We start from the raw sequence: 115,343 nt of genomic DNA on the forward strand, positions 1-115,343 counted from the left end.
CCAGTCGGGTCTGGGCCTGTCGGGTGGTCAGCAGCAGCGTCTTTGCATCGCGCGCGCGGTTGCCGTGAAACCGGAAGTGGTGCTGCTGGATGAGCCCACATCGGCACTGGATCCGATCTCGACCGCGCACATCGAAGAGCTGATCCACGAGCTCAAGCAGGATTACACGATTGCCATCGTGACCCACAATATGCAGCAGGCCGCCCGCGTGTCCGACTACACGGCCTACATGTATCTGGGCGAGATGGTCGAATTCGGTGAAACCGACCAGATCTTTACCAAGCCAGCCAAGAAAGAAACGGAAGACTACATCACCGGCAAGTTCGGTTGATCAGGCCCCGCATCAACAAAAAGGCGACGGATATCCGTCGCCTTTTTGTTGATGATTGTTCGCCCGATCAAGCTGCAGCCTCAGCGACCACATGCGCAAGCCGGGTGGCCCAGCGCTCGCTCAACGCGGCATCATCTGCCTCGACCATCACGCGCAGCACGGGCTCGGTACCAGAAGGCCGCAGCAAGACCCGTCCACGGTTGGCGAGTTCGCATTCGGCCTCGACCAGCGCGGCCTGGATGCTGAGGCTAGCGCGGAAATCAAAGCCCTTCTGAATACGTACATTCTTGAGCACCTGCGGGTAAATCAGCAGATCGGCGCAGCTCTCAGCCAGGGTAGTACCCCCCAGACGTACCGCGGCCAGCACCTGCAGTGCCGACACGATCGCATCACCGGTGCTGTGCTTATCCAGGCACAAGAGATGGCCGGAATTCTCGCCGCCAAGCAACCAGCCCTTTTCCTGCAAGAGCTCCAGGACGTAACGATCGCCCACTTTGGCGCGGGCAAAAGGAATATCCAGCCGCGCTAGCGCATGCTCCAAACCCAGGTTCGACATCAGCGTGCCGACAACACCGCCGCCCAACTGGTCTTGCGATGCCAGATGGCGCGCCATCACGTACAGGAGCTGATCGCCGTCGTACAGTCGGCCCTGGGCATCCACCATCATCAAGCGGTCGCCATCGCCATCAAGCGCGATGCCGAAATCCGCCTTCTCGGCCAACACGCGGGCGCGCATGGCTTCCGGCTCGGTGGCGCCGACGCCCTCATTGATATTGAGGCCATTGGGCGTATTGCCCATGGCAATCACATCAGCACCGAGTTCATGGAATACATGTGGTGCGATCTGGTAACCGGCGCCATGGGCACAATCCACCACGATGCGTACGCCTCGCAGGTCGCGATCACCGGGGAAAGTGCTCTTGCAGAACTCGATGTAACGGCCCGCGGCGTCATTCACCCGCCAGGCCTTGCCCAGCTCCGCCGCACCGACACACGACATGGCTTTGTCGAGTTCCGCCTCGATTTCAGCCTCCACGGCGTCATCCAGCTTGCGCCCGCCCTCGCCGAAAAACTTGATGCCGTTATCCTCGAAAGGATTATGCGACGCCGAAATCACGACACCCGCCGAAAGACGCAGTGCACGCACCAGGTAGGCGACACCCGGCGTTGTCAGCGGGCCGGTCAGATGTACGTCCACGCCAGCCGCAGACAGGCCGGCTTGCAATGCGGACTCCAGCATATAACCCGAAATGCGCGTGTCCTTGCCAATCAAGACCGCCGCATGGGTACCACCACCGCGCCGGGCGGCCAGCACCTTGCCGGCGGCATAGCCCAGCCGCATCGTGAAATCGGGGGTAATCGGATAATCCCCTACCCTGCCGCGCACACCATCCGTGCCGAAATACTTCCTGCTCATGCTCACTCCATCTGTTCTGGCGCGCTCGATAGCCGCCTGTATAGGGTTCTGCTGATAGCGCTGCCCATCCGCCGACTTACCGCCGAGTCCCCAGCGCCGACCATGTCCTCATGGCATCAACCGTATCGCGAACGGCATGTACTCGCACAATGGCCGCCCCGGACTGCGCAGCCATCAGCGCGGCAGCGACACTGGCCGCATCGCGCCCTTGCGCGGGACGACCATCCAGAATCTGGCCCAGCATGGATTTGCGCGATACGCCTACAAGCAAGGGACTGAGTAATGTTGTCAGCCCGGGCAATGCCCGGAACAAAGCGAGATTGTGCTCGAAACCCTTGCCGAATCCAAAGCCGGGATCCAGCACGATGCGTTCAGGTGCGATACCTGCCGTCATGGCAAGCTGGCGCCGTGTAACGAGATACCTGCTGACCTCGTCTACCACATCCACATAGTCTGGTTGCACCTGCATGGTTTGTGGCTCGCCTTGCTTGTGCATCAGGCAAACTGCCACCTTGCTGTGCGCCACCACCTCCAACGCACCAGGTGCCTCCAGCGCGGCAATATCGTTCACCAGATCCACACCTGCCGCGATAGCCGCACGCATGACCTCGGGCTTGCGGGTGTCGATCGAGAGAGGAACCTGCCAGTCATGCAAGGCCTGCAAGACCGGCAATACACGCTGAAGCTCGGTCTCTACACTCACCGTGGCCGCGCCGGGGCGCGTAGATTCGCCCCCGATATCCAGGATGTCCGCCCCCTCATCAAGCAGGCGCCGGGCGTGCCGGAGTGCCGCATCAAGCGTGTCGTGGCAACCGCCGTCCGAGAATGAATCCGGTGTCACGTTGACGATGCCCATGACAAGCGGGCGATCCAGGCTCAGTCTGAAACGGCCTGCATGAAGAATAGTGGGATGCGCGGTCATAAAGGAAAACGACAGCGAGCATCTCGCTGTCGTCTTGGAAAGGTAGGATTACAGTTCCTGAGCCGGGGTCGTGCTGGGCTCGGGAGCGGGGCTGCTGGGTGGCAGGTCGCCCGAAGCAGGCTTGCTGCTGCCCGTTGGCTTGGGGGGGCGTGGTGGGCGCCCCTGCATGATGTCCTCCACCTGCTCGGCATCCACCGTTTCCCACTCCATCAAAGCTGCCGTCATGGCTTCAACCTTGTCGCGGTTCTCTTCGAGCAGGCGTTGCGCCAGTGCGTATTGCTCGTCAATGATGCGGCGGATTTCGAGATCCACTTTCTGCATGGTCGCTTCAGACAGGTTCTTGTGCGTGGTCACCGAGCGACCAAGGAAGACCTCGCCCTCATTGTCGCCATACACCATCGGACCGAGCAGCTCCGACATGCCGTAGCGCGTCACCATGTCGCGGGCGATACCTGTGGCGCGTTCGAAGTCATTGGATGCGCCCGTAGAGATGCGGCCCACGAACAAGTCTTCGGCAATCCGGCCGCCGAACAGGATGGCGAGGCGGCTCAGCATCTGATCCTTGTACAAGGACACCGCATCACGCTCCGGCAACTGCCAGGTCAGCCCCAGTGCCCGGCCTCGCGGCACAATGGTGACCTTGTGGACCGGATCGGTACCGGGCAGCAACTTGGCAACCACGGCGTGTCCTGACTCGTGATACGCAGTGGCGCGTTTCTCGTCCTCGGTCATGACCATGGAGCGACGCTCCGGGCCCATGAATATCTTGTCCTTGGCCTGCTCGAAATCCTGCATATCGACAAGGCGCTTGTTGGACCGCGCAGCAAACAGCGCAGCTTCGTTGACCAGATTGGCCAAGTCGGCGCCCGACATGCCCGGAGTACCACGCGCGAGCACAGCCGCATCGACATCACTAGCGATGGGCACCTTGCGCATGTGTACACCCAGAATCTGCTCGCGACCGCGGATATCGGGCAGCGGCACGACGACCTGACGGTCAAAACGACCAGGGCGCAGCAGGGCAGGATCAAGTACGTCCGGACGGTTGGTCGCAGCGATCACGATCACGCCGGAGTTACCTTCAAAGCCATCCATTTCGACCAGCATCTGGTTCAGTGTCTGTTCGCGCTCGTCGTTACCGCCACCCAGACCAGCACCGCGCTGGCGACCAACTGCGTCGATTTCATCGATAAAGATGATGCAAGGCGCGTTCTTCTTGGCGTTCTCGAACATGTCGCGGACACGGGCCGCGCCAACACCGACAAACATTTCCACAAAGTCCGAACCGGAGATCGAGAAGAACGGCACTTTGGCCTCACCTGCAATGGCGCGTGCCAGCAGGGTCTTACCCGTACCAGGCGAGCCCACCATCAGGATCCCGCGGGGGATGCGACCACCCAGTTTCTGGAACTTGCTCGGGTCACGCAGGAAGTCGACGATCTCGGTCACCTCTTCCTTGGCTTCGTCGCAGCCGGCCACATCGGCAAAGGTCACCGAGTTATTGCTTTCATCCAGCATGCGGGCGCGGCTCTTGCCGAAGCTGAAGGCGCCGCCCTTGCCGCCGCCCTGCATCTGGCGCATGAAGAAGATCCACACGCCGATCAAGAGCAGCATCGGGAACCAGTTGATGAAGATGCTCATCAGCAGCGACTGCTCTTCCGGCTGCTTGCCGCTGAATTTCACGCCGCGATTGACCAGCGTGTCGACCAGACGGAAGTCGAAAGGCGCCACCGTCATGAAGGCGGAATTGTCGACGCGCTTGCCCTTGATCAGCTGACCACGAATCAGGTCGCCCTCGATCTCGACGCTGGCAATGCGCCCTTCCTGCACCTCGCTCATGAATTGCGAGTAAGGCACCTGGATCGATTGCTCCTGGCGCTTGGAGAACTGGTTGAACACGGTCATCAGTACCAGACCGATAATCACCCAGATCGCGATATTCTTGCCCAGATTGTTCACGGGACACTCCTTAAGCCGGCGAAACAGTTGGCCACACCGGCGATAGCCTTGTCATACAGGATTTTAATCGGCGACAGCCATGGGCGTCAGGGCTTTTTTCCCTTGCCCAGGAGATAGATTTCCGCCGAACGGTCGCGCGATGCGGCCGGCTTGCGTGTAACCACGGTCTGGAACGTCTCGCGCATTTGCTGCAGATACTCGGTGTAACCCGAGCCCTGGAAGGTCTTGACCAGAAAATGGCCGCCAGGTTTCAGCCAGTCACGGCAAAAATCGAGGGCCAGCTCACACAGCAGAAAGCTGCGCGCCTGATCAGTCACCGCCATACCGCTCATATTGGGGGCCATGTCGCAAATCACAAGGTCTACGAGCCTGCCGCCCAGCAGATCCGTAAATTGCTGCAATACGGTGTCTTCACGGAAGTCGCCCTGAATGAACTCGACCCCCGCAATGGGTGGCATATCCAGAATATCCAGCGCAAATACGCGGCCGGCATCACCAACACGCCGCCTTGCCACTTGCGACCAGCTACCCGGCGCAGCGCCCAGATCAGCGACCCAGAGACCGGACTTGAGCAGCTTGTCCTTGTCATCGATTTCCAGCAGTTTGTACGCAGCACGAGCGCGATACCCATCCTTCTGTGCGCGCTGCACATAGGTATCGTTGACATGCTCCTGGAGCCATCCCTTGCTGGTTTTGCTTCGTGCCATGTACGGGGTAATCGGGGATAAAGAGGTTGGAAACCGGCACAGACCGGGTTTGTTCGGGTGTCCGCTTGCTGCTAAGTTGAAGGCAACCTAGATAGCTTACTACGCGCCGCGGCTTTCAACGGAATCAGACCCGCGCCTGTGTTGCAACCGCCCGGGAAATCAAACTGAACAGCCTGCAAGGTTTACAGTTAAAATTGTGCGCTTTTGCGCGGGGAAAACCATGGAACTGACACGAGACGAGCGAATCTACCTTCGCGCCCAGGCCCATGGTCTGAGCCCGGTCGTCATGATCGGCAATAACGGTCTGACTGACCCGGTGCTGCGCGAGATTGCCGCCAGCCTTGATGCCCACGAACTGATCAAGGTACGTGTGCTGGGTGATGATCGCGACCAGCGTACCGCCTGGCTTGCCGAAATCTGCGCCTCGCTGGGCTGCGCGCCCGTGCAGCAGATTGGCAAGCTGTTGGTATTGTACCGCCCGACGCAGGAAGGCAAGCCGCGGATTGTCTTGCCGAAACCCGGCCAGAAAGCGGTAGACCCGAAGGCGCTGGATGCCGCCAAGAAGTCAGTTGCGAAGAAGTCGACCAAGGCAGCACCCAATATGGGCCGCGCCGGTGGTGGTCGCCCGGGTGGCAAGTTGCGCAAATAGTTCACGCCAAGCGCTTAGGCCGATCGCAGTCGCGTGCTTGTCTGACAGCCGCGCTGCGCTATTGCACTAACCGGCGTACCCGTGTGCATCAAGCCGGCCCCTGTGGCCGGCTTTGCTTTGGACGACGCTCAACTTTCCTTGAATTCGATCAGTGTCTCCACGGTAAAGCTGCTACCCGCTTCGCGGAATTTCCATTTGGATAGTGCTGCCGTCACCGCACGATCGAACACACGGCGAGGCCTCGACTCCAGGATCTCGACCCGTGTTACCGCGCCGGATTCATTGACCACCATTCTGGCCTTGACCAAACCCGACTCCACACCAGCCCTGGCGGCCTCGACCGGGAATGCGGGCTGCTCACGATAGAGAGGACGGCGATCAGGCTCCGCCTTGGCTGGCGACGCCACAGCCACCTGTACAGGCGGGGGTGGCACTACCGCAGGCGCCGATTCAGACGGTTTGGCAACCGGCACAGGGGCCACGGCAGCGGGCGTCACAGCCGCGGCTACCGGCGTCGTAACGGCCGGGACCGGGGGCAAGGCTTGGGTTTGGATCGCCGCTGCAGGCGCCTTGGAGGTCGAGGTATCACGGCGCGCCGGAGGCTGGGGCTCGGCCGGCGGGTGATCCGGCTTGGGGGCCGGCGAGAACCATCGGGCAGGATTGGGCATCACGCCAAACACCTTGTCATTCTCGGCGGCGGGCGCATCAGCAACAAGCTCGGGCCCGGCGGCGGGCGCCGACACCTCGGCAGAAGCAACCGTCGCTGGCGGGCTAGGCCGCAGGGTAAAGAAGATCACCGCAGCACCCAAGATCACCACGGCGGCAATCGTAACCGGCAACACTCGCGATCGGGGCCGCCCGATCGGATGCGGATGCGCCTGCGCAGCTCCAGCAGCCCCGCGCTGCCCGCCTGTAAGCAGGCCCAGCTTGTCGAGCCTGTCCAGATCGCGTGTCAGTTGTTGTTCGTCGGCACTGCCCGCCAACCTGGCGAGCAGATGCGTCACATCATTCTGGCCATCGACCAGCTGCAGGAGTTTGCGCTGATTGATGCTCAGCCCATGCTTGGGCTGGGCGAGCTCTTGCTCACCTTCGGGCGTACGGTGATACCGGATTGATTGATGCTCACTGGACATGGTTGGGTCACTCCCCTGTTGTTTTACCCGCGGTGTGATGGTTATACGGGCGAGGGGAGGAGCATAGCGACGATATTGCTGCAGCGCACAACGCTTGCAGGCCAGTGTGCCTTAGCGTCGCGCCAATGCCACAGGCGTGTCGTTACTTGACCGGGCCGCGGATCACATAGACCAGGCCGAACAGGCTCTGGATCAGATAGATCAGGCTGGATATCGTTTGCCAGTTCTGGAAGCCACCGCCGAACATGCCTTCGGCAGCGGTGTGCATCTGCGGTTTCACTTCCGAGATGACCGGAAAGACCGCGAAATGGTTGACCAGGGTCAGCGCCAGCATGGCGAGAATCAGCCACAGCTCCAGTGTCTGGAAGGCGCGCAAGCCTTCTACCCAGAGCATGTGGATCAGGATATAGATACCCGCCACGATGCCGACCCACGCCAGCGCGCGCAGCATGCTGGCCACCACCCTGAATGCCAGCGCGTTATCGAGCTGGTGGAACAGCACCGGGCCGATCAACACGCCCAGCGCCCATAGCCCGCCGATCCAGAAGACAGTCAGGATGGAGCGTAGCGCAGTCGGGAAATTCTGCATGGCGGCCTCGGTGGAGAAGGACTTACAGGTATTTGACGTCGAGCACTTCGTACTCACGAATGCCGGCCGGGGCATTGACCTCGACCACGTCACCCGCGGATTTGCCGATCAAGGCACGGGCAATCGGACTCGATACGGAAATCTTGCCGGCCTTGATGTCGGCCTCATCGTCGCCCACGATCTGGTAAGTGACGTTGTCACTCGACTCCAGATCTTCCAGATCGATGGTGGCACCGAAAACAATGCGGCCGTCCGCATCGATCTCGGCAGGATTGATGATCACGGCGTTGGACAACTTGCCTTCCAGATCGGCAATACGGCCTTCGATGAAACCCTGGCGCTCCTTGGCGGCGTCGTACTCGGCGTTTTCCGACAGGTCACCATGCGAGCGGGCTTCGGCAATCGCGGCGATCACACTCGGGCGCTCCACGCTCTTGAGACGTTGCAATTCGCTCCGGAGCAGCTCCGCACCATTGACGGTAAGGGGTACCTTGATCATTTCTTCACTCCATCCCGGCCTTTCTTGACCGGGGCTAAAAACAAACCCGACGCCGAAGGGCGTCGGGAACAATGAACAGGGCCGCCGCGCTCGCTAGGGGCGCGGCGGCCGGTTACTTTAGGCGATTCAGACAGTCGTTTTCAGGCGCGGATGGAGATCCTGCACCGCGTAAACGGTCCACTCTTCCATGTGCTTGATGCCATATGCCGCAGCGCGACCACCAGCAACGGTGGTGTAGATGGGCACGCGAGCCTTGAGTGCTTCGTGGCGGATCGAGTAGGAATCCTGAATCGACGCGCGACGCTCGTCAACCGTATTCACGATCAGGGCGATTTCGCTGTTCTTGATCATGTCCACGATATGCGGGCGGCCTTCCTTGACCTTGTTGACGGCCGTGACCGGCACGCCCGCCGATTCCAGCACCTGGGCCGTACCGCGGGTTGCCACCAGCTCCAGACCGGCATCGACCAGCATGCGGCCCATCTCGGCGACCTGGCTCTTGTCAGCATCGCGCACCGAAATGAACACCTTGCCGCTGGTGGGCAGGCGCTCACCGGCAGCCAGCTGCGACTTCACATAGGCCTCGGCAAAGGTATCGCCCACACCCATGACTTCGCCGGTGGACTTCATCTCGGGGCCGAGAATGCTATCCACGCCGGGGAACTTCACGAAGGGGAAGACGGCTTCCTTGACCGAGTAATACGGCGGGATCACCTCGCCGACGATGCCCTGATCCGGCAGGCTCTGGCCGGCCATGCAACGGGCGGCGATCTTGGCCAGTGCGCGGCCCGTGGCCTTGGACACATAGGGCACGGTACGTGAAGCACGCGGGTTCACTTCGAGCACGAACACGGTCTCGCCCTGGATCGCAAACTGCACGTTCATCAGGCCGACCACATTGAGGCCACGGGCCATGGCAACCGTCTGGCGACGCAGTTCGTCCTGCATGGTCTGGCTCAGCGAATAGGGTGGCAGCGAGCAGGCCGAGTCGCCCGAGTGCACGCCAGCCTGCTCGATGTGCTCCATGATGCCGCCGATCACCACGTTCTCGCCGTCGCTGATCGCATCTACATCCACTTCGATCGCGTCGTTGAGGAATCGGTCGAGCAGCACCGGGCTGTCGTTCGACACCTTCACGGCTTCACGCATATAGCGGGTCAGGTCGTCTTCCGAGTGAACGATCTGCATCGCGCGGCCACCCAGCACGTAGGACGGACGCACCACCAGCGGGTAGCCGATCTCGGCAGCCAGCACCAGCGCATCCTTCTCATTGCGCGCGGTGGCGTTCGGCGGCTGGCGCAAACCCAGATCCTGCAGCAGCTTCTGGAAGCGCTCGCGGTCTTCGGCGGCATCGATCATGTCGGGCGTGGTGCCGATGATGGGCACGCCGTTGGCTTCGAGTGCGCGGGCAAGCTTCAGCGGGGTCTGGCCACCGTACTGGACAATGACGCCGGCCGGCTTTTCGACATGGACGATTTCGAGCACGTCTTCGAGCGTCAGCGGTTCGAAGTACAGGCGGTCGGAGGTGTCATAGTCGGTCGAGACGGTTTCCGGGTTGCAGTTGACCATGATGGTCTCGTAACCGTCCTCACGCAGCGCCAGTGCCGCATGCACGCAGCAGTAGTCGAACTCGATGCCCTGGCCAATGCGGTTGGGACCGCCGCCGAGGATCATGATCTTTTTCTTGTCGGTCGGCGCGGCCTCGCACTCTTCCTCGTAGGTCGAGTACATATAAGCAGTGTTGCTGGCGAATTCGGCCGCACAGGTATCGACACGCTTGTAGACCGGGCGGATGCCGAAACCCTGACGGCGCGCACGCACGGCGGCAGCCTCGGCACCGATCAGGTTGGCGATGCGGCGATCCGAGAAACCCTTGCGCTTGAGGCGACGCAGTTCGGCTGCATCAAACTCTTCCAGCGGCTTGCCGGCCATGGCCTTTTCGTCGGCAATGATGTCCTCGATCTGTGCAAGGAACCATGGGTCGATCTTGGTATGGCTGAACACTTCTTCCTGGCTCATGCCCACGCGGAAGGCATCGGCCACGTAGAGGATGCGTTCGGGGCCGGGGGCACCCAGTTCAGCAGCCAGCACGTCCATGTCGGTGGTGCGCTCGTCAAAGCCGGCAAGGCCGGTTTCGAGTCCGCGCAGGGCCTTCTGCATGGATTCCTGCAGCGTGCGGCCGATGGCCATGACTTCGCCGACCGACTTCATCTGCGTGGTCAGGCGGCTGTTGGCCTGCGGGAATTTCTCGAAGGCAAAGCGCGGAATCTTGGTAACCACGTAATCGATGGATGGCTCGAACGAGGCCGGGGTCAGGCCGCCGGTGATGTCGTTCTTCAGCTCGTCGAGCGTAAAGCCCACGGCCAGCTTGGCCGCAACCTTGGCGATCGGGAAACCGGTGGCCTTGGAGGCCAGGGCCGACGAACGCGACACGCGCGGGTTCATTTCGATGACGATCAGGCGGCCGTCCTTCGGGTTGACCGAGAACTGTACATTGGAGCCGCCAGTATCCACACCGATTTCACGCAGCACCGCCAGCGAGGCGTTGCGCATGATCTGGTATTCCTTGTCGGTCAGCGTCTGCGCCGGGGCCACGGTGATCGAGTCGCCGGTATGCACGCCCATCGGGTCGAAGTTCTCGATCGAACAGACGATGATGCAGTTGTCGTTGCGATCACGCACGACTTCCATCTCATACTCTTTCCAACCGAGCAGCGACTCTTCAATCAGCAGCTCGTGGGTCGGCGAGAGGTCCAGACCGCGCGTGCAGATCTCGACGAATTCTTCGATGTTGTAGGCAATGCCACCGCCCGTACCGCCCATGGTGAAGCTGGGGCGAATGATGGCCGGGAAGCCCAACTTGGCTTGCACGGCCAGTGCCTCTTCGAGCGAATGGGCAATGCCCGAACGCGCCGAACCGAGGCCGATCTTGTCCATGGCCGCCTTGAACTTCTGGCGGTCTTCGGCCTTGTCGATGGCTTCCGGGGTTGCACCGATCAGCTCGACATTAAATTTTTCGAGTACGCCATGACGCCACAGGTCCAGCGCGCAGTTCAGCGCGGTCTGGCCACCCATGGTCGGCAGCACCACATCCGGGCGCTCTTTCTCGATGATCTTGGCGACCACTTCCCAAGTGATGGGCTCGATGTAGGTGACATCGGCCATGTTCGGGTCGGTCATGATCGTGGCCGGATTGCTGTTGACCAGGATGACCTTGTAACCCTCTTCACGCAGCGCCTTGCAGGCCTGTGCGCCGGAGTAATCGAACTCGCAGGCCTGACCGATGATGATCGGGCCTGCGCCGATGATGAGGATGGACTGGATATCTGTACGCTTGGGCATGGCGGGTCCTTATTGCTTATGTTGCGCCATGGCGGCGGTGAAGCGGTCGAACAGATAGGCCACATCGTGCGGGCCGGGGCTGGCTTCGGGGTGACCCTGGAAGCTGAAGGCCGGACGATCGGTCAGCGCAATGCCCTGCACGGTGCCATCGAACAGCGAGCGATGGGTCACGCGCACATTGGCCGGCAGGCTGGCTTCGTCGGCCTGGAAGCCGTGGTTCTGGCTGGTGATCATCACGTGCTTGCTGTCCAGATCCTGCACCGGATGGTTGGCACCGTGGTGGCCGAACTTCATCTTGCTGGTCTTGCCGCCGGCAGCCAGCGCGAGCAACTGGTGGCCCAGACAAATGCCGAACACCGGCAGCTTCTTGTCGAGGAAGACCTTGATCGCGGCGATCGCGTAATCGCAAGGCTCCGGGTCGCCAGGGCCGTTGCTCAGGAACACGCCATCGGGGTTCAGCTTGAGCACGTCCTCGGCCGAGGTCTGCGCCGGCACCACGGTGAGCTTGCAACCGCGTTCGGCCAGCATGCGCAGAATGTTGTGCTTCACGCCGAAGTCGTAGGCCACCACATGGAACTTGGGCTCGCTCAGTGCGCCGTAGCCGCTGCCGAGCTTCCACTCGGTGGTGTTCCAGTCGTAAGCCGTCTTGCAGCTGACCACCTTGGCCAGATCCTGACCGGCCATGCTGCCAAAGCCACGAGCCAGTTCCACTGCCTTGGCCGGGTCGATGTCGCCTGCCATGATGCAACCGGGCTGGGCACCCTTTTCACGCAGGATGCGGGTCAGCTTGCGGGTATCGATATCGGCAATCGCCACCGTGCCGGTGCGAGCCAGATAGGCGTCCAGCGTCTCTTCCATGCGGTAATTCGACGCACGCAGCGGCAGATCACGGATGATCAGGCCGGCGGCGAACACGCCGTTCGATTCGGCATCCTCGGCGTTCACGCCCACATTGCCGATATGCGGATACGTCAACGTGACGATCTGGCGGCAGTACGAAGGATCGGTAAGGATTTCCTGATAGCCGGTCAACGCGGTATTGAAGACGACTTCACCGACGGTATGGCCAGCAGCACCGATGCTGACACCATGAAACAAGGTGCCATCGGCGAGCGCGAGCAGGGCTTGGGGACGTTGTTGGGACACCAGCGACTCCTGAGTGGGTCCGACCATCAATGGGGAAAAACGAAAGCAGGCGTAGCGAGCAGCCCGTAGCGCTTGCGAGAAGCGCAGCCGTACGCACAGTACGGCGAGCACCGCAGGAAGCGATGCGGGTTGCGCAGTAGCCTGACTCGATTTTCCGGGTCTGGACGTAAAGAAACGGGATAGGCGTGCCTATCCCGTTCCCTCTGATGATTCAGTGATTTTCGAGGCGAATTCTAGCCGAAACCGGCCTGCCGGGCAATCCGCGCCGCCTGCCAAATCATGGCAAAACCATGCCTAAAGCAGCGCCTCGATCCGCTTTGCCAGCTCTTCCGGTTTGGTAGTCGGGGCAAAGCGCTCTACAACATTACCCTCGCGGTCCACCAGAAACTTGGTGAAGTTCCATTTGATCGCCTCGCTGCCGAGCAAACCCTTGGCCGACTTCTTCAGGTACTGGTAGAGCGGGTGGGCGTCGCCCCCGTTGACCTCGACCTTGTCGAACATCGGAAAGCTCACCCCATAGTTCTTCTGGCAGAACGCACCGATCTGCTCGGCATCACCCGGCTCCTGGCCACCAAACTGGTTGCACGGGAAGCCCAGCACCACCAGTCCGCGCGGTTCATATTCTGCGAACAGCTTCTGCAAACCCTCGAACTGCGGGGTGAAACCGCATTCGCTCGCGGTATTCACGATCAGCATGACCTTGCCTTTGTAGGCAGCGAGCTGTTCGGGCGCTCCGCCAAGGCGGTTAGCGGAAAAATCATAAAGGGGTGTGGACATGGCAGAACCCTGTGGTTGGCATCGCAGCTCATCATGATAGTCCTGCCGCGCAAGCGCGTGGGATCGTCGATAATGCAGCCATGCCCATCCGCTACGCTACCGGTCTTGCCTATGCACCCCGCGCCACACCGGCACTTGCCGAGCGTGCGGTGGCGCAAGCCTTGCAACGGCTGGATACGGATCGCGCAGCCATGGTGCTGCTGTTCCTGTCCGCCGATTTCGCCCGCGACCCTCGCCCGGCCCTGCGTGCTGCGGCCGGCACAGCCCAGACGCTCTCGGTTGCCGGTTGTACCGCAGCGGGTGTGATGACGGATGAGGACTGGCTACTCGATACACCCGCCGCGTGTGCCATGGTGGCTGATCAGTGGCCCGGCCCGGATGCTGCCGCCGCACGGCTCACCCTGGCCGCACCGGATGCGCTAGACATAGGCTGGCTGGAAGCAGGCGGGCCACGGGTTGGCGGCGTTGCCGGTGATGCCACGGGTCTGGGGCCCTATCAGGTCTGGCGCCAGGGTCAGCTTTCTCCCGATGGCCGCAGTACCCTGCCACTGGCACTGGAAACCCACGGCATCTCGCGCGCCATGCAGCCCGTGGGCGAACCCTGCCATGTCAGCCATATCGATGGCTTTGACCTGCATCGCCTCGATGGCGCCCATGCGGCGCATTGCTTGCGGCAGGCACTCGATCCCTTGCCACCCTTGCACGAACTGGGGCTGGCGACGCTGGATGAGCGCGGCCGGATCATGGCCTGTTGGCCACTGGTATCGATCAACCCGGATGGCAGCGTTACCGTCGCCGCACGCTTGTTCCCCCATCAGCGCGTGATCTGGTTACGACGCAGCGCCGAAGCTGCCGTGGCGGAAATCACCCACCTCGTACGCGCGCCGGCACCGGCCGCCGCGCTGCTGTTTTCATGCGGCAGCCGCGGGCCCGCGCTGCATGCTGGTCAGGACAAGGAGTGGCGCACCATCACCCGCACCTGGCCCGATACGCCGCTGGCGGGCTTTTACGGCAACGGCCAGATTGCCAGTCTGGACGGAAGCAATCGCCTGCTGCACCAGAGCGTGGTACTGGCCCGCTTGGCGAGCTAGGCGGACAATACGTTTTTTGTTTTGCCGTCACGCCATGTTCAACCCCTCCCGCGACCAAGCTCGCCGCTTCCTCTTTGATGCCTGGGCCAAACACCGGCAAACCGCCCCAGTGACCGATCTGGAAAAGATCGCCATCGGCGTGCTGCTGCGTCATCCCGAATACCAGCCCATCGTCGATCAGCCTGATCGCTATCTGGACAAGGACTACCTACCCGAATTCGGTGAGACCAATCCCTTCCTGCACATGAACATGCACCTCGCCATCGAGGAGCAGCTGTCCATCGATCAGCCGCGCGGCGTAAAGGCGCTGTATGCCCAGCTGTGTCAGAAGACAGGCGATGAGCATGTTGCCCAGCATGAAGTCATGGATTGTCTGGCCGAGATGATCTGGCAAGCGCAACGTACCGGCACGGGCCCTGACGGCGCGCTCTATCTGGCCTGCCTGCGTGGCAAGGCAGGGCTTGATGAAAGCGGCGCAGGCTGAGCACGGCGGGTGCATGGACTGGCCGCTTGATCACTTTGCCGGATCACCGTGGCTATTGCCCTTGCGGCCCACATTGCGGCAGCTGGGCTGGCAACACTTCCCGACGACCACCGAGTGGGCGGCATTGCCCGATGAACTCAGGCCACGCACCCGCAGCGGCAAGCCGGTGCGCTTTGTCCTGCCCGACGAAGCGACCATCGCTTACGAAGCACGCATCGCCCGGCACGGGGAAGTCCTCACCCGCCCCGACAACTGGCATGACTTGTTCAACGCTCTGTGCTGGCTTGCCTGGCCGCGCAGCAAGGCGGCGCTCAACGCACTGCATCTGGTCGAACTGGACCAGCAAACCGGCACCTTGCGTAGCCCCGCGCGCGATGCGGCCACCCTGCTGGATGAGTCCGGCGTCGTGCTAGCCGTGGCCGATACCCGCCTGCAGACAGCGCTGCTCGCGCACGACTGGCAAACGCTGTTCGTGACTGGCAGGGCTCAATGGGGGCGCAGCATCCAGGCCATGCCCATCGGCCACGCGCTGATGGAAAAAAGCTTGGCACCCTTTGTGGGCATCGTTGCCAAAGCCGCCCTGATGCCCGTCTCGCCCGACTGGTTTAGCCTGCCACCGGCCCAGCAGATTCATCACGCCGACGTCTGGCTAGCAGCGCAGATCGACCAGCGCCGCTTCAATAAGCCCCGCGATCTGCCGGCGCTACCGGTGCTGGGCATACCGGGCTGGTGGCCACAACAATGCGCCGCCTTCTATGCCGATACCCATCACTTCCGCCCCAAACGCCACGTCGTTCGTCCGGGCTAAACGCATTTCACACCAGCAAGTCGCATTTCATCGCAAGGCGCTCTCTTCCTGCACGGGCTGAGGCTACCTTACGCTCCATCAGCCCGCCACAAGCGGCCCCGCGTTGGAGATTGCCCCCATGTTCAGTCCATTCACTCTGGCCCGTCGCACCCCGGTTACCCCTGCCCAGCAATCCGGCAAGGTCATCCCGCTGCGCCAACCCCAGCCCGCCAAACCAGAGCGCGAGCCCGCCGTCCGCATCGCGTAGACTGAGCGCATGACGCAACTCGTGCTCGCCCCCCCGCCCATCGGCCAAGTACGCCGGGCGCTCTGGCGCAATCTGCTGGTCACCCTCGCCATCAATACGCTGGCGGGGATTTTCTTTGCATTGTTCAGTGATTCGCCGCTGTGGCGGCTGATGCTGACCTCACACGTGATCGGCTTGACGGTGTTTGTCGCCGTCACCTTCATCTTCAATGTGGTCAAACCCTCGCCGCAGCGCGAGCCACTGTATTTCTTTGCTGCTGTCGCGCTCGCCGGCCTGATCGGCCTTGCATTCAACTGGTTGATCCGCTTCCGGCTTGATGAACTTCTTGCCATGGTGCGGCAGTACCCCTCGTATTTGCTGATCAGCCTGGTGGCATTGATGCTCGCGGCGGCCGTGGTAGCCAGCATTCTCTGGAGTCGCGAGAAAGCCAGCCGCCTGGAAGCGGCCTTCCACCTTGAGCAGGCCCGCAACGGCGAACAGGACCGCCAGCTGGTCCAGGCACAACTGCGGATGCTGCAGGCGCAGATCGAGCCGCATTTCCTGTTCAACACACTCGCCAGCGTCCAAAGCCTGATCGACGTCTCACCGGGTACGGCCAAACAGATGCTGGGACTCTTCAATGACTACCTGCGCGCCTCGCTCACCCGCACACGCCACGCAGAAGGCACGGTAGGGCAGGAGATCGAGCTGCTGGAGGCCTATCTGGGCATCCTGCAGATCCGCATGGCGGATCGGCTGCGTTTCGAGATTGACTGCCCAGCGGTCTTGCGCGACACGCCGCTGCCGCCGATGCTGATTCAGCCACTGGTCGAAAACGCGATTCGCCATGGGCTGGAACCCAAGGTCGAGGGCGGGCTTGTCAGGATTGCACTCGCAACGACTGGCGAGGCACTGCACATTACGGTGACCGACACCGGTCTGGGTCTGAGCCGCGCCGAAACCGGTCAGGGCCTGGGGCTAGCCAATGTACGCGCACGACTGGCCACGCTGTATGGCGAACAGGCACAGCTGATGCTGCAAGCCAACCCGGCCGGCGGCGTCACCGCCACGATGACCTTGCCGTTGCAACACGATTGAGCACCACACTCATGCACGCCCCTACCGCCCTGATCGCCGACGACGAGCCCCTGCTGGCCGACTACCTGAAAACCAAGCTGGGCATGTTCTGGCCTGAGCTGGACATCGTGGCCGTGGCACGTAACGGCCTGGAAGCCGCCAGCGCCCTGCGGGAGCATGAGCCGGATGTCGCGTTTCTGGATATCAAGATGCCGGGGCTGAGCGGCCTGGATGTCGCCAAGGGCGCCGACGGCTGTCACTGCGTCTTTGTCACTGCCTTTGACCAGTATGCCGTCGAGGCTTTTGAGCGCGATGCGATCGACTACCTGCTGAAACCCTATAGCGACGAACGCCTGCAGCGCACCATCAGCAAGCTGCGCGACAAACTGGCCACACCCAGCCGGTCCGATCTCAATGGTAATCTGCTCGATAGCCTGCGTGCCGCACTGGGTGGCAATGGCGCCGGCCAGCGGCTGACATGGATACGCGCTGGCCACGGCAGCGAAGTGAAGCTGATTGCGGTGGACGAGGTGTGTTACTTCCACGCGGCCGACAAGTACACGACCGTGATGACACGCGACGGCGAATACCTGATCCGCACCTCGCTCAAGGAACTGACCGAACAGCTCGACCCCGACCAGTTCTGGCAGGTTCACCGCGCCACGCTGGTCAATGTGCGCGAAATCGCCGAGGCCAGCCGCGACTTTGCCGGCAAGGTGATGCTGCGACTGAAATCACGGCCCGAGAAGGTCGCCGTCAGCCGCGCCTACGCCCACCTTTTCAAGCAGATGTAGGGCAGGCGTAAATCAGCTTGATTGCCGCAAGGCCGCCAGCTGCGCATCTTTGGCTTGCCACAGCTCGTGCACCCAAGCCTGCATGCGTGCACGGAATTCGGCGTCGCCGCCGTAATCGCCGCTGATCAGGTCGCGCGGGATAGGCAGCTCGCGCACCAGCACGGTGATCTGGCCGACACGGCCGGCGAGGAAATCCCAGAACGTGGGGATGCCTTCGGGATAGTGGATGGTGACATCGAGCAGCGACTGGAACTTCTCACCCATCGCATTCATCGCCAGCGCAATGCCGCCGGCCTTGGGCTTGAGCAGATATTGATACGGCGACTGCTGCTGATCGTGCTTGACTTGGGTAAAGCGTGTGCCCTCCAGGAAGTTGATGACCGAGGTCGGCACCAGTGAAAACTTCTCGCAGGCGCGCCGCGTGGTTTCCTGATCCTGACCGCGCTTTTCAGGGTGCTTCTTGAGGTAAGCCTCGCCATGCCGCTTCATGAACGGAAAATCCAGTGCCCACCAGACCAGGCCGATGATGGGCACGAAGATCAGTTGCTGCTTGAGGAAGAACTTGAGAAACGGCACCCGGCCCTTGAGCGTTTTCTGCAGAACAAAAATATCGACCCAGCTCTGATGATTGGACACCACCAGATACCAGCCGCGCGGATTCAGCTTGTCCAGACCTTCCACGCGCCACTTGATGTTGCGTGCCAGCGCGATCCACACGCTGTTGTTGTAGACCCAGCCCTGCGCAATCGTGTTGAGCAGCGCATCCAGCGGCCTGCGTACTGCATTGATCGGCAGCAGAAACTTGAAGATCGCCAACAGCAGGATGGCCGCGCCGTAGACCAGCACATTGAGCGCCAACAGCAGCGAGGAGATCAGCCCGCGCACGCGGGTGGGAAGAAAACTCAGCATGAAAAATCCGCCATCCGGAAGGATGTTTGCAGTGTAGACAGGGCGGCGAAATACGCCGCGTCAGCTTTCCTGATGCGCCCGCATCAGCTTGATGTAATGGCGGGCCGAATAGGCGAAGTGTTCCAGTTCGCCCTCTGTGAGCGCACGCACCTCTTTGGCGGGGCGACCTACATACAGATAGCCCGATTTGAGCACCTTGCCCGGTGGCACCAAGGAGCCGGCACCCACCATCACGCGCGGCTCGATCACAGCGCGGTCGAGCACGATGGTGCCGATGCCGATCAGGCACTCATCGCCAATGGTGCAGCCATGCAGCGTGACCTGGTGGCCAATGGTGACGCGCTCGCCGATGATGAGCGGCGCGCCCTCGGGGTCTTCCGGGCGCTTATGTGTCACGTGCAGGCAAGCCAGGTCCTGGATATTGCTGTCGGTGCCGATGCGTACATGATTCACATCGCCGCGAATCACCGCACCGGGCCAGATCGACACGTTGTCACCCAGCACCACATCACCCACAACCACCGCCGAATCATCGACATACGCCGATGCCGGCACGGTGGGCGAAACGCCCTTGAATGCACGCAAAGCCATAGCATCCTCTCCAATCGTCCAAGGTCGCGGAGTATAACGGAGCCGACTACACCCTGCCTTGAGCCCGCACAAACGGCAGGCAAAACGAGACTTGCATAAGCCTGCGACAACCCCATCTTCTTCACTTGCTACCCGACACCCAGGATTCGCCGCATATCATGACCAATCCCCTGCTCGACCTATCCGGCCTGCCCCGCTTCGCCGAGATCCAGCCCGACCATGTCGCCCCCGCGATCGACACCCTGCTCGATGAAGCCCGCGCGGCGGTTCGCCACGCCGAGCAACTGGACCCAGTGAGCTGGGAAACCTTCATCAACCCGCTCGACGATGCCATCGAAAAGCTCAGCCGCGCCTGGGGCGCGGTGGGCCACTTGCATGCCGTGATCAACACGCCGGCACTGCGCGAGGCTTACAACGCGCGCCTCAGCGCCGTGAGCGAGTTTTACGCCAGCCTCGGCCAGAACCTCGCGCTGTTCCGCCAATACAAACGCCTTGCCGACAGCGCCGAGTACGCCAGTTACAGCCCCACGCGCAAGAAGGTGATCGCCAACGCGCTGCGTGATTTCCGTCTCGGCGGCGCCGAGCTCGACGACGCCGCCAAGCAGCGTTTCAGTGCCATCAAGGCCGAACTGGCCACGCTGGCCGCGCGCTTCGAGCAGAACCTGCTGGATGCAACCGATGCCTACAGCCTGGATGTGACCGATGAAGCCACGCTGGCCGGTCTGCCCGATTACACGCTGGCCGCCTGCCGCGCAGCGGCCGAGAAAGCCGGTATCGCCGGCTACCGCTTCAGCCTGCAGATGCCGATCTACCTGGCCGTTCAGACCTACGCGGACAATCGCAACCTGCGTGCACAGCTCTACCGGGCCTACCACACCCGCGCTGCCGAGTTCGGCCCGGCTGATTGGGACAACACCGGCCTGATCGAAAAGATTCTGGCACTGCGCGCCGAGATGGCGCAGCTCCTGGGGTTTGCCAGCTACGCTGCCTACTCGGTGGAAGCCAAGATGGCTGACTCGCCCGAGACCGTACTCGGCTTCCTGCGAGATCTGGCCAGCCGCGCGCTGCCGCACGCCCGCAAGGATCGCAGCGCACTCGAAGCGTTTGCGCGCGACGAGCTAGGCATTGTCGATCTGCAAGCCTGGGATCTGGCCTACGCGAGCGAAAAACTCAAGCAGGCGCGCTACAGTTTCTCCGAACAGGAAGTGAAGCAGTACTTCACCGAGCCCAAGGTGCTGGCTGGCCTGTTCGGCGTGATCGAGTCGCTATACGGCCTGCGCGCAGAGCCCGATCAGGCCCCGGTCTGGCATCCCGATGTCCGTTTCTACAAACTGGTGGATGCGCAGAACCAGCTCGTCGGCCAGTTCTATCTCGATCTATACGCCCGCGAAGGCAAGCGTGGCGGTGCCTGGATGGACGACGCACGTAACCGCCGCGTCCGCCCGCAGGGCACGCAAACGCCGGTGACTTACCTAACCTGCAACTTCGGCGCCGGCATGGGCGGCAAACCCGCCACCTTCAGTCACGATGAAGTGATTACCCTGTTCCACGAAATGGGTCACGGCCTGCACCTGCTGCTGACACAGGTCGATGAGTACGATGTGGCCGGCCTCAATGGTGTGGAATGGGATGCCGTGGAGCTGCCCAGCCAGTTCATGGAGAACTTCTGCTGGGAGTGGGATCGCGTTCAGGCCATGACGGCGCATGTGGATAGCGGCGAGCCCCTGCCGCGCGCACTATGGGACAAGATGCTGGCCGCCAAGCATTACCAGGCCGGCATGGGCACGGTGCGTCAGCTTGAGTTCGGCCTGTTCGACATGATCCTGCATCACCAGCGCCCCGAGGGCGTGAGCGTGCTGAACGTGCTGGAACAGATACGCGATGAGGTGGCCGTGAACCGCCCCCCCGAATGGAACCGCTTCCCCAATCTGTTCAGCCATATCTTTGCCGGCGGTTATGCGGCTGGCTACTACAGCTACAAATGGGCGGAGGTGCTCAGTGCCGATGCCTATGCGGCGTTTGAGGAAGCGCCGGAAGCCGCCGCCGAAACAGGTCGCCGTTTCTGGCGCGAGGTGCTGGCGCGTGGTGGCAGCCGCCCGGCCATGGAGAACTTCCGCGCTTTCCGTGGCCGCGAGCCCCGTATCGACGCGCTGCTCCGACATAGCGGCATGGCGGGCTGATCGGCCCGCCTCGGTTTACCCTGTATCGACAACAAAAAACCCGGCTTTCGCCGGGTTTTTTGTTGCTGCATATCGCGGTGAAGCGCCAATCAGAAGCTGGCCTGCACGCCCACCGACAAAGCATCACGCTTGTCTTCGCTGGCACCGAATACATGGTTGTACACGGCGTAGGCGCTGAACGACTTGCCCAGCGAGGTACGTGCACCCACGTTGACCACGCCATAGCTGTCGTCCGGCGTGAACACATCGGTCTTGAAGCTAGGCACGGCAGCAAACTGCGCGGCTTCGACGCGGCGGTTCTTGTCCTTGCTTTCGCTGTAGTACATGGCCGAACCGAAGGGCTGGAACATGCCCATATCTGCCTCGACCTTGACACCGGCACCACCGAGCAGGGAAGTCACGCGCTGCTTGCCGTAACGCATGGACGAGCTGCAGCTGCTGGCGTAGCTGCTATCGCTACAGGTTTCCAGATAGCCGCCCACCTTGTTCTCGCGGAACGCGACGCTCAGGGTAGGCGATACGCTGATCTTGCCCAGCGAGATCAGGTAGCTACCCGCCAGACGCAGACCGGCAATCGTGCCGCTGGTGTCACCTTGTTCGGTACGGGCCAGCGAGCCGAGCTGCACCTTGCGCTTGATGTCATTGAAGCGGGTCGAACCGAAATACGCGGCGGTTTCCAGGCTGAACGCGCCATGCGTGGTGTTGCCGAAGGCGCTGAGTACCTGGTTGGTGGATTCGAAGCCACCCATATTGTCGGCGAACTCGGTTTCGTTCTTGACGTGGGTGAAAGCCGCACCGGCCGACATATTGCCGAAGACCTGGTAGTCCAGACCCACGGTGACAGCCGTGTTCTTGCCATCGCTGCGCAGCGCATCAGCGCTGCCATCCAGATCATTACCGAGACGGCTGACGTGAGCGATGGTGCTCACGGCGCCCACCGAACGCTTGGCCATCGAGCGGGCATCGAGCGCACCCAGGGCGGCATCGCCGGCGACAGCCTGGCCATTGACCAGTTGTGCGGCGAAGTACGGTGCATTGAGCAGCGACATCATGTACTGACCGACCATCTTGTGTGCCTGCGGCGTGGGATGGAAGTCGTCCGAATAGAAGAAGGTCTTGCTCGAATCCGCAGCGGCGCTGGTACAGAAGTTGGCACCGACGCCGGTCGGGCAGGCATAACCCGTGACATTACCCACGCCAAACGCGGTGGGATTGGCCACGACTTCCTTCATGAGGCGATTGACGTCGGCGTACACGATCTCGCCGCCGAGCTTGCCCAGGCCGTAGTTGAGCGCGGGGTGATACACCGAATCGATCAGCGACGTAGCGGTGGAAGCCACGGTGTTGAACTGGGTCACCAGATTGCCGGCGCCCGCCACCAGACCCGCCTGGTACGACTGGGTCAGCGCGCCCGTGATGCCAGCGACCTGGGCGGGGCTCAGGTTGATGCCTTGCTGAGCCAGTGCGCCTTGCAGGGTTTGTGCAAACGCAGCAGCAGCAGCGGGGGCCAGCTTGCCACCGTAGCTGGCCAGGGCGGCTTGGGCAGCTTCCAGATAGGCCGGGTTGGTGGCGCTGATGCCTGCGGTGCTGGCATTGAGCTTGGCACGCGCGGCAGCCTGCGCGGCGCCGATATCGGCGACACCGATTGCAGCACCCGTGGCGGCCGATACATTGGTGCTCAGGGCGGCGACCAGCGCGGCGTTACCCGAGAGGTCAGGCAGGCCGATGCCGGCAGCAGCCAGACCCTTGAGCGACTGCACAACCGAGGCGCTGGCGCCCAGGTTAGCCGCGAGCGAAGCCGGGGCTAGGCCCAGCACGGTGTTGAAAATCTGCGGCACTTTGCCGATGTCCGGGGAATTGGACACGATGATGCGCTTGGCACCCTTGGACTGGAGCGCACCCACTTGCGTGACGATCTTGGAGACAGCATCCGTAGCAATGGCCTGGGCACCGGCGGAGTTACCGGTTGCCAGCGCGCTCTTGAGTGCGTCGGCCATGTCGTTACCACCCACGGTCACCACGTACAGCGCATTCGGATCAGCCTTGCCGCCCACATCACCCAGGAAGGTAGTGACTTGGCTGGTCAGCGAACGGAAATCCGAACCGGTGGCGCGGCCGCCGCCCGGTGCGTAGTTGTTGCCGCCAGCTGCGGCGGGCTTGCGTGCGGTGGATTTGAGACCGAACTGCTTGGCCAGATAGTCCACATACAAGTCTGACTTGGCGCCATCAATCGTCCAGCGGTTGCCTTCCGGGAAGGTCACGCCAGGGGCGGCGGGCATGCCGCTGTAGTAGCCAACGTCGGAGAGGCTGTCGCCGAACACATAGATGTTGGTGTAGTGGCCGGCGGCGTGGGCGGCCGGTGCAAAGGCAGCGCCTACCAGGGCGGTTGTCACGATGCTGCGGGCAAGGGGGAATCGCTTCATGGGGAATCTCTCTCCGGAGGGGTCGGTTTTTTCGTGGTGCGGGCGGCATGCCATCGGGCTGGAAGGCGCGTTGAATCTGGCTTTCAGGCCGGGCTTGCGGGCAAAGTAACCGACGTCACTATATGCCAGATCAGAGTTTATGCACTAGGCAACTACGGCCTGATGGGCATACCGTCATTTGCTGATGTAACAGCCGAGGAAGCTGACATTCTCCACGAGAACCAGCATCCATGCGGGTCTGCGGCCCGAGAACGAATCGAGCGCTTGCCCGGCGCCAAGCAAGCGACTGATTTATTGCGTTGCAATCGTCCAACATATCGCGGCGACCTAAGCCACAGTTGGCGCTAAAAGCGCTTTGGCATCAAGGTTGTCCGGCGTCGCTGCGCGACACAGGCGGCGCTCGCGAGAGACGCCGCCTGGGCGGGTAGTGCCGTTTCTCAGGGGTTTGATGCCGCCGGTGCCTTGGGTGGGGCGGGCGGGGCGGGTGGTTTGGGTAGCCGTGTCATCAGGTCGTGCACCTTGAAGCCTGCTGGCGGTTTGAAGAGGTTCGCATCCGGCTCGCTGCGCTTGATCTTGCTGAGCCGGTAGCTGGTTTCGCCGTAGCGCGGATCGCGGGTACTGGTGGCCAACACGACCTTGAGATCCGGTGCGTACCAGCGCTCACTCACAATCTGGATCGGCTTCTCGTTACCCACCTTGCCGGCGGCGATCACGCGGACGGTCTGGCTGCCTTCGGCCTTGATACCGTCGATTTCCTTGCTGCCCAAAGACTTGACCTCGCGATCCGCCGGCGCCTCGCCGCCGGACTCAATCCGCGTTTCCTGTCCCTTGGCATCGCGGATGACCACCACATTGCGGTGCACCCGCACTTCCTTGCCACCCGCCTTGGTCTCCACATCATGGCTCACCATCGGCACACCCGGCGCGGCCGGGAAGACCAGCTTGGTGGCCGTCTTGCTGGCGGGATTCAAGGTGTAATGGGTTTTGCTGGCCGGGTCGAAAATGAACACGGTACGGGCCTGGCCGTCCTCACCCAGCATCTCGAAACGTTTGCGTCCCTGTGCGTCCCGGTAAAGGCGCGTGCTGACCTTGCGGACAATGCGGTTGCCATCGCCCAGTGTCTGCACCTTTTCACTGACAGCCTCGGCACTGAAGGGCTGCCCGCTGACCTGCTGACCGCCGGGGCCGAACTCCCTGTCCACAAAGACGGCCGTATCCGGGTCTTCCATGGGCATGCCGTCATGCCCTGCATGCAGGCGGATCATCTCGGGCATGGGTGGGAGCGGTGGCAAAGGTGGCAGTGGCGGAACCGGCGGGTGTCCGGGTAGCGGGTTGCCGTCTTCACCTACCCGGGTGATGACGATGCGCTTCTCTACAGTGGTTTTGGGTTTGGTGCCGGGATCACCGGCAAGAACGAGCGGGCTGGTGTTGTCCTCCGCTTGCACCCCGAGAGGCAGGCACAGCAGCATCGCAAGACTCAGCGGCTTGAGCACATTAGGCATGGTCATTCCTTTCACATCACGGACAGGTTGGTACGGACAAATCGCAGGGCCATGGTGGCGCCGTCGTCTCCCACCAGCAGATCGGCCTCGACAGGCTGATCGGCCAACTCGGGGCTCACGGGCAAGCCGTATTCCGCCATCACGGCACGGGGCAGGCTGACCCGCACCATGCGGGCATGGGCGGCCGCCTGGATCCGCCTGGGGTCGCCCACCGGGAAGAAGGCCGTGGTCAGCTCTGCCTCGGCCAATGCCGGTGAGGCGGTATCGGAGAGCGGCATCTGGCCACGCTCCATCAAGACGGGGCGCATCCATAGCGTGGCGACCAACGCAGCAGCCATGGCGCCGCCGGCCGAGAGCCAGGTCCACCGGATCGACGCCAGCGACTGGCGCAGTCGGGCCATACGGGTCGGGGTGTGCCGGGTGCGGAAAGCGGCCAGCAGCGCGTCATCCAGCGTGCTTGGGGCATGCGTGCCTTGCAGGCTTTGTCGCAAGGGACGCCATGCGGCGTCGAGATCGTCGTCGACAGGCTGGGTCATGATGTGGTCTCCATGCGGATGCCATGCATTTCGGCCAGCAGGCAGGTCAGCTGGGTGCGTGCGCGACTGAGCCGCGAACGCACCGTACCTACCGGACAACCGATGATGGCCGCTGCGTCGACATAGGGAATCTCCTGCAGATCACACAGCACCAAGGCTTCGCGGAAAGCAAAAGGCAGGCGCTGGATTGCATCGCGCAGGCTGTCTAGGGTTTCGCTGGCGAGCAGACGGGCCAGTGGCTGGTGTTGGTCGGCATCGGCGCGTTCCGCGCCCTCCTCGTCCGGCTGGTCTGCGGCCATACCGGCCAGGCCCCGGCGTACATGGTTGCGGGCCACACCGATCAGGAAGGCCACCAGGGGACCGCGTTGCGGGTCGTAACGCTCGGGTTGGCGCATCAGGAGCAGAAAGGCTTCCTGGGTGGCATCGGCTGCCGTGCCATTGCCCTGCGTCAGCATCAGTGCATAGCGATAAACCGGGTCTCGATAGCGGCGGTATATCTGCGTGAACGCGGCCTCATCGCCATCACGCAGGCGGCGCCAGAGTTCGGCATCGGAGGTCGGCAGAGAGGACATGGGAACCTGTACGGAAGCAAGCGGGGGCACACACCCTGCGGGGGTTCGGGCTGACCGCTGAACCAGCGGATCCGGGCACCGATCCACACCGCATCATCCGTATTCGCCCTAGCGGGCAAGAAAGTTCCCGATATTGCCGCAAAGATCAGGCGTTGGCGCCAGATGCCACAGCAGGGGCGCCGTCACCCGTGCCTTCCAGCATCTTGCGCATGCGTTCAGCCAGCATCGGATCGGGCGGTGCCATCAGCACCAGACAATGCTCGGCCTGGGTGCGGAAGACGTCTTCCTTGTAGGCGAGATACGCCTTCGCAGCGGCATTGACGGCTGCCGCAAGCAGACGGTTGTTGCGCGTGCGCTCGCCCTCCCGGATCAGCTCGTCGGCCGCAGCACGGAAGTTGTTGGCCACCACCAGCTGGGCAGCGCGGTTGGTAATCTGGGCGACTTGCTCGCCGGCTCTGACCACGACTTCGGCGAGTTTGGCCCGGTCGGCAATCGGGCGTAGCAACAATTCTTCGGCCGCACGGCCGGTATCGAAGCGCTCCGCGATGGGCTTGATCCATTCGATCATATTGGCGGCAATGTCTTCCGCGTAGAGCCGGTTCAGCACCGTGAAGTAATCCAGCGCCAGGTCGAAATCGAATTCGGGTGCCGCCGCATGGCTGCCCACCTCGCGCATCATGTCGATGGCGGCCAGCGGCTCGCGCCGGGCAATGGCCTCCGCCGCCGCGGCGAGCAGGGTGTACCACTCGCCACGATGCGCCCGGTCGGGTTTGTCATCGCGGCGTGGCTTGCTGCTGAGCTGTTTGACCAAGCTGCTCGCCTCGCCCATCTGCCCCTGATCGATCTGCCCCATGATGAGCTGGAAGATAGTGCGGTCATCCAGATCCACCGCCTTGCCATTCACACGCAAAGCCTTGAGCAGATAACTATTGGCCTTATCCATGTCGCCGATGCTGTGGGCCATTTGCCCGGCCGACTGCAGGCGCTTGAGGTTATTGGGCGTGATCTTGATGGCCTGCTCGATGATGCCCAGAGCATCCGCGTAGCGTTCTTCGCTGCGGTACAGGTCGACAAGCTGGTTGTAGACGGGCAGGTAGCGCGAATGCTGATTGATGATGTCGAGCATCGCGGCTTCGGCCGTCTCGTGATCGCCCTGCTTGATCGCCACACGGGCCAGCCCCAGCTTGGCCCAGGCGGGGTTGCGGGCCTCGAGGATGCGCTTGTACATGCTGGCGGATTCTTCCAGCCTGCCCAAACGCATGAAGATATTGGCCGCCAGTTTGACGATATCACCCAGGTACGGGGTCTTGGTCTGCATCATCTGCTGTGCGGACTTGAGTGCCGCGTTGTACTGCTTGGCGTTGAGCGCCTCGTAGATTTCCATCAGCGCCTGCCGCCGGTTGAACGCCCGCTCGATCCGCGCGCTCAGCTCGCCAGCCTGAATGGGCTTGAGCATGTAATCGTCCGGGGTCTCCTCGGCCACATTCACCACATTGGCGTAGGCCGCTTCCCCGGTCACCATGAAGAACAGGGTCGAGAGCGGCAGGATTTTGCGCTCCCGGCACTCTTCCAGCAGATCCTGGCCGGTATCGTCGGTTTCAAAATGAAACTCACATAACACCAGATCGTACTTGGACTCCTGCAAACGGCGCCGCGCTTCGGAAACCGACGTAGCCGTATCGATGCGGCCAAAATCCATGCCTTGCAACACGCCACGCAAAGACAGGCGTACCGACGAGGATGGATCAGCAATCAGGGCCGAGGGTTGGCGTTGTGACATGGATTTTCCGGGTGATGAAGCAATTCACTCAGCTTAGGCAGCGTCTGGGCCTGCGCCAAGCGGGGATGGCACCCCGCCTGCCTGTTTCTTATCGGCGCACCCGCATCAGCCGAGTATCCAGCCCGTTCCCGAAGGAGAACTCCAGCATGCCCCCTGCCGGCAAATCGGTCAGCGGCAGGGCTGCCTGCCCCTGTTGCAGTCCCAGGGCCAATACCTGACGCGTGCGGCCAACGTGGGTCACCGAAAGACGCGGGTAGGCGCTGGCATCCCAATCAAGTAGCAACTGGCCATTGGCTTCCCGCCAGCTGACGCGCGGCGCACGGCTGATCGTGCCCACTACCCGTGCCGCGGGCCGGGCCGGCTGTGCCAGCAGCTTGCCATCCTGCAGCAGATCCAGTTTGACGATCTCGCCAGGGTGCGGAATGGCCAGATGGAATCCCGCCGAGCGGGCATCGGGCACCATGCTGGCTCGCACCACGTGGTCCCGGGTGCTGCCATCCTTGAGCGTAAGCCGGATCACATAAGCGCCCGTCCCGGCCAGTTTCGGCTGACCACGACGTGCATGAGGCGCCAGGAAACGAACCGTCCCCTGGCGCACATGACCGCTGATCACGAGCAGGTCGATGTCTTCCGGCACCCCCATGATCTGGGGATAGCGGTTGGACTCCAGCCAGCGCTGTGCATTGCGATAGTGGTAATCGGACAACCAGTTGCCATCGCAATAGCCCATCAGATCGGTCTCGCCGGCGGGATTGCTGATTTGCCCCGATGTGCTGTCGTACAGCGCTGCTGTGCTCAGCACCCCATTGCTGTAGGGATAAGCCGTATCGGCATCGGATGGCCCGCCGCAGGGCGCGTGACTGAGACTGAAATTGTGGCCAATCTCATGCAGCAGGGTGCCGCGCCAGTCGCCGTAGCGGGTATCCAGGCCAATGGCCGTGGTGGTCGAACTGTTGAGACTGTTGAGATAGCCCAGCCCCACGGTCTGCGCACCCGACAAGGTAGGCCGAGGGACAAAACCGTAGTAATGGCGCGTGGGGGCTTCGGCCTCACGCAGGGTATCCACCTCGCTGAGGATGTCGTTCCAATCTTCCGAGTTCACTGGCGGTGCGGTGACCGACGTCAGGGTGTGGGTTGCCCGCGTGGTGATCTCGGTGGCCGTTGTCGAGACTGGCATCACCCGCAGGATACTTGTCCGTACCGTATCCGCCGTGGGCATTTGTGCTGTGCTGCTGCCAGCCTGCAGCGGCACCAGTGTGAGCTTGAGGTTGGTGGCATTGCCCACTACGGGTGATGCCGACAGGCTGCCACCCGGAGCACTCAACTGTACGGTCACGTTGAGCCCGGAAACTACCTGCGCCCCGGTGAGGGTGGCGTTGAACGTTTGCGCCAGACTGTAGGGCTGCTGGCTGGAGGGCAGTGTGGAAGGACCGACCATGGGCAGGCTGGCAATAACGCTGGTGCCGTTACGCACCACCAGCGTCACGCCGGGAACGGTGCCGGGGCCTAGCACATAGGCACGCACCAGAGCCGGCTTGCCGGGTACGAGACGCTGATAGGTGTCATTGGCCTGCTGCGAGTAGGTCTGGGCAAAGTCGATACGACCTATCGTCGGCACCGGTTGCGTGGAAAAACTCCCCGCGGTGACAGTTGCCTGCGACGACGCCAGCAGCAGGACGGCACCACTGCTCACCCCCGCCGGCACGGTAAAACGCAACTCCGTGGCGGACCTGGCAGTGACCGTGGCCGCAATCCCGGCCACCGTGATGCTATCCACCTCGTCCAGACCCGTACCGCTCACCACCACCGTGGTGCCCACCGGGCCATTGTTCGGCGTCATCCCTGTCACGCTGATGGTTGGTGCCACACGGAAACTCAGCGTCAAGGTCAGGCTGACGCCTGGTGCCGTGAGCCGCAGGGCGCCTGTCGTGGCCCCCGTCGGGACCAGCACGGTGAGCTGTGTGGGTTGCCGTGTCACAGGCGTGGCCGCCGCGTTGCCAAAGAACACTTGCTCGACCTGATCCAGCCCTGTGCCTGTGAGCGTCACGGTACTGCCGACAATCCCCTCGGATGGCGAAGCCGTCGCGACCACGACAGGCTGCAGGACCGTGATACCCACCGTACTCTGGCGCTCCAGGCCGGCGGCATTCACCAGCACCGGAAAACCGCTGACTGCATTGCTGGGAATATCAACAACCAGCTGATCGGCGCTCTTGCTGACGATCAGCAAGGCCACCGTACCGATACGGACACTGCTGACCAGATTCAGGAAGCTGCCCTTGAAAGTGACGCGCCCGCCCGCCACCACGCTGGCGGGTTCAATGCTGGCCACTGCCGGCACCTCTACCGTCACGGTCTGGCTGGACTGCACGGCAACACCCGTACCTGACAGCTCCAGCACGCCACTGGTGGCCGTGTTGGGTACTACCAGCGTCAGACTGACATCGGACTGGACGGCAAACGTGGCATCCGCCCCGCCCAGACGCACGGCCGTGACGCGGGTAAAGCCCGTACCCGTTACCGTCAGCGTGGCACCGGGAGCGGCCGAGCCAGGCGTGACCGAACTGATCGTCAACGCGACCGGCGGTGGCGTACTACCCCCTCCGCCGGTACTGCCGCCACCCCCTCCGCCACCACAGCTGGTCAGCCAGAACAGGCAAACGAAAACGGCAAACAGGTTCAGCAGGCGGCGCATGGTCTCACTCCGGAAGCAGCCAACAGCCTGCCACGCAGGCCGTCGCTCGTTACATCAATGCAGGGACTCAGGCGCGAGCACCATCCCGTCCTCATCAGCATAGAGCCAATGGCCGGGAACGAAACGCACGCCGGCAAAATGTACAATCAGGCCCTCGCTCCCCTCACCCTTCTTGACGCTCTTCTTGGGGTGCGCCGCCAGGGCATAGATACCCACATCCTGCGCCTGCAGCTCCACGGTATCGCGCACACAGCCAAACACGACAATACCGGACCAGCCGTTCTGTACCGCCAGCTCACCCAGCTGCCCGCCCACCAGTGCACAGCGCAGGCTGCCGCCGCCATCGACGACCAGCACCCGGCCATGGCCCGGTGTTTCCAGCGTACTGCGGACCAGGCTGTTGTCTTCAAAGACCTTGAGGGTGGCGATCGGCCCGGCAAAGCGGGCGCGCCCGCCAAAATGGCGGAACAGCGGGTCGGCAACCTGTACCTTGTCGCCGTGGTCGTCGCTGAGATCCGTGGTCTGAAATGTCATGGCGGGCTCCTAGTCTGATGGCGTGAATCAATGGATGGATGCCAGCCTAACAAAACGGGGAGCACTTGGCTCCCCGTGGTTTGGCGCGACTGTGCAAGGCTGTCTGATCAGCGCAAACCGAGCACATCCTGCATGTCGTAGAGGCCGGCGGGCTGTGCCTGCAACCAGCGGGCAGCACGCACAGCACCTTGGGCAAAGGTCAGGCGCGAGCTGGCTTTGTGACCGATTTCCACGCGTTCGCCATCAGCCATGAACATGACAACATGATCACCCACGACATCGCCCCCGCGCACGGTGGCAAAACCGATCGTGGAGGGATCGCGCGCACCGGTATGGCCTTCCCGGCCGTACACGGCGCATTGGTCCAGATCGCGGCCCAGTGCGGCAGCCACAACTTCGCCCATGCGGAGCGCAGTCCCCGATGGGGCATCGACTTTGTGGCGGTGATGGGCCTCAACGATTTCAATGTCGTAGCCTTCGTTCAGAACGCGCGCCGCGGTATCCAGCAATTTGAGGGTGAGATTCACGCCCACGCTGAAGTTGGCAGCAAATACGATCCCCGTATGCTGGCCGGCGTCGGCCAATGCAGCCTTGCCAGCGGCGTCAAAGCCGGTGGTGCCGACGATGATCCGCTTGCCCAGTTCGCGGCAAATGGTCAGGTGCGCAAGGGTGCCTTCCGGGCGCGTGAAGTCGATCAGCACATCGGCCACCTGCATGGCCGCACGCACATCACTACTGATACGGATACCGGTGCTTACGCCTGCGGCCACACCGGCATCGGTACCGATACTGCTGGCGCCCTCACGATCCAGTGCCGCCACAAGGACACAATCCGGATTCGCCAGCACCGCCTCGACCAGCGCCCGGCCCATACGGCCTGAGGCACCAGCAATGGCAACGCGCAGCACGCTGCTCATCGTCCCAGTTCCTTCTCGCGCTGCTGCAGAGCCTTGGCGGCGGCGCGAGGATCTTCCGGTGCCTTTTCCGCCACAATGGCCTTGGCCGGCAAGGTTTCACCGCCCATGCTGATCAGGCGATCACCATCGAACTGCACGCTGTAGCGCTTGTTGTTGCGGATCTTGCCATCCTTGCTGTCGTAGTACTGATACTCCCAGCGATTGCCGTGGAAGGTATCCACCAGCATCGGCGTACCCAGCGCAAAGCGGACCTGGGCCCGGGTCATGCCGATCTTGAGCTTGGCCACCTGATCCGCCGTGAGCGGATTGCCTTGTGGCACGTCAAGCTTGTAAGGCGTGAGATAACTGCATGCCGGCAGGCAGGCGAGCAGAAGGGAAATCAGCAGAATGCGCATGGGAAACAGCTCTGGTGTAAACGCCGGGACGTGTGCGACAGGCCCGCGGCAGGGAAGTGCCGTATCATACCGACAAGTTCCACGAATACCCACCCGGACGCAAACATGAGCAAAGCCAGCGAACTCAAGGATGCCGGCCTCAAGGCCACCGGCCCCCGCCTGAAAATTCTCAGCCTGTTCGAGCAGAGCGCCCAGCGCCATCTCAGCGCTGAAGACGTCTACCGGCTTTTGCTGGAAGAGGAAGATGACGTGGGCCTCGCCACCGTCTACCGTGTCCTGACCCAGTTCGAGCAGGCCGGTCTTCTGGTGCGCCACCATTTCGAATCGGGCAAAGCCGTGTTCGAACTCAATCAAGGCGGCCACCACGATCACCTGGTCTGCGTGAAGTGTGGCCGCGTGGACGAGTTCTATGATGCCGAAATCGAAAAGCGCCAGGATGCCATCGCCGAACAGCATGGCTTCCTGATCCAGGATCATGCCATGTACCTCTATGGCGTCTGCGCTGACTGCCAGACCCGTCTGGCGGGCAAGCTCAAAGGCCGATGATCCCCTGGCTGGGCAGCGCACCGGTATTTCCGCCGGTGGAATCCGCGCTGGCGCAGCCCAACGGCTTGCTCGCGGCTGGAGGGGATCTCAGCCCGCAGCGCCTGCTGGCGGCCTACGCGCAGGGCATCTTTCCCTGGTATGCCGAGGGCGAACCCATCCTGTGGTGGAGTCCCGACCCGCGCATGGTGCTCTACCCGGCGCGGCTGCACATCCCGCGCTCACTGGCGAAGGTGTTGCGCAACCGCCATTACGAGATCCGTTTCGACACGGCCTTTGCTGCGGTCATGGAAGGTTGCGCAAGCAGCCCGCGCCCCGGACAGGACGGCACCTGGATCGTGCCCGAGGTCATCACAGCCTATTGCCGGCTTCATGAGGCTGGTTATGCCCATTCGGCCGAATGCTGGATGGACGGCGAACTGGTGGGCGGCCTCTACGGCGTGGCCCTGGGGAAGATGTTCTATGGTGAATCCATGTTCGCGCGCCGGTCCGACGCCTCCAAGCTCGCCTTTGTGCACCTGGTCCAATGGTTGCAGGCGCAGGGTTTTGGCCTGATCGATTGCCAGATGCGCACCGACCATCTGGACCGCTTTGGCGGTGAACAGATCAGCCGTGCCGTTTTTTTGGATAGCCTGCGCAGTCTCAGCCGCGAAACCGGCCAGACGGGACGCTGGCACTATCATTTCCTTAGCGCACCGCAAGGCCAGCCATCGTGAGCCACCCCGACGACAGCCGCCTGATCCGCCTGCAGTTCTACGCCACGGCGCCCTATCCCTGCAGCTATGTGGACGAGCGCATGGCGCGCTCGCAAGTCGCCATCCCCGCCGAGCTGATCGACACCCACATCTATAGCCAGCTGGTGCGTAATGGTTTCCGTCGTAGCGGCCAGTTCACCTACCGCCCCTGGTGCGACCAGTGCCGCGCCTGCGTGCCGGTGCGGCTACCTGTTAACGAGTTCAAACCTGACCGTACTCAGCGCCGCGCCGCCAAGCGCCATGCCAATCTGCAGTTCACCCTGTTGCCACTGGCTTATCACGATGAGCACTACGCGCTCTACCACCGCTACCAGCAGAGCCGCCATGCCGGTGGCGGCATGGACGAAGACAATCAGGAACAGTACGAAAACTTCATCCTGAAAAGCCAGGTCGACAGCCTGCTGGTCGAGTTCCGGCTCGATGGCGCACTCAAGATGGTCAGCCTCATCGACCGCCTCGATGACGGCCTCTCCTCGGTCTACACATTTTTCGACCCCAGCGACGACACCGCCAGCTACGGCACCTACAGCATCCTCTGGCAGATCGAGCAGGCGCAGGCCATGGGCCTGCCCCATGTGTATCTGGGTTATTGGATCGAAGAGTGCCGGAAGATGGCTTACAAGACGCGGTTCAAGCCCATTGAGGGGCTGGTGGATGGTGTGTGGGTGCGTCTGGGCGAGGACTGAGGCACGACCCGGTCGATGCCATCAGGCGTGGCCCACCCTGAAATGCGCCACATGCTGCTGTAGCGACCTGACCACCGCAATCAGCTGGTCAGTCCCTTGGTCGATGGCGCGCACTGCGCGGGCGGCGGTGTCGATCCGCTCGCCGATCTCGGCCACACCGACTGCCGTCTGCTCAACCGATGCCGCCTGGCCGCGCGTGGCGTCGGCAATCTCGGCAGCGAGGCGGCGCATGTCTTCGGTGCGTTCCACGATGGCGTCTTGTCCTGCCATCGCGCTGACCACATTGGCGGCGCCCTGGCTGACACCATCGCTGAGTTCCCGCATCGCCTGGGCCGCTGCTTGAGTGGCGCCGCTGATCCGGGCGGTCATGCGGCTGATGTCGGCGGTAGAGCTGCTGGTGCGCTCGGCGAGTTTGCGTACTTCGTCGGCCACCACGGCAAAACCGCGCCCCTGTTCGCCCGCGCGGGCCGCCTCGATCGCGGCGTTCAGCGCCAGCAGATTGGTCTGATCGGCGATTTCCTTGATGGTGATAGCAACCGTATTGATCTCGGTCGCTGCCGCACCCAGCGCTTCGATCATCGAGGAAGATTGTTCGGCAGACTCGGTGAGACCGGCCGTCGCAGCATGGGATTGGGCCATTGAAGCCTGGGCACTGCGGGCGGTATCGGCCGTGCTCTGGGCGCGATCTGCTGTCTGGCTGACGTTGCGGGTCACATCCTGCACGGCAACCGACAGCGCTTCGGCAGCGGCACCCATGCGTGCCGCGCGCTCGGCGGCCTCGTCCGTTTGCCGGCTGGTCTCCGACGCCTGGCGCTTGAGGTCGGCCGATACATTGTCTACGCCCGCCACAGTCTGCTGGATCAGCAAGATGGTCTTTTCCTGTTCCTCGATCATCCTGTTCACGGATCGGGCCGTGTCGCCGATTTCATTCTGGCCGAAGTCGGGCAGGCGCCGGGTCAGGTCGCCTGCCAGGCTCTGGAGGAAGTTGCGTATCCGCGCCAACGGCGTCGAGATGCTGGCGACGATCCACCAGATCGCCAAGGCCAGCAGCAGCGCGCCCACAATCACGACAATGATGGTCATGGCCTTGACGCGGGCAATCGTGCTGGCCTGTTCGGCGGCTATCCGCTGGGCATCGGCCTCGATCAGATCGCTGAACTGCTCCATGGCGCCCTCCAGTTGCTCGAAGCTGGCGCCAAACGCGGTGTAAGCCAGATCGGCATCCGCAGCGCGTTCAGCAAACTTGTCCAAAGATCGCCTGGCTTGCGCTGCATAAGCAGCCAGACCGGGTTTGAGGGCATCGAGCGCCTGACGCTGGTTGTCGGGCAGTGGTAGCTTGTCATTCTCGCCGATCAGCGCTTCAAACGTCGCAATATGCTCGGCAAGGTCCTCGCGCACGGCGCGGGCTTCATCGGGCGATGAGCTTGGCTGGGCGGCGAGGCGGTACATATTGAGCACGTCCGAGCGGATCGCGTCGTGCATCATGTCGGCTTCAGTCTGGTTGCGCAGGGCCGTCACCACCTGCGATGAGCGCTCGATCGCCGCCACCAGATCACGGCTGCCGAACAGACCAACCAGCCCCACCACCAGCACAATCGCCATGGCCCCGGTACCCAGTAACAACAGCCGGGCCTTGATCGTGATATTTTCCATCTCGCATTTCCTTGCCATACCCGGTAACAGCACACCGGGTCCTACCCAGACGAAAAGATTGTCTTCCGGCGTATCACACCGACACCCGGCGTGTTTTTTATAGCTGCTAACCCTTGGCTTTGGTATGCCGACCCCGTTTTCTCCCGCCGATATCCGTCATCTCCACCTCGCCTTGGCTGACGCCGCTTCGGGTCAACCTCTGCAGTGGTGGCATCTGGAACTGGCCGCCTCGCTACCGGCTGCCCTGCCCGGCTGGCGTGCTCGCACCATGGTCTGGCTGCTCGGGTTCATGGGCGTCAACCGACTGGCGCCGGTGCTCGCAGCACTTGGCATGCCGGGCATGCGTCCGTATCGCCTTAGCGGACTGCCCGCCAGTCGTGAGCTGGCACTGCATGCCGCACTGACGGCCCTGGTGGTATTGGGTGTACTGGTCGGGCTCGATACGCTCAATGCCACCCGGCAGCTGATGTTGATCTTGCTGGGTGTGCTGGGCGGCTTGCTGGTGGCGGGCTGGCGCTGGCAAACCGCATCCGGCCGGCGGCAACAGACACTGCTAGTACAGGCCAGCATCACCGAGGCGCTGGTCAGCAGTGAAAATGCGCTGGGCCTGTCTGCACTGATGGTGGCAGCGGGTGACCGTATGGATCAGGCCCGCGCCCAGTGCCTGGGTATGCTGGCGGACCCGGATCAAGTCAGCGAGGCGCAACTCGCCCGCTTGGGTTTGCAGTCTCCTGCCTTGATATGGGTCAGGCTCTACGCCATCGAGGCGGGAATGGTCTGGCTGGGCGGCATCGCCCTCGTTGCCTGGCCTTGTTGGCTGACTCCTGCCCCCTGGCAAATGGTGCCTGCGGCATTGGGCTTGTTGCTATTGCACTTTGTGCTGGACGGTGAATCGCAGCGCTGGTGGCGTGCCGGCATGCGTAATGTACTGATCGCCTTGAGCTGTCTGGGCCTGAGCTGGCTGCTCCACTGGCTTTGATGTTTTTTCGATCAATTTAATAATAATTCGCATTAGCGTTATCATGACTGATATTTATCTGAACCAAGGTCAGTCCGCTTATGTCCCTGCGCTTTCCGCTGCTTGTTGCTGCCCTGCTCGCCGCCTCTGCCTTTAGCCGCGCCGACACCGTAACCCCCAACGCTGTTGCCGACCATTATGCGGTACTGGTGCACGCCAGCTATGAAGATGCTGCCACGAGCGCGCGCCAGATGCAGGCGGCCATCAATACCTTCCTGACGGCACCGGACAATGCATCGCTGCAGGCCGCACGTCAGGCCTGGCGCGATGCACGCGAGTGGTACGGCCAGACGGAGGCTTTCCGCTTCTCTGGCGGGCCGATTGATGACGAACATGGTCCTGAGGGCCGCATCAACAGCTGGCCGATGGATGAGGCCTATGTGGACTACGTCAAGGGTCGCGCCAAGGCCGGCATCATCAATAACCCCAAGATCAAGCTCAGCCGGGAAACGCTGGAAAAGCTGAACCAGAAGCACGGCGAGGAAAACGTCAGTACCGGCTGGCACGCCATCGAATTCCTGCTTTGGGGTCAGGATCTGGACCCCAATGGCCCTGGCCAGCGGGCGTTTACCGACTTTGTGGATGGCAAGGCGCCCCACGCAGATCGCCGCCGCACCTATCTCAAGCTGGTTACCGACTTGCTGGTCGACGATCTCGACAGCGTTGCCAAGGCTTGGGCCCCGGGTGCAGCCAATTACCGCGCTGCCTTCACCCAGGATGCAGATGCCATCCGCAAGATACTGACCGGGGCAGGCACCCTGTCGCGCGGGGAGCTGGCCGGTGAGCGTATCGAGGTCGCGCTCTCGACCAAGGCGCAAGAGGACGAGCACAGCTGCTTTTCGGACAATACCCATCGCGATATCGTCGCCAATGCTCAGGGAATTCAGAACGTCTGGGAGGGCAAGTTAACGCGGCGTGATGGCAGCGTGATCAGCGGCCCGGCAATACGCGATCTGGTAGCCACCAAGGATGCCCGGCTGGCGGCAAGTACCAGCGCCGCCATGGCCCGGACCGTGGCGCTGGCCAATGCCATCCAGGCCCCGTTCGACCGTGAAATCATGGGTAAGGATACGGCCCCGGGCCGCAAGCGCCTGCGTGCCGTGATCGATGCTCTCAAAGTCCAGGCGAATGAATTGGTGCGCGCCGCCCGGCTGCTCGGTATCAAGCAGCTCAATACCAAGGTTTGATACCGCTCCGCACCTGCCCGGGCGTGCTCATTCCGGGCTCGCCCCTCTGCGGCTCTTCTCTTCTGCAGCTTTCCCCTGCTGATTTTGGTACACCATGAAGCGCTTCCTGCTGCCCACGCTGATTGCCTCGACTACCCTGGCCGCCGGCACGGTCCTGATACCGCCGTTCGACCCTGCCGAGCGTCTGCCCGGCGGCGAGACCACCGTGTTCGAAACCGGCAGGAATGCCTTCGCGCTGCCCGCAGCCAATCTGGACGACAGGCAACTACGCGACTTCACTGTCGGCAACGCTTTCTTCCGTGGCAACTGGGTGGAAGCACCGGCCTCCACCGCCGCGCGGGATGGGCTGGGCCCGCATTTCATCGCCCGCTCCTGCGGAGCCTGCCACGGTGAGGACGGCCGCGGTGCCCCGCCCGCCTTCGAAAACGGCCTGCAGGCCGAACAGCCGGTTGCGCTGCTGTTCCGTCTGTCGATCCCCGGCAACAGCCCGCGTGGCGGACCGCGTCCAGAACCCCGCTATGGCGAGCAGTTCAACAACAATGCCATCAGCGGCGTCCAACCTGAAGGCCAGGTCCGGATTCGTTACGAAGAGATCGACGGCTACTTTGCCGACGGCGAGCGCTACACCTTGCTCAAGCCGCACTACATGCTGAGCGATCTGGCCTATGGGCCGCTGCATCCGCAAACGATGATCTCGCCGCGTATCGCGCCACAGATGACCGGCTTGGGCTTGCTCGAAGCCATCCGCGAATCCGACATCCTCGCCAATGCGCGGGCTCAAGCCGCAGCAGGTGGCAGTGTGCGTGGCAAACCGAACCGGGTGTGGGATGCTTTCCAGCAACGCTTGGTGATCGGCCGCTTTGGCTGGAAAGCCAATACAGGCAGCATTGCGCACCAGACCGCCGCCGCCTTCAACGGCGATATCGGCATCACCTCTCCGCATTTTCCGAACGAGGACTGCAGGCCGACGCAAACAGACTGCCGTAAGGCGCCGCGCGGCGGCAAGCCGGAGATCGGCCACAGGCTGCTGGATCAGGTCATCCTCTACAGCCGCACCCAGGCGGTTCCGGCCATGCGCCAGCCAGATAACCCGCAGGTACGCCGTGGTCGCGAGCTATTTCATGCTGCGCAATGCGCCACCTGCCATACGCCACGCTATGTCACGGGCGAGTTCAAGGCCCTACCCCAGCTGGGCAAGCAAACCATCTATCCGTATACCGATCTGCTGCTGCACGATATGGGCGAGGGGCTGGCCGATAACCGGCCCGACCACCTCGCCCGTGGTCGCGACTGGAAAACGCCGCCGCTGTGGGGTCTGGGGCTAGTGCCGGTCGTGAACGGCCACACCCGCTATCTGCATGATGGGCGCGCACGCAATCTGCTCGAAGCCGTGCTGTGGCACGGTGGCGAAGCTGAACCGGCGAAGCAGCAGGTGCTCAAGCTATCGAAGCAGGACAGGGAGAACCTCGTGCAGTTTTTGCAGTCTTTGTGACACCACGCCGCCCTATCATGATGCATCAGGACACACGATGATGATTCGCCCCCTGCTTCCTGGCCTGCTGCTGGCAATCTTTGCCACGTTTGGCCAGGCCTCGCCCCTGGACCATGCTGCCGTGCTCGATAGCTGGCGCCAGCAGCAGACACCCCGGATTACCGCCCTGGCCGAACAAGGCCAGGATCTCCAACAGAAGCTCGATGCCCTGTGCCAACGCAAGAACGCCGCCAATCTGGATGCCGCACGGCAGGCCTGGCGCCAAGTGTGGCTGACCTGGCGGGCTGTCGAGGCCTTGCCACTAGGGCCGGTGATGAGCCGGCGCACCGCCTGGCAAATGGATGTCTGGCCCACCAGGACGCCCAAGGTGGAAGAGGCAGTTCGCCTCGTCAAACACGATGCTGCCATTGCCGATAGCGTGGGCGCCGCCTCACAGGGGCTGCCTGCGCTCGAGTACCTGCTGTGGGGGGATGATCGCCCCCACGCGCAGCTGGGTCGCCTGGTTTTCCGCCAGCGCTGTGAATACGCGATGGCACTGGGTCAGGATATCGCCGCGGAAACCGCTGGCCTCCGCGCCGAGTGGATGCAGCAGAACGCATCCACCAATACCCAGCCCGCGCCGCAGCAGTTCGAAGAAGCATTCAATCTTCTGGCGAACAGTCTGGACCAGCTGCGCGACAAGAAGCTGGCGCGCATAGGCAATCCCAAGATCAAGAACCCGGCACGGCAGGATGTGGATGGCTGGCGCAGCCGCTCCACCCGGCAGGGGCTGCAAGCCACCACGGATGCCCTGGAAGGGTTGATCTTCAACCCCGCCAACGGTCAGAGCCTGGCCAGCTGGCTGACGAACACCGGTCGCCCTATGACCGTGCAGCAACTGCGCCGCGAATTCGCCTTGGCGCGCACCCTGATCGCGCGCCTGCCCGACGATGCCAGCAGCTGGCTGATCAGTCATCGCAGCCATGCTCAGGCGCTGGCCGAGAGCTTTCGGCGGATCCAGAACCTGATCGAGATCGAGGTGGCCGATGCCGTGGGCGTGACCATCGGCTTCAAGGACAGCGATGGCGATTAGGCCGTGATGCAGCGGCGAAGTATCCTGCGTGCCGTTGCGGCCGGCAGCCTGCTGGTGGCCGCCCGTCCCCTGTGGGCGGTGCGCGGCCCGACGCCGGTCCTGCTCTCTGCCAGCTGGGCCGAAGATAGCCACTGGCAGGCCGGCGCCCTCGATGGCCAGCCGATTGCCCTGCCCGCCCGCGCCCACGTCGTCATCCCCGATCCACGTCGCCACGGCGAAGCCATCGTGGTGGCCCGCCGACCCGGCTATTTCCTGGCCCGTATTGACTGGCAAAGGGGGCGACGCAAGCAGCTGCTGGAGATCGACAACGATCGCAATCTGGTCGGCCATGCTGCTTTCAATGCCGATGGTCGCCTGCTGCTGACCGCCGAAACCGATGAACGTCGTGGTCAGGGCCGGCTGGTAGTGCGCGATGCAGTCACGCTCAGGCCACTGCGGGATTTCCCTAGCTACGGCATCGGCCCGCATGAAATGGTCTGGCTGGATGGGTACACGCTGGCCGTCGCCAATGGCGGCATCTTGACCCTGCCCGAAACGGGTCGTCTCAAACGGCACGATCAGCCCATGGACCCGAGTCTGGCCATTGTCGATATTCGCGATGGTCGCTTGCTGGCCGAATACCGCCTGCCCGACCCGCAACTCTCGATCCGCCATCTGGCGCGCTGTGCAGATGGCACCCTGGGCGCGGCACTCCAGTTCGAGGGCCAAGGCAGCGCACCCTTGCTGGCCTTGCTACGCGAGGGCCAGTTCCGCCTGCTGGATGGCGCCATCCACGGCTGGGATGCGCTCGGTGGCTATGCGGCGAGCGTGGCTGCCCGCGGCAACACCCTGCTGCTGAGCGCACCCCGTGGCCACAGGGTAGCGAGCTGGTCCAGCGACGGTACCCCCCAGGCAAGTACAGCCCTCCATAAGGCCCAGGGTCTGGCCGCCTTGCCCCAGGGCTGGCTGGTCAGCGGCGAGGCAGGCCAGCTCTGGCAACTGGCCGGCGATACACTGGCGGTACAGCAAAGCCGCACATACCGCGGCGTACACTGGGATAATCACCTGACTGTCGTCTAGCGACGCCCCCTCCTCGCCACGTCCGGACCCCCGCTTGTCACTCATCCAGACTTTTGCGCTGTATCTCGTTACCGCGCTGGCCGAAATCATCGGCTGTTATCTGCCCCTGCTCTGGCTGCAAGGCCGCGGCCCGGTCTGGCTGCTGGCGCCTGCGGCGCTGAGTCTGGGCCTGTTTGTCTGGCTGCTCAGCCTGCATCCGGCCGCCAGCGGGCGCGTATATGCCGCCTATGGTGGCGTGTACATCACCGTAGCCCTGCTGTGGTTATGGCGTGTGGATGGTTTGCGGCCCAGCAGCTGGGACCTCGCCGGTATCGGGCTCGCGCTGCTGGGCGCCGCACTCATCGTGCTGGGGCCCAGACATGGCTGAGACCTTGCCTCTGCTGTACCGCGACGAGCAAGTGGTTGCGGTGGACAAACCCAGCGGCCTGCTGGTGCACCGGACCGATCTGGATCGCCATGAAACCCGCTTTGCAGTGCAGATCCTCCGCGATCAGCTTGGCCAGCATGTCCATACGATCCACCGGATTGATCGCGGCACCTCGGGGGTGTTGTTGTTCGGTCTGGATGCCGACAGCGCGCGACAGGTGGCGGCACAGTTCGAGGCCGGGACCATCTCCAAGCGCTATCTGGCGATCGTGCGCGGCTGGCCGGCCGATGCCGGAGAGATCGATCATCCGCTGAGCCGTCAGTACGACACCTATGAGCGTGTGCCTGCCGAACTGGCAGGACCACAAGCCGCGGTCTCCCGCTATCGCACGCTGGCGCGGGTGGCCTTGCCGGTTCAGGTAGAGCGCTACCCGCAGAGCCGCTACGCTCTGGTAGAACTGGAGCCGCTTACCGGCCGGCGCCACCAGCTCCGCCGCCACCTTAAGCACATTGCCCATCCCATCATCGGGGACGCGACCCATGGCAAGGGGGTGCATAACCGCTTCTTTGCCACACAGTACGGCGCCGCCCGGCTGCTGCTGGCGTGCACCTCGCTCGCGTTTGATCACCCGGTCAGCGGCGAGCGCATCACCATACGTGCCCCGCTGGCACCGGAATTCGCCGCCGTTTGCACGGCGCTGGGCTGGCCCCTGCCCGAAAATTAGGCAACGTCCAAAAACCGGGGCGCTTCAAGGGTTTGGCGACTTTATCCACAGGGCATGCACAGGCTTGTCCCGCGCCGCTGTGGATGCTCAGGCATCACCCGCCATGGCGACCCGATCCGTTGCCGCGCTGGCCGCTGGCTGGCGGCTACGGACAAACGCATCAAACTGAGCGGCCGGCAAGGCGGGTGACCAGTAAAAGCCCTGGCCGTGATGGCAGCCCAGTTCAAGGATCCGCGCCAGCGTATCGGCATCCTCCACGCCTTCAGCCACGGTATCGAGTTTGAGACTGCCCGCCATCTGGATGATGGCACGGACGATGGCTTCGTCCTGGGTGTCTTCAGTCAGGCGGCGGATGAAACTCTGGTCGATCTTGAGGCGCTCTACCTCGAAGCGCTTGAGATAACTGAGGTTGGAGTAGCCGGTGCCAAAATCATCTATCGAGAAACTGACACCCACGGCCCGCAAGCGGCCCAGCAAGGCAGAAAGGTGCTCCGAATCCTCGATCAGCAACGATTCGGTCAGTTCCAGCTCCAGCCGGTTCGCCGGCAAACCGCTGGCTTGCAGCGCGTTGAGCACCAGACGTTCCACATTGTCGCGACGGAACTGGACCGGCGAGAGATTCACCGAGATGGTCAAATCGCCCAAGCCATCCCGCTGCCAGCACATGGTCTGGCGACATGCCTCTTCCAGCACCCAAGCACCGATCTCGATGATCAGCCCGCTTTTCTCGGCCACCGGGATGAAGCGGGCGGGGGGAATCAGCCCCAGTTCGGGATGCTGCCAGCGAATCAAGGCCTCGGCTCCGCTGACCGTGCCCGCAGCGAGATCGAACTGGGGCTGGTAGTGCAGCTGGAACTCGCCTCGCTGCAAGGCCTGGCGCATCCCCGAGACCAGGTGCAGGTGCTCGATCACGCTCTCATTCATGGCCGCGTCAAAGAAGCGGAACGCATTGCGTCCGGCATCCTTGGCGCGGTACATGGCCATATCCGCCTTCTTCATCAGGGTGTCGAAATCCTGGCCATCCTCAGGAAACAGGGCGACGCCGATGGACGTGGTAACGCTGACCTCCAGACCATCAAGCTGCAACGGCCGGGCCAGTTGATCGAGCAGCTTGCAAGCAATGGCACTGGCGGCATCGGAATCGCGGGCCTCGCCCACCACGATAAGGAACTCGTCTCCGCCCAGCCGGCACACCACATCCGCCCCGCGCACGGCCGCCACTAGTCGCTGCGACACCTCGCGCAGCAGGTCGTCGCCCGCCAGATGACCCAGCGAATCATTCACAGATTTGAAGTTGTCCAGATCCAGATACAACATCGCCACATGGTGGTCATCGCGGCGAGACTGCGCGACAAGTTGATCAAAGCGGCTACGCGCAAGTACCCGATTGGGCAGCCCGGTGAGCGCGTCATGGCTGGCCAGGTATTCGATATGGGTTTGCGATTCCACCACGCGGGCATTCTCTTGCTGCAGCTGCGCCAGCGCGCGGCGCAGATCACCCGCGAGCAGCCACGCCGTGGCGCCGGTTACCGCCAGAATCAGGCTGATGTCGATGAAGGTGCCCACCCGCACGGGGCGGGGTGCATTGAGGTGCCAGCCCTGGATATTGGCTGTCACGACCACGGCAACGGCCACGATCATGGTCGCCAGCAAACCCAGAAACAGGCGCCGGTTGCCCAGCAGGCTGGCAAACACGAGGATGGCTGGATAGGCCAGCAGAGCAGGGTCGCGCACGCCTTGGGCGATCCAGATCAGGGTGGTGATCATCACGGTCAGCGTCATCAGCATGACCGTGGTGGCGCGCACATGGCGCCCCTGCCCCATGTCCCACAGGGCCCACAGCAACAGGGCGAGACCAACCCCCAAAGCGATCACACTGGGCCAGTTGCTCACCAGCAGGTTGTGCAGACAGCTGGCCACCATGCCGCCCAGCGACAGCAAGAGGACCTGTCTGATCCGCTTTTGCTGCAACTGCGCGAGGGTGAGGGTGCTGCGGCTGTCGTCTGCCACGATGACTCGGCTCGGGTAGGCAAGGACGGGACCGGGATGGATCAACCGTCTAGCTGCATGCTATACCATCGACCCGCTGTCTGCCCTCAACGCCACTTTGTGCTGTGCAGCTGTTGCGCAAGTGCCGTGATGGAACCGCGCTCACCATATCGGGTGGCCAGATAGGCGGCTAGCGCCGCTGCGACCTCCGCCGCCCTGTCCGGGTAGGCGGCTTGCAGTCTCCGGCTGAAATCGGCCGGACCTTCGGCGGGCTGCGGGATCAATCCGTCGCGGGCAAAGCGGGCACAGTAGGCATCCCACAGCCGTCTCGCCGGGTCCACGCGCGGCGGGCGCATGCGCCACAGCAGCCATCCGGCCACCAGCGCCACCAGCAGGCCCAGCCCACCCACGAACCAGGCTACAAAGGTGCCCGAGGCCAGACTGTCTATCCCCAGCTTGCGCAAAAGCTCGCGCTGCCGGTCCGGCGTGTAGCCCACCACCCACAGGTTCCAGGTATTGACAGCACTATCGAGCAGGAGCCGTGCGCGCTTGATCAGGTTGTTATCGAGGCGCAGCAGATAGGGCAGTTCATCAGCCGATACCGCCGAGGCCAGACCCTCCTGGATCCGTGCCGGGGCAACTTCAAAGGTTGGATCAACCCGGCGCCATCCCTCGCCTTCCAACCAGACCTCGGTCCAGGCATGGGCATCGGCCTGGCGCACGATCAGATAGCCGCCATTGTCTTCGCCACCCTGATACCCCCCCACCACCCGCGCCGGCACGCCCGCAACCCGGAGCATGAACACGAAGGCGCCGGCAAAGTGCTCACAGAAACCCTGCTTGCCATCGAACACAAAGCGATCAATCGCGTTCTGGCCATACAAGGGCGGTTGCAAGGTGTACTGCAGGCGCTGCGCGCCAAAGAAGCGCAGCGCCGCATTGACTCGTTCTGCCGGAGGCAGCGGGCGCCAGCTTTGTGCCACCGCAGTAGCGCGAGGGTTGATGCCGGCAGGCAGGAGCAAGGCTCGCTCCAGCAGTGCCGGCGACTCCTCCAGGCCGATCCGGAAGCGGGTGGTGGCGCTGATCTCCACCCGGCGTCGTTTATCCAGATTGCGTGGGCTCACCAGCTGGTAGTGGCTGCTGAAGCGAGACCCCGTCGGCGTCATCGTCGGCATGTCCAGCGCCAGCAGCCAGGGACGCTGATGCGGCTCCAGCATGACCGAATAACGGACTTCGCTACCCGGCTCCACCTTGGGCAGCGGGGCGTTGCCGGGCATCGGCGCCTGTGTCCAGGTCAGTCCGTCGTAGTCCTCGAAAACCGGGCCACGCCAATACAGCTGGGACTGATCGGGCCGACCACCCTCAAAGCTGACCCGGAACGCCACTTCGTCATCGCGAGACATATCCGAAAAGCTGCCCGGCGACATGCTGTCCGCCAGACCCGCACGCGTCTGGCCGCGATCCTGCGGGAGCCGCCAGAGCGGGCCATCCAGCCGAGGGAAAAACACGAACAGCAGGGCCATCACAGGCAGGGCTTGCAGGAACAGCACCCCGGAAAAGCGCAGCTGTCCCAGCGCTGTCTGCCAGCGGCCTGTCCAGCCCCCCAGGCTGTGCCAGCCCATCAACAGCGTGGTGATCAGCAAGACCATGAGGCCGAGATAGATCGCCATGGTCATGGTCTGATCGAACAGGAAGTTCGTCAGCACCAGGAAGTAGCCCAGATAGATCAGGATCAGGGCGTCCCGGCGGGCCCGAGTTTCGAGCAACTTGGCCCCGACCAGCGCCGCCAGCAGGGCTACCCCACCGGTACGGCCCAGCAGGGTCCGATACTCGATGAACACGCCGATCATGAGCGCAAAGGTGATCGGGAGCAGCAGCCATTTTGGCGGCATGCGCCCCTGGATGCGGGTGAGCCAGCCACGCCAGACAAACAGCAATCCCAGCGTAGCGACCAGCCAGAGCGGCAAGCGTGGCAAATGGGGTGCCAGCAGACCTGCCAGTACCGCCAGCAAGGCAAATTGCTGATCGCGATCGAGACGTTCGATACTCATGAAGCCGCCCCGCGGTTTCCGCTCCCGGGTTCACCAAACAGGGCCAGGGCAGCCAGACAGGCATCGCGATGATCCGGGCCTTGCGCAGGCGGCAGGGTGCGGCCTGGCAGGCGCAAGCCGTAGAGCTGGCCCTCGGCCTCGGCCTGCAGGACCCAGGCAGACAGCCGTGACAAGGCAGCCTCCGTCGACAGGCGCCGATCCAGCTGATCCCAATCGAGCCACAGCGAGGGCGCTGCCGTGCCATGAAATTCCTTGGCCATCAGACTGTCGTCACGCGCAGCGGCCTTCCAGGCAATGTGACGTGGCGAGTCGCCACGCTGGAACGGACGCAAGCCGGCGAAATCATCCTGGCCTCGCCGGGTGGCCTCGCCCTCCCCTTCCCCCAGATCGGCCTGCGGCAAGGCGGGTGGATCGGGTTCGGGACGGGGGTAGACCAGGGTGCGCTGATCGAAATAGGCATAGGACCACGCGCGGAAAATGCCTAGTGGCCAATCGGTTTCGATACGCAGACGCGGGGCCTGCAACCAGCCACGCACGGTTGCTGGCAGGCCAAGCCAGATACGGGCGCCATCCCCCGCCGCCACATCCGTGGCTTCGGCCATCTCGCCGTAGCGTAAGCGCAGGTTCTGACGCAGCAAGGCATTGTCGTTCTGCAGCACGATCTCGAAACGGGCCGTCTCCCCCGCAAAGCAAGGCTGGGTGCGGCCCGCCAGCAGGGTCAGGCCCAGCAGATTGCGGAAAGTGTGGAACAACGAGACCAGCGCCATCGCCGCCAGCAGGAAGACCAGCAGATAGGCCAGCGCAAGGTCGTAGTTGATGGCGCCACCCAGCAAGGCCAGCAGCATGACGCAGAACACCGCCCCGCCCCTGCTCAGGAAAATGTAGACACGGTGCTGGCTCAGGCGCTGGCTGCCGCCGCGCGGGTGGCGGCGCTGCAACCATTGGTTCCAGTACTGACGCAGTGGGGCAAGCAAGGACATCATGGCAAGAAAGGCAACCCCTTACAGGACCTGGGCGTCAGGCGGAGAATCGGTACTCAGCCAGGCCCGCAGCTGCGCAAAAACCATGGGCGACCGCAGCAATGTCATGTGGCCGATGCCAGTCAGCCGGACCGAGGCAACATCGCCGGCCAGCCCCGGCTCGGTGGCACTGTCCAGCGTGACTAGGCCATCGCCGACAAGCCGATAAACGGGGTGCTCAGGGGTGTGGCTGAGGCTGGCGCCCACAAAACGGTAAGCCAGGCCGGGCACAGGCGGCGCGCTGCCACCGGTATCGCGCAGGCCATGGCGCAAATGGCGGATACCCTGGCTGCGAGCCGAAGCAATGCGGGCCAGGGGCGCGCTCACATCAAAGTACTGCATGACCCGGGTCAAACCCTGACCCAGTCGCTCCAGACCGGCCCCGGCATGCGGCGAACCGAGGCAGATCACCATGCGGGTGAGCGCGAGCCAAGGGGACTGATGGGCAGCGGCATGCTCGCAGGCGCGGCGAGCAATCAGGCCACCCATGCTGTGACCGATCAGCACCACCTCATCCGGTGGCTGCGGACAGGCCGCGAGCAGGGCATCGAGTTGCGCAGCGAGCTGCTGGCCATTCTCGTTCAGCCCCAACCCGCTGTTGTAGCGCAGATAGAACGGCGCATAGCCCAATTCCACCTGCAGTCGCTGGCCGAAGTTCACGCTGTCGGCCGTATCGTCTCCCGCCATCCAGCAGTGTTCGTCGCAACACAGGCCGTGGATGAATACACACAGCTTGTCGCCCCCATTCGACAGCAAGGGCGCCAGCCCGGCCGGGCTCAGGGGGATCTTTTCTCCACCATGGTAGAACCCCATCTCGATAGCCAAGCCGTTGCCACTACGTGCCAGATAGTCGCCAAACACGCCGTTGAGCACGCTGTCGATGGTGCGGGCATGGTGCTCGGGCAAGGCGCGTCGGGCGAGCGGGTCCAATGCCGTCAGGGCCAGACCGCCGCCATGATGGATGGCCGCATACACACCATCGGCAATCGCATCGTGGGCCCGCTTGACCAGCCGCGCCGGCAGGCTGAGCAAGGGCACGCGCCGCAAGGTGTTGAACGACTTGTCGGCAATCGTGTGGTGCATGGCCTGCACCTGCCGCGTCGTCTGCTGCAAGCCCGCTTTCAGGGCAGCACCGTAGCCTTCGCGGTAGGGTTTGCGCCGGGATACCAGCTTGGTGGATTGCACGAGGGTGTCCTTGCTGCCGGGTATCGGCGGGGGCTCAGGGAATGGCGACTTCACCAAGCAGACGATTGACCAGCTCGGGTTGTGGCCGGTTGCTGGCGCGCGCCAGCAAGCGGTGGGTCGCCACGGAAGCAAACACGGCCTGCACATCCTCCGGAATCACCATCTCTCGCCCGGCCAGCATGGCCCAGGCGCGGGCCGCCGACAGCAAGCCCAAGGCGGCGCGCGGTGACAGGCCGCTGTGGAAGGCATCGGCCTCGCGCGTGGCGCGGCACAGGGCCTGTACGTAATCGACCAGGGCCGGCGCCACATGCACGCGGCGTGCTGCCTGCTGCAGGCTGGCCAGCGTGGCAGGGTCCACCACAGGGCGTGCATCGCGCAGCATGTCGCGGCGATCCTCGCCCAGCAGCATGGCACGCTCGGCAGCGGCATCGGGGTAGCCCAGGGTGATGCGCATCAGGAATCGGTCCAGCTGCGACTCAGGCAGCGGGAAGGTGCCGATCTGGTGGGCCGGGTTCTGCGTGGCAATCACGAAGAATGGCTCAGGCAGGCGGCGGGTCTCGCCATCCAGGGTCACCTGCCCCTCTTCCATGGCTTCCAGCAGCGCAGATTGGGTCTTGGGCGTGGCACGGTTGATTTCGTCGGCGAGCACTACCTGACTGAACAGCGGGCCGGCATGGAAATGGAAGCGATGCTCGTCGCGGTCGTAGATCGACACCCCGATCAGGTCGGCGGGCAGCATATCGCTGGTGAATTGCACCCGCTGGAAGGCCAGGCCCAGTGTCGCGGCGAGCGCATGTGCCAGGGTGGTCTTGCCCACGCCGGGCAGATCTTCGATCAGCAGGTGGCCACGTGCCAGCAGACAGGCCAGGGCCAGGCGGGTTTCGTGCGGCTTGCCGAGGATGAAGGTATCAAGCTGGGCAAGTGCGGCATGCAACGGAGCGAGGGAGGAAGCGTCGGCCATGGTCTCGGTCGGTCAGGAAGAATCGGTTGGAGCGGGGCTGCGAAAAATGGTTTAACACCAACAAGCCCGGTGTTTGCTGTGCTCACTATTGGTTTATACCACCCGCCACCTTAAACTGCGCCAAGGCTGTACAGCGGCTGCACATGGCACACCGCAAGGTGCCAGGCAGCCGGTCCCATAGAGGCGCAAGCCCACCAGGAGACAGATTTTGCTTAGCTGGCTGGCCAGAAAAATTGCCGGTAGCCGCCCCACCGCCTACCTGACACACCCCGATTGCGCCCTGCACGATATGGGCAGTCATCATCCCGAATGCCCTGCACGCCTCGCGGCGATACAGGACCAGCTGATCGCCAGTGGTCTGTGGGATCACCTCTGGCATGTGGAGCCGCCCCTGGTGACGCATGAGCAGCTGGCGCTCGTGCATCCGCCGCGTTATGTGGAAGCACTGGAGCAGCTCTCACCGGCCGAGGGCATCGTCCACCTCGATCCTGATACCGCCATCAACCGCCATTCCTTGCGTGCCGCGCAACGTGCTGCCGGGGCGGTGGTACGCGCCACCGAACTGGTGGTTAACCGCGAGGCCGCCAATGCTTTCTGTGCCGTACGCCCACCGGGACACCATGCCGAATCTAAACGCGCCATGGGTTTCTGCCTGTTCAACAACTTGGGCGTGGGTGTAGCACAGGCACTCAAGATGGGTATCGAGCGTGTGGCCGTGGCGGATTTCGACGTGCATCACGGCAATGGCACCGAGGAGCTGTTTCACGACAATCCGCGGGTGATGATGGTGTCGATTTTCCAGTCGCCGTTCTATCCCTACTCGGGCGAGAACGCCTTGGGTCCCAATATGCACAATGTACCGCTCAAGGCCGGTAGCCGTGGCGATGCCTTGCGGGAGGCCGTCACCACCCAATGGTTGCCTGCACTGAATGACTTCAAGCCCGGCATGATCTTCATCTCGGCCGGTTTCGATGCCCACCGAGATGACGAGATGGCCAGCATGGGGCTGGTCGAAGACGATTACGCCTGGATCACCGAGCAACTGATGGAAGTGGCGGCCAATCACGCAGAGGGACGCATCGTCTCCGTACTTGAAGGTGGCTACGACTTGTCGGCCCTTGGGCGCAGCGCGGCCGCCCATGTGCGCGTGCTGGCTGGGCTGCAATGAGTCTTTACCAGCGCCTGCTGCCGCCCGCGCGCTATCCGCTGACGCGCAGTGCCCTGCGCTATGCCATGTGGCTGATCTTGCTGGCGGGGGTGCTGCTGGTGACCAGTTTCTTCACCCTGGGCTCCACGACCGGTGATGCCGCCATGCTGGCCCTGATTGCGGTGGGATTCGGTACCACGCTCCTGCTGGCCGGCGCCGTGATCGCCGTGGTGGCGGAGTTAGTACTGGCCTCGGTGCCAGGCCTGCGCGCGCTGCTGTTTGAACTCGGCATCGTACTGGTGCTTGGCCTGTTCAGCGTGGGCATGCTGTACCTGGTTGTCACCGACATTATCGATGGCAGCACCACCTTCAAGTTCAGCCGGGGCGGCACACCCTACCTGTTGAGTTGGGCTGAAACACCCTTGCCCTATCTGTTGTTCCTGGCTGCGCAGGCCTTCATCGGCCTGCTGGCCGCGCGCATCGCCGTGCTGTTCGGGCGCGACCTGCTGGGCCGCCTGCGCCGCCCATGAAACCCGCCCCGTCGCCTTCACTCGCCTATCTCCTGCTGACCCTGACCAGCCTGTTCTGGTCGGGCAATTTCGTCGTTGCCCGCGCGACCCATGCGGCGATCCCGCCCATGGCACTGAGTTTTGGCCGCTGGCTGATTGCGCTGATGATCCTGCTGCCGTTTGCGCTCAGGCCGATGTGGCGTGATCGCGCCTTGCTACGCGCGCAATGGCAACGCGTGGCCTTGCTCGGTGCGATCGGCGTGGCCGGTTTCAACTCACTGGCCTACGCCGGCCTGCATTTCACCAGCGCCACCAATGCGGTGCTCACCAACAGCTTCATACCCATCCTGATCCTGCCCTTGGGCGCGCTGTTCCTGGGTGAGCGCATCAGCCTGCGGCAGTGTCTGGGCGTCGCCATCAGTTTTGCTGGCGTGGCCATGATCTTCAGCCACGGCGAGCCGGGTCGGCTACTCCGGCTGGACCTCAACAAAGGTGACCTGCTGCTGTTGCTCGCAGCGCTGGATTGGGCGGTCTACACCCTGATGCTGCGCGGACTGGACCCACGTATTGATCGGCTGGGCCTGCTGCTGGCCCTGGTGATCGTAGGGGTGATCTGCATCGCCCCGCTGCTGCTCTGGGAGCTAAGTAGCGGCGCACAGCTGGCCATGACCGGTGCCAATCTCGCCACCTTTGTGTATGTGGGGGTGTTTCCCTCGGTACTGGCCTATCTGTTCTACAACTACGGCGTTCAAGCCGTAGGCGCCTCGCGCGCCGGCAGCTTCATCCACCTGATGCCCGTGTTCGGCAGCGTGCTGGCCTGGCTATTCCTGGGGGAGCAGTTCGCCTGGTTCCACGCTGTAGGGATCGGCGCCATATTTGCCGGCCTGCTGTTGACCAGTCGGCACAGCTGAGCGCCTGTTCAATATCTTCTCGGCGCAGCATTGAAAAGATATTGAACAGGCGCTTGGCAGGGCCTCGGCTACAATCGTTTCAGCTGTTTACCGCAAAGGATTCCCGCAGTGCTTATCCGCTTGAATATCGCCGGCTGGCGCAATGTAATGGGTGTCGTCCTCACGGGTCTGTTGGCCGCCTGCGGCGGCGGCGCACCCGATACTGGCAGCAGTGGTGGTACGCCACCGGTGCTCACGCCTACCTTGTCGGTCAGCGTACTGAACGCCGCCAATGCCAGCAGCCAGACGCTCTATATCGGCGAAAGCGGTACCGCCACCGTCAAGCTATTGGATTCGACCGGCAAGGGTATCGGCGGCGCTATTGTGTCGCTCAGCATTGCCGATGCCACCCTGGGTGCTTTGGATGCAGGCACCGTACTGACGGATGCAAACGGGATTGCCAGCACAAGGCTTAGCGCCCCGCTGGACAAAACCGGTGCCACGACCTTGAGTGCAGCCGTCACCGTCGGCTCCAGCGCCCTGAGCAGCAGCTACAACTTTGCGGTGAAGCCGATCCAGCTCACACTCAGCCCGATTACGCTGGGCCTGACGGCCATCCAGCCCGGTGGCAGCGTTGGCGTAAGTGTGGAATTGGCCAACGCCGAGACAGGCCAAGCCATCGAGACCCCGGCGACCGTGACCTTCACCTCGCCGTGCGTGGCCGCCAACCGCGCCAGTATCGACAGCCCGGTCAGCGTGCAAGCCAGTACCGAGGGCGGCAAACGGGTTGCCCGTGCCAATGCCACCTATCAGGACAACGGCTGCACCGGCAGCGACAAGATCACCGCCACCGCCACCCTGGGTGCGAGTACGGCCAGCGTGAGCACCAGCCCCGATCTGCAGATCCAGCAAGCCTCATCGGCCCCGGCGTCGCTGGAGTTCGTCAGCGCTGTGCCCGCCAATATCTCGCTGGCAGGGATTGGCGGCACGACCGTATCGGCAGTTACTTTCAAACTCAGCGACAACTTTGGTAACCCGGTTGCCAACCAAACCGTCAATTTCAGCCTGAACTCGTCGGTGGGCGGTATCACGCTTACGCAGAGCAGCGGCATTACCCAGGCCGATGGCACAGTACAGGCTAGGGTGAATGCCGGCAGTGTGAGCACCGTGGTGCGCGTCACCGCCAGCCTGACCGTGAATGGCAATACGATCAGCAGCCAATCGAGCCAGCTCACGATCTCCACGGGCGTGCCGCATCAGAATGGCTTCTCCCTCGCCGCGAGTGTCTACAACCCTGAGTTCCTTGAGCGCGACGGTGAAGAGATCACGCTGACCGTGCAATCGGCAGACCGTTTCGGCAACCCGGTACCCGATGGCACGCCCGTCAGCTTCAGCACCGAAGGGGGTATCGGCATCATCACGCCACAATGCCAGACCACCAATGGCACCTGCTCGGTCACCCTGCGCAGTGGCGGGAATCGTGGCGCCCTGGTTCAGGGTGGCCGGCAGACGATTCTGGCGCATACCGTCGGCGAGGAGAGCTTCAGCGACGTCAACGGCAACGGCGTATTTGACCCGGGCGAGCCGTTCACCGATCTGGGCGAGGCCTTCATCAATGCCGATGAGAGCAACCACAGCAGCCCCAAGACCTTGCTCACCGTGAATGGCCAAACCTATGTAGAGCCGTTCATCGACTTCAACAGCAACAGCGCCTACACACCGGCCGATGGCCAGTACAACGGTCTGCTACGTAGCAATAGTGTGCCTTCCACGGCGCCCAAAACCGTCTCGGTCCGGGATTCGCTGGTCATCGTCTGGGCCGGCAGCACGCTCAACGAAGGCGGCTCGCCGGTCAGTGTGCCGACCCTGCTGTGCAGCAACGGCGTCACCGACATTGAAGCCAACATCACCCCGATCGACATTAACGGTAATCCCATCCCGGCCGGCAGCACTATTACGTTTGAAGTCACGCCGTCCACCAGCACCACCACCGGCATCGTGAAGGTGGCAGGCGGCGAAAACCACACCATGCCCAGCACCAACATGCGTGAGACATTCCGCGCGAAGTTGAATGTTGCCTCGCCAGACGGGATCATTGCCGCGTGCCCGGCAGACAGCACGCAGAAATTGCTGGTCAAGATCAAGACGCCGAATCGGTCGGAAGTTACCCTGCCGCCCGTGACGATTCAGTAATGCACCTCATCAGGAAGTTGCCATGAACGATACGCGCCACCCAGATATTGTCCCGTTCACCCGGCCCAGCGCCGTCAATCGCCGCGATTTCGTGGTGACCTCCCTGGCTGCCGGCTTTGCTCTGGCCGTCGCACCCGATGCCAGCGCGAATGTCATCACCACGCCCAGCGACGGGCTGGTGGCCGGCGAAGTGAAGATCCCCGTGGGTGATGGCGAATTGCCGGGCTATCGGGCCATGCCGCAGGGTGCCGGCCCGTTCCCGGTAGTGCTGGTGGTGCAGGAGATTTTCGGCGTGCATGAGCACATCCGCGATGTGTGCCGGCGCTTTGCCAAGGCCGGTTACTTTGCGGTAGCTCCCGAGATGTACGCGCGTCAGGGCGATGTATCGCAACTCAAGACCATTGACGATATCCGCAAGATCGTCGAGCAGGTGCCAGACAAACAGGTCATGAGCGATCTGGACAAAACCGTGGCTTGGGCCAAAACCACCGGCAAGGCTGATGTCTCACGCCTTGCGGTGACCGGCTTTTGCTGGGGCGGCCGCATAACCTGGCTGTATGCCGCGCACAACCCGGCACTCAAGGCCGGCGTGGCTTGGTATGGCAGGCTGGTCGGCAAGGCCGGCGAGATGACCCCGAAGCATCCGGTCGATCTAGCCGCAGAACTCAAAGCCCCGGTGCTGGGCCTCTACGGCAGCGCCGATACCGGCATTCCCAACGAAACCGTGGACCAGATGCGCGCCGCCATCAAGGCTGCGGGCAAACCCAGCGATATCGTGCTGTACCCCGACATGCCCCACGGCTTTCACGCCGATTACCGGCCCAGCTATCGCAAAGAAGCAGCCGAGGATGGCTGGAAGCGTCTGCTGGCTTGGTTCAAACAACATGGGGCTTAAGCGACGGGTTCGGTCTCACAGGCACTCCTGATAGACCTCCGTCAGTGACACAATCCCCTGTTGAGCCAAACTGAGGCCATGCATATGGAGCGGTCTCATGCCATCTTCAATGGCCACCCGCTCCAGCGTGGCCGATGAGACTTGCGCGGCGATCTGTTCACGCAGGCGATGGCTGAATGGCATGATCTCGTAGACCATGATGCGGCCGCTGAAACCCGTGCCATGGCAATGGGCACAGCCCGTGCCGTGGTAGAACGGTTCACTCGGTGCAACACCGAAACGCTGCAAGATGTGATCGGCCACCGCCTCTGGCGCCTTGCAGTAACTGCAGTTGCGCCTGACCAATCGCTGTCCGAGTACCCCCAGCAAACTGGTGCGGATCAAGTGGTTGCTCATGCCCATTTCCTGCAGGCGCAGTACAGCTTGTGATGCATTGTTGGTGTGCAGCGTACTGGCTACGAAGTGGCCTGTGAGCGCACTCTCAAGCGCGATGCGTGCCGTCTCTGCATCCCGGATCTCACCAATCATGACAACATCGGGATCGTGTCTCAGGATATGGCGCAATGCGCGAGGAAAACCGAAATCGATGGCTTCCGTCAGTTGTATTTGCCGCACCCCCGGCAACTCGTACTCCACCGGGTCCTCGACCGTTACGATGTTCAGCGTTCTGCCCAAGAGTTGCTGTAAGGCAGCATAGAGCGTTGTGGTCTTGCCAGAGCCTGTAGGACCCGTGACCAGCAACATACCGTTGTTGTGCGAAATCAAGTCACGGAATACCCGCTCATCGTGCTCACTGAAGCCGACTTCGCCCAAGGAGAGGATGCCTCTGCGCTTGTTGAGTATCCGTATGACAACGCTCTCGCCATGTAACGTCGGAATGTTCGACACACGCAGGTCAATCTTGTTGTCACCATCCACGACACGGGCATGGCCATCCTGAGGCAGGCGATGCTCAGCGATATTCAAGCGGGAGATGATCTTCACTCGTCCCACCACCGCTCTGAGAAGGCCCGCATCGAGACGGCGTATCGGCACCAGCGTGCCATGGATGCGATATTGCAAAGAGACGTAACCCACATCGGGCACGAGATGGATGTCGGAGGCTTCATGCCGGATGGCATCCAGCAGAATGGTGTCGACCAGCTGGACGATGGGCTGTTGTTTGGCCTCCAGCTCGACCCGCTGCAGATTGCGAACCTCGTGCTGATCCGTGTCATCCAGCTTCAGGCGCGCATCACCAATTGCCGCCCACGATGGGTCGAAGTAACTCTCGATCGTCTGCTCAAGCACGCCGCGCTCTGCCAGCACGATGAGCGGGCGTAACTGGGTCGCAAAACGCAAGGTGTCTAACAGCGCCTGATCGGGCAATTTGGCGGCGGCCAGCACAATATGCTCACCCTCGCAAAACAAGGGCAACAACTGGTGACGGTAGACAAGCTCCGCGGGGAAGCGCGCGAGTGCGTCTGGCGTTGGGACAAAATTTTCCAGTGCCACCCTGGGCGTCCCTAGCAACAACGCCACAGCAAAATCCAGTGTGTGCTGATCGATCAGACCCAATCCGACCAGGATGTCGCCAATCCTGCGTCCTGGCTGCTTCTGCTGCACGGCCAGTGCCACTTCAATCGCACGATCCGAGACCAAGTCATGCTCTCTCAGCATTCTTCCCAGCGGCACCGCTTCCAGGTCGGCCACCTCATAGATGAACCGTTTGAGCGCCTCGACATCATGCAGTATCAGTTCGCGTACCGCACGCTCAGTGTTGGTGGTATCCATTCTCAGGCTCCCTGGCTAGACGCGGAAATACTGAACCACCAGTCCTGATAACGACTGGCCTTTTGTTCAACATATCCGTTCTGGATCGGGCGCTGCTTTACCTAGATCAAACACCTGGCGTTTGATACGGATACCAGCCTGGCTGGCGATGGGCGGCACTCACCTGTGGCGCTTAGCGTCGTGCCACCAAGCTCGCTGCGGGGTTGTCGGCTTTGGATCTGCTTTGACGAACAGGCTGCTGGTCCACAATCTGTCGCAACGATTCCCCACGGAAACGCGCGGCCTGCGCACGGAATGCCAGTGCCTGCTGGCGATAGTGCTCACCCAGGCGTTGCATTTCCAGCGGCAACATCAGGTTAGACGGACGCTTGCTCATGGAAGCCGCCAGCTGCTCCAGCACCACGGCCTGCACTTCGTAGCTTTCGGCTCGCAGTTCGGGTGGCTGGTTGTACCAGACGTTGGGCACGGATACGCACTCGCCGGTATCGAGATAGCGGTAGACCAGCTGCCCGGCGCGCAAGTGCGCCTGCGCGGGTTCGGCAAGTTCGTGCGCACGATGGCGTTGCAGGGTGGCTTCAAACGTCGGGGTATCCAATTTCTGCTCCAGTCATAACGACTCACGGCTCGGTTGACCGCCTATGGCAACCATTAACGCGCGGGTCTGGGCATCAGTTGACCGCAAGCCACATGAACGGATGCTGAAGCCAAACAGTGAGCAACAATTGCCAGCCGGGCGAACGCCGCCTAAAGTGCTTGCGCACCCCGGCGGCAACATGTCGCCACTCCACTGCCAGACCAAGGACAACCGGTTTGACCACTGCCGCCCTGCAACTCGATCAACTGAGCAAACACTTCGGTGAGCGCAAAGCCGTCGACAACCTCAACCTCAGCATCCCGTCCGGCTGCTTCTATGCCTTGCTAGGCCATAACGGTGCCGGCAAGACCACCACACTACGCATGATTGCCGGCCTGACCCGGCCTGATTACGGCCATGTGCGCATTCTTGGCCGCGATATCGTCATGGAACCGGAGGCCGCCAAGCGGCCGCTGGCCTTCCTGCCCGATGAGCCACAGCTGTACGGCAAGCTGCGCCCGCTCGAATACCTGGAATATGTAGCAGGCCTGTGGGGCATTGCCGCCGATGTAGCTGAATCCCGCGCGCGCGAACTGCTCGAATGGACCGATCTATGGGATCACCGCAGTGAATACAGCGAAGGCTTCTCGCGTGGCATGCAACAGAAACTCGCACTCTGCGGCGCGCTGATCCATGAACCGCGCCTGCTGTTGCTGGACGAGCCGCTGACCGGCCTGGATGTGGGCGCCGCCCGCCAGGTCAAGGACCTGCTGCAGAAGAAGGTCAGTGAGGGCTGTACCGTGGTGCTGACCACCCACATTCTCGAAGTCGCCGAAAAACTCGCCGAGGTAATCGGCGTCATCGCCAACGGCAAACTGATCGCCGAGGGCAGCCTGGCCGCGCTGCGCGAACGCGTGGGCCGTGGCGATGCCAGCCTCGAAGACATCTTCCTGCATCTGCATGACGAGGCCAGCTCGTGAAGCTGTCGCCCGCACCCGGCAGCGTGCTGTGGCTGCTCAAGTGGGATCTGATCCAGCTGTATAACTGGTTCAGCCAGGGCGAAGCCAAGCGTCTGGGCACGCGCTGGCGCTGGGCCTACCGCGCCTTCTGGCTGCTGCTGATCCATAGCCCCGCACTGCTGATCATGCTGCTGCCCACGCCCAGCCGCGACCCCAGCGAGGCCCGCGTGGCCCGTGATATCGCCTTCACCTTTCTGGGCGGCATGCTGTTCCTGTCGATGGTATTCATGGCGGTGTACACCTCGGTCAGCGCGCTGGCCGAGCGCAAGTACACGGAAACCGTGCTGACCAGCCCTCTGCCTGCCAACACATTGGGGCGCTGGTTCATCGGCAGCAATGCGCTGGGGACGCTGGTGGGCATGCCCTTGTTCGTGCTGCCCTTCGTCAATGTGATCGCCCTGTCAGGCCGTCCACAGGCCTTGCTGGTGTACGCCAGCATTGCCGGCTATGCCTTGCTGGCCGCGTGTATCGGCGTGGCCGCCTCGTTCAGCCTGCAGCGCATCCTCGGCACCGCGCGTGCCAAGCGTTACGTGGGCATCATCGGCATGACGCTGCTGATCTCCAGCGGCATCCTGATCAGCCTGGGCATGAAAGCCCTCCAGCGCGCGCAGTTCGAGCCGCAGCTCTGGCATGAATTCGTAGCAGGCACCTTGCGTGGCCACTGGCTGCCCTCGCTGGCCGTGCTGCTGGCAGGCATCCTGGCCTGGCGGCTGATGGCACCGATTGCAGCGCGCGGCGTCTACGCGTCGGCACAGGTGCAGGCACCGCCGCGCAGCGCCCCGAAAAGTACCCGCGCCCGCTTCAGCAACTCGCCGGTCCGCGCGCTGCTCACCAAGGAATGGCGGCTGATGCTGCGCCATCCGATGCTGGCAATGAACCTTGCCAACCCGATGATGATGCTGATCTTCCCGCTGATGCACATGATCGACGGCAAAGGTGACTGGCGTGAAGCCATGAACATGACCGTCGCCTTTTCTGGTGGCATGGTGGTGATGACCGCGCACTCGCTGTGCTGGGCTGCCAGCGCGATGGATGAATCACCCTCGCTGCTGTGGTCCTCACCCATGCCGCGCGAGCAGTGGCGGCGCTATCAGCTGCTTGCGGGGCTGATCCCGACCTGGCTGGCGATGTTGCCCTTGCTGGCGATTGTGGCCTGGGTATCGCCGATGAAAGCACTGGGGCTGGCCGTGATTTCCTTCGCGGGCGCGATTGCCGGCGGCCTGCTCGCCCAGGCGTTTTATCGTCCGGTCCCCCGCCACGAACGCAATATGCAATACGGCATGAAGGCGCCGCAGGTGATGGCGATGATGGCTTACGGTGCCGTGTGGGGCGGCCTCTCCACTGCGCTCAATGGTTTCGCCCTCGGCCTGACCTTGTTGCCGATTGCGCTCGGTGTGCCAGCCTGGTTGCTGATGCGCCAGGAAGAACGGGAATTCCTGCATGACTGAACCCAGTTTCTTCTGGCACGACTACGAAACCTTCGGCATACGCCCGCAGATCGACCGGCCCGCCCAGTTTGCGGGCATTCGCACCGATAGCGAGCTGAACGAGATCGGCCCGCCGGTCGAGCTGTTCTGCCAACCCAGCGACGACTTCCTGCCCGATCCGGTCTCGGTGCTGATTACCGGCATCACCCCGCAGCAAGCAGCCGAACGCGGCGTCCCCGAGCCCGAGTTCGTCGCCCGCATCCACGCCGAACTGGCCGCACCGGGCACCTGCGGCCTCGGCTACAACACGATCCGTTTCGACGATGAACTCACGCGCCACCTGCTCTGGCGCAATCTCTACGACCCCTATGCGCGCGAATGGCAGAACGGCTGCTCGCGCTGGGACTTGCTCGATTGCGTACGCGCCACGTTTGCCTTTCGGCCTGACGGCATCCACTGGCCCATCAACGACGAGGGCAAGACCTCGTTCAAGCTGGAGCACCTGAGCGCCGCGAATGACCTGCTGCACGAAGCCGCACACGACGCCGTATCAGACGTACGCGCCACGATCGCGCTGGCCCGGTTGATACGCCGGCACAACCCGCGCCTGTTTGACTTCTGCCACCGGCTGCGTAAGAAGGATGCCGTTGCCAGCGAAATCGGCGCGCTCGATGGCCATGGTTTCTGGCATGTCTCGGGCATGTACCCGACCTCGCAAGGCTGTGTGGCGGCCGTGGCCGCGCTCGGTGCACACCCGGTCAACAAGAACGAAATCCCGGTCTGGGATTTGCAGCACGATCCGCGCGAACTGTTCGACCTGGATGCCGATACCCTGCGCCGACGCATGTTCAGCCGCAGCGACGATCTGCCCAAGGGCGAAACCCGCCTGCCTATCAAAACCATCCACCTGAACAAATCCCCCGTGGTGGTGGGGCAATGGCGCACGCTGGGCCAAGCTCGCGCTGAGGCACTTGGTATCGACATCGCCCAGGCTGAACACCATGCCGCCACACTGGCCGGTTTGCTGGCGCAGCATGGCAAAGCCCTGGCGGCCAAACTGGCCGCGGTCTACCGCCGCGATGAAGCGTTCGCGCAGCGCGACGTGGATGCCGCGCTATACGACCGTTTTGTTGGCGACGGTGACCGCCGCCGCCTGGAGCGCCTGCGCCAGCTCGGCCCCGACGAACTGGCCCGCGCCGGCACCGCGTTTGACGACCCGCGTCTGGCCACCCTGCTTTTCCGTTACCGCGCCCGCAACTGGCCCGCTACGCTCAACGCGGACGAGCAGGCACAATGGCAGCAGCACCGTGCCGAACGCCTGATCGATGGCGCACACGGCCTGCCAGGCATTGCCGACTGGCGCGCCACACTGCTCGCCTTGCGCGAGCAGCATGCCAGCCAGCCCGACAAACTAGACTTGCTGGATGCGCTGGCGGCGTTTGCAGATAGCCAGATCGCCTCCATCCATCCGTAGACGCTATCGAGCGCATCTCCCCCAATCAGGAATACCCATGCACACCATCCTGCTCACAGGCACCAGCGGCCAGGTCGGTTTTGAACTGCAACGCAGCCTGCAAGGCCTGGGGACCATCCACGCCCCGAACTCGGCCGCGCTCGATCTGGCTAATGCCGATGCTGTACGCGACGTCATCCGCGCACTCAAGCCCACACTGATCGTCAACCCGGCTGCCTACACGGCAGTGGACAAAGCCGAAAGCGAGGCCGACTTGGCCCACGCCATCAACGCCCGTGCACCGGCCGTGATGGCGGAGGAAGCCCGCCGCCTGGGTATCCCGCTGGTGCATTACTCGACCGACTATGTGTACTCGGGTGAGGGTGAACAACCCTGGCGCGAAGACGATCCACTCGCACCGGCGAATGTGTACGGCGCCAGCAAACTGGCGGGTGAGGAAGCCATCCGCGCCAGCGGCTGTGACCACCTGATCCTGCGTACCAGCTGGGTCTATGGCGTGCGGGGCAAGAACTTCCTGCTCACCATGCTCAAGCTGGGCCGCGAGCGCGAGGCACTGAATATCGTTGCAGACCAGATCGGTGCGCCCACCTGGTCGCGCACGATCGCCGAACTCAGCGCTCATATTGTCGCCAGCCGGCCGGACTGGGCTGGCGTCAGCGGTGCGTACCATCTGGTTAACAGTGGCACGACCAGCTGGCATGGTTTTGCCGAAGCCATCTTTGCGCTGGCCGCCGCCCGGGGAGACAAGGTGCCCGGCACGCTGGGTGCGATTGCAACCGAGGCCTACCCCACGCCGGCCAAGCGGCCCAAGAATTCGCGCCTCTCACTGGATAAGCTGCGCGAGACTTTCGGCCTCGTTCCGCCGGATTGGCATGACGCCCTCAAGCTGAGCTTTACCGAACTACCCGCCTGAGCGCGTGCTCTGGCTAACCACGCCGAGCCGCTAACGGCCGGCATCCCCGACGAGGAAGAGGCCTACCCCCATGAAAAATCTGATCCGCTACACCCTGGCCATTGCGGCTGCCCTGTGCCTGCAGCAAGTCAGCGCCGCTGATATCAGCGCCGAGAAGAAGCAGGCCATCCAGGAGTTGATTGATGTGATGAACATGAAGGCCATGCTGCCGCAGCTGCTGAACCAGATTGCCGAACAGGCTGATATGGGCATGCAGGCCGGCATGGAGGCCGCGCTGAAACAGAACAACAAACGGGATGAGGCCGAACAGGCACGGCTCCGGCAACAACTGAACGAAGAACTGCCCGCCCTGAAGCAGGACATGCGTCAGGTACTGGAGCAAGCCAATCTGCCAGCGCTGATGGATGAAATCCTGTTCGAGGTCTACGGCAAGTACTTCGAAGCCGCAGAAATCCGCGACATCACCGCCTTCTACAAATCGCCCACTGGCAAGAAGGTGCTGGTTACCTTGCCCAAGATCACGGGCGAATCCATGCAGCTGACCATGGCGCGGATCATGCCCATCGTGCAGGCCCAGCTGGAAAAGACCCAGGCTCGCATCAAGCAAAAGGTAGCGGCCACCCAGCCCTGATGCACGCGGCCGCCAACAGAAAGCCGGCACTTGCCGGCTTTTTTATTCAGGGCGTCAGGCCCGGCACCACGGCGCGGATGGCCTCGTCGAGCTGGTTCAGCGTGGCGGGGTCCACCTGCTGGCTGCACATGATGTAGCGCTTGAGGCCGGCTGGCATATCCGGGAAGGCCAGCTTGACCAGCTTGAGCGTGTTGAGCGCCGAGTGCGACTGCAGGTAGCTCAGGTCTTCCTGATCGATCAGCATGTAATCGGCCCGGCCGTGCGCGACCATGCGGGCCAGCTGCAAGGGCGTCACGGTGGATCGCATCGGCGGCTTGGCAGTTTGCGCGATGGCGGTATCCAGTGCCTGTCCGTAGGACACACCTTCCACCACACCCAGCTGGAGGCTGGCATCGGCAAACAGCGAGCTCAAGAGCTTGTGGCGTGACACGGCCGCCCGGGCCTTGGGCGAGGCGAGAACGACGTGAGGTTTGTCCTGATGGATGGGCAGGGAAAAGCGGGCATAGGCTTCCCGCTCGGGCAGCTTGTACCAGCTGGGTGAGCAGATCGGACGCTGGTTGGCCTGGATATCGGTAGTGATGCGCTTGACGGGCACCTCCAGATAACGCGCCTCAATGCCGGCACGCTTGAAGATGGCAATCGTGCGCTCCAGCAGGAAGCCCTTGGGTTGCCCGTTCTCGGTATAGCTGTAAGGTGGCTTGTCGCGGTAAGCCACCTCAATAGGCTCGGCCAGCACCGCCGTGCCGATCAAAAGAGGTAGGAAAGACAGATATTTCATCTGCCTAATATAGCCGCAACTGTGCCCAATCAGAACTGCCGGCGCAAAGCCAGCGTCAGCGATTGCTCGCGCAAGCGGGCTCGGGCACCGATCTGCTCGCGAGCAGGGCGGGTACTGTTGACCTGCAACCACTCGCCCTGCACTTGCCAGCCCGCTAGCCATGGCCGCCGGTAGGACAACGTCCAGGCATGGCCGCGCTCGTTATTGTTGTCCTGCGGCAGCAGGTCATCCTCGCGGGTACGGAAGCGATCATGGCGCAAGGCCAGGTTTCCCACGCCTGCGGGCACATCCAGCAATGCGTAATGTGCTGTGTAGTCGATCCTGGCACCGGGTCGGCCCATCAGGGTCATCCCGTCCATGGCTTGCATCAGCAATGTCCAGCCTGCTGCAGGCTTGAAGGCCAGCCCCAGATGCCGGAAGCGCGTGGTCCAGGCGTATTGCCCACCCCGCACCGCAAACGGGTCACCGCGATTATCGTAATGGGCGACCGACACATTGATCCGCCCTTGATAGGCATAGTGGGCGGACAGGTAATAGCCCGGCCGCCGATCAATCTCCATGAAGCTCTCTACGACCGGCGCCTGCTTGTTGAGTATGCCGCGGGGTCCGTAAACCGGTAAGGGTGCAAGCGGTAAAGTCTCGCTCAAGCCGGTGATCCGGTCGCCTATGCCCCAGCCACGCCAGGTCAGCAGGGTGCCAGCCGGGTCGTTGTAGCCAAACAGCGCAGCAGTAAGCGAGAGATCGTGCGGGGAACCGATGGCGCGGCCACGATGGGCCAAGGTCCATTCCAGACCGATAGTCCGGAATTCCTCACCGATCCAGCTATTGATGGCCGAAGCCGACAAGGTGCGGGTTGTCGTCCAAGCCGGGCCATCGTGCTCCAGGCTGATCGGCATGAAGAAGGCGCCCGCCTTGAGACGCGATTGCCAGGCGCTGGTCGGTACCGGTTTCCATTGCAGCCAGGCTTCGGTGACGTCGACGACACCACGCCTGGCATCGTCCGCACTCACAATCAGGGTGGCGGTCAGATCCTCCAGAGGCTCTCCCCGCATCAGTACCATGCCCTGCCCCAGCCGCACGCCATCGTCATCCGGACCGAAACGCTGCTTGCCCAGGCCGCCCTCAGGCCAGGCCTGAGCGCCCCGATGCTGCGCCGCGCGCAGATCGATCACGCCGTCCCATTCCAGTGCTTGCACCTGCGCCGGCAAGGCCAGCATAGCGCCGATGATTGTCACCACCCCGTACCGCATGATTGCCTCCCGCCTGACTCCGCCTTGGTCGCGCCAGCACCGCCATCCTGACAGGGCTGCGCAACTCACGAGCAAAACAAAACAGGGCAGCTTGGGCTGCCCTGTTTTGTTTGTAGCGTGTCGGTGCCGGGTTTACCAGACGCCCAGATACCCCAGCATGCCCTCGGCAGCCTGACGTCCCTCAAACACGGCGCGCACGACCAGATCTGCACCGCGCACTTGGTCGCCCCCGGCAAACACCTTGGGGTTGCTGGTCTGGTGCTTGTAGGCCTGTCGCTCTTGCGCCAGGGTGCGCCCGCGCTCGTCGGTGCTGATACCGTGCTTGGCAAACCACGACTCAGGCTGAACCTGGAAGCCGAAGGCGACAACCACATGATCGCACTCGATCACCTCTTCGGAACCCGGCACCACCACGGGGGAGCGGCGACCCTTGGCATCGGGCTCGCCCAGCTGCGTGGTGACCAGCTTCACGCCCAGGCGGCCATTACGCTGGATGATCTCGACCGGCTGGCGGTTCCACAGGAACTCCACACCCTCTTCCTTGGCATTGAGCACTTCGCGCTTGGAACCGGGCATGTTGGCCTCGTCGCGGCGATAGGCACAGACCACGCGCGCGGCACCCTGGCGGATGCTGGTGCGGTTGCAGTCCATGGCGGTATCGCCACCACCGAGCACGACCACTTCCTTACCAGCCATGTTCAGGTGCGCCTCACCCTCGGGCAGGGTTTCCATCCGGTGGCGGATGTTGTTGACCAAGAACGGCAGCGCTTCAAGCACGCCCGGCAGGTTCTCGCCGGGGAAGCCGCCCTTCATGTACTGGTAGGCACCCATGCCCATGAATACCGCATCGAAATCGGCCAGCAGGGTGTCAAAATCGACATCGCGGCCAATCTCGGTGTTCAGGCGGAACTCCACGCCCATGCCTTCCATGATGGCGCGGCGGGTGCGGATCACGTCTTTTTCGAGTTTGAATTCAGGGATGCCGAAGGTCAGCAGACCACCGATTTCCTCGTAACGATCAAACACCACTGGCTTCACGCCATTGCGCACCAGGATGTCGGCGGCGGCCAAGCCGGCCGGGCCGGCACCGATGATGGCGACCTTCTTGTCGGTCCATACCACCTGGCTCATGTCTGGACGCCAACCCTGCTTGAAGGCCTCGTCGGTGATGTACTTCTCGACCGAGCCGATGGTCACGGCACCGAAACCGCCCTGGTTCAGCGTACAGGCGCCTTCGCACAAGCGATCCTGCGGGCAGACTCGGCCGCAGATTTCAGGCAGCGAGTTGGTCTTGTGCGACATCTCGGCCGCTTCGAACAACTTGCCTTCCTGCACCAGCTTGAGCCAGTTGGGAATGTAGTTGTGAACCGGGCATTCCCATTCGCAATAGGGGTTGCCGCAATGCAGGCATCGGCCAGCCTGATCGCCCGCATCATTCTTCTGCAAAGGCGCATAGATCTCGATGAACTTGCGCCGACGGAAATCGACTTCGAACTTGGCGCCGGGATCGCGCGGCAGGTTCAGGAACTTGAATACGTCGCCCATGGCGAACACCTCGTCAGGTATGCCGTGTGGCTGAGGGACTTGCCCTGCTCAACCACACCGCAACTTTGGTTCACTGCGGAGCAGCGTGCGTACCGATATGACAACCGGTACGCGCGCCAGGCTCCTCTCTTAGTCTTTCAGCAGGCTATCGAGCTTGGCCGCCTTGGGCTTCACCAACCAGAAGTAATCGACGTAATCATCGAAGTCTTCCAGGATCTGGGCGCCGATCACCGAGCCGGTCAGGGCCACGTGCTGTTCGATCTTCTCTTTGAGGAAGGCACGGTACTGGCCCGTGGCCTCGCCATTGATCAGGTTGATATCGATCAGCTCGTTGTTGTAGCGATAGGCAAACTTCTCGTCGCGGTCGTACACGAAGGCAAAGCCACCGGTCATGCCCGCGCCGAAGTTGATGCCGGTCTGGCCCAGTACGATCACGCAACCGCCAGTCATGTATTCGCAACCGTGGTCACCCAGGCCTTCCACCACCGCCAGTGCACCCGAATTACGGACAGCGAAGCGCTCACCAGCCAGGCCCGAGGCGAACAGCTCACCGCCGGTCGCGCCGTAGAGGCAGGTGTTGCCGATGATCGTGCCCTCGTGCGGCTGATACATGACACCCTTGGGCGGATACACCACCACGCGGCCGCCGTTCATGCCCTTGCCGACGTAATCGTTGGCGTCGCCTTCGAGCGTGAGGTTCAGGCCCTTGGCGTTCCACACACCCAGGCTTTGACCAGCCGAACCCTTGAGGCGCACATCCAAGCTGCCTTCGGGCAGGCCGTCTGCGCCATGCGCGCGGGCGATCTCGCCACTGAGGCGGGCGCCGATCGAGCGGTTGATGTTGCGGACGTTGTATTCCAGCGTGATCGGCGTCTTGGCGGCGATCGCGGCGGCGGCGTCCTTGACCATCTTCTCGGCCAGCTCACCCTTGTCGAAACTCGGGTTGCCCTCGCTCACGCAGTAGCGCGGTTCGGAATCGGGAATCGTGCCCTGGCTCAGCAGCACACCCAGCTTGAGCTGGCTCTGGCGGGTGCTTTCGCCTTCGAGCAGTTCCAGCAGATCGGTGCGGCCGATCAGCTCGGCCATCGAGCGCACACCCAGCTTGGCCATCCACTCGCGGGTTTCGCGGGCGATGAAGGTGAAATAGTTCATCACCATCTCGGGCAGACCGGTGAAGTACTTGCTGCGCAGCTTGATTTCCTGCGTGGCCACGCCGGTAGCGCAGTTGTTCAGGTGACAGATACGCAGGAACTTGCAGCCCAGCGCCACCATCGGGCCGGTACCGAAGCCGAAGCTCTCGGCACCCATGATGGCAGCCTTGATCACGTCGAGGCCGGTCTTGAGGCCACCGTCGGTCTGCACACGGACACGGCCGCGCAGGCCGTTGGCGCGCAGCACCTGCTGGGCTTCGGTCAGGCCTAGTTCCCACGGCGAGCCGGCATACTTGACCGAGGTCAGCGGGGAGGCGCCGGTGCCGCCGTCGTAACCGGAAATCGTGATCAGGTCGGCATAGGCCTTGGCCACCCCGGCAGCCACCGTGCCCACGCCCGGTTCGGCCACCAGCTTCACCGAAACCAGCGCGCTGGGGTTGACCTGCTTGAGGTCAAAAATCAGCTGGGCCAGATCCTCAATCGAATAGATGTCGTGGTGCGGTGGCGGCGAAATCAGGCTGATGCCTTCCTTCGCATGGCGCAGACGGGCAATCAGACCGCTGACCTTGTCGCCGGGCAGCTGGCCGCCTTCACCCGGCTTGGCGCCCTGGGCCACCTTGATCTGCAGCACTTCGGCATTGACCAGATAGTGCGGGGTCACGCCGAAGCGGCCAGAGGCGACCTGCTTGATCTTGGACATCTTGACCGTGCCGTAGCGGGCTGGGTCTTCGCCGCCCTCACCACTGTTGGAGCGGCCACCAAGGCGGTTCATGCCCTCTGCTAGCGCTTCGTGCGCCTCGGGCGACAAGGCGCCCAGCGACATGCCGGCGGAGTCGAAGCGCTTGAGAATCGCCTCGAGCGGTTCGACCTCATCGACCGAAATCGACTGGGCGGCATCCACCTTGAGCTTCATCAGATCGCGCAGCATCGATACCGGGCGATTGTTCACCAGCTCGGCGTACTTGCTGTACTCGGCGTAGTCGCCATTCTGTACCGCCTTTTGCAGCTGCATGACCACATCGGGGTTGTAGGCGTGGTACTCCTCGCCAAACACATACTTGAGCAGGCCACCTTGCTGGATCGGGCGCATGGGGTTGTGCGCCAGCTTGTGCAGCTGCTTCATGTCCGATTCAAAATCGGCAAAACCGGCGCCACCCACACGGCTCACCGTGTAGGGCATGCAGGCTTCCACGATTTCGTCGGCCAGACCCACACCCTCGAACAGCTGTGCGCCGCGGTAGGAGGCCACGGTGGAGATGCCCATCTTCGAGAGCACCTTGAGCAGACCCTTGTTGATGCCCTTGCGATACTTGCTCATCGCCTCGGACACCTTGCCGCTGACCTGGCCCTGCTCGATCAGATCGGCAATCACTTCATAGGCCAGGTAGGGGTAGACCGCTGTCGCCCCGTAGCCGACCAGACAGGCAAAGTGATGCGGATCGCGCGCCGTGCCGGTATCGACCAGCAGGTTGGTTTTGCAGCGCAAGCCGGCATTCACGAGCGCGGTGTGCACGGCACCCACGGCAAACAGGGCATGGATGGGCAGCTTGTCGCGGCTGAGATTGCGATCGGACAGCACGGCAATCGCCACACCGGCTTTCGAAGCTGCCACCACGGTCGCCGCCAGGGCAGCCAAGGCGCCCTTGAGGTCGGTGCTGGCCGGGTCGTATTGCAGATCAAAGCTCTGCGACAGGAATTGCGGATCGGTCTGGCTGGTCAGCAGCTTGAACTTCTCGAAGCTGAGTACCGGCGAGCTGACTTCAATCCGCTTCGCGTGATCGGCGGTTTCTTCAAAGATGTTCTTCTCGGAACCGAACACGGTGTTCAGCGACATCACCACCGCTTCGCGGATCGGGTCGATCGGCGGATTGGTGACCTGGGCAAACTGCTGGCGCAGGTATTCGTAAGGCTGGCGCACGCGCTGGCTCAAGACAGCCATCGGCGTATCGTCACCCATGGAGCCGACCGCTTCCTGGGCATCTTCGGCCAGTACACGGATGACCGAATCACGCTCTTCGAACGTCACCTGGAATTGCTTCTGGTGCACGTTGAGCTGATCGCGGCTCAGCTCAGGGCGGCCACCGTCCTCGTCCATGCTCAGTTCGAGGCGCGTAGCGTACTGCTTGACCCAGCGGCGGTAGGGGTGGGCGGCCTTGAGCTTGGCGTCGATTTCATGCGGCAGCAGCAACTGGCCCGATTGCAGGTCCACGGCCAGGATCTGGCCGGGGCGCACGCGGCCCTTCTTCACCACATCTTCAGGCTTGTAGTTCCACACACCGATTTCGGACGAGATGGTGATGTGGCGATCGCGTGTCAGCACATAACGGGCGGGACGCAGGCCATTGCGGTCAAGCATGCAGCCGGCGTAGCGGCCATTGGTGAGCACGATGCCGGCCGGGCCGTCCCACGGCTCCATGTGCATGGAGTTGTATTCGTAGAAGGCGCGCAGTTCTTTATCGGTAGTGTCGACGTTCTGCCAGGCCGGCGGCACCAAGAGGCGCAGCGCTCGGAAGAAGTCGATGCCGCCCATCAGCAGGCCTTCGAGCATATTGTCGAGGCTCATCGAATCCGAACCATCGGTCTGCACAATGGGGCGGATGTCGTCCATGTTCGGGATCAGCGGCGAGGCCATGATGGCTTCGCGGGCGCGGGCCCAGGAGCGGTTGCCCGAAATCGTGTTGATCTCGCCGTTGTGAGCTACGTAACGGAAGGGCTGGGCCAGCTTCCATTGCGGCCAGGTATTGGTACTGAAGCGCTGGTGGAACACCGCGAGGCTGGAGGCAAAACGCTCGTCCTGCAGATCGGGGTAGAACACCGGCAGGTTCTCAGGGGTTACCAGACCCTTGTACGAGATCGTGTAGGCCGACAGCGTGGGTACATAGAAGCTGGCGTCCGGCTTGTTGGCTTTCTCGGCGAGGCGGCGGCCAATATACAAGCGGCGCTCAAAGCTCTCGGCGTCCATATTGGCCGGGCAGTTAACGAAAATCTGCGCAATCGCGGGCAGACTGCGCATGGCGGCTTCGCCACAGGCGCGGGTGTCGGTGGGCACGGTGCGGTAACCGGCCACTTCGAGGCCCTGCTCTTCGAGCTGGGCTTTCAGATTGGCCAGCGAGACCTTGCCGGCCTCCAGATCGCTGCTGTGGAAAACCAGACCGGCAGCGTAGTGATGCGCCAGCTCCAGCCCTTTCTCCTTGGCGACGGTACGCAAAAAGCCATCTGGTTTGCGGAACAGCAGGCCGCAACCATCGCCCGATTTGCCATCGGCTGCCACGGCGCCGCGGTGGGTCAGGTTGGCCAGCGAGGAAATGGCGGTGGAAACCAGCCAGTGGGAAGGCTTGTCGTCCATATTGGCGATCAAGCCGAAGCCGCAGGAATCCTGTTCGAACCCCGGGCGGTAAAGCGTGCCGTCTAGCCGGCGCTGTCTGTCGTCCATTGCAGTAATACCCGTGTACGTGCGGAGCGGCGGTTGGCGCTGCGGGTCGCTTGTGGCGGCGGCATGCCCTCGTCACCCCTTTGTGTGAGCCTGCCCTGCTGGGCAGACCCCCGTTGGGAGCGGCGCTCGGTTCCGGTCGGCGCGGGAGACGCGCTGGCAATGCGGCTGGTCGAAACGGGGTGGTCGTTCGGGCAGCGATGCCGCGCGGGTATCGCGGCACAGGGGGCAAAGCCGGACAGGATGGCAGGAAACAACCGGCCAAGCGCTATCGAAAACAAAGCCTGCTGACCACATGGCGCACCCATTCGGGCGCATTAGGGTTTTCAGCAGGCTTGATCGATTCTAACGGAGTGAACCGGCGCGTTGCAACGGTTTTGTGCGGCGCAAGAAACTTTACAAATCAATAACTTGCTTAAAGTGGTATGTAAAGAATTTTCAACAATCCGACAGAATGTTACGAAACTACGACCCGGGGCTTGATGTAGTTACAAAAGCCCGCTTACAGCCTGTCTGGACAACTTGCCTCAAGCCGAGAGCGCGAGTGCCAAGCCCAGGGGGACGAAGATCAGGCTGGCGATATTGCCCAGCAAAACAATCGAGGCCACCTTGTCAGGCTCTTGCTGATAACGCTCGGCAATCAGGAAGTTGAGTACCGCTGGCGGCAGCGCCGCGAACATCAATAGTTGCGATATTTCAACGGCTTGCAGAGGCAGCACGCTCATCATCGGCCAGGCTACTGCCAAGCCGCTCAAGGGGCAGAGCACCGCGCCCAGCACGCCCGCCTGCCAGCCGGTCTTGTGCACATCGACCATGCGCGCCCCCAGGGAGAACAGCATCAGCGGGATGGCGGCATTGCCCAACAGGGAAGCGGAGGTGCTTAGCCACTCAGGCAGCACCACCCCACCCAGATTGCAGGCAATGCCCGCTACCGAGGCGATCAGCAGCGGGTTCTTGGCCAGATAACCGAGTGTGGCATGCGGATTGACCAGCCTCACGCCGATGGTCATGTGCAAGAGCGTGCTCACCACAAACAGCGCGACCGCAGCCGGCAGACGCTCAGGCCCCAAGGCGAGCAACACCAGCGGCAGCCCCATGAAGGCCGCATTGTTGAACATCATCGGCGGCACCAGCGTACGCACACTCTCGCGCGCCACACGAGCCACGACCACACTGATCAAGCCGGAACCCAGAATCACCGCCGTGCCGCCCAGCAGCAACCAGCGCGATTCCCACAAATCAAAGTGCTTGCTGGTGAGCCCTGCAAAGATCAGCAAGGGCGCCAGCAGGTCCACGGTCAGCCGGTTCATCTCGGTGAGGTCCGGCTTGCGCAGACGGGCATACAGGTAGCCCGCCAGTGAAACCAGCAGGATGGGGGTGATGATGCCGAGGATGCGCAGCAGCATGAGAGTCTCGGGGTAGATGGGCAGCAAAGCGGTAGCGGATATCAGACCACAGGCGAGCACATGGTGACCATGACGGGGAACCCGTAGGGTCAGTTACCGCAGCCGCAGCTCGCGCATCGTGGGGACGTTGCCCCTAGGTAGCCGGTGACAGCCAGTCACGCGAAGTCAGGAAATCCGTCAGCAGCGCGGCCTCAGGACTACCGGCCTCGGGCTGATAGTCGTAGCGCCAGTTCACCACCGGCGGCAGGCTCATCAGGATCGACTCTGTGCGACCGCCCGATTGCAGGCCAAACAGCGTGCCGCGATCCCAGACCAGGTTGAATTCCACATAGCGACCACGGCGATAGCCCTGCCAGTCGCGCTGGGCTTGCGTGTACGGCGTATCGCGGCGGCGCTCGACAATGGGGAGATAGGCGTGCAGGAAGGCGTCGCCCACGGCACGCGTCATGGCAAAGCTGCCTTCGGTGCCCAGCTCGCTGAAATCGTCAAAGAACACGCCACCGATGCCGCGCGGTTCATTACGGTGCTTGAGGAAGAAGTACTCGTCGCACCAGTGCTTGAAGCGGGGGTATTTGTCGTCACCGTGCGGCGCGAGCGCGTCGGCGCAGGTTTGATGGAAGTGGCACGCGTCGTCTGCGAAGCCGTAATACGGCGTCAGGTCCATCCCGCCACCGAACCAGACGACGTCGTCCTGCCCCGGCGCAAAGGCGCGGAACATCCGTACATTCATATGCACCGTGGGCACATAGGGGTTACGCGGATGGAACACCAGCGATACACCCATCGCCTCCCAGGCGCGCCCGGCCAGCTCGGGCCGGTGGGCGCTGGCCGACGGGGGCAGTTTGTCGCCCATCACATGGCTGAAGCCCACCCCGCCCCGCTCCAGCAGCGTGCCATCTTCGATGATGCAGGTACGGCCACCGCCACCGGCGGGGCGCTGCCATTCATCACGGCGGAAAGTCCCGCCATCGGCCGCTTCAAGCGCGGTGACGATGCGGTCCTGCAGATCGAGGAAATATTGACGGGTGTGGGCGGTATTCATAGTCAGGTAGGCCAATAGCGACGCTCGGCGTCGGGTCTTGAGAGAGCTCAGGCGAGGTGTGGCTTACTGCGCGTCGGCAAACAGTACCAACACCACGCCATCGGATGCCGGGTGATAGGCATGACCCAGACCCGCCGGCACCAGCAGCATCTGGCCTTGGCTGGCATGCGTGGCGCTGCCGTGCTCGTCGATCAGGCCCACGCTACCCGACAGCACCACGATGCGCTCCTGCACCTTGTGGCGCTCGTCAGGGTAACTGACCTGGGGTCGCTGGTTGAGCAACAGCGCCGCGCCGGCACCCAGTTTGGCCAGCAGATAGTCGGTATCGACGGGCTGGTCGGCGCCGATGGCTACCAGATCAAGCCGCTCAATGCCGGCCATCAGAGATTCACTTCCAGATTGTCGATCAGGCGCGGCTTACCCAAGCGCGCAGCGCCCAGGATGACCATGCGCTTGTCGCCGGGACGCGCGTGTTCAAGCCTGTCCTGATCGCGGATCTCCACATAGTCCACACGCCAGCCATGGTTCTCCAGATCGGCGCGGGCCGTTTCGGTGAGTTTGACGAAGTCGGTAGCGCCCGCCTCCAGTGCAGTCTTGATCGCAGCCAGATTACGGTAAAGGCGTGCGGCTTCGTGGCGCTCTTCCGCTGTTAGGTAGCCATTGCGTGAGGACAGCGCCAGGCCGTCGGACGCGCGACCGGTATCGACCGGGACGATGGTGATGGGCATGTCCAGATCCGCTACCAGACCCTCGATCACCTTGAGCTGCTGGTAATCCTTCTTGCCGAACATGGCGGTATCGGGCTGGACGATATTGAACAGCTTGGTCACGACCGTCGCCACGCCACGGAAATGGCCGGGGCGGAAGGCGCCACAGAGTTCATTCTGGATGGCCGGCGGTTCGACCTTGTATTGCTGCTCGGTGCGTGGGTAGAGCTGATCCACCGTGGGATGGAACAGCGCATCGACGCCTGCGGCTTCCAGCTTGGCGCAATCCGCTTCGAAGGTACGCGGATAGGTGTTGAAATCTTCACCCTGGCCAAACTGCAGCGGATTCACGAAGATGGAGACAACCACCTTGCCCCCGCCTTGCGCCGCACACGCCGCCTTGGCGGCTGTACACAGCGAGATATGGCCCTCGTGCAGATTGCCCATCGTGGGGACAAAGGCCACATAGCCCGCCTGCTTGCGCCAGGCGCGGAGTTCGGCAACGGTGGTGAAGATATGCATCGTGGGGCCGCTAAAGAAGGGTTGAATGCCAGGAAGGAAAATACACAGGTTCGGTCGCGGATTTTACCCTGAGGCCGGTCATGCCGTGGCGATCATGCACGCCACTCAAACACGACGGTACCTTCCTGCACCGTCGCATCGGGCACGGAGCCAAGACGAGATAGGCCCAGCTTATGCGCCAGCCGCATCGAACGCCCGTTCTCGGGATGACACTCGGCACGCAGCCACTGCACCTTCAGGGTGTTGCGTCCGGCTGCCAGCAGGGCTTGCATGGCTTCCTGGGCGTAGCCCTGTCCCCAGTGGGACTCCGCCAGCTCATAGCCCACACTCCAGTAGCCCGCGGGTTCGCGGCGCAAACCGCAGGATCCGATCAGCTCGCCAGTGGTGGCCACCACGATGGCCAACTGCCAGCGCGTACGCGGGACAAGCTGCTGGTCCGCCAAAAAACGGGCCAGCAGCGCACGGGTAAACGCGGGGCTCACCGCCTCGGCAGGATAGTGCGCAGCAAAGTGCTCGCCGCTGCGCACACTAACGTAGGCTGCGGCATCGTCCTGCTGGAAATCACGCAGGATCAGGCGCGCAGTAGAAATCGGCAGCACACTCAGAACGTGTGTTCCGCTGCAGGAAAGGCTTTGGCCTTCACTTCGCGCACATAGGCCTCGACCGCACCCTGGATGCTGGTCACGCCGTGCATGAAGTTCTTCACGAAACGCGCCTTCTTGCCCGGATACACACCCAGCATGTCGTAGACCACCAGCACCTGGCCATCCACATCCACGCCCGCGCCGATCCCGATGGTGGGCACGCTCAGGCTTTCGGTGATTTCCTTGGCCAGCGTGGCCGGCACCATTTCCATCAACACGATGGCGGCACCGGCGGCTTCGAGGGCCTTGGCGTCGCGCTTGAGCTGTTCGGCACCGCTATCGGACTTGCCCTGCACCTTGTAGCCACCGAAGACATGCACGGATTGCGGCGTCAGGCCGATATGCGCACACACCGGAATACCGCGCTGGACCAGAAAGCGCACGGTTTCAGCCATGTATTCACCACCTTCAAGCTTGACCATCTCGGCACCCGCCGCCATCAAGCGCGCGCTCGACTCGAATGCCTGCTGCGGGCTCTGCTGGTAGCTGCCAAAGGGCAGATCCGCCACCACCATGGCCTGCTTGGCATTTTTGGCCACGCAGCGGGTGTGGTAGACCATCTGCTCCAGCGTCACCGGCAGGGTGGAGCTTTCGCCCTGCATGACCATGCCGGCAGAGTCACCCACCAGCAGCATGTCGACCCCGGCCTCAGCCATCAGGCTGGCAAAGCTGGCGTCGTAGCAGGTGAGCATGGCGATCTTCTGGCCTTCCTGCTTATGTTTTTGCAGCGTCGAAACGGTGATTTTCATGGGGTATCCGTCTGTTCGTTCAAGCGCTTGCTCCGTTGGCAGCGCCCATGATGACGCTTCAGCCCTCGTGGGGATAAGCTGCTTCGCCTTGATGCGGCGCAACAATAGCCAAGCCGGGCCACGAGTTCAATGGTGGGACACCGCAAACGCGGTCCAGCGTGACGCCATGCAACAACCCTGCGATACAGGCGCTAATCAAGCCGGTAAGCGGCGACGTCCCGGCTCATCTCGTCGGCCAGTCGCTGCAGCTCCGTGGCCAGCTCGGCACTACGCTCGGCAGCACGGCTGTTCTCTTCGGCCATCTGTGCCACCCGCTCCACCTGACTGGCGATCTCGTTGCTCGCGGTGCTTTGTTCACGCAGGGCCGTGGCAACCTCGCCCACCAGCTCCCCGCTCTGCGCCGCACTCTGGGCGATCTCACCCATGGCTGCGCGGGTGGATTCAGCCTCGCTGACGCCTTCGCGCACCGAGGCCACGGCCTCGGCCATGCGCCGCGACACCTCGCCGGAGCGCTGCTGGATCGTCGCCACCATGGCGGTGATTTCGACCGTGGAGTTGGCTGTCCGTTCGGCCAGCTTGCGGACTTCGTCTGCCACCACCGCAAAACCGCGCCCCTGCTCACCGGCACGCGCGGCCTCGATGGCGGCATTGAGCGCCAGCAGATTGGTCTGGTCGGCCACTTCCTTGATCACGCTGACCACGGCGCTGATCTGGCGACCACTCTCTTCCAGCCGCGCCAGCTCGTCGGCCGCCTCGTCCACCAGATCGGAGATCGCACCGATACGCTGTGCCGTCCGCACCACGGCGTCCCGACCGCCCACAGCCTGATCACCACTCTGGCGTGTGAGCCTGCTGGCTTCGCCCGTACGGTCCGATACATGAGAGATGCTGACGGTGACTTCTTCGACGCTGGCAGCCATGGTGGATGCGGCATCGCTTTGCGCAGCAGAGCTAGCCGTGACTTGGTGCGAAGCCAGCGCCATCTCTTCGGCAGATCGATTGAGCCGGGCAGCGTTGTCGCGCACCGCGCTCAAGCCCTCACGCAGGCGGGTGATCAGGCGATTCAGTGCTTCGAGCAACTCGGCCAGTTCATCCTTGCCCTGCACCGGGAACGGGCGGGAGAAATCCAGTTGCTCGACCACGCGGATGACCTCATTGCGGGCGCGCTGGGCGGTGCCGACCACCTTCTGGTAAGTGGTGTAGGCAAACCAGAGCAGCAGGAAAACCGCGACCAGCATGACCGAAACAGACATCCACTTGGCCGTGCTCACGGCAGCCTGCGTGTGCGTCTTGGTCAGCTCGCCCTGATGATGGTTGTGCTTCACATGCCGATCCAGTGCGGCCAGAGTGGCATTGGCCGCATCACGCAACTTGGTAGTGGCAATCGCCATCGAGGATGTGGTGTCGTTGCTGCGCGAATAACCCAGAACTTGATCCAGCACCTGCAGATAGGCGGCGACGGCAGCCTTGTCCTCGGCCAGCATGCGCTTGTCCTCGGGGTCGCTCACATAGGCCTCGTAACCTTCAAGCACCTTGTGCAGACGCTGGACATTGGCGTTCAGCGAGGTCTCCAGCAACTGCTTCTTGTCAGGATCCTGTTCGATCACATGCAGCAGCAGGTCGGCGCGCACGGCATAGAACGTGATCTTGGCCTCGTCGATCAGCTCGATGCTGGGAATGGTATTGCCGGTCAGCTCGTTGATATCGTTACCAAGCCGGACTACCTGAGTGAGGCCACTGATGCCGTTGATCAGCAGCCCCGCCACGGCAATGATGATCAGCGCGGCCAGACGATGGGAGATGCGTTGCAACATGGAAGCCTCTCTGTGCAATACGGGCAGACTGGCTTGAATCTAGTCAGCCCGAGCGCCATGGGCAAGCAGGATCACGCTTTGTTGAAGTACTCGCGAGCGCTGCGCATGCCCTCGATACGCCGTAGCAGCAGGCGGAAATCGTCACTGGGGCCGGTAAGGTCGAGGTTCTCGGTGTTCACCATCAGCACCGGCGCGTCGGTGTAATCGTAGAAGAAGCGGCTGTAGCGTTCGGCCAGCTTGCGCAGGTAGATATCGCTGATCTTGGCTTCATATTCGCGCGAGCGGGCATGCACGCGGCCGATCAGCGTATCGATATCGGCTTGCAGGTAGATCACCAGATCCGGCGTGGCGGCGCGCACGCGCAGATGACGGTAGATATTGGAGTACAGGCCGAACTCATCGTCGCTGAGCACCAGTTCTGCGAACAGCGGGTCTTTGTCGAAGAGGAAGTCCGATACGGTCTGCCCGCCGAACAGGTCCATCTGGGTCAGGCTTTCCACCTGCTCGACACGCTGGAACAGGAACGACAGCTGCGTCGGCAAGGCATAGCGCTGCATGTCCGTATAGAACTTGGGCAGGAAAGGAATCGCCTCGGGATTTTCGAGCAGCAGATTGGCACCCAGATGCTCGGCCAGCAACTTGGTCAGCGTGGTCTTACCCACGCCGATCGGACCTTCAACGACGATATAGCGGTAACGCTCCAAGCCCATGAGACGGTCTTCCCTCGGTGTTTCAGTCGTACTTCAGGCTGCCAGTTTAGCCAGTCCGTCGCGATTGCAGGCATCGGCATGCGCCTGCGCGCTGCGGCCATCCGCCAGTACCAGCATGGGTGCAATCTCGGCCAAGGGCACCAGGACAAAACTGCGCTCCAGCATGCGCGGGTGTGGCAGGGTCAGGCGCGCATCGTGCATGGTCTGATCGCCGTAGCAGAGCAGGTCCATATCCAGGGTACGCGGCGCGTTGCGGAAAGTGCGTACGCGCCCGGCGTGCTGTTCGATCTCCAGCAAGGCATCCAGCACGGCATGCGGTGACAGCGTGGTATCGATGGCTGCCACGGCATTGATGAAATCCGGCTGATCCAGATACCCGACTGGCGAGCTGCGGTACAAGGCAGAAGCCGCCACCAGCGCGGTCTGGGGTAATTGCCCCAGCATGGCCACGGCCGCACGGACCGTGTCGCTCGCTTCGCCCAGATTGGCGCCCAGCCCGATAAAAGCGCGCACGCTCACGCCGTGCCGCCGGTTGAGCCACCATCAGCGCCATCCCGCCGGCTGCTGCCGCTGCTGCGACGACGGCGCTTCTTCGGGCCTTCTGCGGCGGGTGCGCGAACCAACATGGCCTCGCGCTCGGCGTTATCGGCGTGCTGGAAGCGGGTCCACCAATCGGCCAGCTCCTGATCGATCTCGCCGCTGATTGCACGCAGGCAGAGGAAATCGTAACCCGCGCGGAAACGGGGCGACTCCAGCAGCCGGAACGGGCGCGCACCGGCACGCTGCTCGAAGCGTGGTTGCAGCATCCAGATTTCCTTCATGGCCGTGCCATAGCGACGGGGAATCGCCAGTTTCTGTTCCTGCACGGCCTCGACCTCGTCGATCGCGGCAAACAGCGCCGGCATGGGCTTCTCGCCTGCCGCTTTGCGCTTGTCCCAGTTGTCCAGCACTTCCAGCCACAACAGGGAGGCAAACACATAGCCAGCAGAAACCGGCTTGTCCTCACGTATGCGGCGGTCGGTATTTTCCAGCGCCGTACGCAGGAACAGCTCGCCCCGTGGCGTGCTCATCATTTTGTCGAGCAGGGGGAAAAAGCCGTGGTGCAGACCTTCGTCGCGCAGCTGCATCAGGCAGGCCCAGCTATGGCCGCTGAACAGTAGCTTGAGCATCTCGTCGAACAAGCGTGACGAGGGTACGTTCTGCAGCAGGGGGGCGAGTTCGTGGAAAGGCTTGCGGGTGTGCGGGTCGATGGTCAGGCCCAGCTTGGCGGCCAGCCGCACGGCGCGCAACATGCGTACGGGGTCTTCCCGGTAACGTACCGACGGGACACCAATCATCGCCATGCGCTTCTTTTCCACATCGGCCACGCCACCGTGGTAATCGATGATCTCTTCGCGGCTCGGATCGTAGAACAGCGCATTGACGGTGAAATCGCGGCGACGGGCGTCGTCTTCCTGGCTGCCCCAAGTGTTGTCGCGGATGATGCGGCCGGCATCGTCCGTCACGGCCTCGCCGCTGCCACGGAAAGTGGACACTTCGACGACTTCCTCGCCATACAGTACATGTACGAGCCGGAAGCGGCGGCCAATGATGCGCGAGCGCCGGAACACCTTGTGGACTTCTTCGGGTGTGGCGCTGGTCGCCACATCGAAATCCTTGGGTTCGCGCCCTAGCAAGAGATCGCGTACCGCGCCGCCAACAATGTAGGCCTCGAAACCCGCTTCCTGAAGCTTGTCAGTGGTTTTCAGGGCGAAGCTGGGCAGGCGGTTGCGGCGGATGCCGTGGCGCTTGAGCGGGATCACCACCCGGCCGCCACCATGGCGCTTCTTGAGCCCGAGGACCCGGCCGATAAATTTGTGGATCATGTTCTTCTTGATGGAGCTGCTGTCTTGATTGATCTGCTGTGTCGTCAGAGCCCGGGCCTAAGCCGGGCGCTGGCGATTATACGTGACGAAACCGCCAATACCGGAACTGTTGACCGAGCGTTCCGACAACCGCCAAGCAACCGGAAAAAACCACCATGCCTGTAATCCGCTACCGTCTGCTCAATGTCTTTGCCGAGGAAACCTTTGGCGGCAACCCGCTGGCCGTGATCGAGGATGGCAGCGCCCTCAGTGATATCGAGATGCAACACGTGGCGCGCCAGTTCAACCTGTCTGAAACCACCTTCATCTTGCCGTCCGCTGTCGCGACGGCCCGTATCCGCATCTTCACGCCGGGTTACGAAATGCCGTTTGCCGGCCACCCCACGCTGGGTTCGGCCGAAGTAGTGCGCAGCTTGCTGGCGACGGGCGATGCGATTTCGCTGGAGATGCAAGCCGGCATCATCCCGGTCAGCGCCAATGGCACGCGCTGGACACTGACCGCCAATGCACCCGAACACCGGCCCATGGCGGCTAGCGCGGCCGAGCTCGCCGCCATGCTGAACCTGCCTGAGCATGCCATCGCCGGGCCTGCGCTGTGGGTCAGCTGCGGTAACGAGCAGGCCATGATTCCGCTCAGCGATGTGGCACATGTGCATGCAGCGCGCCCCGACGCGGGGCTGATGCAGCGCTACAGCGTCAACCGGGCCGGCAAGCCCAAGGCCTATGTGTTTGCGCGCACGAAGACCGGGTTTGAGTCGCGTTTCTTCTGGACACCCGATACCGGCGTTGCCGAAGACCCGGGCACCGGCTCGGCCGCCGCCAACCTGGGTGGCTGGTGGCTAGCCACACAAGGCAATGCACCGCTAGCCGCGCTGATTCATCAGGGGACGCAGATGGGGCGCCCGAACCGCCTGAGCCTGCATGTGCAAGATGGGCAGATCAGTGTGGGCGGACGCGTGATCGAGCTGGGTGCTGGCGAGCTGCGCTGGTAGCACAGCCCCCTTAGGGTGCAACACGCGCAGCACACCACCTCGGCATCCGATCGGGTATCCGGTGCAATGCGGTCTTGCCTTATTGCACCCTGGGGCTGCACTGCCAAGTGCCGATCAGTTGCGGCAACCCGCGCTCAGGTCGTAATCCGGCTGATACACGCTGGTGCGTACATCCAGCAGACCCAGCACCGTATGGAAGACGTTGTCGTGGCTGGCCGGCTGGCTGGCACGCTGGCGCAGGCAATCCGTGCGCAGACCCAGCGGCTGGGCAAAGCCGGGCGTCATCCACATCACCATCGGCACATGGGTCTGTACCTCGGGCGCGATGGCGCGCGGCAAGCCATGCAGGAACACACCGCCCTCGCCCAGTGACTCTCCGTGGTCGGATATATAAATCATCGCCGCGTCGTGGCTGGTCTGCTGTTGCAGCATATCTACCGTGCGTGCGAGAAAATGGTCGGTGTAGCGGATGGCATTGTCGTAGCTGTTCACGATCTGCGCTTGTGAGCAGGCACCCAGCTCGGCCGTATCGCAAGTCGGCGCAAATGCCCGCTGTGCAAGCGGATAGCGCTTGAAGTAGGCCGGGCCATGATTGCCCATCTGATGCAGCACCAGCACCAGACTACCCGGGGTCTCGCGCAGCTTGGCATCCAGCCGGTGGAGCAGAATCTCGTCCAGACAGCCCTCCGGGCTACACAGCGGATCAGCCGTGGCAGGGCCGAACTGCTCGAGAGGCAGATCGCTGCACACGCCTTTGCAGCCCGACTGATTATCCCGCCACAACACCGACAGCCCCGCCCGTTTGAGCACATGCAGCAGCGACTCGCTGCCCCGGATGCGATCGTCATCGTATTGATGCCGCCCCCAAGGAGAGAACAGGCAGGGGACGGACACCTCGGTATTGGTGCCGCACGAAGTCACATCAGGAAAATTGATGACCTGCCGCGCGGCCAGCTCGGGGGTCGTCTGACGTCCATAGCCATTGAGGCCCCAGTTGGCGGCACGGACGGTTTCCCCCACCACCAGCACCAGCAGCAAGGGCTTGCGACCTTGCTGCCAGGATGGCCCCAGTCGCGCATCCTGGCCCACAGGTAGGCGCGGCCCCCTGGAGGAGCCCGACTTGGCCAGTACCTTGATGGATGCCACCACCAGGTTTCCCGGCGTGATCAGATGACGCAACGACTTCTGGTTGCGCATCAGCGCGGAGAATTCCTTGTAGACCAGCAAGGTACCCGACACGCCCACCACAAGGGCCAGCAACAGGTAGCCCATACGGATCATTACGGCACGCGGCAGGGCGATACGGCGCAACTGGACGCGCCAGAGCAGCAATAGCGGCAGCGCACTGTAAACCAGCACATGCAGAAACAATCCCGGCGTGATCAGATCACGGGCTTCGTGCCAGTCGGTACGCAGCACGTTGCGCATCATGCTGGTATCGAAATACACCTGATACCGCTGCATGAAGTAGCTCGCCGCACTGCTGGCCAGTACCAAGCCAGCCAGCACAGGCTTGGCAGTCCAGCGATTGCACACCAACCCGAATGCGACGAAATGCACAGCAATCAGGGCCAGGGCGACTGCTAGTGCAAACAGGACACTGCTTTGGGCAGACAGTGCGGCACGCCAGAAAGGGCCATTGCAGACCAGCACGAAATAGGCGCTCAAGGCCAGCAGCAGGGTTTCCACGCGCCATGCAGGACGTGAATCTGCGCCCAGCCATCGCACCGATAGACCCGCCCATTTCTCGCTCACTACCGATTGCATCGCCATCCTCGTCTGCGCTCCCGGCACCATCCGGGGGCGTGGCAGTAAAGGGGGCCATGAAAACAGGCGGGGCTTAAGACAGGCTTAACGCAGCCACTCGGCAGACGTGGATGGCAAGGGGTGTGTCAGCTGCGCAGGGGTCGGCCTGCTGTCGGCGCCTCGCGGCGGAATACCAGGCGCTGGTCGGAACTGACTTCCGGCGTGTAGCGATAACCTTCGAGATCAAAGCGTGCCAGGTCTTCCACCTTGCGCAAGCGGTGCTGGATCGCATAGCGTGCCATCAGCCCGCGCGCCCGTTTGGCGTAAAAGCTGATGATCTTGTAATGGCCTGCCTTGCCATCCTCGAACACGCACTCGACCACCCGCGCCTTGAGTTGTTTGGCGCGCACCGCCTTGAAGTACTCGTCACTCGCCAAATTGACCAGCACGGGATCTGGCATGGCGGCGATCTGGGCATTGAGTGCCTCGGTCACCGTATCGCCCCACCAGGCATACAGATTGGTCCCGGCGGGGTTGGCCAGGCGCGTGCCCATCTCCAGCCGGTAGGGCTGCATCAGATCTAGGGGCCGCAGCAGCCCATACAAGCCCGACAGGATACGCAGATGCTGGTTCGCATGGCTCAGGTCATCATCGCTGAGGCTGCGCGCATCCAGGCCCTCGTAAACATCTCCCATGAAGGCCAGCACCGCAGGCCGGCTGTTGGCGGGCGTGAACTCACGTGACCACGCCTGGTAGCGGCCGGCATTGAGCACCGCCAGATTGTCCGAGATGGCCATCAGGCTGCTGAGATCGGCGGGGGTCTTGGTACGCAGTATCTCGATCAGCCCTGCCGACTGATCAAGATAATCCGGCAGACTGGTCGCAAGGGCACGCCCCGGTGTTTCAAAATCCAGGGTCTTGGCGGGAGAAATCACGAACAGCATGGTAAAACCTGAACCAGGAGAGGAAACCAGGGCGGCATTCTAGCGTCACAGTCACTACGATAAGTTTGTTCATGTACTCAACCGTGCGGAGGCCCCGACGATGCAAGACAGCCGCTATGACAACGCCACCCTTGAGCACATCATTGATCAAGCCACCATTTACCAATGCGCCTGCCCGGCACAGGTTGCCCGGCAGATGCTCACCCTGCGAGACGTGATGGCCTACGAGGCGCAATGCCTGAGCCGGCCGGATGATGCACTGGCCGAAACCCACAGGCTCATTGCCCAGGCAGCCGCAGATGCCCACCAGATCATGGAAACCTGTCTGGAGAAGGTCATCGACATCGAGGGATGGGATCGCAGCAACTTCACCATGCCCCCCGCCCTGCGGGAACGGCAACGTGAGGAAGTGGCCCGCTGGCTGGGCAAGACGTCCTGATTATTTTTGCGGTTGTTTAACCCGTTTGGGGCGCCTTGCTCGTTTAAGGGTTTACCTACCACGAGGAGCCCGACCATGTGCCGCCCCATTCCCGCCTTCAGTACGCTGCTTGCCCTGCTGCTCGCAGCCTGCTCGACCCAACCCCGCGACACTCAGCCAGCCACACCGCCTACGCCACCGACACCCGTCGTGAGCGAGCGCACCATCGCCCCCGCACCGACGCCCGTGGCCACGGCCGACAGCGCGCAGCCACAAAAGGCGGCAGGGCTGGCAGCCGAAATCAGCGTCAGCGGCTCGGCCGTGCTCAGGGAACGGCGACAGGAGATGGCCAAACCTATCATGGCCCTGCCCGCTCCAGCCTTTGCGCCCCAAGTGCAGATTGCCCCTGCCCCGCAGAACACCGAGCAGTACCAGCACACACCGCGCCACGGCATCCAGCTGGTCAGCGAAACGCCGGTATCCACCTTCAGTATCGATGTCGATACCGGCAGCTACAGCAATGTGCGCCGCCTGCTGGGCAGCGGCCAGCTGCCGCCGCGCGATGCGGTGCGCGTAGAAGAGTTGGTCAACTACTTCCCCTATGCCTACGCGCACCCCAAGGACGACAAGCCGTTTGCCGTCAGCACCGAAGTCGCCCCCACGCCTTGGAACCCGGACACGCTGCTGCTGCGTATCGGCATCCAGGCGCGCGATCCGGCCAAGGCCAGCCTGCCGCCGGCCAATCTGGTCTTCCTGGTCGATGTGTCGGGGTCGATGTTTGCCGACAACAAGCTGCCGCTGCTCAAGAATGCCCTCAAGCTGTTCGTGAACCAGCTGCGTCCGCAAGACCAGGTGGCCCTGGTCACCTATGCCAGCGGCACGCAGGTGGTGCTGGAACCCACGTCGGGCGAGCGCAAGGCCGTGATCAGCGCAGCGATTGATCGGCTGCAGGCGGGCGGATCAACCGCCGGCGCATCAGGCATTGAGCTGGCTTACCAGATGGCCCAGCAAGGTTTCCGCAAGGGAGGCATCAACCGCATCCTGCTGGCCACCGATGGGGATTTCAATGTGGGCATCATCCGCTTCGAAACGCTCAAGGATCGTGTCGCCGAAAAGCGCAAGACCGGCATCTCGCTGTCCACCCTGGGCTTTGGCACCGGCAACTACAACGAGCAGCTGATGGAGCAACTGGCAGATGCTGGCGACGGTGCCTACAGCTATATCGACACGCTGGGCGAAGCCCAAAAAGTGTTGGTAGACGAATTCACCAGCACACTCGCCACCGTGGCTAGCGACGTGAAGATTCAGCTCGAATTCAACCCGGCTGCCGTGAAGGAATACCGCCAGATCGGCTTCGAGAACCGCGCACTCAAACGTGAGGACTTTGCCAATGATCAGGTCGATGCCGGCGAGATCGGCGCGGGCCACCGTGTGACCGCGCTGTATGAGATCACCCTGGCCGGCAAGCGCGGTGCGGTCGAGCCGCTGCGCTACAGCATCAACAAACCGCAGCTGACCGGCAAGGATGCCGAGCTGGGCTTTCTGCGCCTGCGCTACAAGCCGGTGCATGGCAGCGCCAGCGTGCTGATGGAAACACCGATCGCCCGGAACACCATCGCCGAACAAGGCAGCGATGACTTCCGCTTTGCCGCCGCCGTAGCCGCCTTTGGCCAGCGCCTGGGCGACGATGGCAAGTATCTGGGCAAGTTCGGTTTCGAGCAGATCCGCGCGCTGGCCAACGCGGCACGCGGTGACGATCGCTTCGGTTATCGCGGTGAATTTGCGCGCATGGTTGGCCTGGCCGAGAGCCTGTCGGCCACCAAGTGAACGCATCGCAGGGTGCCATAAGCGCAGCGCATTGCACTAAGCAACACCAAAGTGCAATGCGGTTTGCGCCTTATTACACCCTACGCCACAGCCACTGGACGATGCTCGATTACGCCACCGACCCCTGCGAAACCAGCAACAGCCACGCGGCTGATCTACACTCGGCCACCATGCAGCACGCCGATGATGCCGCCCTGATGCTTGCTTACGCCGCCGGCGATGCCGCGGCGTTCGAGCGTCTGTACGCGCTGCACCGGCAGGGCCTGTATGGCTTTCTGCACCGGCAGGCGCCGCGTGCCGTGTGGGTGGATGATCTGTTTCAGGAGGCTTGGCTGGCGGTGGTGAAGGCCCGCGCCGACTACCGGCCCGAGGCCGCGTTCAAGACCTGGCTTTACGGCATTGCTCGCAACAAGCTGATCGACCGCATCCGCCAGCAAGAACCCACGCTGCTGGCCGATTTTGCCGGCCACGATGACGATACCGACCCGCTGGCCCGGCTACCGGCTAGCGCCGCCAACGACCCGGTGGCTGTACTCGACAAGCTGCAAACCGGCCAGGCACTCGATATCGCCCTGCGCACCCTGCCCGCTGTGCAGCGCGAGGCTTTTCTGCTGCGCGAGCACGCCGGCATGGAACTGGACGCTATCGCCGCACTGACGGGCGTGAACATGGAAACTGCCAAGAGCCGGCTGCGCTACGCCGTCGCCAAACTGAAAACCGCGCTGGCACCGTTGGGTGAACAGGTATGAGCCATCACACACCCATAGACGACCCCGATCTGCAGCGTGCCTATGCCGCGCTGGATCAACCCGCGCCATCCGCCGCGCTGGACGCTGCCATCCTCGCCGCCGCCCACGCGGCCGTGCAGCCGCAGGCCGAGGTCATCCCCTTTACGCCGCGTCCACGCCGCAACTGGCTCGCCCCGCTATCGCTGGCCGCCTCACTCACGCTGGCCGTGGGCGTAGGCTGGCATATGCAGCAGGCCGGCGAAGGCCAGGTGGCCGGCATGGCTGCCGAAATCCACGGCACCGCCGACACCCCGCCGCAGGTAGGCATGGCCGCAGAAGCCGGTCGTGCCAGCACCGCCGATGCCGCCCCCGCCAGTGCGCCCGCACCCGTGGTGGTCGCCCGCCTCCCCGCCGAGCCAGCGCCGCCGAGCTTTGTGCCCCAAGTCAGCCTCAACACCCCGGTCGAAGCCAAGGGTGACGTGCGCAAAGAAGCCAAGCGCGAAGCCACCGCTGGTGCCAGCGGTTTGGCCGCAGACCAGATCGTCGAATCCGCCGCGCTGCGCGAACAGGTAGCCGTTGCCGCTGCACCACCTAAGGCAGCTTACCCGGAACGCACTATCGCCCCCGCTCCAGCGCCCATCGCTGCCGCGCCGCCCGCTCCCGTCACGGCCCCTGTCGCTGCCGAAGTCGCCAGAAAAGCGACGGTCGATAAGCTGATGGTCAGCGGCGCGCGCGCGCGGCAGCCCATGGACTTTGATCGGCAGATTGCGCAGCTGCGGCAGTGGCTGGCTGAGGGGAAGACAGGCGAGGCGGAAGCAGGTTTGAAGGCGCTGCGGCAGCAGTGGCCGGATAAGCCCTTGCCGGAGGATATTCGGCGCTGGGCGGGGACACTGGAGGATTTACGGCAAGGGGAATGAGCCTGCGCGGCGGGGAGCAGGTGGGTTAGGCTATACCACTACTGCACCCAAAGCGCGCAGCGCATCACGCGGCAACGCCGCTAAACACTCAAGACTCCGACAACAACATCAAGACAAACAGCAACACCAACAAGCCCCCCAGCACCGCAAACCCGATCTTCCAGTAAGACCAGGGCCGCTCACCCTGTACCTCACCGGTCTGGCCATTGACCAGAAAACGCCAGGTCTTGCCGCCGTACTGATAGCTCGACAGCCACACAGGCAGCAGGATGTGCTTGAAGGTAATGTCGAAATAGCGCGGGCTCATGCTGTGGATGCGCTGCAAATCGCCACCGATATCGCGTTCGATGGCGTTGCGGATGCCGCCCTCCATCTCACCGCGGGCAATCTCGAAACCGGGCTGCAGACCAATCTGATACGCCTCCACCGTAAACCCCGCCAGATAATCCTCGCGATACGGCTTGAGGCCACTCAGCCGCCAGGGCTCCAGCCCGTTCAGATAATCCTGCGGCAGAGAACGCGACGCTGGTACGGTGATGTCGTCAAAACTCACCGCCACCTGTCCTGCTGCCGGCGACCAGCGCACGCGCTGCACTTGACGCGTTTTGGTCACACCGTTCTCGGTATAGGTCTCAGTGACGTAGTAATAGTCGCCACGCTCGCCCGTGTAGGGCGTGTCGGTGTTGGCGTCATAGGTCCAGTACGGCAGGTACAAGCCCTTGAGCCCGGTAGCCGCGCGGTAAGCCTGCTTGAGCGCGTTGGGTGCGAACCAGAGGCCATCTATCCAGCCGCGGAAACGGTTGCGTGCATCAGCCTCGGGGATCTCGAACGGTGCCACGGCGCGCGGCTGGATGAGGCGCAGGCTGGTGGCCTTGCTGGCAATCAACGGTGCCGTACAGAACGGACATTTGTCGGCTGTTGTGTGCTCGGGTAATTGGGACTGCGCGCCACAGGCAGGACATTTAACGGTCTGGCGCTCAATGGTTGCCTCATTGCCAGCAGCCTGATCCAAGAAATGCTGGTAGTCCAGCTCCGCCACCGCGGTGTCCTGCACCGCCTGATCGGCCTCGGGGATGGCGTTTTGGGCGCCGCAGTAGGGGCACTGCAAGGCATGCTGGCCGGGGGCGAATTGCAGCTTGGCACCGCAGGCGGTACAGGGGTAAGTCTGTGTGGTCACGGTGTACTGGATTCCGATTCGCGACGGGCTGCCTCGAGAATGCGCTCGACGGTACCGTCTTTGTGCATGCTCTTGAGTGCCTCATCCAGCGGTGCAATCAGATGCTGGTTACGTTGATGGACATAGTGGAAGACCGGGATACGCTCAAAAGGCGTGACCACAGGCGGGACCGAGGATTGCTGACGAATCCTGGCCAAGGCACGATTAGCCAGAACGTCACTGAGCACCAGCACCTCTACGCGCCCTCTTTGCAACATCGCCATCAGATTGGCTTCGGTCGGCGCATAGCTGACCGCCATTCCCTTGGTGTGCTGTTCCACTACTTTGGCCCCACGTATCGTGCCGATACGATAACTCGCGAGCTCCTGCCAGTTACGCGGGCGGATGGTGTCGCTCAATGACACCGCAAAAATCTGCACGTTGCCCAGCGGGGTCGGCACCGCACGCAAGTTGGGATATTGCACGCCAACGCCTGCAACACGACCCAGCTCCGCATCATATTGCCCGCTGTTCGCCATGTTCAGGGAACGCAGGGAGGGCAATCTGTCCAGCACCATGCGGTAGCCGATCCGCCGATAGGCCTCGCCCAGAATGCGCGCACCTATCGTGACCGAAGGGTCGATATTGTCCGGCGCGGATACCCGCACCTCCGGCTCGCCGGCCATGGCGGAAGTCAGCAACAAGCAGGCGAGCAGGTGGCGCAGCATTTACGTTATTGCGGCAGTGGCGGCGGCATGCTGGCGAACAAGGCTGCCAGCTCCGCCTGCTCCCCGGCCTTGCCCCACGCAGGCATGCCCTGTCGCCAGACCAGACTGTCGCGGTTGACACTGCCCGCCGCAGCTTGCGACTGCAAGGTGGCAAGATCAAACGGCCCTGTTTGCTGGCCGTTCACCGCCACAAAGAAACTCACCGCACCCGGAATCGGCGGCGGCACAGCGGGCCCCGCTGCCGGGGCGGTGCCCGAAATCCCGCCACCCGCCTGTGCCGGCTGCTGGAACAGATTGCCCATACCCTGCCCAAGCATGCCGCCGACGCCAATGCCCATCATGGTGCCGGCGGCACCCGTGTTCTGGGCGGCATCGCGCATGGCTTGCGCAGCCTGGTACTGGCCGAACTGCTGCATATTGCCGATGGCACGCATGGCGCCTTGCTGGTCGATGGCTTTCTCGACTTCTTCGGGCAGGCCGATGTCCTGTACCTGGATTTCGCACAGCTCCAAGCCCATGCCGCTGAAGTCGCCTGCGATGCGCTCACGGATCTTCTCGCCCACCTGCGTGACCTTGCTTTCCAGGTCGATTACCGGCACGCCGATCTCGGGCATGACTTCCTTGATGCGGGTACCCACCTTGCCGCGCAGGTTCGCCTCGATATCCTCAGTGGTGAACTCAGCCTTGGTACCCATCAGGTCCACGAGGAAGGTCTTGGCATCGACAATGCGAATCACGTACAGGCCGAACGCCGTCACGCGCACAGCGCCGAACTCCGGATCCCGCATGGTGGCCGGACCGGCCGTACCCCACTTGAGGTCGGTGTACTTGCGGGTATTGAAGAAATACACCTCGGCCTTGAACGGCGAGTTGAAGCCGTACTTCCAGCCTTTGAGCGTGGCCAGGATCGGCATGTTCTCGGTGGTGAGCGTGTACATGCCCGGCGTGAACACGTCGGCGACCTGGTTCTTGCCCAGCTGGCCTTCATTGACGACAACCGCCAGCTGACCCTCGCGCACGGTCAGCTTGGCGCCCATCTTGATTTCGTTCTGGTAGCGCTCGAAACGATGCGCCATCACCTCGGGGCGATCCTCGGTCCATTCGATGATGTCGATGAACTCGGCGGTCAACTTGTTCCACAGACTCATTGCGTCCTCTCTCTCGCTAGACGGCATGGAAAACTTGGAGGCTTACACCATAGACCCATGTTGCCTGCTTGGACAGCTGGTGGTGCAGGGATTCCATGTAACTATTCAACAACGGCAGAAGCCGGTTTGCCTCCGGGCCAGGGCAAGTCCCAGGGCATGTGCCACTCGGTGGGCAAGGCACCCCATTCGGTGCCGCTGGTCGGCGGGCAACACAGGGAAAATGTCTCGTCCTCCAGCGTAAAGCGCAGCGCATACGCATGCAGATAACCCCGGTCTGCCGCCTCGCCGCCATAGCGTGCGTCGCCCAGTATCGGGCTGCCCAGCGATTTGAGCGCAACGCGCAACTGATGCGTGCGGCCGGTCAGCGGACGCAGCAGGAACAGGCGCCGGCCATTGCCTACGCCCGTGCTGAAGAAACGGGTCAGTGCCGGGTCCTCTCGCGTGGGGGCCAGGCGCCAGCTACCATTACGGCTGCGCACCATATCGCCACTGATCAGCCCCTGCTTCTTGGTGGGCTTGCTGGCCGAAACTGCCAGATAGCATTTATCCATGCGCCGCGTGGCAAACAATTGCCCGAATGTCGCGGCGGTGTCGCCCCCCTTGGCAAACAGCAGCAGACCGGAAGTCAGCGTATCGAGCCGATGCACGCCATGCAGATCAGTCAGGCCGGTCTGCTCACGCAGCAACGCGAGTACGCCCGGCGCCGCCGCCTCGCGGTGAAAGCCCTGTCCCGCAGGTTTGTTGATCACGATAAAACGCGGGTGGTTGAGCAAGATATCCATCATGGCGAGAGCTTAACGGCTGGTGTGCCCCAAAACAAAACGGCGCGATCACTCGCGCCGTTTTGTCCAAATTTGCCGTGCAGCGCACGACACCTGATCAGGCAATACGCTTGGCCAGCTTGTCGATATTGCCGAGCGAAAAGATGTGCGAGTAGATCAGCGACATCATGCCGTTGGCGGTCCACTTGCCCAGGGTTTCTGCCGGCAGAGCGCGCAGCTTCTCTTCATCGATCACCCACATGCCATCCATACCCACTTCCTCGCCATTGGCCAGCGTGGCGGTCGCCGACACCTGACGCATCAGGTCGTGCTTGGCGAGCTCGGCGGCAAATTCCTTGGCTTGGTTGGCTTCATCACGGGCGCGGAACATAAGGCCGGCAAACTGCTTGAGTTCTTCGGAAGGCTGGCCGTTCACGAAGGCGAGCGGATCGGTATCACGCTGGATAGCCGAGGCAACCGACTCCTCGATGCACAGCACGGCATCGTTGTTTTCCACTTCCACCGTCACATAGGGATAACGACGCACGAAGAAGGGAATGTATTGCGCATCCCACTTGCCATCGGCATCCACAAACACGTTCTGGTCTGCGCGCAGGCCCACCATCGCGGTCGGCATGTAGGTCTTTTCCCCGGTTTCCGCGAACACGATCGGGTATTCACGCATCAGGCTGCCGAACTCGCCGCCCACCACAGGCACCGCATGCACGGTTTGGGCAAACACATAGTTCTGCGCCAGCGTCAGACGCAGATCGGCATGCTTGGCGGGGTCCAGGGGGACAACGTCTTTGTAGAACATGGGTATTTCCTTCGAAGGCGGCTCCGGGCGGTATGCCGCCAAGCCATTATTGATTTATTCGGGCTGCGTGCCGCCGGCAGGCAGTTTTGCCAGCAGCAGAACGGCAGCGATGATAACCGCGCCGCCGATCCACTGCGAGGCCGTCAATCGTTCCTCGAGCAAGACGGCAGCCAATACCACCGTGACGACTGGCTCGAAAGTGGACAGCATGGCGGCTTCCGAGGCACCGACGCGATTCAGGCCGGCAAAAAAGGCCAGTGCAGCGATTACGCTACACAGCAACCCGATGGCAACTATCGCCAGCCAGCCTGACAGCGCCTGCGGCCAAACCGGTACTTGCTGCAAGCCGACCATACCAAAGGTCAGGGCGCCCCCCGCCATAATCAAGGCCGTCCCCGCCAAAGGCGATGTCCGCGCCATCAGCTTGGTGCCGACCACGATATACACCGAGTAGATCAGCGCCGCGCCCAGTCCGAAGGCAATGCCTGTGGCCGATCCCGACAGCGCATCACCCACCGTGAGCGCCAAGCCCAGGCTGGCCAGCACCAATGCCGCGAGTTTGCGGCGGGTGAGTGGTTCGTGCAGCCACACGGCGGCCATCAGCGTAACGATGACCGGAAACGTATACAGCAGCAGCGCAGTCAGCGAAGCGCTCGCATGCTGGAGCGCACTGAAATAGGCGAACGCCTGCCCCGCGTACCCGATTGCCCCCATGCCCAGCAGCCCAAGCGCCAGCTTGCCGCGCGGCCAAGGCTGTTTGCGCCAACGCATGATAGCGGCCAGACACGCCGCAGCAATCCCGAAACGCAGCAGCAACACGGCTTGCGCGTCGGCACCGGCGGCATACGCCACCCGGCCGAACAGCGGCATGATGCCGAAGCAGGCGGCAGACAGCAGGATCAACAAGGCACCCTGAGTGCGTGGGGACATGAGTTCGGATTCCAGACAGAACAACGCCCCGATACCTACCGGGGCGTTGAGAGTCTTGCAGCTTCAGGGCAATCAGGCCAGCTTGGCCAGCTGCACCTTCATCTTCTCGACCGTGGCACTGAAGTCGGCGAGGCGTTTGCGTTCCTGCTCGACCACGGCGGCCGGGGCCTTGTCGGCAAAGGCCGGGTTGGCGAGCTTGGCGGTAGCCTTGGTGATTTCGCCTTCGAGGCGGGCGACTTCTTTGCTCAAGCGAGCGGTTTCGGCGGCTTTGTCGATTTCGACCTTGAGCATCAGGCGCGTGGTGCCCACCACCTGCACCGGGGCATCGTCCTCAGGCAACTGCGCGACGACCTGTACTTCGGACACGCGGCCCAGCAGCTGCAGATACGGGCCGAATTCAGCCAGTTCTTCTGCTTTGCCTTCGAGGAACAGCGGTACCTTCTGCGCCGGGCCCAGGTTCATTTCCGAGCGCAGCGTGCGGATTGCCATGGTCAGGTCGCGGAACACGGCCATGCGAGCATCGGCTTCGGGCTTGACCTTGTCCATCTGTGCCAGCGGCCATTGGGCAAGGCTGATGCTGTCGGTCTTCTTGGCGTTGGCCAGCGGGGCCACGGTCTGCCACAGCTCTTCGGTGATGAACGGAATGATCGGGTGGGCCAGACGCAGCGCCACTTCGAGCACGCGCACCAGGGTGCGGCGCGTGGCACGCTGCTGGGCTTCGTTGCCGTTCTGGATCTGGACCTTGGTCAGCTCCACATACCAGTCGCAGTAGGCATTCCAGACGAATTCGTAGATGGCTTGTGCGGCCAGATCGAAGCGGTAGGTGTCGAGCGCTTCCTTCACGGCGGCTTCGGTGCGTTGCAGCTCGCCGATGATCCACTGGTCGATAAAGCTGAACTCCAGCGGCAGGCTTTCATCCTGACCACAATCCTTGCCGTCCACATTCATCAGCACAAAGCGCGTGGCATTCCACAGCTTGTTGCAGAAGTTGCGGTAGCCCTCGGCGCGCTTGAAGTCGAAGTTCACATTGCGGCCCAGCGTGGCGTAGCTGGCCATGGTGAAGCGCAGTGCGTCGGTACCGTAGGCGGGCATGCCTTCGGGGAACAGCTTTTCGGTCACCTTGGCGATCTGCGGTGCCTTTTCGGGGCGACGCAGACCGGTGGTGCGCTTGGCGATCAGTTCGGGCAGGGCGATGCCGTCGATCAGGTCGACCGGATCGAGCACATTGCCCTCGGACTTGGACATCTTCTTGCCTTCGTGGTCGCGCACGATGCCGTGGATGTACACATCCTTGAACGGCACGCGGCCCATGAAGTGGGTGGTCATCATGATCATCCGGGCAACCCAGAAGAAGATGATTTCGTAACCCGTGACCAGCACGCTGGACGGCAGGAAGGCGTGCAGCGCGGGGTTCGCGGCGTCCTTTTCGGCATTGCCGGTCCAGCCCAGGGTGCTGAACGGCACCAGAGCCGAGCTGAACCAGGTGTCGAGCACGTCGTCATCGCGGCGCAAGGTCTTGCCACCGGCTTGCGCCTGGGCTTCCGCCTCGGTGCGTGCGACGTAGACATTACCGGCTTCGTCATACCAGGCCGGAATCTGGTGGCCCCACCAGAGCTGGCGGCTGATGCACCAGTCCTGGATGTTGTTCATCCACTGGTTGTAGGTGTTCACCCAGTTTTCGGGGATGAATCGCACCTGGCCCGAAGCCACGGCCTCGATCGACTTCTCGGCAATCGTCTTGCCGGTCGGGTCGTCCTTGCCCACGCGCGACATGGCCATGAACCATTGGTCGGTCAGCATCGGTTCGAGCACCGAGCCGGTACGGTCGCCCTTGGGCACCATCAGCTTGTGCGGTTTGATCTCGCCGAGCACGCCAGCGGCGTCCAGATCGGCCACCACCAACTTGCGCGCTTCCTTGACCTTGAGGCCGGCGTACTTGGCCGGCAGCGGCAGCGTGCCTTGCGGTGTGCCATCGAGCGCGAACACCTGCGCCTCGGCCAGAATCGTGGCCTGCAGGCTCATCACGTTGATCAGCGCCGTGTTGTGGCGCTTGCCGACCTGATAGTCATTGAAATCATGCGCCGGGGTCACCTTGACCACGCCGGTGCCGAAGTCCTTATCCACATAGCTGTCGGCAATGATGGGGATTTCGCGCTGGGTCAGCGGCAGGATCACGGTCTTGCCGATCAGGTGCTGGTAGCGCTCGTCCTCGGGGTGCACCATCACGGCCACGTCGCCGAGCATGGTCTCGGGGCGGGTGGTGGCCACGGTCAGCGAACCCGAACCGTCCTTGAGCGGATAGTGGATATGCCACATCGAGCCGTCTTCCTCGACGTTCTCGACTTCGAGGTCGGAGATCGAGGTGCCCAGCACCGGGTCCCAGTTGACCAGACGCTTGCCGCGGTAGATCAGACCCTGCTCAAACAGTTTGACGAAGACTTCACCGACCACCTTGGAACGGGTCTCGTCCATGGTGAAGTATTCCTGCTGCCAATCGACCGAGCAGCCCATGCGGCGCATCTGCTGGGTGATCGTGCCGCCCGATTTGTTCTTCCATTCCCAGACCTTGCCCAGGAAAGCCTCGCGGCCCAGATCGTGGCGGCTGACCTTTTGCTCGGCCAGCTGGCGCTCGACAACGATCTGCGTGGCGATACCGGCATGGTCGGTACCCGGCACCCACAGGGTGTTGTGCCCCTGCATGCGGTAGTAGCGCGTCAGGCCATCCATGATGGTCTGGTTGAACGCGTGGCCCATATGCAGCGTGCCGGTGATGTTGGGCGGCGGCAGCTGGATGCTGAAGCTCGGGGCGGACGTATCCATGCTCGGCGCGAAGTGGCCGGCGGTTTCCCATTGGGTGTACCAGCGGCGCTCGATGTCGCCGGGTTCGAAGCTCTTGGCGAGTTCCATGTCGGTGCAGTGCTAAATCGTGGGGAAGCCGCGGATTATACGGGGAAAAGTGCACTCGCTCAGGCATGACGCGGCAAGTCCGCTGCGGCGAAAGTGCTTGATGACGCTAAGATGGCGGCATGTCCCGCCTGCTCGCCTCTCCGCAAACCGCCGTGCGCCTGCTTTGGGCCGGCCTGCTTGTGCTGGCTGCGCTTGCGCTCTTGTCAGCCACCAGCGGTGCCGTGGCGATTCCGCTCGCCGATCTGCCGGGTCTGTTGCTCGGCGCCCCTGCCGACGACACCGGCCTGATGCACCATGCCGTGCTGGTAGATATCCGTCTGCCGCGCATTGTGCTCGCCATCCTTGCCGGCGCGGCGCTGGCAGTGGCCGGCTGCGTGCTGCAGGCTATGTTCCGCAATCCGCTGGCCGAGCCAGGCCTGATCGGCGCCTCCAGCGGCGCTGCACTCGCCGCAGCCGTGGCACGGGTGTTGTTGCCGGGGCTGATGATTGCGCCGCTAGCCTTTGTGGGCAGCCTGCTGGCGACATGGCTCGCTTGGGCCATCGGCCGCGGGCAAGATGCCGCGCGCCTGCTGCTTGCCGGCATCGCCATCAATGCGCTGGCTGGCGGCGGGCTGGCCTTGCTGAGTTACCTGGCCGATGAAACTGCGCTGCGTGGCGGCATCGTCTGGGCGCTGGGCAGTCTCTCCGGCGCCGACTGGGCAACGCTGACTTGGCTGGCGCCCGCGCTGATCCTCTGCTGCGGCGCGCTCTGGCGCGAACTGGGCGCGCTCGATGCGCTGCTGCTGGGCGAGCGCGAAGCCTGGCATCTGGGCTTTGCCCTGGGGCCGTTGCGTCAGCGCTTGATCGCGCTCACCGCCCTGATCGTTGCCCTCACCGTGGCCGCCTGTGGCGCCATCGCTTTTGTAGGGCTGATGGCACCCCATCTGGCCCGGATCGTTCTGGGTCCGGCTCACCGGCTGCTGCTGCCCGGTGCGGCGCTTACCGGTGCCATCGGCCTGCTGGCGGCGGACTGGCTGGCCCGAACCGTGATGCTGCCATCCGAACTACCCTTGGGTGCGGTGGTGAGTCTGGCGGGTGCACCTTTCTTCCTGTACTTGCTGATCAGCGCCAAGCCCAGACCATAGTCGCCGCGCAGCCTCAGTCTGCAAAACTGAGGCAGTAAACCGGTGGCAGTTCGGCCGACAGGCGCTGCCAGCGCTCGCCCCCTTGATCGCCCAACCAGAGTGAGCCGGTGGTGGATGCCATCGCCAGCAGCGTACCTTGGGCATCCACCGCCATGCCGTGGCGGTAGACCAGATGAAACGCGGGTGCGGTCGGCAAGCCTTGCTGGAGCTTGTCGAAAGTCTGGCCACCATCGCGCGTGCGCAGCACATAGAAGTCGCCGGCCAGCGGCACGCGTCGCTGGTCCACCTCTGCCGGCACAAACCAGGCCGTGGCCGGATCGTGCGGGTGTGCCACCACCACAAAACCAAAATCCGACAAGGGCACGGGCGGATGCAGCTCACGCCAGTGCTGCAGGTTGTTGTCACTCACCAACTGGCCGTTGTGATGCTGGCACCAATACACATCGGGCCGGGCCGCGCACTGGGCAAGGCGATGCGGGTCCTGGATATCCGGGTCTTCCGCCGACTCCGGCGGCATATACGCAGCGCGCATGCCGGCTGCAGCCTTGTCCCAGCTGGCACCACCATCGTGCGTCTGCCACACGCCACCACAGGAAATGCCGATCACGACGCGCTGAGGATTGCGCGGGTCCACCAAGACCGAGTGGATGCCGGCATCGTCAAAGCCACCGCCGAACCAATTGGCGCGTTCCGGTCGCTGCCACAGCGCATCAATCAGTTGCCAGCTCGTACCGCCATCGTTGGATCGGAACAGCCCCGGCGGAATGCCACCTGCCCACAGTGTGCCGTCGCCGCCGATGGCCAGAGTCCACATCTGATCCAGCGGCTTGGCGTCGGGGTCGGTTGGCAGCGCAGGCACGGCCAGTGGGTGCCAGTGGGCGCCGGCATCCTCGCTCACATGCAGCTTGGGGCCGAAATGACCATCGCGCAGTGCCACCCACCAGCGCCCCTCATAGGCCAGCACTGCGCTGACCTGCACACCCAGAAAATGTTGGCCCGTCAGCCGCCAGCCCGCCGCATCGCGCGCATACACCAGCAAGCCCTTGCGGGTTCCCAGCAACAAATGGTTCTGCATGGTTCAGCCTCCGGAAAGGGCTTGCATCACGTAGACGCTGGCATCGGCCGGCACGGGCAGATCCAGCGCATCGCGGCGTAATTCGCCATTGATGAACAAGGCAACATGCTTGCGTAACTGACCGTGCTCATCGAGCACATAGCCACGCAGCGACGGGTAATCGGCAAAGACACACTCCAGCGCAGCCCTTGGCGTTGCCGCATCCACCCTCACGGGTGTGGGCGGCGCAAGGTGGCGCAGATGGGTGGTAAATCCGATCAAGGGCATGGACACGTTATAGACACTGCGGAACACGCCGCCATGCGGGCTATCATGGAGGCTTGCCGTGTGCCCCGTCTGAGTAACCATGTCCTATCTGCCCGAACCCGCCTTCCGCCACGATCAGGCCCGCCGTGTCGGCATCCTCTTGATCAATCTCGGCACGCCCGATGCGCCCACGGCCAAGGCGGTACGGCCTTACCTGAAGCAGTTCTTGTCTGATCCGCGCGTGGTGGAGATTCCACGACTGGTATGGTGGCTGATCCTCAACGGCATCATCCTCAACACCCGCCCGGCCAAATCAGCGGCCAAGTACGCCAGCATCTGGACGCGCGATGGCTCGCCCTTGGCCATCCATACCCGTGCGCAGGCCAAGCTGCTGCAAGGCTTCATGGGCGATGCCGGCCAGCCCGTGGTGGTGGAGTGGGCCATGCGCTATGGCAACCCCAGCGTGGCCAGCAAGATCATGGCGCTCAAGGAAGCCGGTTGTGATCGCGTGCTGGTGGTGCCGCTGTATCCGCAATATGCGGCATCGAGCACCGGCAGTGCGATGGATGCAGTGGCCGATGCCATCAAATCCCTGCGCAACCCGCCCGAGATCCGTTTTCTCAAGCACTTCCACGACGCCTCCGACTATATCGAGGTGCTGGCCCAGCGCGTGGAGCAGCACTGGGTGCGCGAGGGCCGCGGCGATCATCTGTTGATGAGCTTTCATGGCGTGCCGCGATTCAGTCTGGACAAGGGCGACCCGTACCACTGCGAATGCTACAAGACCGCGCGCCTGCTGGCCGAGCGCTTGGGACTGCCGGCCAGCAGCTACACCGTGGCCTTCCAGTCCCGTTTCGGCAAGGCCGAGTGGCTCAAGCCCTATACCAGCGAGCAGCTGCATAAGCTCGGCAAGGCCAAGACCGCCAAACTCGATGTGATCTGCCCAGGCTTTGTGGCCGACTGCCTTGAAACGCTCGAAGAAATTGCCATGGAAGGCAAGGCGGATTTCCTGCAGGCCGGAGGCGGCGAGTATCGCTATATTCCCGCGCTGAACTCGGAAGCCGACTGGATTGCCGCGCTGAGCCGCATTGTCACGCCACACCTGCACCCCTGGCTGCAACAGGCAGACGATGCCGCCGCCCTGCAAGCCCGCAAGGCACGCGCCGCTGGACTGGGCGCTAAAGCATGAAACTGCGTGCGGGACTGATGCTGCTGGCGGCCTTGTTGAACGGCTGTGCGGTCATGGGCCCCAGCACCATTTCCAGTAACCGGCCTGCCTACAACCAGGCCGTGCAGCGCACCAACGATCAGGAGCTGCTACTCAATCTGGTGCGGATTCTCTACCGCGACACCACCTACTTTACGACGGTGGAACGGATTGCCGCGTCGTATGAATTCAATCGCGGCATCAGTGGCGGCGCGGGCTGGCAGTCGGCGGCCGGTGCCATCAGCCGCTCGCTCAATCTGGATGAAGGTTCGTTTGCCATCAACGAGCAGCCGACCGTTTTTTATGCCCCCGTCGAGGGCGAAAAGTTCGTGCGCCAGATGATGACGCCAATGAATCCGGATCTCTTGCTGATGCTCGTTAAATCGGGCTGGTCGCTCGATCGCGTGTTTTCGATTGGCGTGCAGGAAATGAACGGCTTGCGGAATGCGCCGTCGGCATCGGGGCCCACGCCGGCATTGGAACCGGAATTCCGTGGCTTCAAGGAAGCGGTGCGGCTGTTGCGAGTGCTGCTGATCAACGGGCTGATCGAGCTGGGCCGCAGTCAGGAGGGCGATGGACTCGAAGTGCGGCTGTCGCCCGCCGCCGAAAACCGGCCGGAAACCATCCGCATCAAGGAACTGCTGGGGCTGGAGCAAGGCCGTAGCCGCTTCCGTATCGTGCCAGGTACCGACAAACACGACCCGAACACGATTGCAATCTCGACCCGGCCACTGATTTCAGCACTCAGCTATCTGGCCCAGGGCATCGATGCCCCAGCCGCCGACCGTAAATCCGGCAAGGTGCGCCAGACACTGCGCCACGACGGTGCGCCGTTTGACTGGCAGGAACTGCTCGAAGGCGTGTTCCAGGTGCGCTCATCGGCCACGCCGCCCGATAACGCCAGCGTCGCCATCGCGTATCGCGGCAGCTACTTCTACATCGCCGACGATGATCTGGAGAGCAAGTCCACCTTTGTGTTGCTGAACCAGCTGATGGCGCTGAACGCCACGCCGGCCGGCAGTGGATCGGCAATGAACTTTACCTTCGGCAAGTAAACCGGCCTCAGTTTGAGGCCAGTTTATTGCGCGCCAGCGGCGGGTTCTTGGACAGATAACGCTTGAAACCCGCCAGCATGGCTTCGGCCATCTTGTCCTGATAAGCCTCGTCGCCGAGTTTCTTTTCCTCTTCAGGGTTGGAGATGAACGCCGTCTCCACCAGTACCGAAGGAATATCGGGCGCCTTGAGCACTGCAAAACCGGCCTGCTCCACATGCGGCTTGTGCAGGCGGTTGATCTCGCCCAGCTCGCCCAGCATGGCTTTGCCGAGTTTGAGGCTGTCGTTGATCGTGGCGGTCTGGGTCAGGTCGAAGAGCACCTTGGCCAGATGCGGGTCGCGGGTATCGAGCTTCACGCCACCGATCAAGTCGGATTCATTCTGGCTTTGCGCCAGCCACTTGGCCGCCGTGCTGGTTGCGCCGTTCTCGCTCAGTGCGAACACCGAGGAACCACGCGCTTGCGGCTTCACGAACGCGTCGGCATGGATCGACACGAACAGATCGGCACCCACCTTGCGTGCCTTGGCCACTCGCTGGCCCAGCGGCACGAAGTAATCATCGTCGCGCGTCAGCACGGCGCGCATGTTCGGCTGCTTGTCGATCAGCGCCTTGAGCTTCTTGCCGATAGCGAGCGTGACGGTCTTTTCGTAGGTGCCACCCTTGCCCACTGCGCCGGGGTCTTCGCCACCGTGGCCGGGATCGATCACCACGGTGACCAAGCGCGCCACATCGAGCTTGTCCTTGTCGGCCGCTTCGGCTTTCTTGTCCTTGTCGGTCTTGTCGATCTTGGCCAGCTTCTCGGTTTTTTCAGGCTTGTCGATAGCGGGCGCCGGTACATCCTTGCCATCGCCGGCAAAGGCCAGGAGCGGGTCTTCGGGTTTGGCCGGGTAGAGGTCGATCACCAGGCGGTGCTTGTACTCGCCATAGGGATCCAGGGTGAACACTTGCGGCTTGATCTCGGCCTTGAGGTCCAGCACCACGCGCACCACGCCGGGCTTGAAGCGGCCGGCGCGCAGGGTTTTTACATAGGGATCATCGGTGCCGATGCGCTGGGCGATATCGGCCAGCTCCTTGCCCCAGTCGGCGCCTTCCAAGTCGACCACCAGTCGTGCCGGATCGGGCACCGTGAACTGGTTGAACTTGAGTGGTGCCGTGGATTCGAGCGTGATGCGCGTGTAGGCCTTGGCCGGCCAGACACGCACGGCAACCACGGCAGAACCGGCGGCGGTGCCGGCGAGAGATCGGGGCGAAACAGCGAACAGCAGGGCCGCGGCTGCTCCTTGCAGGATCAGGCGGCGCTGGGCGTCGGGGCTGCTGTGGTCAAGCGGGCCAGACATGAGACTCCAAGGGGTGTACCGGCAACGAGGGTAAAGTCCCGTCCATCGGCTTGTGGTTGCAGTGATACCTGCCAGTCCGGCCGGGGCAACAGGCCCTCGGCTTTGTCCGGCCACTCCACCAGGCAAACGCTGTTCGGGTTGAACAAATCCCGAAAGCCAGCATCCTCCCATTCAAGCGGATCGGCAAACCTATACAAATCAAAGTGATGCAAGTCTAAGCTAGAAACAACATAAGGTTCAACCAAAGTGTAGGTCGGGCTCTTCACCCGGCCGGCATAGCCCAACCCGCGCAGGATGCCGCGCGTCAGCGTGGTTTTGCCCGCGCCCAGGTCGCCGAGCAGGAAAATCGTCATCCCGCCTTGCAGGCCACGCGCCAACTTTTCGCCCATGGCCAGGGTCGCTGCCTCGTCGGGCAGGAAGGTGCTCAGGGTATGATTCGGCGCATGCATGAGGTCGATTCACTGTGGGATGGTCAGGACTGGGCCGCGCTGGCCGCGCAGCTCAAGGGCTGGGCGCGCGCGCTGGGCTTTGATGCGGTGGTGATCGGCGATGCCGATCTGGGCGCGGATGCGGAAAAGAATCTGCAAGCCTGGCTCGCCGCCGGCCACCACGGCGAGATGGATTATATGGCCTCGCACGGCAGCAAGCGCGCCCGGCCTGCTGAGCTGGTACCCGGTACGCGGCGGGTGATTTCGGTGCGGATGAACTATCGCCCGCCTGCCGCCAAAGACAGCGAAGCCGTGCTGGCAGACGGCGAAGCCGCGTTTATCTCGCGTTACGCACTGGGCCGCGATTATCACAAAGTGTTGCGTAACCGCCTGCAAAAACTGGCCGAGCAGCTCAAAACCGTGGTGGGGGAGTTCGGCTACCGCGCGTTTGTGGACTCGGCCCCGGTCATGGAAGTGGAAACCGCCGTGCGCGCTGGCCTCGGGTGGCGCGGCAAGCACACGCTGCTGCTGACGCGCGAACACGGCTCGTTTTTCTTTCTGGGCGAGCTATTCACCGATCTGCCCCTGCCGGTGGACCCGCCGCTGGAACAGGAACACTGCGGTCGCTGCACACGCTGTATCGACATCTGCCCCACCCAGGCCATCATCGCACCCTACCGCGTTGATGCACGGCGCTGCGTGTCTTATCTGACCATTGAACTGCATGGCGCGATCCCGGTGGCATTGCGCCCCTTGATCGGCAACCGCGTCTACGGCTGCGATGATTGCCAGCTGACCTGCCCGTGGAACCGTTTTGCGGTGGACAGCAGCGAGGCGGACTTTGCCGTCCGTCATGGACTGGATGCCGCCAGTCTGGTCGAACTGTTTGCCTGGACCGAGGCCGATTTCCAGCAAAAGCTCGCCGGCAGCGCCATCTACCGCATCGGCCATGAGCGCTGGTTACGCAATCTGGCTGTGGGTTTGGGCAATGCACCCAGCACACCAGCCGTGCTGGCGGCGCTGCAAAGTCGCCGCGACGATGCGTCGGAACTCGTACGGGAACACGTTGCATGGGCATTGGCCCAGCACGCAGCGCGGGCTGCAGCAGCGTAGAATGGCGGCCTTCGCTGTCTAGATGTTGCCGCTCATGTCCTCCCCCCACGCCAAGCAGTCGTCCCGCCCCATCGGTGTTTTTGATTCCGGTATCGGCGGCCTCACCGTCACCCGCGCGCTGATGGAGCGTTTGCCCTTCGAGGATATCGTCTACTTCGGCGACACCGCCCGCGTGCCTTACGGCGTCAAATCGGTCGCCACCATCGAGCATTTTGCCCAGCAGATGGTCGACTTCCTTCTCCAGCACGAGGTGAAGCTGCTGGTGATTGCCTGCAACACCATCTCGGCTGTCGCCGCCGCCAAGATCCGCGCCCGCGTCAACATTCCGGTCATCGACGTGATCGAGGCCGGTGCCCGCAGCGCGGTAGAAGCCACGCGCAACGACGCCATCGGCGTGATCGCCACGCCCACTACCGTGAACAGCAATGCCTACGCACGCGGCGTGCACGCGCTCAAGGCGGATGCACGTGTCTACTCGCAGGCCTGCCCGCTGCTGGTGCCGCTGGTAGAAGAAGGCTGGCTGGATCACCCGGTCACGCGGCTGACGGTGCAGGAATACCTCAAGCCCGTGCTGGCCGAGGGCATCGATACGCTGGTGCTTGGCTGCACCCATTACCCGCTGCTCAAGCCGCTGCTGGCACAGGAAGCCGGCAGCAATATCCGTCTGGTGGATTCGGCCGTGAGCGTGGCCGAACAGGTCGCCGAAACGCTGGCCGCGCTGGATCTGGCCAACCCGCAGCGCGGGGAACCGACCTATCGCTATTACGTCACAGACATTCCGCTACGTTTCCAGACCGTGGGTGAGCGCTTTCTGGGCCGCAGCCTGCGGCACTTGGAGATGGTGCAGCTCTAGGCGGAATTTCACCCTGCCACGGGGCAAGCGCGCGTGCCGTGGTAGAATCGCGCGCTTGATTTGACTCGGGTTTTTCGCACCATGACGCTTTCCACGCTTACCGCCCTTTCCCCGCTCGACGGCCGCTATCACAAATCGGTTGCCGCGCTGCGCGACTGTTTCAGCGAGTACGCGCTGGTCAAATACCGCGTCAAGGTCGAAGTCGAGTGGCTCAAGGCCCTGGCGGCCGAGCCGGCGATTGCCGAAGTGCCGGCTTTCTCGGCCACGACGATTGCCGAACTCGACGAGGTGGTCGCACAGTTCTCCGAGGCCCATGCCGAAGAAGTGAAGGCGATTGAAAGCCGCACCAATCACGATGTGAAAGCCGTCGAGTACTGGCTCAAGGAACGCCTCTCGGGCAACCCCGAAGTGGGCCCGGTCAGCGAGTTCTTCCACTTTGCCTGCACGTCCGAGGACATCAACAACCTCAGCCACGCGCTGATGCTCAAGGCCGGCCGCGAAGCCATGCTGCCGCAACTGGCCGGCATCATCGACCGCCTCAAGAAGCAAGCCGGTGCCCTCGCCGATGCTGCCATGATGTCGCGCACCCACGGCCAGCCGGCCTCGCCGACCACCATGGGCAAGGAAATGGCCAACATTGCCTACCGCCTTGAGCGCCAGTACCAGCGCATTGCCAAGGTTGAGCTGCTGGGCAAGATCAACGGTGCGGTCGGCAACTACAACGCCCACCTGAGCGCCTACCCCGATATCGACTGGCCGGCCTTTGCGCAGCGCTTTGTCGAATCGCTGGGCATTGCCTTCAATCCGTACACGATCCAGATCGAGCCGCACGATTACATGAGCGAGCTGTACGACAGCTTTGCCCGCGCCAATACGATCCTCATCGACATGAACCGCGATATCTGGGGTTACATCTCGCTGGGTTTCTTCAAGCAGAAGGTCAAAGAAGGCGAAGTCGGCAGCTCGACCATGCCGCACAAGGTCAACCCGATCGACTTCGAGAACTCCGAAGGCAATCTGGGTCTGGCCAATGCGCTGCTGACCCACCTGAGCCAGAAGCTGCCGATCTCGCGCTGGCAGCGTGACCTCACCGATTCGACCGTGCTGCGCAATATGGGCGTGGCGCTGGGCTACACGCTGCTGGGCTATGCCTCGGCCATCAAGGGCCTGGACAAGCTCGAAGCCAATCCTGCTGCGATGCTGGCCGACCTGGACAACAACTGGGAAGTGCTGGCCGAGCCGATCCAGACCGTGATGCGCCGCTACGCCGTGCCCAACGCCTATGAACAGCTCAAGGATCTGACGCGCGGCAAGGGCGGCATCAACCGCGATACGCTGCACGCCTTCATCCGCAATCTGGCGATTCCCGACACCGAGAAGCAGCGCCTGCTCGACATGACGCCCGCCACCTATATCGGCCGCGCCACCGAGCTGGCCCGCAAGATCTGACCCATTCCGGCCGGGCATGGCCCCGGCCGCTCACTGCTTAACCCAGGTCGGCGCACCACCCGACCACCCAAACCGCCAGGCTGCCCCGTGAAGCAAAAACCTCTGATCATCGCCGCCATTGCCATTGCCGGACTGGGCCTTGCCTATACCGGCACCAGCTGGTGGGCCGGCAAGACCGCCGAAGAAACACTGGCCAAGCAGCACCAGCTGCTGGCTGATCTGCCTTACTTCACGGTGAAGTCGCGCGAATACCAGCGCGGCGTGTTCAGCTCGACCGAGCGCACCACCGTGTCGCTCGCACCGCACCTGATCAAGTCCTACCGCATGCTGCCGCTCAAAGAGCTGGGCGATCTGAAGCTCGAAATGAGCTACACCCAGACCGTACGCCACGGCCCCTTCCCGCTGCTGCTGCAAGGCAACCCCACGCCGCTCAAGGCCGCTGTCACCACCGATATCGAATTCAGCGCCGAAACCCAGGCCCTGCTGAAAAAGATGTTCGGCGACGACAAGCCGCTGCAGATCGAAAACCGTATTGCCTTCAATAACGACGGCACCTTCACCGTGAAGATCCCGGCGTTTACCTATGAAGAGACGCTGGCCAAGGTCAAGACCGTGTGGAAGGGTCTGGATGCCACCATTGATTACGGCCGCGATTTCGACCGCGTAGATATCAACGCCATTGCCCCTGAGCTGCATTTCGAAGCCGGCCCCAAGGGCGTGTTCGATCTGAAGGACCTGCGCTTCACCTCGCGCAATGTGCGCGGCGTGGCCGGCCTGATGCTCGGAGAAGGCAAGCTCACGCTGGCTTCCGCGACCTTCAAGCGCACCGAGACCGAAGCCGAGGGCGTACCCGCCCTCGACGCCAAGCTCGAAGGGTTGAGCTACTCGCTCAAAACCACGGCGCAAGGTGATTTCATCGATTCCGGCGTGGATGTGGTGCTGAACACGCTGTCCCTGAACGGTAAGACCTATGGGCCTGCCAAGCTGGCGCTGACGGCCAATCACCTGCACGCCCCTACCTTGGCCAAACTCAGCGAGACCATGAGCCGCATCCAGCGCGAAGTGCAGGAACCCGCCGCTCAGGCTGATCAGCTGATTGCCGCCTTCAAGAAGGATGGCCTGCCGCTGCTGCGCAATGATCCGGCGCTGGCCATCAAACAATTGTCCGTCAAGCTGCCCGAGGGCGAAGTCAGCCTCAAGGCCGATCTGGCACTCAAGGGCTTTGAGGACAAGGACCTCGATAATCCGATCAAGGTCATGGAAAAGCTCCAGGCCAATGCCGACCTCAAGCTGCCCAAACAGGTCATCGAAACCTATGTGCTGTGGCAGGCGCGCGGCATGATCGCGGTGGATACCGAAGAAGGCGAGCGCCCCGATACGGAAGAGCTGGACCAGCTGGCGCGTAACCTGATGGAAAGCCAGATCGAGAAGCTGACCCAGCAGCACCTGATCCGTGTGGAAGGCGAAAATCTGGCCACCACGGGCCAGTGGAAGAACGGCCGCCTCACCGTCAACGGCCGCCTGATTCCCCTGCCCTGGCAGGTGAATCTGCAAGCGGAAGCGGCTGCGCAGGGGCAGTAACGGTTACAGCTAGCTAAGCAAAAAGCCCGATCAACTGATCGGGCTTTTTTTTGCTGCGCTGATTGCACGCTACGGCAAACAATCCGGGTTTACAGGAACTCGCACAGATAGGCCGTATCCACCGCCACCTGCAGCTGGAACCTGCTGTCGCCCGGCACATGGAAATCCTGGCCGGCCTTGAAGGTTTGCCAAGCGTCGTTACCCGGCAGTTTCACCGTCAACGCGCCGGCCACCACGGTCATGCGCTCGGGCTTGCCGGTGCCGAATTCATATTCGCCCGGTGCCATCACGCCCACCGTGGCCGTGCCGGCTTCCACCGCAAAACCCAGCGACTTCACCTTGCCGTCGAAGTACTCATTGACCTTGATCATCTGCTTGCCCCGCATTGAAAACAAAACGGCGAGTATGCAGAGCGCACACCCGCCGTGTCAGAACTTGTCATTCCACGCTTAGAACCTGCGCGCGGCGGCTGACTGAATCAGAGCAAACGGAACGCCAGTGCAGCGACGATAGTCGGTGGAATCGCCGCGGCCAATAGCCAGAGCGGGTTCACAGCCCCGTCGTCGAAGTGCCCACGCAGTATCGACATACCCGCCGGGTTGGGCGCATTGGCAATCACCGTCAGGCCACCACCGGTTACCGCGCCGGCCACAAGCGAATACTTGAACTCATCACTGAGGCCTTCGACCAGCGAACCCAGATAGGTCAGCGCGGCGTTATCGGTAATGGCCGTGAGCGCGGTGGCACCATAGAACACGGCATCGGCGCTCATCGTCATCAGCACCGGCTGCAGCCACCACTGCTGCAAGCCGCCCAACACCACCAGCCCGGCGAGGAAGAACGCCACCAGCAGCCCCTCGCGCAGGATCAAGCGATCCTGGTACTGCGGGTAGGCCGAGGCCACCCCCATGAAGAACAGGAACAGGCCCATGAAGGCGGCCGGATGGTGCGCAAACACCACCACCCCGGCCAGAAAAGCCAGATGGATGCCGATCATGGTCCAGCTCATCGGCCCGGCAGCCTCCGTCTCCGCTCTGGGCGGCAAGGCGCGCAGCTCACGCGCGAACAGCAGCGTGACCACCAGCGCGTTGATCATGACGGCGAGCAAGGCTTTGTCGCCAAAGTTCAGGAACATGAAAGCCAGGTCCCAACCCCATTTGCCCGCCACCATCAACACGGGCGGCGCGGCATAAGGCGTGAGCGTGCCGCCTATGGAGATGTTGACGAACAACACTGCCAGCGTGGCGTACTTGAGCCGGCTGGACAGCCCCGCGCTGTAGAAGCGATCACGCAGCATCAGCGCCGCCAGCGTCATGGCCGCCGGCTCAGTGATGAACGAGCCCAGCAGCGGCACGACGGATAGCGCGAGGAAATAGAAGGTCCAGTTGGCATGCAGCGGAATCAACCGCGCCAGCAGCGCCACACCAGCCTTGGCGGCGTGCAGCACAGCGCGCGTGCCGGCGATCACCATGATCACGAACACGAACATGGGCTCGGTGAAATTGCGCGTATCGATGTACTGCGTGGCCTCGGCCTTGCCCAGCAGCACCAGCATGAAGCCCATCAGCACCATCGCCCAGAAGCCGAACACGACTTCGACTTCGCCCAACAGGTGCCACACACCTGCATGTTGCGGCTTGCTATGGGCTAGTCGCTCGAAAATGCTGGTCGAAAACGTGTGAGCAATCGCCAGTGCAAACAGCACGGCGCCAATGATTTCAATCGTGGTGGGCGATGCGGCAAGGGTCATGCGGACTCCTGTTCGATGTTCGTTTCCGCCGGCGAGCGGCGCAACAAGGCGTACTGTACGACACCCGCCTTGCCTTCGCGCAGCGTTTCCCAGCCCGCCAGCGGTGGTAGCTTGGCGGATTCGACATACACCCGCGCCCCGTCATTGAGCAGCGGCACCACCAGGGCCAGTGCCTTGGGCAGCAGATCACTGGCAAACGGCGGGTCCAGAAACACCAGATCAAAGCGATCGGCACAACGTGCCAGCCAGGCCATAGCATCGGCCGATACGAGTTCCACTGCCTGAGCCCCGAGCAGCGCGCGGTTATCGCGTAGCGCCTGCTGGGCCGGGCGCGCCATCTCGATCATCACCACGCGCGCGGCACCGCGGGACGCAGCCTCGAAACCCAGCGCACCTGCGCCGGCAAACAGATCAAGGCAGTGCAGGCCATGCAGCTCCTGCCCCAGCCAGTTGAACAGCGTTTCGCGCACGCGATCAGGCGTGGGGCGCAGGCCGTCACCGTCGGGAAAGGTCAGCAAACGGCGCCGATACTGGCCGGCAATGATGCGGACCGTGTTGCTGCGGGACGATTTGGCGGCGGGCTTGGGCATGCGGGGTATGGGCGAGCAGTCAGGCAAGGTAGAATCCTACCCCATTCCCCTACTTGGCCGGCTCGCCCGGCAAGCAAGACGCAATGTCCGATATGCAAGACACGCAAGCCGGCTGGGGCAAAAAGCTCTGGAAAACACTGAACACCGATATCAGCGAGTTAGCCGGCGGCAAACCTGCTGCCCCGGTCGCGCCTGCAACAGCGCCGAATGACGCCCCCCCCCCGGTTGCCACGGACGCACCCACCGCGCCCGTGCCAGCGGCAGAAGCCGCCGGTGCCGATGAGAAATCGTTCTGGCAGAAGACGGTCGAGGTCCTCAATACCGACGTCACCGTCCTCGCCAAGGATGTGGCCCACGCCAGCAGCGAGCTGTGGCAGTACAAGCTCAAAGCCGGCCTCGCCAAAACGCGCGACAAGCTCGGCAAGGAACTGGCTGCGCTGTTCGGCGGCGGCCAGATCGACGAGGACATTTACGAAGAACTCGAAACCGTGCTGCTCACGGCTGATATGGGCGTGGATGCCACCACCCATCTGCTCAAGGACGTACGCAACCGCGTCACCCTGGCCGGTCTCAAGGACGCCAGCGAGCTGCGTGGCGCACTTAAGGGCGCACTCACCGAGCTGATCGCCCCGCTCGAAAAGCCGCTCGCCATCGAAGGCCACAAACCCTTCATCATCATGGTGGCCGGCGTCAACGGCGCGGGCAAGACCACCAGCATCGGCAAGCTGGCCAAATACTTCCAGAGCCAGGGCAAGAGCGTGCTGCTGGCCGCGGGCGATACCTTCCGTGCCGCCGCGCGCGAGCAGCTGGCCGCCTGGGGCGAGCGCAACAACGTCACCGTCATTGCACAGGAAGGTGGCGATTCGGCCGCCGTGTGTTTTGACGCCATCAACGCCGCCAGGGCTCGTGGTATCGATATCGTGCTGGCCGATACCGCCGGCCGCCTGCCCACCCAGCTGCACCTGATGGACGAGATCGCCAAGGTCAAACGGGTGATCGCCAAGGCCGACCCGACCGGCCCGCATGAAGTGCTGCTGGTGCTCGACGCCAACACCGGCCAGAACGCGCTCATGCAGGTCAAAGCCTTTGACGACGCACTGGGTCTGACGGGCCTGGTGCTGACCAAGCTCGATGGCACCGCCAAGGGCGGCGTGATTGCCGGCATCGCCAAACAGAAGCCGATCCCGCTACGCTTCATCGGCGTGGGTGAGGGCATTGATGATCTGCGGCCGTTTACCGCGCAAGACTATGTGGATGCACTCATTGAATAAGGAAACCACCCGGCCTGCCGCAAGGCGCGCCGGCTACAGGCCATGATCCAGTTCAACCAAGTCACCAAGCGCTACCCAGGCGGTTACGAGGCGCTCAAGAACCTGAGCTTCCAGATCGAAACCGGCGAGCTGGTGTTTCTGGCCGGTCACTCGGGCGCAGGCAAGTCCACGCTGCTCCGGCTAATTGCCGGCATTGATCGCCCCACCGCCGGCTCCGTCGTCGTCAACGGCCAAAATCTGGCGGCCATCCGCCGTGGCGCCGTGCCCTTCGTGCGCCGCCATATCGGCCTGATCTTCCAGGACCACAAGATCCTGTTCGACCGCAGTGTGTTCGATAATGTGATGCTGCCACTGCAGATCGTGGGCTACGACCCGCGTGAAGCCGCGCGTCGCGTGCGTGCCGCGCTCGACAAGGTGGGCCTGCTGGGCCGCGAGAAGATGAACCCAGTGTCGCTCTCGGGTGGCGAACAGCAGCGCCTGTGCATTGCGCGTGCCGTGGTACACCGCCCCGCCATCCTACTGGCCGACGAACCCACGGGCAATCTCGACCGCGCCTACGCACTCGACATCATGGAGCTGTTCAAGAGCTTCCATCAGGTCGGCGTCACCATCGTGATCTCGGCGCACGATGAAACCCTGATGGCCGATTACGGCCGCCGCATCCTGCGCCTGTCCAAAGGCCAGTTTTCCCAATAAGACTTCAGATAGCGGCCCGCGATGAAACACTGGTTAATGCTGCACCGTATCGCTTTTGCCTCCACGCTCAAGCTGTTTGCCAGCAACCCGCTGGCATCGGGCTTCAACCTGCTTGTCATCGGCGTGGCGGTGGCACTGCCGCTGGGCCTGATGACGCTGGTCGATAACCTGCAGCGCCTGTCAGGCCGCCTGCCTACCGAACCGGAAGTCAGCGTCTTCCTCTATACCAGCGCCACCCCAGCCGACATCAATCGCGTGCGCGCGCTGATCGGCACCTTGCCCGATGTGACGCACAGTACCCATATCGACAAGCGTCAGGCACTGCGCGATCTGGAAGAGTCTAGCGGCATGCGCGAGCTGCTGGCCGGCCTGAGCGACAACCCGCTGCCCGATGCCTTCAGCCTGACGCTGAGCACCGCCGAGCCAGAAGCACTAAGCGCACTGAGCAACCGCCTCAAAGCCGATCCGGCCGTGGAAGCCGTGCAACTGGATTCCGAATGGGCTCGCCGTTTGGCCGCATTGGTACGCCTGGGTCGTGACCTCACCGTGGTGATTGCCGTGTTGTTCGGCGCGGGCCTGCTGCTCGTCACCACCAACCTGATCCGCATGCAGATCCTGACCCGGCGCGAGGAGATCGAAGTCAGCAAGCTGATTGGTGCCACGGACAGCTTCATCCGCCGCCCTTTCCTGTACTTTGCCGGCGTGCAGGCCGTGCTGGGCTCGGCCATCGGCATGCTGGTCGTCGCCATCATCCTGCAGCAGCTTGCCAAGCCGGTCGACACGCTGGCCGCCCTCTATGGCGAGCATTTCAATCTGATGCTGCCGCAGCCAGCTTTCCTGCTTACCGCAATGGGTTCCGTGGTGGCGCTGAGTCTGGCCGGGGCCATGCTGTCGGTCCGCAAGCATCTGCGCGAGACGGACTGATCCGTATATATATCTTTACCACTGGCCGCTACAAGCCAGCGCGGCTGACTAGAATGAACGAGTCTGGATGCTTGGCAGTCCTGTCATGGACATTGGAATGCGCACCTTCCTCGTCGCACTGCTCTGTTGCCTGCTGGTAGTGCCTTCGCCGGCTGCCGCAAGCACCGGGCATGCCTGCGTCAAGACAGTCCGGTGGAATCCGGATCTGCCCTACGCGGGCCAGGACGCCAGCGGCAAGCTGATCGGCAGTGATATCGAACTCCTGCAGGCACTGCTTCAGCGCATGGATTGTCGTGCCCAATTCGTGCAGATGCCTTGGGCGCGGGCCTTGGTAGAGCTGGAGCATGGCAAGCTCGATATCTTGCCCGGTGCCTTCAAGACCGCCGAGCGAGAGCGCTATGCGCGATTCAGCCAAGCCTACAGCCGAATACCCAATGTGCTCTTTGTGGCCACGAAGAAACTGCCCAGCTACCGATTTTCCCGCCTCGCCGATCTCATCGGAACCGACTTCCGGCTTGGCGTCCAAATCCATGTTTCCTATGGCCCGGAATTCGAGGCGCTCAAGCACCAGCCGGGATTCCGTGAGCGCCTGACACCTGTCACGCAACGCCACTCTGCCTGGAAAATGCTGGCGCTGGACCGTATCGATGGCTTGATCGCAGATGAAGTCACGGCCTTGCTTGAGCTGAAGGCACTGGGGCTGGAGCAGGAAATCCGCAAAACGAGCCTGATCGTCTCCAGCGACGCCGCCCACATCGCCCTGAGCCGGAAAACCACCGACGAAGCCTTCCTGATACGCTTCGATGCTGCGCTGGACGCCAT

General features: G+C 62.8%; 104 protein-coding genes (2 of these 104 only partly in view). 45 read left to right on the forward strand and 59 right to left on the reverse strand.

Annotated elements, in window-relative coordinates; all coding sequences use genetic code 11:
- Positions 1-331 carry the final stretch of a phosphate ABC transporter ATP-binding protein PstB gene (gene pstB / locus O9X62_RS01615; protein ID WP_269531028.1) on the forward strand. It extends 440 nt beyond the left edge of the window, so only the last 331 of its 771 coding nucleotides appear in the window; its start codon lies beyond the left edge, outside the window; the stop codon is at positions 329-331.
- A 67-nt stretch (positions 332-398) separates the two neighbouring features.
- On the opposite strand, the gene glmM is transcribed toward pstB, so the two are convergent.
- The 4 genes from glmM to rlmE form a co-directional block, all read right to left on the reverse strand.
- Positions 399-1,748, reverse strand: coding sequence for a phosphoglucosamine mutase (glmM, locus tag O9X62_RS01620; protein WP_269531029.1), 1,350 nt, complete (start codon positions 1,746-1,748; stop codon positions 399-401).
- Between the two features lie 76 nt (positions 1,749-1,824).
- On the reverse strand, positions 1,825-2,670 hold the full coding sequence (folP, locus tag O9X62_RS01625) for a dihydropteroate synthase (RefSeq protein ID WP_269531030.1): 846 nt from the start codon (positions 2,668-2,670) through the stop codon (positions 1,825-1,827).
- 48 nt (positions 2,671-2,718) lie between these two features.
- Positions 2,719-4,629, reverse strand: coding sequence for an ATP-dependent zinc metalloprotease FtsH (gene ftsH, locus O9X62_RS01630; protein WP_269531031.1), 1,911 nt, complete (start codon positions 4,627-4,629; stop codon positions 2,719-2,721).
- 86 nt (positions 4,630-4,715) lie between these two features.
- Complete coding sequence (gene rlmE / locus O9X62_RS01635) at positions 4,716-5,336, reverse strand: 23S rRNA (uridine(2552)-2'-O)-methyltransferase RlmE (RefSeq protein WP_269531032.1); 621 nt, start codon at positions 5,334-5,336, stop codon at positions 4,716-4,718.
- A 220-nt stretch (positions 5,337-5,556) separates the two neighbouring features.
- Here rlmE and O9X62_RS01640 point away from each other — a divergent pair, with 220 nt between their 5' ends.
- Positions 5,557-5,985, forward strand: a complete 429-nt coding sequence (locus O9X62_RS01640) for a YhbY family RNA-binding protein (RefSeq protein ID WP_269531033.1) — start codon at positions 5,557-5,559, stop codon at positions 5,983-5,985.
- A gap of 128 nt (positions 5,986-6,113) precedes the next feature.
- Here O9X62_RS01640 and O9X62_RS01645 read toward each other — a convergent pair whose 3' ends face one another.
- From O9X62_RS01645 to O9X62_RS01670, 6 genes are all read right to left on the reverse strand, one after another.
- Positions 6,114-7,118 (reverse strand): energy transducer TonB, encoded by a 1,005-nt coding sequence (locus O9X62_RS01645; RefSeq protein WP_269531034.1) that lies wholly within the window; start codon positions 7,116-7,118, stop codon positions 6,114-6,116.
- Positions 7,119-7,260: 142 nt separating this feature from the next.
- The gene (locus O9X62_RS01650; RefSeq protein ID WP_269531035.1) at positions 7,261-7,707 is read right to left on the reverse strand and encodes a DUF4149 domain-containing protein; all 447 of its coding nucleotides are present in this window, start codon (positions 7,705-7,707) and stop codon (positions 7,261-7,263) included.
- A gap of 22 nt (positions 7,708-7,729) precedes the next feature.
- On the reverse strand, positions 7,730-8,206 hold the full coding sequence (gene greA / locus O9X62_RS01655) for a transcription elongation factor GreA (protein ID WP_269531036.1): 477 nt from the start codon (positions 8,204-8,206) through the stop codon (positions 7,730-7,732).
- 126 nt (positions 8,207-8,332) lie between these two features.
- Entirely contained in the window at positions 8,333-11,548 is a 3,216-nt protein-coding gene (carB, locus tag O9X62_RS01660) for a carbamoyl-phosphate synthase large subunit (protein WP_269531037.1), read from the reverse strand.
- A 9-nt stretch (positions 11,549-11,557) separates the two neighbouring features.
- Positions 11,558-12,694, reverse strand: coding sequence for a glutamine-hydrolyzing carbamoyl-phosphate synthase small subunit (carA, locus tag O9X62_RS01665; protein WP_269531038.1), 1,137 nt, complete (start codon positions 12,692-12,694; stop codon positions 11,558-11,560).
- 294 nt (positions 12,695-12,988) lie between these two features.
- Positions 12,989-13,471 (reverse strand): glutathione peroxidase, encoded by a 483-nt coding sequence (locus tag O9X62_RS01670; protein WP_269531039.1) that lies wholly within the window; start codon positions 13,469-13,471, stop codon positions 12,989-12,991.
- An 80-nt stretch (positions 13,472-13,551) separates the two neighbouring features.
- On the opposite strand from O9X62_RS01670, the gene O9X62_RS01675 reads away from it, so the two are divergent.
- The 6 genes from O9X62_RS01675 to O9X62_RS01700 all read left to right on the forward strand — a co-directional run bounded on the left by O9X62_RS01675 (position 13,552) and on the right by O9X62_RS01700 (position 17,951).
- Complete coding sequence (locus O9X62_RS01675) at positions 13,552-14,562, forward strand: FIST C-terminal domain-containing protein (RefSeq protein WP_269531040.1); 1,011 nt, start codon at positions 13,552-13,554, stop codon at positions 14,560-14,562.
- Between the two features lie 34 nt (positions 14,563-14,596).
- Positions 14,597-15,046, forward strand: coding sequence for a DUF1841 family protein (locus tag O9X62_RS01680; protein ID WP_269531041.1), 450 nt, complete (start codon positions 14,597-14,599; stop codon positions 15,044-15,046).
- A 13-nt stretch (positions 15,047-15,059) separates the two neighbouring features.
- Positions 15,060-15,854: a DUF3025 domain-containing protein gene (locus O9X62_RS01685; protein ID WP_269531042.1), complete on the forward strand. Its 795-nt coding sequence runs from the start codon at positions 15,060-15,062 to the stop codon at positions 15,852-15,854.
- Between the two features lie 118 nt (positions 15,855-15,972).
- Positions 15,973-16,101 (forward strand): hypothetical protein, encoded by a 129-nt coding sequence (locus O9X62_RS01690; RefSeq protein WP_269531043.1) that lies wholly within the window; start codon positions 15,973-15,975, stop codon positions 16,099-16,101.
- A 9-nt stretch (positions 16,102-16,110) separates the two neighbouring features.
- Positions 16,111-17,178: a sensor histidine kinase gene (locus O9X62_RS01695; protein WP_269531044.1), complete on the forward strand. Its 1,068-nt coding sequence runs from the start codon at positions 16,111-16,113 to the stop codon at positions 17,176-17,178.
- 11 nt (positions 17,179-17,189) lie between these two features.
- A complete protein-coding gene (locus tag O9X62_RS01700) occupies positions 17,190-17,951 on the forward strand; it encodes a LytTR family DNA-binding domain-containing protein (protein ID WP_269531045.1) in 762 nt (253 codons plus the stop codon).
- A 12-nt stretch (positions 17,952-17,963) separates the two neighbouring features.
- On the opposite strand, the gene O9X62_RS01705 is transcribed toward O9X62_RS01700, so the two are convergent.
- Positions 17,964-18,860, reverse strand: a complete 897-nt coding sequence (locus O9X62_RS01705; RefSeq protein WP_269531046.1) for an acyltransferase — start codon at positions 18,858-18,860, stop codon at positions 17,964-17,966.
- 60 nt (positions 18,861-18,920) lie between these two features.
- On the reverse strand, positions 18,921-19,451 hold the full coding sequence (locus tag O9X62_RS01710; RefSeq protein WP_269531047.1) for a gamma carbonic anhydrase family protein: 531 nt from the start codon (positions 19,449-19,451) through the stop codon (positions 18,921-18,923).
- Between the two features lie 158 nt (positions 19,452-19,609).
- Between O9X62_RS01710 and O9X62_RS01715 the strand changes: the two genes are divergently transcribed.
- Entirely contained in the window at positions 19,610-21,631 is a 2,022-nt protein-coding gene (locus O9X62_RS01715; protein ID WP_269531048.1) for a M3 family metallopeptidase, read from the forward strand.
- Positions 21,632-21,720: 89 nt separating this feature from the next.
- Here the strand turns inward: O9X62_RS01715 and O9X62_RS01720 are convergent, their stop codons facing one another.
- The 9 genes from O9X62_RS01720 to O9X62_RS01760 all read right to left on the reverse strand — a co-directional run bounded on the left by O9X62_RS01720 (position 21,721) and on the right by O9X62_RS01760 (position 32,985).
- Positions 21,721-24,054, reverse strand: a complete 2,334-nt coding sequence (locus O9X62_RS01720; RefSeq protein WP_269531049.1) for an autotransporter domain-containing protein — start codon at positions 24,052-24,054, stop codon at positions 21,721-21,723.
- A gap of 437 nt (positions 24,055-24,491) precedes the next feature.
- Positions 24,492-25,556, reverse strand: a complete 1,065-nt coding sequence (locus tag O9X62_RS01725) for a hypothetical protein (protein ID WP_269531050.1) — start codon at positions 25,554-25,556, stop codon at positions 24,492-24,494.
- A gap of 11 nt (positions 25,557-25,567) precedes the next feature.
- The gene (locus O9X62_RS01730) at positions 25,568-26,092 is read right to left on the reverse strand and encodes a hypothetical protein (protein WP_269531051.1); all 525 of its coding nucleotides are present in this window, start codon (positions 26,090-26,092) and stop codon (positions 25,568-25,570) included.
- The gene (locus tag O9X62_RS01735) at positions 26,089-26,664 is read right to left on the reverse strand and encodes an RNA polymerase sigma factor (protein ID WP_269531052.1); all 576 of its coding nucleotides are present in this window, start codon (positions 26,662-26,664) and stop codon (positions 26,089-26,091) included. The genes O9X62_RS01730 and O9X62_RS01735 overlap by 4 nt, the downstream gene beginning before the upstream one ends.
- Before the next feature lie 145 nt (positions 26,665-26,809).
- Positions 26,810-28,444, reverse strand: coding sequence for a response regulator (locus O9X62_RS01740; protein ID WP_269531053.1), 1,635 nt, complete (start codon positions 28,442-28,444; stop codon positions 26,810-26,812).
- Between the two features lie 88 nt (positions 28,445-28,532).
- On the reverse strand, positions 28,533-31,139 hold the full coding sequence (locus tag O9X62_RS01745) for an IPT/TIG domain-containing protein (RefSeq protein WP_269531054.1): 2,607 nt from the start codon (positions 31,137-31,139) through the stop codon (positions 28,533-28,535).
- 54 nt (positions 31,140-31,193) lie between these two features.
- On the reverse strand, positions 31,194-31,673 hold the full coding sequence (gene rraA / locus O9X62_RS01750) for a ribonuclease E activity regulator RraA (RefSeq protein WP_269531055.1): 480 nt from the start codon (positions 31,671-31,673) through the stop codon (positions 31,194-31,196).
- A gap of 107 nt (positions 31,674-31,780) precedes the next feature.
- Positions 31,781-32,590: a 4-hydroxy-tetrahydrodipicolinate reductase gene (dapB, locus tag O9X62_RS01755; protein ID WP_269531056.1), complete on the reverse strand. Its 810-nt coding sequence runs from the start codon at positions 32,588-32,590 to the stop codon at positions 31,781-31,783.
- Positions 32,587-32,985, reverse strand: a complete 399-nt coding sequence (locus tag O9X62_RS01760) for an outer membrane protein assembly factor BamE (protein WP_269531057.1) — start codon at positions 32,983-32,985, stop codon at positions 32,587-32,589. The genes dapB and O9X62_RS01760 overlap by 4 nt, the downstream gene beginning before the upstream one ends.
- A gap of 105 nt (positions 32,986-33,090) precedes the next feature.
- Here O9X62_RS01760 and fur point away from each other — a divergent pair, with 105 nt between their 5' ends.
- Genes fur through O9X62_RS01775 form a run of 3 tightly spaced genes read left to right on the forward strand, consistent with a single transcriptional unit; the run spans position 33,091 to position 34,969 of the window.
- Positions 33,091-33,531: a ferric iron uptake transcriptional regulator gene (fur, locus tag O9X62_RS01765; RefSeq protein WP_269531058.1), complete on the forward strand. Its 441-nt coding sequence runs from the start codon at positions 33,091-33,093 to the stop codon at positions 33,529-33,531.
- Positions 33,528-34,244, forward strand: a complete 717-nt coding sequence (aat, locus tag O9X62_RS01770; RefSeq protein WP_269531059.1) for a leucyl/phenylalanyl-tRNA--protein transferase — start codon at positions 33,528-33,530, stop codon at positions 34,242-34,244. The genes fur and aat overlap by 4 nt, the downstream gene beginning before the upstream one ends.
- Positions 34,241-34,969 (forward strand): arginyltransferase, encoded by a 729-nt coding sequence (locus tag O9X62_RS01775; protein ID WP_308446405.1) that lies wholly within the window; start codon positions 34,241-34,243, stop codon positions 34,967-34,969. Before aat ends, O9X62_RS01775 begins: the two co-directional genes overlap by 4 nt.
- Before the next feature lie 21 nt (positions 34,970-34,990).
- Here the strand turns inward: O9X62_RS01775 and O9X62_RS01780 are convergent, their stop codons facing one another.
- The gene (locus tag O9X62_RS01780) at positions 34,991-36,622 is read right to left on the reverse strand and encodes a methyl-accepting chemotaxis protein (RefSeq protein WP_269531060.1); all 1,632 of its coding nucleotides are present in this window, start codon (positions 36,620-36,622) and stop codon (positions 34,991-34,993) included.
- Between the two features lie 124 nt (positions 36,623-36,746).
- Between O9X62_RS01780 and O9X62_RS01785 the strand changes: the two genes are divergently transcribed.
- The 7 genes from O9X62_RS01785 (at position 36,747) to O9X62_RS01815 (ending at position 43,541) form a co-directional block, all read left to right on the forward strand.
- Positions 36,747-37,601, forward strand: coding sequence for a hypothetical protein (locus O9X62_RS01785; RefSeq protein WP_269531061.1), 855 nt, complete (start codon positions 36,747-36,749; stop codon positions 37,599-37,601).
- Between the two features lie 80 nt (positions 37,602-37,681).
- Positions 37,682-38,827, forward strand: coding sequence for an imelysin family protein (locus tag O9X62_RS01790; protein WP_269531062.1), 1,146 nt, complete (start codon positions 37,682-37,684; stop codon positions 38,825-38,827).
- Positions 38,828-38,921: 94 nt separating this feature from the next.
- Positions 38,922-40,319, forward strand: coding sequence for a di-heme oxidoredictase family protein (locus O9X62_RS01795; protein ID WP_269531063.1), 1,398 nt, complete (start codon positions 38,922-38,924; stop codon positions 40,317-40,319).
- 37 nt (positions 40,320-40,356) lie between these two features.
- Complete coding sequence (locus tag O9X62_RS01800) at positions 40,357-41,391, forward strand: imelysin family protein (RefSeq protein ID WP_269531064.1); 1,035 nt, start codon at positions 40,357-40,359, stop codon at positions 41,389-41,391.
- Positions 41,392-41,397: 6 nt separating this feature from the next.
- On the forward strand, positions 41,398-42,450 hold the full coding sequence (locus O9X62_RS01805; RefSeq protein WP_269531065.1) for a DUF1513 domain-containing protein: 1,053 nt from the start codon (positions 41,398-41,400) through the stop codon (positions 42,448-42,450).
- Between the two features lie 34 nt (positions 42,451-42,484).
- Positions 42,485-42,817 (forward strand): YnfA family protein, encoded by a 333-nt coding sequence (locus O9X62_RS01810; RefSeq protein WP_269531066.1) that lies wholly within the window; start codon positions 42,485-42,487, stop codon positions 42,815-42,817.
- Positions 42,810-43,541 carry a pseudouridine synthase gene (locus O9X62_RS01815; RefSeq protein WP_269531067.1) on the forward strand — a complete coding sequence of 244 codons (732 nt, stop codon included), beginning with the start codon at positions 42,810-42,812 and terminating at the stop codon, positions 43,539-43,541. Before O9X62_RS01810 ends, O9X62_RS01815 begins: the two co-directional genes overlap by 8 nt.
- A gap of 87 nt (positions 43,542-43,628) precedes the next feature.
- On the opposite strand, the gene O9X62_RS01820 is transcribed toward O9X62_RS01815, so the two are convergent.
- From O9X62_RS01820 to O9X62_RS01840, 5 genes are all read right to left on the reverse strand, one after another.
- Entirely contained in the window at positions 43,629-45,551 is a 1,923-nt protein-coding gene (locus tag O9X62_RS01820) for a bifunctional diguanylate cyclase/phosphodiesterase (RefSeq protein WP_269531068.1), read from the reverse strand.
- Between the two features lie 86 nt (positions 45,552-45,637).
- Positions 45,638-47,581, reverse strand: a complete 1,944-nt coding sequence (locus tag O9X62_RS01825; RefSeq protein WP_269531069.1) for a DUF3488 and transglutaminase-like domain-containing protein — start codon at positions 47,579-47,581, stop codon at positions 45,638-45,640.
- On the reverse strand, positions 47,578-48,564 hold the full coding sequence (locus O9X62_RS01830) for a DUF58 domain-containing protein (protein WP_269531070.1): 987 nt from the start codon (positions 48,562-48,564) through the stop codon (positions 47,578-47,580). Before O9X62_RS01830 ends, O9X62_RS01825 begins: the two co-directional genes overlap by 4 nt.
- Positions 48,565-48,582: 18 nt before the next feature.
- Positions 48,583-49,785, reverse strand: coding sequence for a triacylglycerol lipase (locus tag O9X62_RS01835; protein WP_269531071.1), 1,203 nt, complete (start codon positions 49,783-49,785; stop codon positions 48,583-48,585).
- A gap of 34 nt (positions 49,786-49,819) precedes the next feature.
- Positions 49,820-50,746 (reverse strand): MoxR family ATPase, encoded by a 927-nt coding sequence (locus tag O9X62_RS01840; RefSeq protein ID WP_269531072.1) that lies wholly within the window; start codon positions 50,744-50,746, stop codon positions 49,820-49,822.
- 208 nt (positions 50,747-50,954) lie between these two features.
- Here O9X62_RS01840 and O9X62_RS01845 point away from each other — a divergent pair, with 208 nt between their 5' ends.
- From O9X62_RS01845 to O9X62_RS01865, 5 genes are all read left to right on the forward strand, one after another.
- The gene (locus O9X62_RS01845) at positions 50,955-51,914 is read left to right on the forward strand and encodes a histone deacetylase family protein (RefSeq protein WP_308446406.1); all 960 of its coding nucleotides are present in this window, start codon (positions 50,955-50,957) and stop codon (positions 51,912-51,914) included.
- The gene (locus tag O9X62_RS01850; protein ID WP_269531073.1) at positions 51,911-52,423 is read left to right on the forward strand and encodes a hypothetical protein; all 513 of its coding nucleotides are present in this window, start codon (positions 51,911-51,913) and stop codon (positions 52,421-52,423) included. The genes O9X62_RS01845 and O9X62_RS01850 overlap by 4 nt, the downstream gene beginning before the upstream one ends.
- On the forward strand, positions 52,420-53,313 hold the full coding sequence (locus O9X62_RS01855; protein ID WP_269531074.1) for a DMT family transporter: 894 nt from the start codon (positions 52,420-52,422) through the stop codon (positions 53,311-53,313). Before O9X62_RS01850 ends, O9X62_RS01855 begins: the two co-directional genes overlap by 4 nt.
- Positions 53,314-53,421: 108 nt before the next feature.
- On the forward strand, positions 53,422-55,485 hold the full coding sequence (locus tag O9X62_RS01860; RefSeq protein WP_269531075.1) for a hypothetical protein: 2,064 nt from the start codon (positions 53,422-53,424) through the stop codon (positions 55,483-55,485).
- A gap of 22 nt (positions 55,486-55,507) precedes the next feature.
- The gene (locus tag O9X62_RS01865) at positions 55,508-56,380 is read left to right on the forward strand and encodes a dienelactone hydrolase family protein (RefSeq protein ID WP_269531076.1); all 873 of its coding nucleotides are present in this window, start codon (positions 55,508-55,510) and stop codon (positions 56,378-56,380) included.
- A 15-nt stretch (positions 56,381-56,395) separates the two neighbouring features.
- Here the strand turns inward: O9X62_RS01865 and O9X62_RS01870 are convergent, their stop codons facing one another.
- The gene (locus O9X62_RS01870; protein ID WP_269531077.1) at positions 56,396-58,153 is read right to left on the reverse strand and encodes a GspE/PulE family protein; all 1,758 of its coding nucleotides are present in this window, start codon (positions 58,151-58,153) and stop codon (positions 56,396-56,398) included.
- Positions 58,154-58,325: 172 nt separating this feature from the next.
- The gene (locus O9X62_RS01875) at positions 58,326-58,748 is read right to left on the reverse strand and encodes a hypothetical protein (protein WP_269531078.1); all 423 of its coding nucleotides are present in this window, start codon (positions 58,746-58,748) and stop codon (positions 58,326-58,328) included.
- A gap of 215 nt (positions 58,749-58,963) precedes the next feature.
- On the opposite strand from O9X62_RS01875, the gene O9X62_RS01880 reads away from it, so the two are divergent.
- From O9X62_RS01880 to O9X62_RS01900, 5 genes are all read left to right on the forward strand, one after another.
- Positions 58,964-59,707: an ABC transporter ATP-binding protein gene (locus O9X62_RS01880; RefSeq protein ID WP_269531079.1), complete on the forward strand. Its 744-nt coding sequence runs from the start codon at positions 58,964-58,966 to the stop codon at positions 59,705-59,707.
- Positions 59,704-61,194: a hypothetical protein gene (locus O9X62_RS01885; protein WP_269531080.1), complete on the forward strand. Its 1,491-nt coding sequence runs from the start codon at positions 59,704-59,706 to the stop codon at positions 61,192-61,194. Before O9X62_RS01880 ends, O9X62_RS01885 begins: the two co-directional genes overlap by 4 nt.
- The gene (gene sbcB / locus O9X62_RS01890) at positions 61,187-62,647 is read left to right on the forward strand and encodes an exodeoxyribonuclease I (RefSeq protein ID WP_269531081.1); all 1,461 of its coding nucleotides are present in this window, start codon (positions 61,187-61,189) and stop codon (positions 62,645-62,647) included. Before O9X62_RS01885 ends, sbcB begins: the two co-directional genes overlap by 8 nt.
- Positions 62,648-62,684: 37 nt before the next feature.
- Positions 62,685-63,560: a dTDP-4-dehydrorhamnose reductase gene (gene rfbD / locus O9X62_RS01895; protein WP_269531082.1), complete on the forward strand. Its 876-nt coding sequence runs from the start codon at positions 62,685-62,687 to the stop codon at positions 63,558-63,560.
- 70 nt (positions 63,561-63,630) lie between these two features.
- Entirely contained in the window at positions 63,631-64,191 is a 561-nt protein-coding gene (locus O9X62_RS01900; RefSeq protein WP_269531083.1) for a DUF2059 domain-containing protein, read from the forward strand.
- A 46-nt stretch (positions 64,192-64,237) separates the two neighbouring features.
- Here O9X62_RS01900 and O9X62_RS01905 read toward each other — a convergent pair whose 3' ends face one another.
- The 14 genes from O9X62_RS01905 to pcnB all read right to left on the reverse strand — a co-directional run bounded on the left by O9X62_RS01905 (position 64,238) and on the right by pcnB (position 81,804).
- The gene (locus tag O9X62_RS01905; protein WP_269531084.1) at positions 64,238-64,969 is read right to left on the reverse strand and encodes an ABC transporter substrate-binding protein; all 732 of its coding nucleotides are present in this window, start codon (positions 64,967-64,969) and stop codon (positions 64,238-64,240) included.
- A 29-nt stretch (positions 64,970-64,998) separates the two neighbouring features.
- Positions 64,999-66,204 carry a hypothetical protein gene (locus O9X62_RS01910; protein WP_269531085.1) on the reverse strand — a complete coding sequence of 402 codons (1,206 nt, stop codon included), beginning with the start codon at positions 66,202-66,204 and terminating at the stop codon, positions 64,999-65,001.
- 147 nt (positions 66,205-66,351) lie between these two features.
- Positions 66,352-67,764: an FAD-dependent oxidoreductase gene (locus O9X62_RS01915; RefSeq protein ID WP_269531086.1), complete on the reverse strand. Its 1,413-nt coding sequence runs from the start codon at positions 67,762-67,764 to the stop codon at positions 66,352-66,354.
- Between the two features lie 129 nt (positions 67,765-67,893).
- Positions 67,894-72,348 carry a glutamate synthase large subunit gene (gltB, locus tag O9X62_RS01920; RefSeq protein ID WP_269531087.1) on the reverse strand — a complete coding sequence of 1,485 codons (4,455 nt, stop codon included), beginning with the start codon at positions 72,346-72,348 and terminating at the stop codon, positions 67,894-67,896.
- A gap of 524 nt (positions 72,349-72,872) precedes the next feature.
- Positions 72,873-73,751 (reverse strand): AEC family transporter, encoded by an 879-nt coding sequence (locus O9X62_RS01925; protein WP_269531088.1) that lies wholly within the window; start codon positions 73,749-73,751, stop codon positions 72,873-72,875.
- Between the two features lie 133 nt (positions 73,752-73,884).
- Positions 73,885-74,799 carry an oxygen-dependent coproporphyrinogen oxidase gene (gene hemF / locus O9X62_RS01930; protein ID WP_374708385.1) on the reverse strand — a complete coding sequence of 305 codons (915 nt, stop codon included), beginning with the start codon at positions 74,797-74,799 and terminating at the stop codon, positions 73,885-73,887.
- Between the two features lie 57 nt (positions 74,800-74,856).
- Positions 74,857-75,174, reverse strand: coding sequence for a cupin domain-containing protein (locus tag O9X62_RS01935; RefSeq protein ID WP_269531090.1), 318 nt, complete (start codon positions 75,172-75,174; stop codon positions 74,857-74,859).
- On the reverse strand, positions 75,174-76,022 hold the full coding sequence (gene panC / locus O9X62_RS01940; protein ID WP_269531091.1) for a pantoate--beta-alanine ligase: 849 nt from the start codon (positions 76,020-76,022) through the stop codon (positions 75,174-75,176). Before panC ends, O9X62_RS01935 begins: the two co-directional genes overlap by 1 nt.
- Before the next feature lie 92 nt (positions 76,023-76,114).
- Positions 76,115-76,621 carry a GNAT family N-acetyltransferase gene (locus O9X62_RS01945; RefSeq protein WP_269531092.1) on the reverse strand — a complete coding sequence of 169 codons (507 nt, stop codon included), beginning with the start codon at positions 76,619-76,621 and terminating at the stop codon, positions 76,115-76,117.
- A gap of 2 nt (positions 76,622-76,623) precedes the next feature.
- Positions 76,624-77,415, reverse strand: a complete 792-nt coding sequence (panB, locus tag O9X62_RS01950; protein ID WP_269531093.1) for a 3-methyl-2-oxobutanoate hydroxymethyltransferase — start codon at positions 77,413-77,415, stop codon at positions 76,624-76,626.
- A gap of 191 nt (positions 77,416-77,606) precedes the next feature.
- A complete protein-coding gene (locus O9X62_RS01955; RefSeq protein ID WP_269531094.1) occupies positions 77,607-79,229 on the reverse strand; it encodes a methyl-accepting chemotaxis protein in 1,623 nt (540 codons plus the stop codon).
- Positions 79,230-79,300: 71 nt separating this feature from the next.
- Positions 79,301-79,939 carry a deoxynucleoside kinase gene (locus tag O9X62_RS01960; protein ID WP_269531095.1) on the reverse strand — a complete coding sequence of 213 codons (639 nt, stop codon included), beginning with the start codon at positions 79,937-79,939 and terminating at the stop codon, positions 79,301-79,303.
- 33 nt (positions 79,940-79,972) lie between these two features.
- On the reverse strand, positions 79,973-80,452 hold the full coding sequence (gene folK / locus O9X62_RS01965) for a 2-amino-4-hydroxy-6-hydroxymethyldihydropteridine diphosphokinase (protein ID WP_308446407.1): 480 nt from the start codon (positions 80,450-80,452) through the stop codon (positions 79,973-79,975).
- A gap of 2 nt (positions 80,453-80,454) precedes the next feature.
- Positions 80,455-81,804, reverse strand: a complete 1,350-nt coding sequence (gene pcnB / locus O9X62_RS01970; protein WP_269531097.1) for a polynucleotide adenylyltransferase PcnB — start codon at positions 81,802-81,804, stop codon at positions 80,455-80,457.
- A gap of 155 nt (positions 81,805-81,959) precedes the next feature.
- On the opposite strand from pcnB, the gene O9X62_RS01975 reads away from it, so the two are divergent.
- Complete coding sequence (locus O9X62_RS01975; RefSeq protein WP_269531098.1) at positions 81,960-82,796, forward strand: PhzF family phenazine biosynthesis protein; 837 nt, start codon at positions 81,960-81,962, stop codon at positions 82,794-82,796.
- Positions 82,797-82,910: 114 nt separating this feature from the next.
- Here the strand turns inward: O9X62_RS01975 and O9X62_RS01980 are convergent, their stop codons facing one another.
- Positions 82,911-84,563: a phosphoethanolamine transferase gene (locus tag O9X62_RS01980; protein WP_269531099.1), complete on the reverse strand. Its 1,653-nt coding sequence runs from the start codon at positions 84,561-84,563 to the stop codon at positions 82,911-82,913.
- 125 nt (positions 84,564-84,688) lie between these two features.
- Positions 84,689-85,486, reverse strand: a complete 798-nt coding sequence (yaaA, locus tag O9X62_RS01985) for a peroxide stress protein YaaA (RefSeq protein WP_269531100.1) — start codon at positions 85,484-85,486, stop codon at positions 84,689-84,691.
- Positions 85,487-85,586: 100 nt separating this feature from the next.
- On the opposite strand from yaaA, the gene O9X62_RS01990 reads away from it, so the two are divergent.
- The 4 genes from O9X62_RS01990 to O9X62_RS02005 all read left to right on the forward strand — a co-directional run bounded on the left by O9X62_RS01990 (position 85,587) and on the right by O9X62_RS02005 (position 89,376).
- Complete coding sequence (locus O9X62_RS01990; RefSeq protein ID WP_269531101.1) at positions 85,587-85,925, forward strand: hypothetical protein; 339 nt, start codon at positions 85,587-85,589, stop codon at positions 85,923-85,925.
- A 75-nt stretch (positions 85,926-86,000) separates the two neighbouring features.
- Positions 86,001-87,731: a VWA domain-containing protein gene (locus O9X62_RS01995; protein ID WP_269531102.1), complete on the forward strand. Its 1,731-nt coding sequence runs from the start codon at positions 86,001-86,003 to the stop codon at positions 87,729-87,731.
- A gap of 56 nt (positions 87,732-87,787) precedes the next feature.
- Positions 87,788-88,480 carry an RNA polymerase sigma factor gene (locus O9X62_RS02000; protein ID WP_269531103.1) on the forward strand — a complete coding sequence of 231 codons (693 nt, stop codon included), beginning with the start codon at positions 87,788-87,790 and terminating at the stop codon, positions 88,478-88,480.
- Positions 88,477-89,376 carry a hypothetical protein gene (locus tag O9X62_RS02005; protein ID WP_269531104.1) on the forward strand — a complete coding sequence of 300 codons (900 nt, stop codon included), beginning with the start codon at positions 88,477-88,479 and terminating at the stop codon, positions 89,374-89,376. The genes O9X62_RS02000 and O9X62_RS02005 overlap by 4 nt, the downstream gene beginning before the upstream one ends.
- An 88-nt stretch (positions 89,377-89,464) precedes the next feature.
- Here O9X62_RS02005 and O9X62_RS02010 read toward each other — a convergent pair whose 3' ends face one another.
- The 7 genes from O9X62_RS02010 to O9X62_RS02040 form a co-directional block, all read right to left on the reverse strand.
- Positions 89,465-90,553, reverse strand: a complete 1,089-nt coding sequence (locus O9X62_RS02010; protein WP_269531105.1) for a zinc ribbon domain-containing protein — start codon at positions 90,551-90,553, stop codon at positions 89,465-89,467.
- Positions 90,550-91,260: an ABC transporter substrate-binding protein gene (locus O9X62_RS02015; RefSeq protein ID WP_269531106.1), complete on the reverse strand. Its 711-nt coding sequence runs from the start codon at positions 91,258-91,260 to the stop codon at positions 90,550-90,552. The genes O9X62_RS02010 and O9X62_RS02015 overlap by 4 nt, the downstream gene beginning before the upstream one ends.
- Positions 91,261-91,265: 5 nt before the next feature.
- The gene (locus tag O9X62_RS02020; RefSeq protein ID WP_269531107.1) at positions 91,266-92,408 is read right to left on the reverse strand and encodes an SPFH domain-containing protein; all 1,143 of its coding nucleotides are present in this window, start codon (positions 92,406-92,408) and stop codon (positions 91,266-91,268) included.
- 101 nt (positions 92,409-92,509) lie between these two features.
- A complete protein-coding gene (locus O9X62_RS02025) occupies positions 92,510-93,193 on the reverse strand; it encodes a TIGR01621 family pseudouridine synthase (protein WP_269531108.1) in 684 nt (227 codons plus the stop codon).
- A 94-nt stretch (positions 93,194-93,287) separates the two neighbouring features.
- Positions 93,288-93,986, reverse strand: coding sequence for a SapC family protein (locus tag O9X62_RS02030; protein WP_269531109.1), 699 nt, complete (start codon positions 93,984-93,986; stop codon positions 93,288-93,290).
- Between the two features lie 54 nt (positions 93,987-94,040).
- On the reverse strand, positions 94,041-94,916 hold the full coding sequence (locus tag O9X62_RS02035) for a DMT family transporter (RefSeq protein ID WP_269531110.1): 876 nt from the start codon (positions 94,914-94,916) through the stop codon (positions 94,041-94,043).
- 72 nt (positions 94,917-94,988) lie between these two features.
- A complete protein-coding gene (locus tag O9X62_RS02040; RefSeq protein WP_269531111.1) occupies positions 94,989-97,823 on the reverse strand; it encodes a valine--tRNA ligase in 2,835 nt (944 codons plus the stop codon).
- A gap of 119 nt (positions 97,824-97,942) precedes the next feature.
- On the opposite strand from O9X62_RS02040, the gene O9X62_RS02045 reads away from it, so the two are divergent.
- Entirely contained in the window at positions 97,943-98,947 is a 1,005-nt protein-coding gene (locus O9X62_RS02045) for an iron ABC transporter permease (protein ID WP_308446408.1), read from the forward strand.
- Between the two features lie 13 nt (positions 98,948-98,960).
- On the opposite strand, the gene O9X62_RS02050 is transcribed toward O9X62_RS02045, so the two are convergent.
- Together O9X62_RS02050 and O9X62_RS02055 are read right to left on the reverse strand one after the other, a co-directional pair.
- Complete coding sequence (locus tag O9X62_RS02050; RefSeq protein ID WP_269531112.1) at positions 98,961-100,022, reverse strand: exo-alpha-sialidase; 1,062 nt, start codon at positions 100,020-100,022, stop codon at positions 98,961-98,963.
- A 3-nt stretch (positions 100,023-100,025) separates the two neighbouring features.
- Positions 100,026-100,370, reverse strand: a complete 345-nt coding sequence (locus O9X62_RS02055) for a MoaD/ThiS family protein (RefSeq protein ID WP_269531113.1) — start codon at positions 100,368-100,370, stop codon at positions 100,026-100,028.
- Between O9X62_RS02055 and hemH the strand changes: the two genes are divergently transcribed.
- Positions 100,369-101,457 carry a ferrochelatase gene (gene hemH, locus O9X62_RS02060; protein ID WP_269531114.1) on the forward strand — a complete coding sequence of 363 codons (1,089 nt, stop codon included), beginning with the start codon at positions 100,369-100,371 and terminating at the stop codon, positions 101,455-101,457. The genes O9X62_RS02055 and hemH overlap by 2 nt on opposite strands.
- Positions 101,454-102,530, forward strand: coding sequence for a hypothetical protein (locus O9X62_RS02065; protein WP_269531115.1), 1,077 nt, complete (start codon positions 101,454-101,456; stop codon positions 102,528-102,530). The genes hemH and O9X62_RS02065 overlap by 4 nt, the downstream gene beginning before the upstream one ends.
- 7 nt (positions 102,531-102,537) lie before the next feature.
- Here O9X62_RS02065 and O9X62_RS02070 read toward each other — a convergent pair whose 3' ends face one another.
- Positions 102,538-103,866 (reverse strand): N-acetylmuramoyl-L-alanine amidase, encoded by a 1,329-nt coding sequence (locus O9X62_RS02070; RefSeq protein ID WP_269531116.1) that lies wholly within the window; start codon positions 103,864-103,866, stop codon positions 102,538-102,540.
- Positions 103,818-104,315 carry a tRNA (adenosine(37)-N6)-threonylcarbamoyltransferase complex ATPase subunit type 1 TsaE gene (gene tsaE, locus O9X62_RS02075; protein ID WP_308446409.1) on the reverse strand — a complete coding sequence of 166 codons (498 nt, stop codon included), beginning with the start codon at positions 104,313-104,315 and terminating at the stop codon, positions 103,818-103,820. The genes O9X62_RS02070 and tsaE overlap by 49 nt, the downstream gene beginning before the upstream one ends.
- On the opposite strand from tsaE, the gene queG reads away from it, so the two are divergent.
- From queG to O9X62_RS02095, 4 genes are all read left to right on the forward strand, one after another.
- The gene (gene queG, locus O9X62_RS02080) at positions 104,310-105,407 is read left to right on the forward strand and encodes a tRNA epoxyqueuosine(34) reductase QueG (protein WP_269531118.1); all 1,098 of its coding nucleotides are present in this window, start codon (positions 104,310-104,312) and stop codon (positions 105,405-105,407) included. The genes tsaE and queG overlap by 6 nt on opposite strands.
- Positions 105,408-105,441: 34 nt before the next feature.
- Positions 105,442-106,260 (forward strand): glutamate racemase, encoded by an 819-nt coding sequence (murI, locus tag O9X62_RS02085; protein ID WP_269531119.1) that lies wholly within the window; start codon positions 105,442-105,444, stop codon positions 106,258-106,260.
- Between the two features lie 81 nt (positions 106,261-106,341).
- Complete coding sequence (purB, locus tag O9X62_RS02090) at positions 106,342-107,709, forward strand: adenylosuccinate lyase (protein ID WP_269531120.1); 1,368 nt, start codon at positions 106,342-106,344, stop codon at positions 107,707-107,709.
- 87 nt (positions 107,710-107,796) lie between these two features.
- Positions 107,797-109,290, forward strand: a complete 1,494-nt coding sequence (locus O9X62_RS02095; RefSeq protein WP_269531121.1) for a YdgA family protein — start codon at positions 107,797-107,799, stop codon at positions 109,288-109,290.
- Between the two features lie 89 nt (positions 109,291-109,379).
- On the opposite strand, the gene O9X62_RS02100 is transcribed toward O9X62_RS02095, so the two are convergent.
- The 3 genes from O9X62_RS02100 to rsmD form a co-directional block, all read right to left on the reverse strand.
- Complete coding sequence (locus O9X62_RS02100) at positions 109,380-109,661, reverse strand: pyrimidine/purine nucleoside phosphorylase (protein ID WP_269531122.1); 282 nt, start codon at positions 109,659-109,661, stop codon at positions 109,380-109,382.
- A 107-nt stretch (positions 109,662-109,768) separates the two neighbouring features.
- A complete protein-coding gene (locus tag O9X62_RS02105) occupies positions 109,769-111,040 on the reverse strand; it encodes a putative Na+/H+ antiporter (RefSeq protein ID WP_269531123.1) in 1,272 nt (423 codons plus the stop codon).
- A complete protein-coding gene (gene rsmD / locus O9X62_RS02110) occupies positions 111,037-111,630 on the reverse strand; it encodes a 16S rRNA (guanine(966)-N(2))-methyltransferase RsmD (protein ID WP_269531124.1) in 594 nt (197 codons plus the stop codon). Before rsmD ends, O9X62_RS02105 begins: the two co-directional genes overlap by 4 nt.
- Before the next feature lie 83 nt (positions 111,631-111,713).
- Here rsmD and ftsY point away from each other — a divergent pair, with 83 nt between their 5' ends.
- The 4 genes from ftsY to O9X62_RS02130 all read left to right on the forward strand — a co-directional run.
- Positions 111,714-112,901 carry a signal recognition particle-docking protein FtsY gene (ftsY, locus tag O9X62_RS02115; RefSeq protein WP_269531125.1) on the forward strand — a complete coding sequence of 396 codons (1,188 nt, stop codon included), beginning with the start codon at positions 111,714-111,716 and terminating at the stop codon, positions 112,899-112,901.
- A 42-nt stretch (positions 112,902-112,943) separates the two neighbouring features.
- Positions 112,944-113,597 carry a cell division ATP-binding protein FtsE gene (ftsE, locus tag O9X62_RS02120; RefSeq protein ID WP_269531126.1) on the forward strand — a complete coding sequence of 218 codons (654 nt, stop codon included), beginning with the start codon at positions 112,944-112,946 and terminating at the stop codon, positions 113,595-113,597.
- A 21-nt stretch (positions 113,598-113,618) separates the two neighbouring features.
- The gene (gene ftsX / locus O9X62_RS02125; RefSeq protein WP_269531127.1) at positions 113,619-114,521 is read left to right on the forward strand and encodes a permease-like cell division protein FtsX; all 903 of its coding nucleotides are present in this window, start codon (positions 113,619-113,621) and stop codon (positions 114,519-114,521) included.
- A gap of 85 nt (positions 114,522-114,606) precedes the next feature.
- Positions 114,607-115,343: the 5' portion of an ABC transporter substrate-binding protein gene (locus O9X62_RS02130; RefSeq protein ID WP_269531128.1), read on the forward strand. It continues 82 nt past the right edge of the window; the window shows 737 of its 819 coding nt (coding positions 1-737); its start codon is at positions 114,607-114,609; its stop codon lies off the right edge, out of view.

The organism is Chitinimonas sp. BJYL2, from assembly GCF_027257935.1.
Lineage (GTDB): Bacteria > Pseudomonadota > Gammaproteobacteria > Burkholderiales > Chitinimonadaceae > Chitinimonas.

Excerpts from the sequence above, each read along its gene's own strand:
- yaaA (WP_269531100.1), bottom strand. The coding sequence starts at position 85,486 with ATGCTGTTCGTGATTTCTCCCGCCAAGACCCTGGATTTTGAAACACCG.
- ftsX (WP_269531127.1), top strand. The coding sequence starts at position 113,619 with ATGAAACACTGGTTAATGCTGCACCGTATCGCTTTTGCCTCCACGCTC.
- hemH (WP_269531114.1), top strand. The coding sequence starts at position 100,369 with ATGTCCTATCTGCCCGAACCCGCCTTCCGCCACGATCAGGCCCGCCGT.
- O9X62_RS01980 (WP_269531099.1), bottom strand. The coding sequence starts at position 84,563 with ATGCAATCGGTAGTGAGCGAGAAATGGGCGGGTCTATCGGTGCGATGG.
- O9X62_RS02005 (WP_269531104.1), top strand. The coding sequence starts at position 88,477 with ATGAGCCATCACACACCCATAGACGACCCCGATCTGCAGCGTGCCTAT.
- purB (WP_269531120.1), top strand. The coding sequence starts at position 106,342 with ATGACGCTTTCCACGCTTACCGCCCTTTCCCCGCTCGACGGCCGCTAT.
- O9X62_RS01935 (WP_269531090.1), bottom strand. The coding sequence starts at position 75,174 with ATGGCCGGCATTGAGCGGCTTGATCTGGTAGCCATCGGCGCCGACCAG.
- O9X62_RS01645 (WP_269531034.1), bottom strand. The coding sequence starts at position 7,118 with ATGTCCAGTGAGCATCAATCAATCCGGTATCACCGTACGCCCGAAGGT.
- tsaE (WP_308446409.1), bottom strand. The coding sequence starts at position 104,315 with ATGCATGCGCCGAATCATACCCTGAGCACCTTCCTGCCCGACGAGGCA.
- O9X62_RS01735 (WP_269531052.1), bottom strand. The coding sequence starts at position 26,664 with ATGTCCTCTCTGCCGACCTCCGATGCCGAACTCTGGCGCCGCCTGCGT.
- O9X62_RS01830 (WP_269531070.1), bottom strand. The coding sequence starts at position 48,564 with ATGATGTCCTTGCTTGCCCCACTGCGTCAGTACTGGAACCAATGGTTG.
- fur (WP_269531058.1), top strand. The coding sequence starts at position 33,091 with ATGAGCAAAGCCAGCGAACTCAAGGATGCCGGCCTCAAGGCCACCGGC.
- O9X62_RS01745 (WP_269531054.1), bottom strand. The coding sequence starts at position 31,139 with ATGCGCCGCCTGCTGAACCTGTTTGCCGTTTTCGTTTGCCTGTTCTGG.
- O9X62_RS02050 (WP_269531112.1), bottom strand. The coding sequence starts at position 100,022 with ATGCAGAACCATTTGTTGCTGGGAACCCGCAAGGGCTTGCTGGTGTAT.
- O9X62_RS01680 (WP_269531041.1), top strand. The coding sequence starts at position 14,597 with ATGTTCAACCCCTCCCGCGACCAAGCTCGCCGCTTCCTCTTTGATGCC.
- O9X62_RS02020 (WP_269531107.1), bottom strand. The coding sequence starts at position 92,408 with ATGAGTCTGTGGAACAAGTTGACCGCCGAGTTCATCGACATCATCGAA.
- O9X62_RS01795 (WP_269531063.1), top strand. The coding sequence starts at position 38,922 with ATGAAGCGCTTCCTGCTGCCCACGCTGATTGCCTCGACTACCCTGGCC.
- O9X62_RS01805 (WP_269531065.1), top strand. The coding sequence starts at position 41,398 with ATGCAGCGGCGAAGTATCCTGCGTGCCGTTGCGGCCGGCAGCCTGCTG.
- O9X62_RS02055 (WP_269531113.1), bottom strand. The coding sequence starts at position 100,370 with ATGGTTACTCAGACGGGGCACACGGCAAGCCTCCATGATAGCCCGCAT.
- O9X62_RS01780 (WP_269531060.1), bottom strand. The coding sequence starts at position 36,622 with ATGGAAAATATCACGATCAAGGCCCGGCTGTTGTTACTGGGTACCGGG.
- queG (WP_269531118.1), top strand. The coding sequence starts at position 104,310 with ATGCATGAGGTCGATTCACTGTGGGATGGTCAGGACTGGGCCGCGCTG.
- O9X62_RS01730 (WP_269531051.1), bottom strand. The coding sequence starts at position 26,092 with ATGACCCAGCCTGTCGACGACGATCTCGACGCCGCATGGCGTCCCTTG.
- folP (WP_269531030.1), bottom strand. The coding sequence starts at position 2,670 with ATGACCGCGCATCCCACTATTCTTCATGCAGGCCGTTTCAGACTGAGC.
- greA (WP_269531036.1), bottom strand. The coding sequence starts at position 8,206 with ATGATCAAGGTACCCCTTACCGTCAATGGTGCGGAGCTGCTCCGGAGC.
- O9X62_RS02035 (WP_269531110.1), bottom strand. The coding sequence starts at position 94,916 with ATGTCCCCACGCACTCAGGGTGCCTTGTTGATCCTGCTGTCTGCCGCC.
- O9X62_RS01700 (WP_269531045.1), top strand. The coding sequence starts at position 17,190 with ATGCACGCCCCTACCGCCCTGATCGCCGACGACGAGCCCCTGCTGGCC.
- O9X62_RS01785 (WP_269531061.1), top strand. The coding sequence starts at position 36,747 with ATGCCGACCCCGTTTTCTCCCGCCGATATCCGTCATCTCCACCTCGCC.
- pcnB (WP_269531097.1), bottom strand. The coding sequence starts at position 81,804 with ATGATCCACAAATTTATCGGCCGGGTCCTCGGGCTCAAGAAGCGCCAT.
- O9X62_RS01640 (WP_269531033.1), top strand. The coding sequence starts at position 5,557 with ATGGAACTGACACGAGACGAGCGAATCTACCTTCGCGCCCAGGCCCAT.
- O9X62_RS01815 (WP_269531067.1), top strand. The coding sequence starts at position 42,810 with ATGGCTGAGACCTTGCCTCTGCTGTACCGCGACGAGCAAGTGGTTGCG.
- O9X62_RS01695 (WP_269531044.1), top strand. The coding sequence starts at position 16,111 with ATGACGCAACTCGTGCTCGCCCCCCCGCCCATCGGCCAAGTACGCCGG.
- O9X62_RS02000 (WP_269531103.1), top strand. The coding sequence starts at position 87,788 with ATGCGGTTTGCGCCTTATTACACCCTACGCCACAGCCACTGGACGATG.
- O9X62_RS01720 (WP_269531049.1), bottom strand. The coding sequence starts at position 24,054 with ATGAAGCGATTCCCCCTTGCCCGCAGCATCGTGACAACCGCCCTGGTA.
- O9X62_RS01685 (WP_269531042.1), top strand. The coding sequence starts at position 15,060 with ATGGACTGGCCGCTTGATCACTTTGCCGGATCACCGTGGCTATTGCCC.
- O9X62_RS01915 (WP_269531086.1), bottom strand. The coding sequence starts at position 67,764 with ATGGGCGACGTATTCAAGTTCCTGAACCTGCCGCGCGATCCCGGCGCC.
- carB (WP_269531037.1), bottom strand. The coding sequence starts at position 11,548 with ATGCCCAAGCGTACAGATATCCAGTCCATCCTCATCATCGGCGCAGGC.
- O9X62_RS01850 (WP_269531073.1), top strand. The coding sequence starts at position 51,911 with ATGAGTCTTTACCAGCGCCTGCTGCCGCCCGCGCGCTATCCGCTGACG.
- O9X62_RS01975 (WP_269531098.1), top strand. The coding sequence starts at position 81,960 with ATGCCTGTAATCCGCTACCGTCTGCTCAATGTCTTTGCCGAGGAAACC.
- O9X62_RS02105 (WP_269531123.1), bottom strand. The coding sequence starts at position 111,040 with ATGACCCTTGCCGCATCGCCCACCACGATTGAAATCATTGGCGCCGTG.
- O9X62_RS01790 (WP_269531062.1), top strand. The coding sequence starts at position 37,682 with ATGTCCCTGCGCTTTCCGCTGCTTGTTGCTGCCCTGCTCGCCGCCTCT.
- O9X62_RS02015 (WP_269531106.1), bottom strand. The coding sequence starts at position 91,260 with ATGCTGCGCCACCTGCTCGCCTGCTTGTTGCTGACTTCCGCCATGGCC.
- O9X62_RS01705 (WP_269531046.1), bottom strand. The coding sequence starts at position 18,860 with ATGCTGAGTTTTCTTCCCACCCGCGTGCGCGGGCTGATCTCCTCGCTG.
- O9X62_RS01840 (WP_269531072.1), bottom strand. The coding sequence starts at position 50,746 with ATGGCCGACGCTTCCTCCCTCGCTCCGTTGCATGCCGCACTTGCCCAG.
- O9X62_RS01650 (WP_269531035.1), bottom strand. The coding sequence starts at position 7,707 with ATGCAGAATTTCCCGACTGCGCTACGCTCCATCCTGACTGTCTTCTGG.
- O9X62_RS01865 (WP_269531076.1), top strand. The coding sequence starts at position 55,508 with ATGAACGATACGCGCCACCCAGATATTGTCCCGTTCACCCGGCCCAGC.
- O9X62_RS02025 (WP_269531108.1), bottom strand. The coding sequence starts at position 93,193 with ATGATGGATATCTTGCTCAACCACCCGCGTTTTATCGTGATCAACAAA.
- rsmD (WP_269531124.1), bottom strand. The coding sequence starts at position 111,630 with ATGCCCAAGCCCGCCGCCAAATCGTCCCGCAGCAACACGGTCCGCATC.
- O9X62_RS01905 (WP_269531084.1), bottom strand. The coding sequence starts at position 64,969 with ATGAAATATCTGTCTTTCCTACCTCTTTTGATCGGCACGGCGGTGCTG.
- O9X62_RS01990 (WP_269531101.1), top strand. The coding sequence starts at position 85,587 with ATGCAAGACAGCCGCTATGACAACGCCACCCTTGAGCACATCATTGAT.
- murI (WP_269531119.1), top strand. The coding sequence starts at position 105,442 with ATGTCCTCCCCCCACGCCAAGCAGTCGTCCCGCCCCATCGGTGTTTTT.
- O9X62_RS01995 (WP_269531102.1), top strand. The coding sequence starts at position 86,001 with ATGTGCCGCCCCATTCCCGCCTTCAGTACGCTGCTTGCCCTGCTGCTC.
- gltB (WP_269531087.1), bottom strand. The coding sequence starts at position 72,348 with ATGGACGACAGACAGCGCCGGCTAGACGGCACGCTTTACCGCCCGGGG.
- O9X62_RS01760 (WP_269531057.1), bottom strand. The coding sequence starts at position 32,985 with ATGCGCATTCTGCTGATTTCCCTTCTGCTCGCCTGCCTGCCGGCATGC.
- sbcB (WP_269531081.1), top strand. The coding sequence starts at position 61,187 with ATGACTGAACCCAGTTTCTTCTGGCACGACTACGAAACCTTCGGCATA.
- O9X62_RS01740 (WP_269531053.1), bottom strand. The coding sequence starts at position 28,444 with ATGTCACAACGCCAACCCTCGGCCCTGATTGCTGATCCATCCTCGTCG.
- O9X62_RS01955 (WP_269531094.1), bottom strand. The coding sequence starts at position 79,229 with ATGTTGCAACGCATCTCCCATCGTCTGGCCGCGCTGATCATCATTGCC.
- O9X62_RS01825 (WP_269531069.1), bottom strand. The coding sequence starts at position 47,581 with ATGAGTATCGAACGTCTCGATCGCGATCAGCAATTTGCCTTGCTGGCG.
- O9X62_RS02045 (WP_308446408.1), top strand. The coding sequence starts at position 97,943 with ATGTCCCGCCTGCTCGCCTCTCCGCAAACCGCCGTGCGCCTGCTTTGG.
- O9X62_RS01855 (WP_269531074.1), top strand. The coding sequence starts at position 52,420 with ATGAAACCCGCCCCGTCGCCTTCACTCGCCTATCTCCTGCTGACCCTG.
- glmM (WP_269531029.1), bottom strand. The coding sequence starts at position 1,748 with ATGAGCAGGAAGTATTTCGGCACGGATGGTGTGCGCGGCAGGGTAGGG.
- dapB (WP_269531056.1), bottom strand. The coding sequence starts at position 32,590 with ATGAGCAGCGTGCTGCGCGTTGCCATTGCTGGTGCCTCAGGCCGTATG.
- O9X62_RS01800 (WP_269531064.1), top strand. The coding sequence starts at position 40,357 with ATGATGATTCGCCCCCTGCTTCCTGGCCTGCTGCTGGCAATCTTTGCC.
- O9X62_RS01900 (WP_269531083.1), top strand. The coding sequence starts at position 63,631 with ATGAAAAATCTGATCCGCTACACCCTGGCCATTGCGGCTGCCCTGTGC.
- O9X62_RS02070 (WP_269531116.1), bottom strand. The coding sequence starts at position 103,866 with ATGTCTGGCCCGCTTGACCACAGCAGCCCCGACGCCCAGCGCCGCCTG.
- O9X62_RS01710 (WP_269531047.1), bottom strand. The coding sequence starts at position 19,451 with ATGGCTTTGCGTGCATTCAAGGGCGTTTCGCCCACCGTGCCGGCATCG.
- O9X62_RS01690 (WP_269531043.1), top strand. The coding sequence starts at position 15,973 with ATGTTCAGTCCATTCACTCTGGCCCGTCGCACCCCGGTTACCCCTGCC.
- O9X62_RS02100 (WP_269531122.1), bottom strand. The coding sequence starts at position 109,661 with ATGATCAAGGTCAATGAGTACTTCGACGGCAAGGTGAAGTCGCTGGGT.
- O9X62_RS01675 (WP_269531040.1), top strand. The coding sequence starts at position 13,552 with ATGCCCATCCGCTACGCTACCGGTCTTGCCTATGCACCCCGCGCCACA.
- O9X62_RS01870 (WP_269531077.1), bottom strand. The coding sequence starts at position 58,153 with ATGGATACCACCAACACTGAGCGTGCGGTACGCGAACTGATACTGCAT.
- O9X62_RS02030 (WP_269531109.1), bottom strand. The coding sequence starts at position 93,986 with ATGTTCTACAAAGACGTTGTCCCCCTGGACCCCGCCAAGCATGCCGAT.
- panC (WP_269531091.1), bottom strand. The coding sequence starts at position 76,022 with ATGCATATCTTCACCACCGTTGCCGAACTCCGCGCCTGGCGCAAGCAG.
- aat (WP_269531059.1), top strand. The coding sequence starts at position 33,528 with ATGATCCCCTGGCTGGGCAGCGCACCGGTATTTCCGCCGGTGGAATCC.
- O9X62_RS01960 (WP_269531095.1), bottom strand. The coding sequence starts at position 79,939 with ATGGGCTTGGAGCGTTACCGCTATATCGTCGTTGAAGGTCCGATCGGC.
- rlmE (WP_269531032.1), bottom strand. The coding sequence starts at position 5,336 with ATGGCACGAAGCAAAACCAGCAAGGGATGGCTCCAGGAGCATGTCAAC.
- panB (WP_269531093.1), bottom strand. The coding sequence starts at position 77,415 with ATGAAAATCACCGTTTCGACGCTGCAAAAACATAAGCAGGAAGGCCAG.
- ftsY (WP_269531125.1), top strand. The coding sequence starts at position 111,714 with ATGTCCGATATGCAAGACACGCAAGCCGGCTGGGGCAAAAAGCTCTGG.
- O9X62_RS02065 (WP_269531115.1), top strand. The coding sequence starts at position 101,454 with ATGAAACTGCGTGCGGGACTGATGCTGCTGGCGGCCTTGTTGAACGGC.
- rraA (WP_269531055.1), bottom strand. The coding sequence starts at position 31,673 with ATGACATTTCAGACCACGGATCTCAGCGACGACCACGGCGACAAGGTA.
- O9X62_RS01925 (WP_269531088.1), bottom strand. The coding sequence starts at position 73,751 with ATGCTGCTGCGCATCCTCGGCATCATCACCCCCATCCTGCTGGTTTCA.
- O9X62_RS01725 (WP_269531050.1), bottom strand. The coding sequence starts at position 25,556 with ATGCCTAATGTGCTCAAGCCGCTGAGTCTTGCGATGCTGCTGTGCCTG.
- O9X62_RS01670 (WP_269531039.1), bottom strand. The coding sequence starts at position 13,471 with ATGTCCACACCCCTTTATGATTTTTCCGCTAACCGCCTTGGCGGAGCG.
- O9X62_RS02040 (WP_269531111.1), bottom strand. The coding sequence starts at position 97,823 with ATGGAACTCGCCAAGAGCTTCGAACCCGGCGACATCGAGCGCCGCTGG.
- ftsE (WP_269531126.1), top strand. The coding sequence starts at position 112,944 with ATGATCCAGTTCAACCAAGTCACCAAGCGCTACCCAGGCGGTTACGAG.
- O9X62_RS01715 (WP_269531048.1), top strand. The coding sequence starts at position 19,610 with ATGACCAATCCCCTGCTCGACCTATCCGGCCTGCCCCGCTTCGCCGAG.
- rfbD (WP_269531082.1), top strand. The coding sequence starts at position 62,685 with ATGCACACCATCCTGCTCACAGGCACCAGCGGCCAGGTCGGTTTTGAA.